The 112,841-nt window shown below is 73.1% G+C and carries 110 protein-coding genes (2 of these 110 only partly in view); 49 read left to right on the plus strand and 61 right to left on the minus strand.

Going from position 1 to position 112,841, the window contains the following annotated elements; genetic code table 11:
• Positions 1-627 carry the 3' portion of a peptidylprolyl isomerase gene (locus IE331_RS07990; protein ID WP_192142349.1) on the plus strand. 63 nt of this gene lie to the left of the window's left edge, so 627 of the gene's 690 nt are visible here — the last part of the coding sequence; the start codon falls outside the window, past its left edge; it ends in the stop codon at positions 625-627.
• Here IE331_RS07990 and IE331_RS07995 read toward each other — a convergent pair.
• Together IE331_RS07995 and IE331_RS08000 are read right to left on the minus strand one after the other, a co-directional pair.
• Positions 611-1,051, minus strand: coding sequence for an SRPBCC family protein (locus IE331_RS07995; protein WP_192142351.1), 441 nt, complete (start codon positions 1,049-1,051; stop codon positions 611-613). The genes IE331_RS07990 and IE331_RS07995 overlap by 17 nt on opposite strands.
• The gene (locus IE331_RS08000; RefSeq protein ID WP_192142354.1) at positions 1,048-1,506 is read right to left on the minus strand and encodes an OsmC family protein; all 459 of its coding nucleotides are present in this window, start codon (positions 1,504-1,506) and stop codon (positions 1,048-1,050) included. The genes IE331_RS07995 and IE331_RS08000 overlap by 4 nt, the downstream gene beginning before the upstream one ends.
• Before the next feature lie 98 nt (positions 1,507-1,604).
• On the opposite strand from IE331_RS08000, the gene IE331_RS08005 reads away from it, so the two are divergent.
• Together IE331_RS08005 and IE331_RS08010 are read left to right on the plus strand one after the other, a co-directional pair.
• Positions 1,605-1,889 carry a Fe-S cluster assembly protein HesB gene (locus IE331_RS08005; RefSeq protein ID WP_192142356.1) on the plus strand — a complete coding sequence of 95 codons (285 nt, stop codon included), beginning with the start codon at positions 1,605-1,607 and terminating at the stop codon, positions 1,887-1,889.
• 78 nt (positions 1,890-1,967) lie between these two features.
• Positions 1,968-2,969 carry an NADP-dependent oxidoreductase gene (locus IE331_RS08010; RefSeq protein WP_192142358.1) on the plus strand — a complete coding sequence of 334 codons (1,002 nt, stop codon included), beginning with the start codon at positions 1,968-1,970 and terminating at the stop codon, positions 2,967-2,969.
• Between the two features lie 29 nt (positions 2,970-2,998).
• Here the strand turns inward: IE331_RS08010 and IE331_RS08015 are convergent, their stop codons facing one another.
• Positions 2,999-3,580 (minus strand): hypothetical protein, encoded by a 582-nt coding sequence (locus IE331_RS08015; protein ID WP_192142360.1) that lies wholly within the window; start codon positions 3,578-3,580, stop codon positions 2,999-3,001.
• A gap of 100 nt (positions 3,581-3,680) precedes the next feature.
• Here IE331_RS08015 and pepN point away from each other — a divergent pair, with 100 nt between their 5' ends.
• The 8 genes from pepN (at position 3,681) to IE331_RS08055 (ending at position 16,050) form a co-directional block, all read left to right on the plus strand.
• Positions 3,681-6,191 carry an aminopeptidase N gene (gene pepN / locus IE331_RS08020; RefSeq protein ID WP_201931422.1) on the plus strand — a complete coding sequence of 837 codons (2,511 nt, stop codon included), beginning with the start codon at positions 3,681-3,683 and terminating at the stop codon, positions 6,189-6,191.
• Positions 6,192-6,333: 142 nt separating this feature from the next.
• Positions 6,334-6,825, plus strand: a complete 492-nt coding sequence (locus IE331_RS08025) for a CHRD domain-containing protein (protein WP_192142362.1) — start codon at positions 6,334-6,336, stop codon at positions 6,823-6,825.
• A gap of 117 nt (positions 6,826-6,942) precedes the next feature.
• A complete protein-coding gene (locus tag IE331_RS16960) occupies positions 6,943-8,151 on the plus strand; it encodes an exonuclease SbcCD subunit D (protein WP_192142364.1) in 1,209 nt (402 codons plus the stop codon).
• Complete coding sequence (locus tag IE331_RS08035) at positions 8,151-11,150, plus strand: AAA family ATPase (RefSeq protein WP_192142366.1); 3,000 nt, start codon at positions 8,151-8,153, stop codon at positions 11,148-11,150. Before IE331_RS16960 ends, IE331_RS08035 begins: the two co-directional genes overlap by 1 nt.
• 18 nt (positions 11,151-11,168) lie before the next feature.
• Positions 11,169-12,689 carry a TldD/PmbA family protein gene (locus tag IE331_RS08040; RefSeq protein ID WP_192142368.1) on the plus strand — a complete coding sequence of 507 codons (1,521 nt, stop codon included), beginning with the start codon at positions 11,169-11,171 and terminating at the stop codon, positions 12,687-12,689.
• Positions 12,689-14,113 (plus strand): metallopeptidase TldD-related protein, encoded by a 1,425-nt coding sequence (locus IE331_RS08045; protein ID WP_192142370.1) that lies wholly within the window; start codon positions 12,689-12,691, stop codon positions 14,111-14,113. Before IE331_RS08040 ends, IE331_RS08045 begins: the two co-directional genes overlap by 1 nt.
• Before the next feature lie 33 nt (positions 14,114-14,146).
• Positions 14,147-15,400, plus strand: coding sequence for an alpha/beta hydrolase fold domain-containing protein (locus tag IE331_RS08050; protein ID WP_192142372.1), 1,254 nt, complete (start codon positions 14,147-14,149; stop codon positions 15,398-15,400).
• Between the two features lie 5 nt (positions 15,401-15,405).
• Positions 15,406-16,050 carry a class I SAM-dependent methyltransferase gene (locus IE331_RS08055; protein ID WP_192143145.1) on the plus strand — a complete coding sequence of 215 codons (645 nt, stop codon included), beginning with the start codon at positions 15,406-15,408 and terminating at the stop codon, positions 16,048-16,050.
• On the opposite strand, the gene IE331_RS08060 is transcribed toward IE331_RS08055, so the two are convergent.
• From IE331_RS08060 to uvrB, 7 genes are all read right to left on the minus strand, one after another.
• A complete protein-coding gene (locus tag IE331_RS08060) occupies positions 16,009-17,133 on the minus strand; it encodes a prenyltransferase (protein ID WP_192142374.1) in 1,125 nt (374 codons plus the stop codon). The two genes, IE331_RS08055 and IE331_RS08060, sit on opposite strands and share 42 nt — an antisense overlap.
• Entirely contained in the window at positions 17,123-17,842 is a 720-nt protein-coding gene (locus IE331_RS08065) for a class I SAM-dependent methyltransferase (RefSeq protein ID WP_192142376.1), read from the minus strand. Before IE331_RS08065 ends, IE331_RS08060 begins: the two co-directional genes overlap by 11 nt.
• The gene (locus tag IE331_RS08070; RefSeq protein ID WP_192142377.1) at positions 17,829-19,070 is read right to left on the minus strand and encodes a glycosyltransferase family 4 protein; all 1,242 of its coding nucleotides are present in this window, start codon (positions 19,068-19,070) and stop codon (positions 17,829-17,831) included. Before IE331_RS08070 ends, IE331_RS08065 begins: the two co-directional genes overlap by 14 nt.
• Before the next feature lie 85 nt (positions 19,071-19,155).
• Positions 19,156-19,350, minus strand: a complete 195-nt coding sequence (locus IE331_RS08075) for a ferredoxin (protein ID WP_192142379.1) — start codon at positions 19,348-19,350, stop codon at positions 19,156-19,158.
• A gap of 45 nt (positions 19,351-19,395) precedes the next feature.
• Positions 19,396-20,370 (minus strand): NAD(P)/FAD-dependent oxidoreductase, encoded by a 975-nt coding sequence (locus IE331_RS08080; RefSeq protein WP_192142381.1) that lies wholly within the window; start codon positions 20,368-20,370, stop codon positions 19,396-19,398.
• Between the two features lie 65 nt (positions 20,371-20,435).
• Positions 20,436-21,719, minus strand: coding sequence for an MFS transporter (locus IE331_RS08085; RefSeq protein WP_201931424.1), 1,284 nt, complete (start codon positions 21,717-21,719; stop codon positions 20,436-20,438).
• 32 nt (positions 21,720-21,751) lie between these two features.
• A complete protein-coding gene (gene uvrB / locus IE331_RS08090; protein ID WP_201931426.1) occupies positions 21,752-23,860 on the minus strand; it encodes an excinuclease ABC subunit UvrB in 2,109 nt (702 codons plus the stop codon).
• Positions 23,861-23,909: 49 nt separating this feature from the next.
• On the opposite strand from uvrB, the gene IE331_RS08095 reads away from it, so the two are divergent.
• Both IE331_RS08095 and IE331_RS08100 read left to right on the plus strand, forming a co-directional pair.
• Positions 23,910-25,169, plus strand: a complete 1,260-nt coding sequence (locus IE331_RS08095; RefSeq protein WP_201931428.1) for a phospholipase D-like domain-containing protein — start codon at positions 23,910-23,912, stop codon at positions 25,167-25,169.
• A gap of 13 nt (positions 25,170-25,182) precedes the next feature.
• A complete protein-coding gene (locus tag IE331_RS08100) occupies positions 25,183-26,457 on the plus strand; it encodes an MFS transporter (RefSeq protein ID WP_192142385.1) in 1,275 nt (424 codons plus the stop codon).
• Here IE331_RS08100 and IE331_RS08105 read toward each other — a convergent pair.
• From IE331_RS08105 to IE331_RS08120, 4 genes are all read right to left on the minus strand, one after another.
• Positions 26,454-27,371, minus strand: coding sequence for a DNA-3-methyladenine glycosylase family protein (locus IE331_RS08105; protein ID WP_192142388.1), 918 nt, complete (start codon positions 27,369-27,371; stop codon positions 26,454-26,456). The genes IE331_RS08100 and IE331_RS08105 overlap by 4 nt on opposite strands.
• A gap of 35 nt (positions 27,372-27,406) precedes the next feature.
• Positions 27,407-28,204: a hypothetical protein gene (locus IE331_RS08110; protein WP_192142390.1), complete on the minus strand. Its 798-nt coding sequence runs from the start codon at positions 28,202-28,204 to the stop codon at positions 27,407-27,409.
• Positions 28,205-28,338: 134 nt separating this feature from the next.
• Positions 28,339-29,013, minus strand: coding sequence for a class F sortase (locus IE331_RS08115; protein ID WP_192142392.1), 675 nt, complete (start codon positions 29,011-29,013; stop codon positions 28,339-28,341).
• Positions 29,010-29,777 (minus strand): DUF4397 domain-containing protein, encoded by a 768-nt coding sequence (locus IE331_RS08120; protein WP_192142394.1) that lies wholly within the window; start codon positions 29,775-29,777, stop codon positions 29,010-29,012. The genes IE331_RS08115 and IE331_RS08120 overlap by 4 nt, the downstream gene beginning before the upstream one ends.
• 122 nt (positions 29,778-29,899) lie before the next feature.
• On the opposite strand from IE331_RS08120, the gene IE331_RS08125 reads away from it, so the two are divergent.
• The 6 genes from IE331_RS08125 (at position 29,900) to IE331_RS08150 (ending at position 33,865) form a co-directional block, all read left to right on the plus strand.
• Positions 29,900-31,429: an ATP-dependent DNA ligase gene (locus IE331_RS08125; RefSeq protein ID WP_192142396.1), complete on the plus strand. Its 1,530-nt coding sequence runs from the start codon at positions 29,900-29,902 to the stop codon at positions 31,427-31,429.
• Positions 31,430-31,555: 126 nt separating this feature from the next.
• Entirely contained in the window at positions 31,556-31,822 is a 267-nt protein-coding gene (locus tag IE331_RS08130) for an ATP dependent DNA ligase (protein ID WP_201931430.1), read from the plus strand.
• Between the two features lie 53 nt (positions 31,823-31,875).
• Complete coding sequence (locus IE331_RS08135) at positions 31,876-32,073, plus strand: hypothetical protein (RefSeq protein WP_192142398.1); 198 nt, start codon at positions 31,876-31,878, stop codon at positions 32,071-32,073.
• Positions 32,057-32,395 carry a type II toxin-antitoxin system PemK/MazF family toxin gene (locus tag IE331_RS08140; protein ID WP_192142400.1) on the plus strand — a complete coding sequence of 113 codons (339 nt, stop codon included), beginning with the start codon at positions 32,057-32,059 and terminating at the stop codon, positions 32,393-32,395. The genes IE331_RS08135 and IE331_RS08140 overlap by 17 nt, the downstream gene beginning before the upstream one ends.
• 439 nt (positions 32,396-32,834) lie before the next feature.
• On the plus strand, positions 32,835-33,059 hold the full coding sequence (locus tag IE331_RS08145) for a PLDc N-terminal domain-containing protein (protein WP_192142402.1): 225 nt from the start codon (positions 32,835-32,837) through the stop codon (positions 33,057-33,059).
• Positions 33,060-33,163: 104 nt separating this feature from the next.
• Positions 33,164-33,865, plus strand: coding sequence for a TetR/AcrR family transcriptional regulator (locus IE331_RS08150; protein ID WP_192142404.1), 702 nt, complete (start codon positions 33,164-33,166; stop codon positions 33,863-33,865).
• Here IE331_RS08150 and IE331_RS08155 read toward each other — a convergent pair whose 3' ends face one another.
• Positions 33,866-35,146 (minus strand): acetyl-CoA C-acetyltransferase, encoded by a 1,281-nt coding sequence (locus tag IE331_RS08155; protein ID WP_192142406.1) that lies wholly within the window; start codon positions 35,144-35,146, stop codon positions 33,866-33,868.
• Positions 35,147-35,310: 164 nt separating this feature from the next.
• Here IE331_RS08155 and IE331_RS08160 point away from each other — a divergent pair, with 164 nt between their 5' ends.
• Together IE331_RS08160 and IE331_RS08165 are read left to right on the plus strand one after the other, a co-directional pair.
• Positions 35,311-36,645: a 3-oxoacyl-ACP reductase gene (locus tag IE331_RS08160; RefSeq protein ID WP_192142408.1), complete on the plus strand. Its 1,335-nt coding sequence runs from the start codon at positions 35,311-35,313 to the stop codon at positions 36,643-36,645.
• 1 nt (position 36,646) lies between these two features.
• A complete protein-coding gene (locus IE331_RS08165) occupies positions 36,647-37,528 on the plus strand; it encodes a MaoC/PaaZ C-terminal domain-containing protein (protein WP_192142410.1) in 882 nt (293 codons plus the stop codon).
• 40 nt (positions 37,529-37,568) lie between these two features.
• On the opposite strand, the gene IE331_RS08170 is transcribed toward IE331_RS08165, so the two are convergent.
• The 15 genes from IE331_RS08170 to IE331_RS08240 form a co-directional block, all read right to left on the minus strand.
• Entirely contained in the window at positions 37,569-38,768 is a 1,200-nt protein-coding gene (locus IE331_RS08170; protein WP_192142412.1) for a M23 family metallopeptidase, read from the minus strand.
• Positions 38,769-38,906: 138 nt separating this feature from the next.
• The gene (locus IE331_RS08175; RefSeq protein WP_192142414.1) at positions 38,907-39,788 is read right to left on the minus strand and encodes an acyl-CoA thioesterase; all 882 of its coding nucleotides are present in this window, start codon (positions 39,786-39,788) and stop codon (positions 38,907-38,909) included.
• A gap of 14 nt (positions 39,789-39,802) precedes the next feature.
• Positions 39,803-40,732, minus strand: coding sequence for a proteasome assembly chaperone family protein (locus IE331_RS08180; RefSeq protein ID WP_201931432.1), 930 nt, complete (start codon positions 40,730-40,732; stop codon positions 39,803-39,805).
• 144 nt (positions 40,733-40,876) lie between these two features.
• Positions 40,877-42,151, minus strand: coding sequence for a hypothetical protein (locus tag IE331_RS08185; protein ID WP_192142416.1), 1,275 nt, complete (start codon positions 42,149-42,151; stop codon positions 40,877-40,879).
• Positions 42,132-44,036: a 1-deoxy-D-xylulose-5-phosphate synthase gene (gene dxs / locus IE331_RS08190; protein WP_192142418.1), complete on the minus strand. Its 1,905-nt coding sequence runs from the start codon at positions 44,034-44,036 to the stop codon at positions 42,132-42,134. The genes IE331_RS08185 and dxs overlap by 20 nt, the downstream gene beginning before the upstream one ends.
• Positions 44,037-44,098: 62 nt before the next feature.
• Positions 44,099-45,022, minus strand: a complete 924-nt coding sequence (locus IE331_RS08195) for an SMP-30/gluconolactonase/LRE family protein (RefSeq protein ID WP_192142420.1) — start codon at positions 45,020-45,022, stop codon at positions 44,099-44,101.
• Positions 45,019-45,444, minus strand: a complete 426-nt coding sequence (locus tag IE331_RS08200) for an NUDIX domain-containing protein (RefSeq protein WP_192142422.1) — start codon at positions 45,442-45,444, stop codon at positions 45,019-45,021. Before IE331_RS08200 ends, IE331_RS08195 begins: the two co-directional genes overlap by 4 nt.
• 45 nt (positions 45,445-45,489) lie before the next feature.
• Positions 45,490-45,861: a hypothetical protein gene (locus IE331_RS08205; RefSeq protein WP_192142424.1), complete on the minus strand. Its 372-nt coding sequence runs from the start codon at positions 45,859-45,861 to the stop codon at positions 45,490-45,492.
• Positions 45,862-45,914: 53 nt separating this feature from the next.
• On the minus strand, positions 45,915-46,508 hold the full coding sequence (locus IE331_RS08210) for a DUF3105 domain-containing protein (protein ID WP_201931434.1): 594 nt from the start codon (positions 46,506-46,508) through the stop codon (positions 45,915-45,917).
• The gene (locus tag IE331_RS08215) at positions 46,505-46,813 is read right to left on the minus strand and encodes a thiamine-binding protein (RefSeq protein ID WP_192142426.1); all 309 of its coding nucleotides are present in this window, start codon (positions 46,811-46,813) and stop codon (positions 46,505-46,507) included. Before IE331_RS08215 ends, IE331_RS08210 begins: the two co-directional genes overlap by 4 nt.
• Before the next feature lie 43 nt (positions 46,814-46,856).
• Complete coding sequence (locus IE331_RS08220; RefSeq protein ID WP_192142428.1) at positions 46,857-47,261, minus strand: secondary thiamine-phosphate synthase enzyme YjbQ; 405 nt, start codon at positions 47,259-47,261, stop codon at positions 46,857-46,859.
• 179 nt (positions 47,262-47,440) lie between these two features.
• The gene (locus IE331_RS08225) at positions 47,441-47,746 is read right to left on the minus strand and encodes a hypothetical protein (RefSeq protein WP_192142431.1); all 306 of its coding nucleotides are present in this window, start codon (positions 47,744-47,746) and stop codon (positions 47,441-47,443) included.
• A 132-nt stretch (positions 47,747-47,878) separates the two neighbouring features.
• Positions 47,879-48,610 (minus strand): sulfite exporter TauE/SafE family protein, encoded by a 732-nt coding sequence (locus IE331_RS08230; protein ID WP_201931438.1) that lies wholly within the window; start codon positions 48,608-48,610, stop codon positions 47,879-47,881.
• Positions 48,607-51,429, minus strand: coding sequence for an aconitate hydratase (locus IE331_RS08235; protein ID WP_192142433.1), 2,823 nt, complete (start codon positions 51,427-51,429; stop codon positions 48,607-48,609). Before IE331_RS08235 ends, IE331_RS08230 begins: the two co-directional genes overlap by 4 nt.
• Positions 51,430-51,649: 220 nt before the next feature.
• A complete protein-coding gene (locus IE331_RS08240) occupies positions 51,650-52,051 on the minus strand; it encodes a DUF3592 domain-containing protein (protein ID WP_192142435.1) in 402 nt (133 codons plus the stop codon).
• Positions 52,052-52,211: 160 nt separating this feature from the next.
• Here IE331_RS08240 and IE331_RS08245 point away from each other — a divergent pair, with 160 nt between their 5' ends.
• Entirely contained in the window at positions 52,212-54,080 is a 1,869-nt protein-coding gene (locus tag IE331_RS08245) for a vWA domain-containing protein (protein WP_192142437.1), read from the plus strand.
• Positions 54,081-54,126: 46 nt separating this feature from the next.
• Here IE331_RS08245 and IE331_RS08250 read toward each other — a convergent pair whose 3' ends face one another.
• A complete protein-coding gene (locus tag IE331_RS08250; protein WP_201931440.1) occupies positions 54,127-54,600 on the minus strand; it encodes a MarR family winged helix-turn-helix transcriptional regulator in 474 nt (157 codons plus the stop codon).
• Between the two features lie 105 nt (positions 54,601-54,705).
• Between IE331_RS08250 and IE331_RS08255 the strand changes: the two genes are divergently transcribed.
• From IE331_RS08255 to IE331_RS08275, 5 genes are all read left to right on the plus strand, one after another.
• Complete coding sequence (locus IE331_RS08255) at positions 54,706-55,539, plus strand: SDR family NAD(P)-dependent oxidoreductase (RefSeq protein WP_201931447.1); 834 nt, start codon at positions 54,706-54,708, stop codon at positions 55,537-55,539.
• A gap of 52 nt (positions 55,540-55,591) precedes the next feature.
• Positions 55,592-56,020, plus strand: coding sequence for a nuclear transport factor 2 family protein (locus IE331_RS08260; protein WP_192142439.1), 429 nt, complete (start codon positions 55,592-55,594; stop codon positions 56,018-56,020).
• Between the two features lie 16 nt (positions 56,021-56,036).
• Entirely contained in the window at positions 56,037-57,569 is a 1,533-nt protein-coding gene (locus IE331_RS08265; RefSeq protein ID WP_192142440.1) for an LLM class flavin-dependent oxidoreductase, read from the plus strand.
• 412 nt (positions 57,570-57,981) lie between these two features.
• Positions 57,982-58,227, plus strand: a complete 246-nt coding sequence (locus IE331_RS08270) for a ribbon-helix-helix domain-containing protein (RefSeq protein ID WP_192142441.1) — start codon at positions 57,982-57,984, stop codon at positions 58,225-58,227.
• Positions 58,224-58,460: a toxin gene (locus IE331_RS08275; RefSeq protein WP_192142442.1), complete on the plus strand. Its 237-nt coding sequence runs from the start codon at positions 58,224-58,226 to the stop codon at positions 58,458-58,460. The genes IE331_RS08270 and IE331_RS08275 overlap by 4 nt, the downstream gene beginning before the upstream one ends.
• Before the next feature lie 273 nt (positions 58,461-58,733).
• Here the strand turns inward: IE331_RS08275 and IE331_RS08280 are convergent, their stop codons facing one another.
• Both IE331_RS08280 and IE331_RS08285 read right to left on the minus strand, forming a co-directional pair.
• Positions 58,734-59,933, minus strand: a complete 1,200-nt coding sequence (locus IE331_RS08280) for a class I SAM-dependent RNA methyltransferase (protein ID WP_192142443.1) — start codon at positions 59,931-59,933, stop codon at positions 58,734-58,736.
• On the minus strand, positions 59,933-61,987 hold the full coding sequence (locus IE331_RS08285; protein WP_192142445.1) for an APC family permease: 2,055 nt from the start codon (positions 61,985-61,987) through the stop codon (positions 59,933-59,935). The genes IE331_RS08280 and IE331_RS08285 overlap by 1 nt, the downstream gene beginning before the upstream one ends.
• A gap of 44 nt (positions 61,988-62,031) precedes the next feature.
• Here IE331_RS08285 and IE331_RS08290 point away from each other — a divergent pair, with 44 nt between their 5' ends.
• Positions 62,032-62,694, plus strand: coding sequence for a potassium channel family protein (locus tag IE331_RS08290; RefSeq protein ID WP_192142447.1), 663 nt, complete (start codon positions 62,032-62,034; stop codon positions 62,692-62,694).
• The gene (locus IE331_RS08295) at positions 62,694-63,365 is read left to right on the plus strand and encodes a potassium channel family protein (RefSeq protein WP_192142449.1); all 672 of its coding nucleotides are present in this window, start codon (positions 62,694-62,696) and stop codon (positions 63,363-63,365) included. Before IE331_RS08290 ends, IE331_RS08295 begins: the two co-directional genes overlap by 1 nt.
• Positions 63,366-63,372: 7 nt before the next feature.
• On the opposite strand, the gene IE331_RS08300 is transcribed toward IE331_RS08295, so the two are convergent.
• The 4 genes from IE331_RS08300 to dut are packed head-to-tail and all read right to left on the minus strand — an operon-like array spanning position 63,373 to position 65,662.
• Entirely contained in the window at positions 63,373-64,116 is a 744-nt protein-coding gene (locus tag IE331_RS08300) for a DUF3159 domain-containing protein (protein WP_201931450.1), read from the minus strand.
• Entirely contained in the window at positions 64,113-64,478 is a 366-nt protein-coding gene (locus tag IE331_RS08305) for an OB-fold nucleic acid binding domain-containing protein (RefSeq protein WP_192142451.1), read from the minus strand. The genes IE331_RS08300 and IE331_RS08305 overlap by 4 nt, the downstream gene beginning before the upstream one ends.
• Positions 64,479-64,487: 9 nt before the next feature.
• Complete coding sequence (locus IE331_RS08310) at positions 64,488-65,186, minus strand: DUF3710 domain-containing protein (protein ID WP_192142453.1); 699 nt, start codon at positions 65,184-65,186, stop codon at positions 64,488-64,490.
• The gene (dut, locus tag IE331_RS08315) at positions 65,183-65,662 is read right to left on the minus strand and encodes a dUTP diphosphatase (protein ID WP_192142455.1); all 480 of its coding nucleotides are present in this window, start codon (positions 65,660-65,662) and stop codon (positions 65,183-65,185) included. The genes IE331_RS08310 and dut overlap by 4 nt, the downstream gene beginning before the upstream one ends.
• A gap of 52 nt (positions 65,663-65,714) precedes the next feature.
• On the opposite strand from dut, the gene IE331_RS08320 reads away from it, so the two are divergent.
• Together IE331_RS08320 and IE331_RS08325 are read left to right on the plus strand one after the other, a co-directional pair.
• Positions 65,715-66,164, plus strand: a complete 450-nt coding sequence (locus IE331_RS08320) for a DUF3093 domain-containing protein (protein WP_201931452.1) — start codon at positions 65,715-65,717, stop codon at positions 66,162-66,164.
• A 35-nt stretch (positions 66,165-66,199) separates the two neighbouring features.
• The gene (locus tag IE331_RS08325; protein ID WP_192142458.1) at positions 66,200-66,517 is read left to right on the plus strand and encodes a DUF4235 domain-containing protein; all 318 of its coding nucleotides are present in this window, start codon (positions 66,200-66,202) and stop codon (positions 66,515-66,517) included.
• 7 nt (positions 66,518-66,524) lie between these two features.
• Here IE331_RS08325 and IE331_RS08330 read toward each other — a convergent pair whose 3' ends face one another.
• The 3 genes from IE331_RS08330 to IE331_RS08340 all read right to left on the minus strand — a co-directional run bounded on the left by IE331_RS08330 (position 66,525) and on the right by IE331_RS08340 (position 68,851).
• A complete protein-coding gene (locus IE331_RS08330) occupies positions 66,525-66,815 on the minus strand; it encodes a DUF4193 domain-containing protein (protein WP_192142459.1) in 291 nt (96 codons plus the stop codon).
• Positions 66,816-66,965: 150 nt separating this feature from the next.
• Positions 66,966-67,766, minus strand: a complete 801-nt coding sequence (locus tag IE331_RS08335; RefSeq protein WP_192142460.1) for an inositol monophosphatase family protein — start codon at positions 67,764-67,766, stop codon at positions 66,966-66,968.
• Positions 67,763-68,851: a ferrochelatase gene (locus tag IE331_RS08340; RefSeq protein WP_192142461.1), complete on the minus strand. Its 1,089-nt coding sequence runs from the start codon at positions 68,849-68,851 to the stop codon at positions 67,763-67,765. Before IE331_RS08340 ends, IE331_RS08335 begins: the two co-directional genes overlap by 4 nt.
• Positions 68,852-68,895: 44 nt before the next feature.
• Here IE331_RS08340 and IE331_RS08345 point away from each other — a divergent pair, with 44 nt between their 5' ends.
• On the plus strand, positions 68,896-70,104 hold the full coding sequence (locus IE331_RS08345) for an MFS transporter (RefSeq protein ID WP_192142463.1): 1,209 nt from the start codon (positions 68,896-68,898) through the stop codon (positions 70,102-70,104).
• Positions 70,101-71,426 carry a D-arabinono-1,4-lactone oxidase gene (locus IE331_RS08350; protein WP_192142466.1) on the plus strand — a complete coding sequence of 442 codons (1,326 nt, stop codon included), beginning with the start codon at positions 70,101-70,103 and terminating at the stop codon, positions 71,424-71,426. Before IE331_RS08345 ends, IE331_RS08350 begins: the two co-directional genes overlap by 4 nt.
• Before the next feature lie 21 nt (positions 71,427-71,447).
• Here IE331_RS08350 and IE331_RS08355 read toward each other — a convergent pair whose 3' ends face one another.
• Positions 71,448-72,086 (minus strand): trimeric intracellular cation channel family protein, encoded by a 639-nt coding sequence (locus IE331_RS08355; RefSeq protein WP_192142468.1) that lies wholly within the window; start codon positions 72,084-72,086, stop codon positions 71,448-71,450.
• A gap of 97 nt (positions 72,087-72,183) precedes the next feature.
• Here IE331_RS08355 and sepH point away from each other — a divergent pair, with 97 nt between their 5' ends.
• Together sepH and IE331_RS08365 are read left to right on the plus strand one after the other, a co-directional pair.
• A complete protein-coding gene (gene sepH / locus IE331_RS08360) occupies positions 72,184-73,218 on the plus strand; it encodes a septation protein SepH (RefSeq protein ID WP_192142470.1) in 1,035 nt (344 codons plus the stop codon).
• An 85-nt stretch (positions 73,219-73,303) separates the two neighbouring features.
• Entirely contained in the window at positions 73,304-75,310 is a 2,007-nt protein-coding gene (locus IE331_RS08365) for an SDR family oxidoreductase (RefSeq protein WP_192142472.1), read from the plus strand.
• Positions 75,311-75,318: 8 nt separating this feature from the next.
• On the opposite strand, the gene IE331_RS08370 is transcribed toward IE331_RS08365, so the two are convergent.
• The 3 genes from IE331_RS08370 to IE331_RS08380 are packed head-to-tail and all read right to left on the minus strand — an operon-like array spanning position 75,319 to position 78,390.
• Positions 75,319-76,473, minus strand: a complete 1,155-nt coding sequence (locus IE331_RS08370; protein WP_201931454.1) for an NAD(P)-binding domain-containing protein — start codon at positions 76,471-76,473, stop codon at positions 75,319-75,321.
• Between the two features lie 28 nt (positions 76,474-76,501).
• Positions 76,502-77,383: a sulfurtransferase gene (locus IE331_RS08375; protein WP_192142474.1), complete on the minus strand. Its 882-nt coding sequence runs from the start codon at positions 77,381-77,383 to the stop codon at positions 76,502-76,504.
• A complete protein-coding gene (locus IE331_RS08380; RefSeq protein WP_192142476.1) occupies positions 77,380-78,390 on the minus strand; it encodes an aldo/keto reductase family protein in 1,011 nt (336 codons plus the stop codon). The genes IE331_RS08375 and IE331_RS08380 overlap by 4 nt, the downstream gene beginning before the upstream one ends.
• Positions 78,391-78,452: 62 nt before the next feature.
• On the opposite strand from IE331_RS08380, the gene IE331_RS08385 reads away from it, so the two are divergent.
• Positions 78,453-79,109, plus strand: a complete 657-nt coding sequence (locus IE331_RS08385) for a thymidine kinase (RefSeq protein WP_192142478.1) — start codon at positions 78,453-78,455, stop codon at positions 79,107-79,109.
• A gap of 2 nt (positions 79,110-79,111) precedes the next feature.
• On the opposite strand, the gene IE331_RS08390 is transcribed toward IE331_RS08385, so the two are convergent.
• The 3 genes from IE331_RS08390 to IE331_RS08400 are packed head-to-tail and all read right to left on the minus strand — an operon-like array spanning position 79,112 to position 83,551.
• Positions 79,112-80,227, minus strand: a complete 1,116-nt coding sequence (locus tag IE331_RS08390) for an alkaline phosphatase family protein (protein WP_192142480.1) — start codon at positions 80,225-80,227, stop codon at positions 79,112-79,114.
• The gene (locus tag IE331_RS08395; protein WP_192142482.1) at positions 80,224-80,823 is read right to left on the minus strand and encodes a DUF5998 family protein; all 600 of its coding nucleotides are present in this window, start codon (positions 80,821-80,823) and stop codon (positions 80,224-80,226) included. Before IE331_RS08395 ends, IE331_RS08390 begins: the two co-directional genes overlap by 4 nt.
• A gap of 22 nt (positions 80,824-80,845) precedes the next feature.
• Positions 80,846-83,551 (minus strand): bifunctional acetate--CoA ligase family protein/GNAT family N-acetyltransferase, encoded by a 2,706-nt coding sequence (locus IE331_RS08400; protein ID WP_201931456.1) that lies wholly within the window; start codon positions 83,549-83,551, stop codon positions 80,846-80,848.
• 90 nt (positions 83,552-83,641) lie between these two features.
• Between IE331_RS08400 and IE331_RS08405 the strand changes: the two genes are divergently transcribed.
• The 4 genes from IE331_RS08405 to IE331_RS08420 all read left to right on the plus strand — a co-directional run bounded on the left by IE331_RS08405 (position 83,642) and on the right by IE331_RS08420 (position 89,325).
• Positions 83,642-86,167 carry a DNA gyrase/topoisomerase IV subunit A gene (locus IE331_RS08405; RefSeq protein ID WP_192142484.1) on the plus strand — a complete coding sequence of 842 codons (2,526 nt, stop codon included), beginning with the start codon at positions 83,642-83,644 and terminating at the stop codon, positions 86,165-86,167.
• A 4-nt stretch (positions 86,168-86,171) separates the two neighbouring features.
• The gene (locus IE331_RS08410) at positions 86,172-86,864 is read left to right on the plus strand and encodes an LppX_LprAFG lipoprotein (RefSeq protein ID WP_192142491.1); all 693 of its coding nucleotides are present in this window, start codon (positions 86,172-86,174) and stop codon (positions 86,862-86,864) included.
• Positions 86,861-88,579 (plus strand): MFS transporter, encoded by a 1,719-nt coding sequence (locus tag IE331_RS08415; RefSeq protein WP_201931458.1) that lies wholly within the window; start codon positions 86,861-86,863, stop codon positions 88,577-88,579. The genes IE331_RS08410 and IE331_RS08415 overlap by 4 nt, the downstream gene beginning before the upstream one ends.
• Before the next feature lie 251 nt (positions 88,580-88,830).
• Entirely contained in the window at positions 88,831-89,325 is a 495-nt protein-coding gene (locus IE331_RS08420) for a beta-class carbonic anhydrase (RefSeq protein ID WP_201931460.1), read from the plus strand.
• Between the two features lie 9 nt (positions 89,326-89,334).
• On the opposite strand, the gene IE331_RS08425 is transcribed toward IE331_RS08420, so the two are convergent.
• Positions 89,335-91,458 (minus strand): DNA gyrase/topoisomerase IV subunit B, encoded by a 2,124-nt coding sequence (locus IE331_RS08425; protein WP_192143163.1) that lies wholly within the window; start codon positions 91,456-91,458, stop codon positions 89,335-89,337.
• Positions 91,459-91,788: 330 nt separating this feature from the next.
• Between IE331_RS08425 and IE331_RS08430 the strand changes: the two genes are divergently transcribed.
• From IE331_RS08430 to IE331_RS08445, 4 genes are all read left to right on the plus strand, one after another.
• Positions 91,789-92,013, plus strand: coding sequence for a DUF7455 domain-containing protein (locus IE331_RS08430; protein WP_192142495.1), 225 nt, complete (start codon positions 91,789-91,791; stop codon positions 92,011-92,013).
• A gap of 84 nt (positions 92,014-92,097) precedes the next feature.
• Complete coding sequence (locus IE331_RS08435; protein ID WP_192142497.1) at positions 92,098-92,574, plus strand: DUF456 domain-containing protein; 477 nt, start codon at positions 92,098-92,100, stop codon at positions 92,572-92,574.
• On the plus strand, positions 92,571-93,413 hold the full coding sequence (locus IE331_RS08440) for an EamA family transporter (RefSeq protein WP_192142499.1): 843 nt from the start codon (positions 92,571-92,573) through the stop codon (positions 93,411-93,413). Before IE331_RS08435 ends, IE331_RS08440 begins: the two co-directional genes overlap by 4 nt.
• A gap of 69 nt (positions 93,414-93,482) precedes the next feature.
• Positions 93,483-94,649 (plus strand): PP2C family protein-serine/threonine phosphatase, encoded by a 1,167-nt coding sequence (locus tag IE331_RS08445; protein WP_192142501.1) that lies wholly within the window; start codon positions 93,483-93,485, stop codon positions 94,647-94,649.
• Between the two features lie 52 nt (positions 94,650-94,701).
• On the opposite strand, the gene egtD is transcribed toward IE331_RS08445, so the two are convergent.
• The 4 genes from egtD to egtA are packed head-to-tail and all read right to left on the minus strand — an operon-like array spanning position 94,702 to position 98,881.
• Positions 94,702-95,673 (minus strand): L-histidine N(alpha)-methyltransferase, encoded by a 972-nt coding sequence (gene egtD / locus IE331_RS08450; RefSeq protein WP_192142503.1) that lies wholly within the window; start codon positions 95,671-95,673, stop codon positions 94,702-94,704.
• Positions 95,673-96,365, minus strand: coding sequence for an ergothioneine biosynthesis protein EgtC (gene egtC, locus IE331_RS08455; RefSeq protein ID WP_192142505.1), 693 nt, complete (start codon positions 96,363-96,365; stop codon positions 95,673-95,675). Before egtC ends, egtD begins: the two co-directional genes overlap by 1 nt.
• Positions 96,358-97,623 carry an ergothioneine biosynthesis protein EgtB gene (egtB, locus tag IE331_RS08460; RefSeq protein ID WP_192142507.1) on the minus strand — a complete coding sequence of 422 codons (1,266 nt, stop codon included), beginning with the start codon at positions 97,621-97,623 and terminating at the stop codon, positions 96,358-96,360. Before egtB ends, egtC begins: the two co-directional genes overlap by 8 nt.
• Complete coding sequence (gene egtA, locus IE331_RS08465; protein ID WP_192142509.1) at positions 97,616-98,881, minus strand: ergothioneine biosynthesis glutamate--cysteine ligase EgtA; 1,266 nt, start codon at positions 98,879-98,881, stop codon at positions 97,616-97,618. The genes egtB and egtA overlap by 8 nt, the downstream gene beginning before the upstream one ends.
• Positions 98,882-99,030: 149 nt before the next feature.
• Between egtA and IE331_RS08470 the strand changes: the two genes are divergently transcribed.
• The gene (locus IE331_RS08470) at positions 99,031-99,441 is read left to right on the plus strand and encodes a lipopolysaccharide assembly protein LapA domain-containing protein (protein ID WP_192142510.1); all 411 of its coding nucleotides are present in this window, start codon (positions 99,031-99,033) and stop codon (positions 99,439-99,441) included.
• Positions 99,442-99,568: 127 nt separating this feature from the next.
• On the opposite strand, the gene IE331_RS08475 is transcribed toward IE331_RS08470, so the two are convergent.
• From IE331_RS08475 to IE331_RS08490, 4 genes are all read right to left on the minus strand, one after another.
• Complete coding sequence (locus IE331_RS08475; RefSeq protein ID WP_318646795.1) at positions 99,569-101,098, minus strand: RNA polymerase sigma factor; 1,530 nt, start codon at positions 101,096-101,098, stop codon at positions 99,569-99,571.
• A 120-nt stretch (positions 101,099-101,218) separates the two neighbouring features.
• Complete coding sequence (locus IE331_RS08480; RefSeq protein ID WP_192142511.1) at positions 101,219-101,794, minus strand: HhH-GPD-type base excision DNA repair protein; 576 nt, start codon at positions 101,792-101,794, stop codon at positions 101,219-101,221.
• A 354-nt stretch (positions 101,795-102,148) separates the two neighbouring features.
• The gene (locus IE331_RS08485) at positions 102,149-102,931 is read right to left on the minus strand and encodes a serine/threonine-protein kinase (protein WP_192142512.1); all 783 of its coding nucleotides are present in this window, start codon (positions 102,929-102,931) and stop codon (positions 102,149-102,151) included.
• 85 nt (positions 102,932-103,016) lie between these two features.
• Positions 103,017-103,646, minus strand: a complete 630-nt coding sequence (locus IE331_RS08490; protein WP_192142513.1) for a sulfotransferase family protein — start codon at positions 103,644-103,646, stop codon at positions 103,017-103,019.
• 150 nt (positions 103,647-103,796) lie between these two features.
• Here IE331_RS08490 and IE331_RS08495 point away from each other — a divergent pair, with 150 nt between their 5' ends.
• Complete coding sequence (locus IE331_RS08495; protein WP_192142514.1) at positions 103,797-104,348, plus strand: GNAT family N-acetyltransferase; 552 nt, start codon at positions 103,797-103,799, stop codon at positions 104,346-104,348.
• Positions 104,349-104,409: 61 nt separating this feature from the next.
• Positions 104,410-104,835, plus strand: a complete 426-nt coding sequence (locus IE331_RS08500) for a hypothetical protein (RefSeq protein WP_192142515.1) — start codon at positions 104,410-104,412, stop codon at positions 104,833-104,835.
• A gap of 10 nt (positions 104,836-104,845) precedes the next feature.
• Here IE331_RS08500 and IE331_RS08505 read toward each other — a convergent pair whose 3' ends face one another.
• Both IE331_RS08505 and IE331_RS08510 read right to left on the minus strand, forming a co-directional pair.
• Positions 104,846-106,315: a glutamate--cysteine ligase family protein gene (locus IE331_RS08505; RefSeq protein ID WP_192142517.1), complete on the minus strand. Its 1,470-nt coding sequence runs from the start codon at positions 106,313-106,315 to the stop codon at positions 104,846-104,848.
• A gap of 32 nt (positions 106,316-106,347) precedes the next feature.
• Positions 106,348-107,337: a DUF4192 domain-containing protein gene (locus IE331_RS08510; RefSeq protein WP_192142519.1), complete on the minus strand. Its 990-nt coding sequence runs from the start codon at positions 107,335-107,337 to the stop codon at positions 106,348-106,350.
• Positions 107,338-107,459: 122 nt separating this feature from the next.
• Here IE331_RS08510 and IE331_RS08515 point away from each other — a divergent pair, with 122 nt between their 5' ends.
• Complete coding sequence (locus tag IE331_RS08515; protein ID WP_192142521.1) at positions 107,460-108,800, plus strand: DNA polymerase IV; 1,341 nt, start codon at positions 107,460-107,462, stop codon at positions 108,798-108,800.
• A 25-nt stretch (positions 108,801-108,825) separates the two neighbouring features.
• Here the strand turns inward: IE331_RS08515 and IE331_RS08520 are convergent, their stop codons facing one another.
• The 3 genes from IE331_RS08520 to IE331_RS08530 form a co-directional block, all read right to left on the minus strand.
• The gene (locus tag IE331_RS08520) at positions 108,826-109,680 is read right to left on the minus strand and encodes a 5-oxoprolinase subunit C family protein (RefSeq protein ID WP_192142523.1); all 855 of its coding nucleotides are present in this window, start codon (positions 109,678-109,680) and stop codon (positions 108,826-108,828) included.
• On the minus strand, positions 109,677-110,270 hold the full coding sequence (locus IE331_RS08525; protein WP_192142524.1) for a 5-oxoprolinase subunit B family protein: 594 nt from the start codon (positions 110,268-110,270) through the stop codon (positions 109,677-109,679). Before IE331_RS08525 ends, IE331_RS08520 begins: the two co-directional genes overlap by 4 nt.
• 370 nt (positions 110,271-110,640) lie before the next feature.
• On the minus strand, positions 110,641-111,375 hold the full coding sequence (locus IE331_RS08530) for a LamB/YcsF family protein (RefSeq protein WP_192142526.1): 735 nt from the start codon (positions 111,373-111,375) through the stop codon (positions 110,641-110,643).
• Positions 111,376-111,405: 30 nt separating this feature from the next.
• Between IE331_RS08530 and IE331_RS08535 the strand changes: the two genes are divergently transcribed.
• Positions 111,406-112,841, plus strand: partial view of a S9 family peptidase gene (locus tag IE331_RS08535; RefSeq protein ID WP_192142527.1) — the 5' portion only. 691 nt of this gene lie beyond the right edge of the window; only the first 1,436 of its 2,127 coding nucleotides appear in the window; its start codon is at positions 111,406-111,408; the stop codon falls past the right edge of the window.

A 112,841-nucleotide genomic window follows, 5' to 3' on the forward strand; every position in this document is an offset into this window, starting at 1 on the left:
GAGGACTCCTCCGACGACGTCACCGCGAGCGACGCCGCGACCTCGGAGGGTGCGGAGTCCGGGGAGGCCGGCGACACCGCCTGCGACTACCCCGAGGACGGCCGCCCCGCCGCCAAGGAGGTCTCCCCTCCCCCCGCCGAGCCGACCGAGACCGGCAGCACCGAGGTCGCCATCGAGACCAGCGTCGGCGACATCGACGCCACCCTCGACGGCGCCGCCACCCCGTGCACGGTGAACTCGTTCCTGTCCCTGGCCGAGCAGGACTACTTCGACGGCACCGACTGCCACCGGCTCACCGAGGGCGGCCTCTCCGTGCTCCAGTGCGGCGACCCGACCGGCACCGGCGGCGGCGGGCCGGGGTACTCCTTCGAGGACGAGCTCACCGGCGAGGAGAGCTACCCGGCCGGCACCCTGGCGATGGCCAACGCCGGCCCGGGCACGAACGGCTCCCAGTTCTTCATCGTGTACGGCGACTCGCAGCTGCCGCCGTCCTACACCGTCTTCGGCAGCGTCGACGACGAGGCGGTGGACCTGGTGACCGAGGTGGCGAAGAAGGGCTCCGACGGCTCCTACCCCGACGGCAGCGGGGTCCCCAACGAGCAGGTGACGATCACGGACGTCGGCTGAGCACCGCGCTGAGCCGACGCAGGTCCTTGGTCGTGGCCCGGCGCATCGCCGCGGCCATGACCGGGGCGGCCACCTTGGAGAAGCCGGCCGGCTCCCCCGTGTTGCGCAGCGTCATCCGGGTGCCGCCCGGGACCGGCTCCCAGGTGTAGGTGGTCTGCATCGGGAACGGACCCTCCGCGGTGCGCATCACCAGCCGCTCGCCGGGCACCAGCTCGACCACCTCGTAGGTGTAGGCGATCCGCCGCCCGAGGAAGTGGGCGACGAAGTCCATCCGAGAGCCGACCCGGACCGGCGGCTCGGTGCGCCAGACCACGCTCCGGATGTTGACGTACCACTCCGGCGCGTTGCCGGGGTCCCCGGCGTAGGCGGCCACCTCGGCGACGGGGCGCGGGATCACGGTCTCCACCAGGACGTCGACGCTCACGACGAGCCCTCGCGTGCCTGGGGGTCAGCGCCGGCGTCGGTGAAGACGACCGGCTCCCCGATCGCCACGGTCCGGCTGACCGTGCACAGCCGGTCCCGGGTCTGGGCCAGTGCCCGGGGCATCGCCGCCCGCGCCCGGTCGCCGTCGTCCCCGTCCGGGAAGGCGACGTCGAAGGAGACCCTGAGGTCGACGAGGTGGTTGCCCCGGGCGTCCCGGACCTTCTCCCCGGAGCAGTGCACCGCGAACGACTCCGGCTCGGACCGCTTCACCGTGATCAGGTCCACGTCGACGGCGCTGCAGCCGGCGATGGCGGCCAGCAGCAGCTCGACCGGGGTGAAGTCCGAGTCGTCGCCGCTGCCCACGGGCAGCTCGCCGCCGCGGGCGTTCGTGGCCAGGTAGCGCCCCTTCGCGGTGCGGACCAGGTCGATGCTGCGGTGCGGCTCGCGTTCGTCCATGGGTCGAGCGTATCCGCGCGCGCCGGGTCCTCGATTTGTGTGTGCGTGGCAGGCGAGACAGGGTGGACGGGTCATGCCAGCCATCGGAAGGAAAGCGCATGCTCACCCTCACCGAGAACGCCAGCACGATCGTCCGCGACATCAACGCCCAGCAGGGGCAGCCTGACGCCGGGCTCCGGATCACCAGCGACGCCGGCGACGAGCCGGCCTTCGCCGTCAGCACGGCCGAGCAGGCCGAGCCCGGCGACGAGGTCGTCGAGCAGGACGGTGCCACCATCTACCTCGACGGGAACGCCTCCGAGCAGCTCGGGGACAAGGTCCTCGACGCCACCCTCGACCCCAGCGGCAACGTGCAGTTCGCCCTGGGTGTCCAGGAGGGCTGAGCACCGCACCCACGAGGGCGGCCGGGGCGACCCGGCCGCCCTTTCGTGTTCCCAGGCGGTCCCTGACAGGATCGGGACATGAGCACCCCCACTCGCCAGATCCATCTCGCCTCCCGTCCCGACGGCTGGCCCACCCCCGAGAACTTCCGGACCGTGGAGACCGAGCTGCCGGACCCCGCGCCCGGCCAGCTGCTGGTCCGCAACAGCGTGATGTCGGTCGACCCGTACATGCGCGGGCGGATGAACGACGTGAGGTCCTACGTCCCGCCGTTCGCGCTCGACGCCCCGCTCGACGGCGGCGCCGTCGGCGAGGTGGTGGCCACGTCCTCCGACCGCTTCGCCGTCGGGGACGTGGTGCTGCACCAGCAGGGCTGGCGCGAGCACGCCCTGCTGGAGGAGAAGGAGGGCCGCAAGGTCGACACCGACCTCGCCCCCGCCTCGGCGTACCTGGGCGTGCTCGGGATGCCGGGCCTCACGGCGTACGTCGGCCTGACCCGGATCGCCCGGATGAAGGAGGGCGACACCGTGTTCGTCTCCGGTGCCGCCGGCGCGGTCGGCAGCATCGCCGGGCAGCTGGCCAAGCACCTCGGCGCGGGCAAGGTGGTCGGCTCCGCCGGCAGCCCGGAGAAGGTGGCCTGGCTGCGCGAGATCGGCTATGACGCCGCGTTCGACTACAAGGCCGCACCGGTCGCCCGCCAGCTCAAGGAGCACGGACCGATCGACGTCTACTTCGACAACGTCGGCGGCGACCACCTCGAGGCCGCGATCCTGCACATGGCCGACTTCGGGCGGATCGCCTGCTGCGGCGCGATCTCGAGCTACAACGAGTCCACCCCTCCCCCGGGCCCGCGGAACCTCATGATGTTGGTCTCCAAGCGCCTGCAGGTGCAGGGCTTCATCGTGATGGACCACGCGGACGCGAGCGAGGAGTTCTACCGCACCGTCGGCCCCCTCGTCGCCGAGGACCGGATCGTCCACCAGGAGACCGTGGTCGACGGCCTGGACCACGCCGTGGAGGCCTTCCTCGACCTGCACCGGGGCGCCAACACCGGCAAGATGCTGGTCCGACTCGACGGCTGAGGCCCGCACGCGGGCGGACGGTCCGACGCTCAGAGCGACGGACCGTCCGCCCGCAGCTCCTCGACCTCGGCGAGTGCCTCGCGCAGCTGTCCCAGCCACTCCTCGGCGTGCTCGCCGACCAGGCGCACCGACCAGGCCAGCGCGTCGGACCGGGAGCGGGCGACGCCGGCGTCGACCAGCGTGTCCAGCACCTGCCGCTCCGGCTGCCGGAGCCGGGTCATCACCGGCGCGGCCACGTGGGTGAACAGCGCCGTGGTCTCCCCCAGTCGCACCCCCCACGAGACCCGGCGCCCGTAGCGCGACTGGGCCTCCTCAGCGATCCCGATCCGCTCCTGCTTGGTCTCCGCCCGGAACCGGCTGATCCGGCCCTCGGCGGCGGCCCCCTCCCCCGGCCCGGCGCCGGTGCTGTCGTCGCGCAGCGTCCCGAGGACCGTGATCTCCTCGCGGTCCACGGTCACGTCGACCTCGCTGAACCAGGCGTCGGGAAGCCGTCCGGCGAACCAGGCGCCGGCGTCGTCGGCGGGTGGCAGCTCGCTGCCCTGCCAACCGCCGCCCCGGGTGCCCCGGCCGCTGCGACGGGGCCCGCGGCCCCGCCCGTGCTGCTCGTTCATGTCTGTCTCCTTCTGGGATTACTTGATTACTTCATTACAGCACCCAGTGCAAGGACGGCCGGGCCGTCGCCCGGGTCCGGGCGGCTCGTAGGGTGATCGCGTGCCCTCCGATGCCTCCGGTCCGCCGCCGTCGCCACCCGTGTCGCGAAGCCTCCAGCTCACCGAGGCCCGGGACCGGGCCGGGCTCCTCCGGGTCTCCTCCTACGACGTGGCGCTGGACCTCGCGGCCGACGAGGCGACCTTCGGGTCCGTGACCACGATCCGGTTCGAGAGCCGCCGCGCGGCCGAGACCTTCGTCGACCTGAAGCCGGCGCGGATCGTCTCGATCCACCTCGACGGGCAGCCCCTCGACCCGGAGACGCTGGACCGCGGCCGACTGCCGCTGCGGCTCTCCGAGGGCGGCCACGAGCTCGTCGTCGACGCGGTGATGGGGTTCCGGCAGGACGGCGAGGGACTGCACGCGCACGTGGACCCCGCCGACGGGCGCCGCTACGTCTACGGGATGTCGTTCATGGACGCCGCCCCGAGCATCTTCGCCTGCTTCGATCAGCCCGACCTCAAGGCGCCGTACACCTTCCACGTGCGTGCGCCCGAGGACTGGACGGTGATCGGCAACGCGCCCGGCTCACGGGTCGAGACCGTCCGGTCCGCGCGCGCGGCGCTGTGGGAGTTCGAGCGCACCCAGCCGCTGTCGACGTACTTCGTCACCCTCGTCGCCGGGCCGTACCACGTGCTGCGCGACGACCACGACGGCATCCCGCTCGGCCTCAGCGCCCGGCGGTCCCTCGCCCGGGACCTCGACGCGGACGCCGACGAGCTGTTCACCCTGACCAAGCAGTGCTTCGACGAGTACCACCGGCTCTTCGGCATCCGCTACCCGTTCGGTGACTACCACCAGGCCTTCGTCCCCGAGTTCAACGCCGGCGCGATGGAGAACCCGGGCTGCGTGACCTTCCGCGACCCCCTGGTCTTCAGCAGCCGGGTGACGCGGGGCGAGCGGATCAAGCGGGCCACGACCGTCGCCCACGAGATGGCGCACCAGTGGTTCGGCAACATCACCACCCCCCGCTGGTGGGACGACCTGTGGCTCAACGAGTCGTTCGCGGAGTACCTCGGCAACCGGGTCACCGCCGACGTCACGCAGTACGGCGACGCCTGGATCCACCACGCCTACGCGCGCCGGCAGTGGGGGCTGGTCGCCGACCAGCGACCGAGCACGCACCCGGTCGCGGGCAACGGCGCGGTCGACGCCGGCGCCGCGCTGCAGGACTTCGACGGGATCTCCTACGTCAAGGGCTCCAGCGTCCTCAAGCAGCTCAACGCCGCCCTGGGCGACGAGGTGTTCTTCGCCGGTGTCGTCGAGCACCTCACCCTGGCCCGGTTCGGCAACGCCGAGATGGCCGACCTCTTCGGCTGCTGGGAGCGGGCCGGCGCGGTCGACCTCTCCCGGTTCACCGAGGGCTGGCTGCGGACACCGGGCGCGGACCACCTCACCGTCGACCGGGACGCGGGCGTCGTCCGCCGCTCGTCCCCGGCCGAGCACCCGGCGGACCGGGAGCACTCGCTCCGGATGGCGGTCGCCGACCCCGCCGGCGCCTGGCGAACCGCCCCGTTGGCGGTCACCGGGCCGGAGACCCCGGTGGCGCTCGGGCCGGACGACGCCATCGTGCTGGACCCCGACGAGGACACCTGGGCGCTGACCACACCCGACCCGATCTCGCTGGCCCGCTTCCCCGACCTGCTCCGGGACACCGAGGACACCTCCCTGCGGGCGGCCGTCTGGAACACCGTGCGCTCCGGCGTGCACAACGCCCTGGTCGACCCCGAGGACGTGGTCGCCCTGGCCGAGGCGGCGCTGCCCACCGAGCGCAACGACGACGCCGTCGGCGCCACCGTCCCGTGGCTGGTCGGCAGGCTGGTCCCGGTGCTGCGGGACCCGGTCGCCGGACTGGGCCGGCTGCACGCGGCCGCGTCCGCCCTCCTCGGGGCGGCGGCCGAGGGCAGCACGCTGCAGCTGGCGGCGTACCAGTCGCTGGTCAGCACCACCGTCGACCCCGCGACGCTGCGTGCCTGGTCGACCGGCACCGACCTGCCGGCCGGGCTCACCCTCGACCTGGACCTGCGCTGGCGGGTGCTGGTGCGCCTCGCCGGCCTCGGGGAGATCGGCTGGGCCGACCTCGACCGGGCGCTCGAGGAGGAGCCCACCGCCCGGGCACACGTGGAGCACGCGCGGGCCGTCGCCTCGCTGCCGGAGCCGGCGGCCAAGGCCTGGGCGTGGGACCGGTTCACCGGCGCCGTCCCGGTGGCGAACTACGAGCTCGCCGCCAGCGGCCACGGACTGTGGCGGCCGCACCAGGAGCAGGTCACCGCACCGTACGTCGAGCGCTACTTCGCGGAGCTGCCGCAGGTGCCGCGGGTGCACGCCGGGTGGGTGCTGGGCACCGTCACGCAGGCCTTCTTCCCGGTCACCTCCCACGAGCCCGGGACCGTGGCCCGCGCCGACGAGCTCATCGCGAGGGACGGACTGGACCCGACCGTCCGGCGGAACCTCGTCGACGCCACGGACGACCTGCGCCGTCAGGTGGCGGTCAAGGAGAGGTACGGCGGCTGAGCCCCCGCCGCTCGACGGCTCAGCGATCGCGGCCCCGATGCTGGGGTACCCCAGTATCGGGGCGCGGCACCCGTCCGGGGTGAACATGGTGGCGAACCCTGACGTATGAGTCAGGTCACATCCACTCACCCCGGAGGTCCCCATGTCCCTGCCGCGCAACCTCGTCTACGCCGTCGCCGGTGCCAGCACCGCCCTGCTGGCGCTGCCGCTGCTGCCCGCCAACGCCGGCCACACCAACAGCGTCCTGGAGGCCGACCTGAACGGCCGCGCGGAGGTCGGACCCGACAAGCGGATCGCCGGTGACCCGAACGGGCGCGGGGAGGCCTACGTCTTCGGGATCGACAACGACCCGAACACGCTCTGCTACGTGCTCACCGTCGACAAGATCGGCACGGCGGTCGCCGCCCACATCCACGAGGGCCCGGCCGGATCGAACGGGCCGGTCGTGGTCAACCTCGCGGCACCCGCGGACGGCAACGCGGCCGACTGCCTCACCGAGGGTGAGGAGGGCAAGTTCGTCGGCGACCAGACGGTGGCCGAGATCCTGGCGAACCCGGCCGACTACTACGTCAACGTGCACAACGCCGAGTACCCCGGTGGCGCGGTGCGCGGGCAGCTGGCCCCGCAGCGCTGACCCGGCCGGCCCTGACCGGCCCTGGCCGACACGGGCCGGCCCTGGCCGGCCCGTGTCGCGCCCGACGTCCCGGCGTGGGTCCGCGGGACTGTCGGTGCCGCCTCCTAGGTTCTAGGGGTGCGCATCCTCCACACCTCCGACTGGCACCTCGGGCGCTCCTTCCACCGGGAGGGGATGCTCGAGCACCAGGCGGCCTACGTCGACCACCTGCTGCGGGTGGTCGAGGAGGAGCGCGTCGACCTGGTGCTGCTGGCCGGTGACGTCTACGACCGTGCGCTGCCGCCCGTAGACGCCGTCCGGCTCGCCAACGAGGCCTTCACGCGGCTCGCCGCCTCCCGCGCGCAGGTGGTGGTCACCAGCGGCAACCACGACTCCGCCCAGCGGCTGGGGTTCGGCTCGGAGCTGATCGACGCCTCGGGCGTGTTCATCCGCACCCGTGCCGCCGCCGTGGGCTCCCCCGTGCTGCTCGGCGACCGGCACGGCCCGGTCGCCGTGCACGGCCTGCCCTACCTCGACCCGGACCTGCTCCGCGAGCCGTGGAGGCTGGGCGCCCGCAGCCACGACGCCGCGCTGCGCGAGGCGATGCGGCGCGTCCGCGCGGACCTCGCCGGTCGGCCCTCGGGCACCCGGTCGGTGGTGCTCGCCCATGCCTTCGTCGCCGGCCGGGCCGACGCCCTCACCCCGAGCGACTCCGAGCGCGACATCAGCGTCGGCGGAGTGAGCATCGTCCCCACCGACGTCTTCGACGGGATCGACTACACCGCCCTCGGCCACCTGCACGGTCGGCACACGCTCAGCGACACCGTCCGCTACTCCGGCTCGCCGCTGGCCTACTCGTTCTCGGAGGCCGACCACACCAAGGGGTCCTGGCTGGTCAACCTCGGTGCCGGCGGGGTCGAGGCCGCCGAGTTCGTCGAGGCCCCGGTGCCGCGCCGGCTCGGCCGCCTCCGCGGACCCCTCGAGCGACTCCTGGCAGATCCGGCGCTGGCCGCCCACGAGGCCTCCTGGGTGCAGGCGACCCTGACCGACACGGAGCGGCCGGCCCAGGCCATGGAGCGGCTCCGGGCCCGGTTCCCCCACGCCCTGGTGCTGGCCTTCGAGCCCGAGGGCGGGCAGCCGGCCGGTGCGCCGTCGGCCCGGGCCACCACGGGTCGCTCCGACCACGACATCGCCCTGGACTTCCTCGCCGAGGTGCGCCGCCGGGCCGCGACCCCGGAGGAGGCGGCTCTGCTGCGAGACGCCTGCGACGGGTGCTCGCCCGACAGTGACCTGGACTCGGGCCTGGAACCGGGCCTCGGCAGCGACCTCCGCCGGGCGGTGGGCTGATGCGCCTGCACCGCCTCGAGGCCACCGCGTTCGGGCCGTTCGCCGAGACGGTCGAGGTCGACTTCGACGCCCTCTCCGACGCCGGGCTCTTCCTGCTGTCGGGAGCCACCGGGGCCGGCAAGACCTCGGTCCTCGACGCCGTCAGCTTCGCCCTGTACGGCGACGTCCCGGGTGACCGCGCGAAGGCCCGACGCTACCGGTCCGACGGGGCGGCCGACGGCCTCGCGCCCCGGGTCGTGCTCGAGCTGTCGCTGTCCGGCCGGCGGTTCCGCTGCACCCGGTCGCCGGCGTGGCAGAGACCCAAGCGCCGAGGGAGCGGGCTGACCACCCAGCAGGCGTCGGTGCTGGTCGAGGAGCGCCGGAACGGCGCCTGGGAGTCCCTGACCACGCGTCTCGACGAGGCCGGGCACCTGGTGACCGACCTGGTCGGGATGAACCTCCCACAGTTCTGCCAGGTGGCGATGCTTCCGCAGGGACGGTTCCAGGCCTTCCTGCGGGCCCGGTCCGAGGAGCGGCACCACCTGCTGCAGCAGCTGTTCTCGACCCAGCGCTACGAGGACATCGAGCGCTGGCTGCGCGAGCACGCCCGTGGGCTGCACCGGGCCTCCGACGAGCACGCCCGGGGCGTGACCCGGCTGCTCAGCCGGCTGGTCGAGGCGGGTGCCCCTCCCCTGCCGGAGGACTGGGAGGGGGAGCTGACCGCGGTCGCCGGCGACGGCACCCTGCTGGAGTGGGCACGGACGGCGGCCGGGACCGCCACCGACGTGGCGGACGGGGCGGCGCGGGTCCTGGCCGAGGCGGACGCGGCCGAGCGTCGGGCCGCCGCCGAGGCCGAGCGGGCCACCGTGCTCGTCGACCAGCAGCACCGGCACGCCCAGGCCCGGCTCCGGCTCGAGCGGCTGCACGCCGATCGGGCCGACCACGACGACCGTCGGCACCGGCTCCACCTGGCCCGCCGGGCCGCTGCCGTCGTTCCCCTCCACCGACTGGCCGTGGAGGCCGACCGCCGCCGGGACGAGGCCACCGGTCCGGCCACCGAGGCGGTGGCCGCGGCAGCCGCGGACCTGGGGGTGGCCGACCCCTCGGACCAGCTCCTGGCCGACGCCGCCGCGGAGGCGCAGGCCACCCGGACGGCGGCCGAGCTGATGCTGCCGCGCGAGCAGGCGGTCGACGCGCTGACCGCCCTCATCGCCGACGACGAGGCCGCCGAGCGGGACGCGCAGCGGCAGGAGGCCGAGCTCGGCCGGGAGCTGGAGGCCCTTCCCGGTCGCCTCCAGCAGGCCACCGCGGCCCGGGCCGCCGCCGGCGACGCCGGGACCCTGGCGACCCGGCTGGTCCGGGAGGTCGAGGAGCTCTCCGGCCGGTTGGCCGCGCACGCCTCCCTCACGTCCGTGCGTGCCGACCTCGCTGCCGCGCAGGAGCGCCGGTCGGCCGCCGTCGCCGTGTGCCAGCAGCTCCGGGAGGCCTGGCTCGACCTGCGCGAGGCGCGCATCAACGGCATGGCCGCGGAGCTGGCGCTCGACCTCGCCGTCGGCTCCCACTGCCCGGTCTGCGGCTCCGCCGACCACCCTCACAAGGCCAGCCCCGCCGCCGGCGCTCCCACTCCCGAGGCCGAGAGGGATGCCCGGAGGCGGCTCGACGACGCCGAGCTCACCCGGACCGCCCTCGACGGCCGGGTGCACGAGCTCGGGACCACGATCGCGGTGCTCGAGCGGGACGCCGCCGGAGGCAGCCCCGAGCAGCTGACCCGGGAGCACGACCGCCTCGCGGCCGCCCTCGAGGCGGCCGAGCAGGAGGCCGAGGGCCGCGGGGCGCTCGAGGCCGAGGTCGCCGCGCTCACGGACGAGCTGGCCGGCACCCGCCAGCGGCTGGCCGAGGTCCGCAGCCACCGGTCCGGACTCGCCGCCCGGCTCGCCGGACGACGCGAGGAGCACGGTCGCACCCGGGCCGAGGTCGACGCGCTGCTCGGCGACCGGCACCGGACGCTGCGCGCGGTCATCGAGGACTCCGCCGCCCGGACCGCGCTGCACCGCGAGGCGCACCGACGCCGGCAGGAGCTCGCCGAGGCCACCCGTGCCGCCGACCAGGCCCGACGGGTCCTGGCCGACTGCGTCGCCGAGCACGGCTTCGAGACTCCCCGGGCGGCGCTGGCCGCCGTGCTCGACGAGTCGTCGCTGGCCGAGCTCGAGCAGGCGGTGCTCGAGCACGAGCGGCAGCTCGACCAGGCCCGCGCGGTCGTCGAGGACCCCGCGCTGGCCGAGGCCGCCACCCGGCCGGCCCCCGATGCCGAGGGCCTGACCGCGGTCCATGCCCGGGCCCGGCACGAGCACGCCGCCGCCCACGCCCGGCACCAGGCGGCCACCACCAGGTCCACCCGGCTCCAAGAGCTCGGCGCCGAGCTCACCGGAGCACTCGCCGCGTGGGAGCCGGTGCGGGCGGCGTACCGCACCGCGGCCGGGCTGGCCGCCGTGGCCGAGGGCACCTCGGCCGACAACGAGTGGCGCATGCGGCTCTCCGGCTACGTCCTGGCCTGGCGGTTGGGACAGGTGGTGGCCGCCGCCAACGAGCGGCTGCTGCGGATGAGCGACCGGCGCTACGCCCTCGAGCACAGCGGCCGGCGCGGTGCCGGCGAGACCCGCGGCGGCCTGAGCCTGCTGGTGCGCGACGAGTGGTCCGGCGAGGCCCGCGACCCGGCCACGCTCAGCGGCGGCGAGACGTTCGTGGTCTCGCTGGCGCTGGCGCTGGGCCTGGCCGACGTCGTCACCCACGAGTCCGGCGGTGCCGAGCTCGACACCCTGTTCGTCGACGAGGGCTTCGGCAGCCTCGACCCCGACACCCTCGACGACGTGATGGACGTGCTCGACACGCTCCGCGACGGTGGCCGGGTGGTCGGGGTGGTCAGCCACGTCACCGAGCTCCGGACCCGGATCCCCGTGCAGTTGGCGGTGCGCAAGCAGCGCACCGGCTCCACGCTCGCGGTCCGGCACGCGATCTCCTGACGCGCTAGGTTCGGACGCATGGGAGCTTCCGGCATCGACCCCACATTCACCTCGCTGCCGTACCGACGGCTCGGCGAGGTGGCCCTGCAGCAGGCTCACGACCTGGGTGTCACCCACGCCGACTTCCGGTTCGAGCGGGTCCGGCATCAGAGCCTCGCGGTCCGCGACGAGGCGCTGCAGGACGCCAGCGACCACGAGGACCTCGGGTTCGCCGTGCGCGTCGTGCACCGTGGGGCGTGGGGGTTCGCGGCCGGTGTGCTGCTCACCCCCGAGGAGGCGGCCCGGGTCGCCGCGGAGGCGGTCGAGGTCGCCGTGGTGGCCTCGGCGATGACCACCCGGGAGGTCACGCTGGCCCCCGAGCCGGTGCACGACGACGTCACGTGGTGCTCGGCCTACGACGTGGACCCGTTCGCGGTGCCGGTCGCCGACAAGGCGGCGGTGCTGGTCGACTGGAGCCGCCGCCTCCGCGCGCACCCCGCCGTGGAGCACGCCACGTCCGGGCTCTACCAGGTGCAGGAGAACAAGTACTACGCCGACCTGGCCGGCACCCGCACCACCCAGCAGCGGATCCGGCTCCAGCCCCACTTCGAGGCCATGGGCAGCAACCGCGACACCGGCATCTTCGACTCGATGGCCAGCACCGCGCCGCCGGTCGGTCGCGGCTGGGAGTTCGTGACCGGCACCCACCACGACTGGGACGCCGAACTCGCCGACACCCCGGAGCTGCTGGCCGAGAAGCTCACGGCGCCCGGGGTCGAGGCCGGCACCTACGACCTGGTCATCCACCCCTCGAACCTCTGGCTGACCATCCACGAGTCGGTCGGGCACGCCACCGAGCTGGACCGCGCCCTGGGCTACGAGGCGAACTACGCGGGCACCTCGTTCGCGACCTACGACCAGCTCGGGACGCTGCGCTACGGCTCCCCCGCGATGCACGTCACCGGTGACCGCACCGTCCCGCACGGCCTGGCCACGATCGGCTACGACGACGAGGGCGTCGCCACCCAGTCGTGGGACCTGGTGCGGGACGGGGTGCTGGTGGGCTACCAGCTGGACCGCCCGATGACCGCCATGAAGCCGGAGCTCAACGGCGGACGCTCCAACGGCTGCGCGTACGCCGACTCCCCCGGGCACATCCCGATCCAGCGGATGGCCAACGTCTCCCTGCAGCCCGCGGTGGACGGCCCCGGCACGGAGGAGCTGATCGGGCGGGTCGAGCGCGGCCTCTACGTGGTCGGTGACCGGTCCTGGTCGATCGACATGCAGCGGTTCAACTTCCAGTTCACCGGCCAGCGGTTCTTCCGGATCGAGGACGGCCGGCTGGCCGGCCAGGTGCGTGACGTCGCCTACCAGGCCACGACGACCCGGTTCTGGGGGTCGCTGGAGGCCGTGGGCGGCCCGCAGACCTGGGAGCTGCACGGTGCCTTCAACTGCGGGAAGGCCCAGCCCGGCCAGGTGGCGGCGGTCAGCCACGGCGCTCCGACCTCCCTGTTCCGGGGCGTGACCATCCTCAACACCAGCGACGAGGCGGCGCACTGATGACCGGACCGACGCCCCGGCCCACCCCGCAGGACCTCGTCGAGCACGCGCTCTCCGGGAGCCGCAGCGACGACGCCGTGGTGGTCGCGACCGTCACCACCGCCGCCAACCTGCGCTGGGCGGACAACACGCTGACCACCAACGGCGTGAGCCGCGGCCTGGACCTGACCGTGGTGGCCTTCCACCACACCGCCGACGGGGTGGCGGTGGCCTCGGTCAGCGGCAGTGCCACGACCCACGAGCAGGTCTCGGCCCTGGTCGCCGCGGCCGACGCCGCCGCGGCCGACGCTCCTCCCGCCGAGGACGCCGCCCCGCTGGTCGGTGACCGCGGCGACGACGGGACCGACGACTGGGCCGACGACTGGACCGATCCCCCGGCCGACACCTCGATCCGGGTGTTCGGCGACTTCGCGCCGGCCCTCGGCGAGGCCTGCCGCCGGGCCGAGGCCGAGCAGCGACGGCTCTACGGCTTCGTCAGTCACGACGTCGCGACCACCTACCTGGGCTCCTCGACCGGGCTCCGTCGGCGGCACGTGCAGCCGACCGGGCACTACGGGTGCACCGGCAAGACCGGCGACCTGTCCGCGAGCGCCTGGGTCGGCGGTGCCACGCGGGACTTCGCCGATGTCGACGCGCTCGCGCTCGACGCCGAGCTGGCCCGGAGGCTGGGCTGGGCCCGACGGCGTACGTCGCTCCCCGCCGGTCGCTACGACACGATCCTGCCTCCGACGGCGGTCGCGGACCTCATGATCGACGCCTACTGGTCGGCAGGTGCCCGAGTGGCGCACGAGGGTCAGTCGGCCTACGCCGCGCGTGAGGGCGGGACCCGGATCGGCCGGCGGGTCGCCCGGCCGGGGGTGCGCCTGCACAGCGACCCGGCGTACTCCGGGCTGGAGTGCGCGCCGTTCGTGCTGGCCCGCTCCTCCGGCAACACCGAGAGCGTCTTCGACAACGGCCTGCCGCTCGGGCCGACCGACTGGATCCGCGACGGACGGCTCACCGCCCTCCTCCAGACCCGGCACTCGGCCGGCCTGACCGGCCAGCCGGTGACGCCCGGCATCGACAACCTGGTGCTCGACGTCGACGGCGCCGAGGGCAGCCTGGAGGACCTGGTCGCCGGCACCGATCGCGGCCTGCTGGTGACCTGCCTGTGGTACATCCGCGAGGTGGACCCCCAGAACCTGCTCCTCACCGGGCTGACCCGGGACGGGGTGTACCTCGTCGAGGGCGGCGAGGTGACCGGGGTGGTGAACAACTTCCGCTTCAACGAGAGCCCGCTGGACCTCCTGGAGCGCTTCACCCACGCCTCCGGGACCGGGCCGGCGTTCAGCCGGGAGTGGGGCGACGACTACTTCTCACGCACCGCGATGCCGGCCCTGCGGGTGCCCGACTTCAACATGTCGAGCGTCTCCGAGGCTCTCTGAGGCTCCACCGGGGCGCCGACTAGCATCGGCGGCGTGTCCTTCCTGCGTCGACGACTGCTCACCGCCGCGCTCACGGCGAACGCCCTCCGGCCGGCGCCGGGCGCCCGGGCCAGCGTGCCCGCCTTCTTCGCCGGCTGGCTGACCAGCGAGCTCGCCCCCCAGCTGCTCACCGCGACCCTGGCGGACACGGCCGCGCACGCCGCCCGCGCTCCGCGGAGCCGGGTCGGGCTGGCCCTCGCCGGGGTCACGGCGCTGGGCCTGGCCCACCTGGTCCGCCAGGCCGGTGGCGTCCGGCAGGGGGTGGAGGAGGCGCTGACCGAGGGCATCGGTGCCGACTACGCCGACCGCCTGGACCCGGTGCCCACCCCGGCCGAGCTCAAGACCCGGTGGCGGAGCCTGGTCAACCCGTTCCGGCTGCTCACACCGGAGGTGGAGGTGATCCGCGACATCGCCTACTCCGACGCCGGGCGGCACGGCCGCCTGGACGTCTACCGGTCCCGCACCGCCGACCTCCGGCGGGCACCGGTGCTGGTCCAGGTGCACGGCGGCGCCTGGGTCATCGGCGACAAGAAGGAGCAGGGACTCCCGCTCATGGCGCACCTGGCGGCCAAGGGCTGGGTCTGCGTGGCGATCAACTACCGGCTGGCGCCGCGCCACCCGTTCCCCGCCCACGTCATCGACGTCAAGCGGGCCCTGGCGTGGGTCCGCGAGCACATCGCCGACTACGGCGGCGACCCGGACTACGTCGCGATCACCGGCGGGTCGGCGGGCGGGCACCTGGCAGCGCTGGCCGCACTCACGCCGGGCGACCCGGCCTACCAACCGGGCTTCGAGGACGCCGACACCAGCGTGCAGGTCGCCGTGCCGCACTACGGCGTCTACGACCTGGCCGGGGCGACCGGCCTGCGCTCGGCGATCGGGCTGCGGGACGGGTTCCTGGCCCCCCGGGTGATGCGCACGACGTGGGCCGAGGACCCCGAGCTGTTCGAGTCCGCCTCGCCGCTGCTGCGGGCCGGTGCGGACGCCCCGGACTTCTTCGTCCTGCACGGCACCCACGACACGATGGTCCCCGTGGACCAGGCGCGGATGTTCGTGACCCGGCTGCGGGAGGTCTCCCGACGCTCGGTGACCTACGCCGAGCTGCCCGGTGCGCAGCACGCCTTCGACATCTTCCACTCGGTGCGCTCCGGCCACGTCGTCCGGGCGGTCGACAGGTATCTCCACTGGCACTGGCACGGCTACCGCTCCGGGATGACCGGACCGGTGCCGCAGGATGCGCTGCCGTGAGCGGGATGCCCGAGGACCTGCTCCCGCACGCACGCGCCGCGACCGGCTTCATGCCCGAGGAGGAGGGCCTGTTCCTGCACGGCCTGGCCCGGGAGCGGCTCCCCCACGGCCCGGTCCTGGAGGTCGGCAGCTACTGCGGGAAGTCCGCGATCTACCTCGGCGCCGCCGCACGCGAGGTCGGCGGGGTGGTCGTCACCGTCGACCACCACCGTGGCTCCGAGGAGAACCAGGCCGGCTGGGAGCACCACGACCCGACCCTGGTCGACCCCGAGTCGGGCCGGATGGACACCTTGCCCGCCTTCCGCCGCGCCCTCACCCGGGCCGGCCTGGAGGAGCAGGTCGTGGCGGTCGTGGGGTCCTCGACCACGGTCTCCGCCCTGTGGCGGACGCCGTTGGCGCTGCTGTTCGTCGACGGGGGCCACGCCGAGGTGCACGCCCACCACGACTACACCGGCTGGGCCCCCTGGCTCCTGACCGGCGGACTGCTGGTGATCCACGACGTGTTCCCCGACCCCGTGGACGGGGGCCGGCCGCCGTACGAGGTGTACCTCCGGGCGCTGACCTCCGGCGACTTCACCGAGGTCGGCTCCTGCGGGTCGATGCGGGCGCTACGCCGCGTGCGTGGGGTCCCCGGAGACGCCGTCCGCTGAGGTTTCCTCCGACGGGCACCCGCACTCCAGCGCCAGCTCGGCGAAGTGGCCGGCCAGGGTGGCGCCGCGCATGATGTCGGACCCGGGCGTGCCGTGCCCCAGCGCGTCCGCCGCCAGCACGACCGCCGCCGCGGTGTAGGTCGTGTGCTCGGCCGGCCAGATGGCCTCGTCGGCGAACACGTAGCCGGTCCAGTAGCCGCCGTCCGGCGCTCGCAGGTGCTGCATGTCGGCGAGCAGGCGCAGCGCCCGCTCCCGGTCGCCGAGCGCGTCGAGCGCCAGCACCAGCTCGCAGGTCTCGGCACCGGTGACCCAGGGATTCGGCAAGACGCAGCGGATGCCCAACCCGGGCTCGACGAAGTCGTCCCAGCGGGAGTCGATCAGCGCCCGGCCGGCCTCGTCCCGGACCGCCCCGCCGAGGACCGGGTAGTACCAGTCCATGGAGAACTCCGACTTGTCGAGGAACTGCTCGCGGTGCTCGCGCAGGGCGTGTCCGAGCCGGCCGCCCGCGATCTCCCACTCGGGCTGCGGGGCGTCCATGAGCTCGGCGAGGGCGACACCGGCCCGCAGCGACTGGTAGATGCTCGAGGACCCGGCCACCAGGGCCTCCTCGTGCAGCCGGCCGGGACGGTCCCCGTCCCACTCCTGGGCCCACGCGATCCCGCCGAACCCGAGCTGCCTGGCCACCACCCAGTCCAGGCCGTCCCGCACGACCGGCCACAGGCGGCGCACGAAGCCGACGTCTCGGCGCACCAGCCAGTGGTGCCACACCCCGACCGCCAGGTAGGCGGTCATGTTCGACTCGCCGCTGGCGTCCTCGACCCGGCCGGCGACGGTCTTCATGGGCCAGGAGCCGTCGGGCCGCTGGGTCGCCGCGCACCAGTCGTAGGCGCGCTCGGCGGCCGCCACCTGGCCGCCGACCAGCAGCGCCATCGCCGCCTCGACGTGGTTCCAGACGTCCGTGTGCTGGCCGGCGGTCCACGGGATCGCCCCGTCCGGCTCCTGCATCGCGGCGATCGAGGCGGCGGTCTCGGCCACCTGCCCGGCGGTCAGGACGCCGGCGACCGCGGGGACGTCAGGCCGCATCGGGCTTCCGGAAGTACAGGACCATGCTCTTGCCCACGACCGGGTCGAGCACCGCCTCCGCCGCGCGGGTCAGCAGCGGACGTCGCATGATGTCCCAGACCAGCAGCCGGTGGTAGGCGCGGACCAGCGGGTGCCGGTCGTTCGTGACGCCGACCGCGCACTTCAGCCACCAGTACGGCGCGTGCAGGCCGTGCGCGTGGTGCTTCCCCTCGAAGCCCATCCCGGCGCCCACGACCTTGCCGACCAGCTCCTTGTCGGAGTAGATGCGGATGTGCCCGCCCGGGGTGTCGTGGTAGTCGTCGGAGAGCTTCCAGCAGACCAGCTCGGGGAACCAGCGGGGCACGCTGACCGCCAACGTGCCGCCGGGCCGCAGCACCCGGACCAGCTCCCGGATGGCCTGGATGTCGGCCGGGATGTGCTCGAGAACCTCCGCGGCGACCACCCGGTCGAACTCGCCGTCGGCGAACGGCAGCTGCAGCGCGTCACCCTGCTTGACGTCGGCCTCGGCGCCGTCGGGCACCTCGCCCTCCTGCTCCATCGCGACGAACAGGTCCCGCACCCCGTCGAGCTCGTCGGCGTCCTGGTCGAAGGCGATCACGTCGGCACCTCGGCGGTACATCTCGAACGCGTGCCGCCCGGCACCGCAGCCCATGTCCAGCACCCGCTCGCCCGGCCGGAGGCCGAGCCGCTCGAAGTCAACGGTCAGCATGTGTGCTCCTCTCGACGGCTTTTTCGTACGCCGCGGCGGTGGCCCGGGCGACCGCCCGCCAGCTGAATCTCTCACGCACCCGCTCCCGACCGGCGCGTCCCATCCTCGCCCTCCGGGCCGGGTCGTCGAGCAGCGCGGCGACCGCCCGTCGGAGCTCGTCGACGTTGCCGGGCTCGACCAGGTCCGCGCACTGGCCGTCGGGTCCGACGACCTCCGGGATCGCCCCGGCCCTGCTCACCACCAGGGGCGTCTCGCACGCCATCAGCTCGGCCGTGGGCAGTGAGAAGCCCTCGTAGAGGGACGGGACGCAGGCCAGCTCCGCGGAGCCCATCAGCCCGACCAGCTCGGCGTCGGTCACGTCGTGCACGAACCGCACGGCGTCCCCGATCGAGAGCCGCTCGATGAGGCGCTCCGTGGGGCCGCCGGGTTGCGGGCGGGTCACCAGCAGCAGCTCGCAGTCGCGCTCGGTGCGCAGCTTCGCGAAGGCCTCGAGCAACGTCGCCACCCCCTTGATCGGGGCGTCGGCGCTGGCCATGGCGAGGATCCGACCGGGGACCCGGGGCCCGGTCGGCGGCACGAACAGGTCGTCCACACCCAGCGGCACCACCTGGATCCGGTCCGGATCGACGCCGAAGTCGGCCGCGATGTCGCGGGCCGAGGAGTGCGAGGGGGTGAGGATCCGGCGGGCCCGGCGGGCGACCTTGCCCTGCATGCGCAGGAAGCCGTACCAGCGGCGCAGCGTCAGCCGCCTCCGCAGCGTCGTGGCGGCGGCGAGGTCCACCCGGCGGTCGAAGGTGATCGGGTGGTGCAGCGTGGTGACGAGCGGCAGCCCCGCCCGTTCGATGTCGAGCATGCCGTAGCCAAGCGTCTGGTTGTCGTGAACGACGTCGAAGTCGTCGAGCCGCTGCCGCAGCAGTCGCGCGACCCGGGTGCTGAACGTCTTCGGCTCGGGGAAGCCGGCCGCGCACATCGTGAGGAACTCCTCGACGTCGACCAGGTCCCGGAACTCCCCCGGCCGCGGCACCCGGAACGGGTCCGGCTCCCGGTACAGGTCCAGGCTCGGCACCCGCGTGAGCCGGACCCCGGGATCCAGGACGGGGTACGGCTGGCCGGAGAACACCTCCACGTCGTGGCCCAGGGCGACCAGCTCCCGGCTGAGGTGCCGCACGTAGACGCCCTGGCCGCCGCAGTGCGGCTTGCTGCGGTAGGACAGCAGGGCGACGCGCATGCGGTGACTCCTCGGACGGCTGGTCGGCGCCCCCGGGGCGGGGCACGGGCCGTCAGCCTAGACGGCGGCCGAGGTGGGGCCGCGCTCAGTCCTCCACGATCGAGATCGCCGAGGTCGGGCAGGACGCCACCGCCCGCTCGATCGCCTCCCGATTCTGCTCGGTGACCTCGTCGTCGAGGATCTGGAGGTAGTCGTCGTCGTCGAGCTCGAACGTCGCGGGCGCGATCGCCTCGCACAGCCCGTTCGACTGACAGCGGTCGAAGTCGACCTTGACCTTCATCGGGGTTCCCGCCCTTCTCTCGGGCCGACCGGCCGGCCGGCCACCTCAGCTCCCCTCGCTCGAGTGTCCGGGGAAGACGTGGGCGGCGGGGTCGATGGCCACCGCCGCGTTGTTCACCGCCGTCGCCGCCTCGCCGAACCCGACGGCGATCAGCCGGACCTTGCCGGGGTACTCCGTGATGTCGCCGGCGGCGAAGACCCGCGGGAGGTTGGTGTGCATGGCGGAGTCCACGACCACGTGCCGCTTGTCGAGCTCCAGGCCCCATTCCTTCATCGGCCCGAGGTCGGCGACGAAGCCGAGGGCGGCGACGACGGCCTGGGCGGGGCGCTTCTCCACGGCCCCGTCGACAGTGATCTCGACCGCCTCGAGCGTGTCCCCGCCGATCAGCGCGGTGACCTCGGCCTTGGTGATGATCTCCACCGCCGAGGCCCGCACCGCCTCGACCGTGCGGGCGTGCGCCCGGAACGCGTCCCTCCGGTGGACCAGCGTGACCGACCGGGCGAGCGGCTCGAGGTGCAGCGCCCAGTCGAACGCGCTGTCGCCGCCGCCCACGATCACGACGTCGCGGTCGCGGTAGGGCGCGAAGTCGGGGACGAAGAACGCCAGGCCGCGACCCAGCCAGCCCTCGGCGGCCGGGAGCGGCCGGGGGCTGAACTTCCCGATGCCGGCGGTGATCAGCACCGCCCCGGCGGTCACGACCGTGCCGTCGTCGAGGTGCAGGGTGACCTGGTCCTGGTCCGCCTCCAGGCCGGTCGCGGTGCGGTCCAGCAGGTAGGTCGGCTCCGCGGTCTCCGCCTGCGCGACCAGGCCGGCGACCAGGTCGCGGCCCTTCACGGACGGGAAGCCGGCCACGTCGAGGATCGCCTTCTCCGGGTACATCGCGGTGATCTGGCCGCCGAGCTCGGGCAGCGAGTCGACGATGGCCACGCTCAGGCCGCGGAACCCGGCGTAGTAGGCACTGAACAGCCCCGTGGGCCCCGCGCCGATCACGATCAGGTCGGTCTCCAGTGAGGTAGCCACAGACCGATCATGCCCTGTCCGCACCGGATCGGCCTACGATCACGCCCGGTCCGCCGCCCGGGCCCTCATCGGCCGGTGGCGGCCATCAGCTCGTCGCGGTCGATCACGGCGCGGGTCCGGCCGCGCCACCGCCAGATCTGGACGATGCCCACGGCCCAGAGTGCGTACTGCGTGCTCATCGCCCACCGGAACGCCTCCGGCGTGTACGCCGTGGAATCGCCCGCGGTGCGCCAGTCCAGCACCAGGCCGATCGCCACGACCAGGATCAGCGACGCCGAGAAACCGCCTTGGTTGATGATCCCCGACACCGAGGCCATCCGCTCGGGCGGATTCGACGTGCGGCCCACGTCGAGCCCGATCAGCGAGGCCGGCCCGCCGACCCCGATCACCAGCGCCAGGACCACGAGCAGGCCGAGCGGCGCCTCGCCCGGCCAGAGCAGGACCACCGTCCAGATCGCGACGATCGCCGCGACGATCGCCAGGACCATCGTCGAGCGCTCCCAGGGGTGGTTGCCCACCAGCCATCCGAGCACCGGGCCGGCCACCATGATCGCCACCACGATCAGCGTGAGCAGCAGCCCGGCCACCGCGGGGCTGCGGCCCTCGCCCCGGACCAGGAAGGGGTAGCCCCACAGCAGGCTCATCACCGTGGTGCTGAACTGCGTGGTGAAGTGGATCCAGAAGCCGAGCCGGGTGCCCGGGTGCGCCCAGGACGCCGCCAGGCTGCGGCGTACGGCGGCCAGCGAGAGCCGCGGCCCGCGCAGGTTCCGGGCCTGCGGGGAGTCGTGCAGCAGGAGGAGGGCGGCGACCGCCAGGCCGACCCCGAGCGACGCCGCCACCAGGTAGGCGCGGGTCCAGCCGAGGCCGGCCAGCGCCCAGGTCATGGGTACCGCGGCGCCGACCGCCCCGAGCTGGCCGAGGGTGCCGGTCAGCTGGGTGACCAGTGGGATCCGTCGCACCGGGAACCAGGTGCTGACCAGACGCAGCACGCAGATGAACGTCATCGCGTCGCCGACACCGACGAAGGCCCGGGCCACCAGCGCCACCGGGTAGTGCTGGGCGAAGGCGAACCCGACCTGGGCGGCGGTGATCAGCACGATCCCGAGCAGCAGCACGGTGCGAGACCCGAACCGGTCGACCAGCAGCCCGACCGGGATCTGCATCCCGGCGTAGACCAGCAGCTGCAGCATCGTGAACGTCGCCAGCTGCGCGGCGGAGATGTCGAACCGCTCGGTGGCGGCGAGGCCGGCCACGCCCAGCGAGGAGCGGTGGAACACGGCGAGCATGTAGACCAGCAGGCCGACCAGCCACACGGTCCAGGCGCCACGGGGTCGGGCAGCGATCCTCACCGCCGCAGCCTAGGCCAGCCTCGGCGGAACCCTCACTTCGTCGCCTCGAGCATCTGCCGCAGCTCCTTCTTGAGCTCCGAGATCTCGTCGCGAAGCCGGGCCGCGACCTCGAACTGCAGCTCGGTCGCGGCGTTGTGCATCTGGTCGGTCAGCTCCTGGATCAGCTGGGCCAGGTCGGCGCTCGGCATGCCGGCCAGGTCGGCGGCGTGACCGGAGCCGTCGAGGCGGGAGAGCCCGGGGACCGGCGCCTTCTTCGACTTCGGGTCGTTGCTCTGCCAGGTCTGCAGCAGCTCGGCGGTCGACTCATCCTCGCGGGCCAGCATCTCGGTGATGTCCGCGATCTTCTTGCGCAGCGGCTGCGGGTCGAGCCCGCGCTCGGTGTTGTAGGCGACCTGCTTCTCACGCCGCCGGTTGGTCTCGTCGATCGCGGACTCCATCGACGGCGTGATCTTGTCGGCGTACATGATCACCTGGCCGGAGACGTTGCGCGCGGCCCGGCCGATGGTCTGGATGAGGGACTTGTCCGAGCGCAGGAAGCCCTCCTTGTCGGCGTCCAGGATCGCGACCAGCGACACCTCCGGCAGGTCGAGCCCCTCCCGGAGCAGGTTGATGCCGACCAGGACGTCGTACTCGCCGAGGCGCAGGTCGCGCAACAGCTCGATCCGCTTGAGCGTGTCGACCTCGCTGTGCAGGTAGCGGGTGCGCACCCCGGCGTCGAGCAGGTAGTCGGTGAGGTCCTCGGACATCTTCTTGGTCAGCGTGGTGACCAGCACCCGCTCGTTCTTCTCGGTGCGCTCGCGGATCTGGTGGATCAGGTCGTCGATCTGGCCCGTCGTCGGCTTCACCACCACCTCGGGGTCGATCAGTCCGGTCGGCCGGATGATCTGCTCGACCACGTCGCCTCCGACCTTGTCCAGCTCGTAGTTGCCCGGGGTGGCGGAGAGGTAGATCGTCTGCCCGATCCGGTCGAGGAACTCCTCCCAGCGCAGCGGCCGGTTGTCCATAGCGCTGGGCAGCCGGAACCCGTGGTCGACCAGGTTCCGCTTGCGCGACATGTCGCCCTCGTACATGCCGCCGATCTGGGGCACGGCGACGTGGGACTCGTCGACGACCAGCACGAAGTCCTCGGGGAAGTAGTCGAGCAGGCAGTTGGGTGCGCTCCCCCGGCTGCGGCCGTCGATGTGCATGGAGTAGTTCTCGATGCCCGAGCAGGAGCCGACCTGTCGCATCATCTCGACGTCGTAGGTGGTGCGCATGCGGAGCCGCTGGGCCTCGAGCAGCTTGCCCTGGCGCTCGAAGGTCTCGAGCTGCTCGGCCAGCTCGGCCTCGATGCCGGCGATGGCGCGCTCCATGCGCTCGGGGCCGGCGACGTAGTGGGTGGCCGGGAAGACGTAGAGCTCCTGGTCCTCGGTCACCACCTCGCCGGTCACCGGGTGCAGCGTCATCAGCCGCTCCACCTCGTCGCCGAAGAACTCGATCCGGACCGCGAGCTCCTCGTAGACCGGGAAGATCTCGAGGGTGTCCCCGCGCACCCGGAACGTGCCGCGGGTGAACGCCATGTCGTTGCGGGCGTACTGGATCTCGACCAGCCGGCGCAGGATGGAGTCCCGGTCGTGCTCCTCCCCCACCCTCAGCCGGATCATCCGGTCGACGTACTCCTGGGGGGTGCCGAGGCCGTAGATGCAGGACACCGTCGAGACCACGATCACGTCGCGCCGGGTCAGCAGCGAGTTGGTCGCCGAGTGCCGCAGCCGCTCCACCTCCTCGTTGATCGAGGAGTCCTTCTCGATGTAGGTGTCGGTCTGGGGGACGTAGGCCTCGGGCTGGTAGTAGTCGTAGTAGCTGACGAAGTACTCGACCGCGTTGTCGGGGAAGAGCTGGCGCAGCTCGTTGGCGAACTGCGCGGCGAGCGTCTTGTTGGGCTGCATCACCAGCAGCGGGCGCTGCACCTGCTCGGCCACCCACGCGACCGTGGCGGTCTTGCCGGTGCCGGTCGCGCCGAGCAGCACGACGTCGTGGACCCCGCCGTCGATGCGCTGGGCGATCTCCTTGATCGCGGCGGGCTGGTCGCCCGCGGGCTGGTAGTCGGACTGCACCGCGAAGGGGGCCACCCGGCGCTCCAGGTCCGTGGTCGGTCGCATGCCGCCGAGCCTACGTGCCGGCACCGACAGTCCCGCTAGATTGGCTCCCGTGCCCCGTTCCCGACCCCTGAGCGACGACCTGTTCTCCCTCGTCCGGAGGATCCTGCTCGCCACGCTCGGACTCCAGGTCGTGCTCGCGGCGAGCCTGACCCTCGTGGACTCCTACCGCCGGCGCAACAAGAAGCCGAAGCCGTTCCCGGCCACCAGCCCGACGACGGTCACGGTCGGCGACGGCGAGGTCACGACGTACACCTACGGCCAGGACCTGTACGACGACATGCTGGCCGCCATCGCGGGGGCGCGACGGCAGATCCTGCTCGAGACCTACATCTGGAAGGGCGACGAGGTCGGGGAGCGCTTCAAGCGGGCCATCACCGAGGCCGCCGAGCGCGGCGTCGACGTGTACGTGATCTACGACGCGTTCGCCAACCTCGTCGTCGACCCGCGGTTCAAGCGGTTCGCGGACTCGGTGAAGGTGCTGCCCTACCCGGTCTACAACGCGGGCTGGCGCTTCTTCGACCTGCGCCGTTACGGCCGGGACCACCGCAAGATCCTGGTCGTGGACGACGAGGTGGGCTTCGTCGGCGGCTACAACATCGGCGCCGCCTACGCCACCGAGTGGCGCGACACCCACTGCCGGGTCACCGGACCCGGCGTCTGGGACCTCAAGCGGGCGTTCGCGGACTTCTGGAACCTGCACCGGCGCAAGCGGTTCCGCGCCAGCGAGCGGCCGCTGCTGCTCGAGACGTCGTCGATGTGGGAGTCCCGGATCCGCGTGCACCGGAACGTGCCGCGGCTGTGGATGTTCCCGATCCGGTCGATGTACCTCGAGGCGATCAACCGCGCCACCGACAACATCTGGCTCACCCACGCCTACTTCATCCCCGACCAGGACTTCGTCGACTCGCTGTGCGGTGCCGCGCAGCGCGGCGTCGACGTGCGCCTGCTGCTGCCGCGCAAGTCCAACCACATCGTGGCCGACTGGATCTCGCGCGGCTACTTCAGCGAGATGCTCGAGGCGGGGGTCCGGATCTTCCGGTTCCGGGACGCGATGGTGCACGCCAAGACGGCCACGATCGACGGCAGCTGGTCCACGATCGGCACCGCCAACGTCGACCGCCTGAGCATGCAGGGCAACTACGAGATCAACCTGGAGATGATCGACACCGGCATGGCCGAGGCGATGGAGCGGATCTACGCCACCGACCTGTCGAACTGCGCCGAGCTGACCCGCGACGAGTGGGAGTCGCGGGACGTCTACCGTCGCTTCACCGAGGCCGTGCTCCGCCCGCTCCGCCCGCTGCTGTGACGGTCGCCCCCTCATGACCTCCGCCCCCGGTCAGGACCTCGACCTGGAGGCCCTCTACCGGCGCAGCCTCGCGGTGGTCGTGGTCTCCCAGGTGTTCGGTGGGGCCGGGCTCGCGGCCGGCGTGACCGTCGGCGCCCTGCTGGCACAGGACATGCTCGGCGGGGCCGCGGTCGCCGGCCTGCCGGTGGCGCTGTTCACGGTCGGCTCCGCGGTGGCGGCCCTCGGCGTGGGCCGCCTGTCGCACCGGTCCGGCCGACGGGCGGGGCTGGGGGCCGGCTTCCTCGCCGGGGCCCTCGGCGCCGCGGCGATCGTGCTGGCGGCGATCCGCGACGACCCGGTGCTGCTCTTCGTCGGCCTGTTCGTCTACGGCGCCGGCACGTCGACGAACCTGCAGGCCCGCTACGCCGGCACCGACCTGGCCGGCCCCGACCGCCGTGGCCGCGCGGTCAGCATCGCCATGGTCGCCACCACCTTCGGGGCCGTGGCCGGACCCAACTCGGTCGGCCTCACCGGCGAGATCGCCACCGGCCTGGGGATCCCGGCGCTGGCCGGGCCCTTCCTGCTGGCCTGCGTCGCCTACCTGCTCGCGGGCGTGGTGCTCCTGACCTTCCTCCGCCCGGACCCCTACCTGGTGGCGCGGGCGCTGGTCCCCGACGACCCCCCGGCGCCGGCAGAGGAGCGACCCGCCCCGGTCGGCCTCCTGGCCGGGGTCAACCCGGGGCTGGCGGTCGGTGCGACGGTCATGGTGCTCACCCAGGTGGCGATGGTCGCGATCATGACGATGACCCCGGTCCACATGCGGGCGCACCAGCACGACCTCGGCGAGGTGGGCTTCGTCATCGGCCTGCACGTGGGCGCGATGTTCCTGCCGTCGCTGGTGACCGGCCGGCTCGTCGACCGGGTCGGCCGGGTGCCCATGGCACTGGCCGCCGCGGGCACCCTGCTGGCCGCCGGCCTGACCTCGGCGGTGGCGCCGCCCGAGTCCACCCCGGCCATCGCGCTGGCGCTGGTTCTGCTCGGGCTGGGCTGGAACTTCGGGCTGATCTCGGGGACGGCGCTGGTCGTCGACTCCACCCCGGTGCGGACCCGGGCCCGCACCCAGGGGGCCGTCGACGTCCTCATCGCGCTGTCGGGCGCCACCGGCGGCGCGCTGTCCGGCGTCGTGGTGGCCGCCTCGAGCTTCGCCGTGCTCTCCCTGGCCGGGGGGCTGCTCAGCCTGCTGCTGGCCCCGGCCGTGCTGTGGCTGCACCGGACGCCACAGGCCCGGCACGAGGCGTCCCGGGGCTAACGAGCCGGCAGGTGGGTGCGCGGCGCCATCCTCGGGCCGCGCCGCGGACGGTGGAGCCCGGCCATCCCGACCAGCGCCTGCACCCGGTGCCGGTGCGGTCGCCACGGCTCGAGCAGGGTGGCCAGACCGTCGTCGTCCACCGGCGTCCCGGTCAGCGCCCAGCCGACGTCCTTGGCCACGTGGTAGTCACCGAAGCTGACGGCGTCCGGGTCGCCGTGGGCGCGGACCCGGACCTCGGCGCTGGTCCAGACCCCGATGCCGGGGACGGTCCTGAGTCGACGGTCCGCCTCCGGGTGGTCGACGGTGCTGGTCCGCTCGAGCGCCGTGGCCAGCCCCGCCGCCCGGACCAGGGTCCTGGACCGGGCCGGGTCGATGTGCAGGTGCAGCCACTCCCACGACGGGATGGCCCGCAGCCGCTCCGCCCCCGGCTGCACCCGGAGCCCCAGCCGGGCCGCCTCCGGTCCCGGGGCCGGCTCGCCGTGCCGCTGCACCAGGTGCCGGAAGCCCTTGAACGCCTCCTGGCCGGTGACCTTCTGCTCGATGACCGCCGGCACCAGCGCCTCCAGCACCAGCCGCGACCGGCCGATGCGCCAGTGCGGGTGCCGACGCCAGGCGTCCTCGAGGACCGGGTGCCGCGGCTCGAAGCCGGTCACGTCGTCGTCCGCGCCGAGCAGTGCCGGGAGCCCGTCCAGCACCCAGTCGGCACCCGGGCCCCAGGCCCGGGCCACGACGACACCGTCCGCGGCCCGGGTCGTCACGTGCAGCGTGGCCGGGCCCTCGGGGCTCCCGATACCGCGCCAGTGCCCGCCGGCCTGGTCGATGCGGTACGTCGGGTCGCCCCCGCCGCGCCGGTGGGCGGCGAGGATCCGGCCGGCCGGGCAGGGCCACGCCGGTCGCCAGTCTCGGGTCCGCACCCGGCCAGTATGCCTGCGGCTCCAGTGAGCCGTGGTCAGGAGAGCTCGAGCTGGGCGACCACCTGGTCGCGCGTGGCCTCGTCGCCGAGCACCACCTGCCAACCGTCCGGGCCCTCCTCGCCACACGGTCGCAGCCGCGCCGTCGGGGTCGGTCGCTTGCAGGCCAGGTTCAGCACCTCGGCGCCCACCACCGTGCGGGTCGAGGTGCCGAGCCCCTCCGCGACCCCGAGGACCAGGCTGGTGGCCCGGGCCAGCCCGCGACCGGGCACCGTGCCGGTCTCCTCGACCGCGCCCACGAGTCGATAGCTCACGTACACCTCCTCCTCGCCCACGAACGCGTAGAACGTCGTCTCGCGGATCCGGGTCGGTCCTGGCACCTCGGTGCCCCCGGCGACGACGCGCACGTTCCTGGCGACGACCGTCGCGGAGCCCGGCGGGTAGGGCACCGGAGGGGACAGCTCGATGCCGAACAGCAGCCCCCTGCCCCTGATCCAGTGCCGGACGGTCACCGCTCCCGAGGCCTCGACGACGCTCTCCACCCGGTCGGAGTCCGGTGTCAGTGGTGCCGGAGGCTCCGGCACGGTTGCCGGCGCCGAGGACGCAGGCGGCGCGGGATCCGGAGGCTCCCGGAGCACCAACCAGCCCCCGGCGACGATCACGGCGGCCAGCAGCCCGGTGGCCAGCAGCAGGACCGAGGCGGGTGGGCGCCCGAGCTCCTCCTCACCGGTCCGCCCGTCGACGGGGGCGGGGGCCGGCGCGGGAGCCGGTGCGGGAGCCGGCGTCGGTGTCGACGCCGGACTGCGGGCGACCGGGACGCCGCGCGGCCGGGGCACCTGCGGGCGGCCCGGTGCCGGTCCCACCTGAGGTCGCGGCTGAGGGTGCGGCCGGTGGTCGGGACGGGGGTCGGGCGGGTGTCTGCCGCCCGGCCGACGCTGCTCCGGCAACGGGCGCGGCGGCCTCTTGCCGCTCATGGCCGACCCGTGTGGACCGGGGGGCCCACGGGACGGGCCGTGACCACCGCGAGGTGCTGGTACCCGCCCCGTGCCCTGTCGTAGGGCGGGGCGCAGGTCACCAGGACCAGCCGCCGCGGGCCGCGTGGGGAGTGCAGCCCAGCTCGGTCGGCCAGCGACCCCTGGGGGATCAGCCGCAACGACTCCACGCGATGCTCCTGCCGCAGGCTCCGCGAGCCGAGCACGACCCGGTCGCCCGCGCGCACCGTGAGCAGGCCCGCGAACGGGCCCAGGCCGCGGGTCGTGGAGTCGATGTGCGCGGCCACCAGCGTCGCCCCGAAGGGGTCCCCCAGACGGGAGCCGCCTCGCCACCACCCGGCTTGCGCCACGCTCCGCGGCACGGCGAGCCGACCGTCCGGTCGGGTGCCGACGGCGCGGACCGGCACCACCGCACCTCCCGGCAGCGTGACCCTGCGGGGCGCCTCCGGTGCCCTGACGGAGTCAGCGGGGCGGGCCCGCCTGACCTCGGGCGGGGCGCTCTCCGAGCCGGTTGGAGCCTCCGGTGGCCGCGCCCGCGCCTGCGACCCGGTCACGTCGGGCGCCGACGGATCCGGCTCGGTCAGGGCCGCCGACGCGCCCGCGACCGCGGCCACGAGGAGCAGGGCCGGCAGGATCCACCGGAGCAGTCTCATCCGGGCCCGAAGGGAACGACCACCCGTTCGGCCGCCAGCCCCGCCGAGCCGGTGCGGATGGTGTCGGGGGCCACGGTGCCGTCGGCGCTCAGCGACGCCGTGTGGGCGACCACGTCCATCGAGCCGTCCCGCGGGTTGCCCACCGCGTAGACCATCGTCACCGTCCCGGCCTCGACCGCGAGGTCGAGCGGACCGAGGATCGGGTCGCTGGTCCGTCCGGTCGGCAGGAGCGCCACCCGGTGGCTGCCGCCCGGGAGGTCGGCCGTGGCGAACTCGCCGTTCGCGATGTTCGTGAAGACCGTCTCGCCGTTCACGCGCACGTCCGCCGGTGGCACCGTGGCCGTGTGGGCGAGCAGCACCCTGGCCTTGCCGGGGCCGATCGGCTTCGTGGGCATCGGGAAGGAGCTGACGACCGGGTCCCCGTCCACGGTGGCGGGTCGGTGGATCACCAGGTCGAGCGTCGCGCCGGACCGGACCCGGAACGCCGAGGTCACTCCCTCATCCGGCGCGGCACCGTCGGCACCGAACCAGACCTCGTGCGAGCCGGGTGCCAGCTCGACGGGATCGGTCACGGCGCCGGTGGCCGCGACCGCCTCCCCGTCGATGCGCACCTCGAGCGAACTGTCCGGAACGGCCGTGACGACCGTGACCGTGCCCGGCGTCGCCGGCGCTGCCGACTCGACCGCGCCGGTGGCCCCGGAGGCGACCGCTCCGGCAGCGAGAGTGAAGGCGCCCCCCACGAGCGCCGGGATCCAGAACCTCATGACTCCCCCGTCTGAGTCGAACCGGTTTCCGCTCTTCGAAGGGAACACGCCCGTCGCGGGCGGTCAACCCCAGTGCCGCCCCAGCGTTGCGGACCGGGGTCCGGCCCGGCAGATTGGCCGACATGCTCCTGAACACGCTGGTGGAGGCGTCGGCGGCGGTCGCCGCGACCCGGTCCCGCAAGACGAAGGTCTCGCTGCTGGCCGCCGTGCTGCGCGAGGTGGACGTCGCGGAGGCGGCGCTGGCCTGCTCCTACCTCGCCGGCAGCCTCCCCCAGCGGCGTACCGGTGTGGGCTGGCGAGGCCTCCGCGAGCTTCCGGACCCGGCCGAGGTCCCGGGTCTCACCGTGGCCGAGACGGACACGGCGTTCTCCCGGCTCGCGGCGACAGCCGGGGCGGGGTCCCAGGACGCCCGCGCCGCCCTGGTGCGCAGCCTGTTCGGCCGGGCGACGGCCGCCGAGCAGGGTTGGCTGCGTGGGCTGGTCACCGGAGAGCTGCGCCAGGGCGCCCTCGACGCGGTGGTCCAGGAGGCACTCGCCCAGGCGGCCGGGGTGCCCGTCGCCGCCGTCCGCAGGGCCGCCATGCTCACCGGCTCCACGTCGGGCATCGCCGAGCTGGCGCTCACCGAGGGCGAGCAGGGGCTGGCCGCGCTCCGGATCGAGGCCGGCCGTCCGGTGCTGCCGATGCTCGCCGCAAGCGCACCCGACGTGACCGCGGCGGTGGAGAAGCTGGGCGAGGTGCCGGTGGCGGTGGACTGGAAGCTGGACGGCATTCGGATCCAGGCCCACCGGGTCGACGGCGAGGTCCGGCTGGTGACGCGCAGCCTGGACGACATCACGCACCGGCTGCCGGAGGTGGTCCGGGTCGTCTCCGACTTGCCGGGCGACCGGCTGGTGCTGGACGGGGAGGCGATCGCGATCGGCCCCGACGGACGGCCGCTGCCCTTCCAGGACACCGCGTCCCGCACCGCCTCGACCGACGGCGTCGCGATCACGCCGTACTTCTTCGACCTGCTGCTCGAGGGCGACCACGACCTCCTGGACACCCCGGCCCGGGAGCGCTCGGACCGGCTCGCCCGCCTGGTGCCGGAGCAGCACCTGGTGCCCCGTCGGGTGGCGGGCAGCGCCGAGGAGGCGCGAGCCTGGTACGACGCGGCGGTCGGGGCCGGCCACGAGGGCGTGGTGCTCAAGTCACTGGACGCGCCCTACGCCGCGGGTCGGCGCGGGGCCGGCTGGGTCAAGGTCAAGCCGGTGCACACCGTCGACCTGGTGGTGCTCGCCGTCGAGCCCGGCTCCGGCCGGCGGACCGGCACGCTGTCCAACATCCACCTCGGGGCCCGGGACGCGACCACCGGCGAGCTGGTCATGGTCGGCAAGACGTTCAAGGGGATGACCGACGAGATGCTGGCCTGGCAGACCGAGCGGTTCACCGAGCTGATGACGCACCGCGAGGCTCACGTGGTGCACGTCCGGCCCGAGCAGGTCGTGGAGATCGCCTACGACGGAGTCCAGCGCTCCACCCGCTACCCCGGCGGCGTCGCGCTCCGGTTCGCGCGGGTCGTGCGCTACCGCGACGACAAGACAGCATCCGAGGCCGACACGATCGAGAGCGTGCGGGGTCTGCTCCAACCAGGGTCGCCCCGCTCAAGCCGATGAGCGGTGGGCATGGGGTCGTGTGCCTGAGAACGCGCTATAGCCCGGTCTCAGGCACACGACCCGACCTCCGAGCGAGCACCCGCGGCCATCCGCGTACAACCGCGCTCCGAGACCGCGCGCAAGGGGATGACCGACGAGATGCTGGCCTGGCAGACCGAGCGGTTCACCGGGCTGACGACGCGCCGCGAGGCTCACGTGGTGCACGTCCGGCCCGAGCAGGTCGTGGAGATCGCCTACGACGGAGTCCAGCGCTCCACCCGCTACCCCGGCGGCGTCGCGCTCCGGTTCGCGCGGGTCGTGCGCTACCGCGACGACAAGACAGCGTCCGAGGCCGACACGATCGAGAGCGTGCGGGGTCTGCTCCAGCCAGGATCGCCCCGCTCAAGCCGATGAGGGGTCGACGGGCGATGTAGACGGATCTGTCTACACCGCACTACCATGATGTCATGGCCGAGACGACGACGATCCGCATCAGTCGGGACACGCATGCGCGAGTGACTCGATTGGCAGCCGAACGCCACGAGACGATCGACGAGACGGTGAGCAAGGCGCTCCGAGCGCTGCGCCAGGACGCTATGGCGCGAGACCTTGCGGCGGAGCTCGCCGACGACGAGACGGCGTGGCTGGATGCTGACGCCGGGTGACGTCGTCGACCTGGAACTCGGAACGCCAGCTGGGAGCGAGGCCGGACTACGTCGACCGGCCATCGTCGTGACTGCGCAACGAATCCTGAAGGGTGGCCCGAACGTCGTCCAGGTGGTCCCGCTGACCCGTGCGATCCGCCAGAGCAGCACCGAGGTGATCATCGGCCCGGATGAGGGCAACGGTCTGGAGGCCCCTTCCTCCGCGCAGTGCCAGCATGTGCGCTCCGTGGCCACGACGCGCATCCGCGAGCGCACAGGAAATGTCGGCCCGGTCGTCCTCGGCGAGGTGCGCGAGACGCTCGGGCTGCTGCTCGACCTTTGATGCACGCGCACCGCTGCCGCACTGCGGGCAGAGCCCGCTCAAGCCGATGAGGGGACGAGCCTTCATGGAGGCGCGGAAGTGGGCACACTGTCGGCATGCCGACGAGGAACAGTGGGACACCGAGGCGACGCAGTATCGACCAACTGCTGAGTGAGGCGCGGTCACGGCTGGCGCGGCTCACTCCACGTGAAGCACACGGGGCTCAGCAGGACGGCGCTGTCCTTGTCGATATCCGGCCGGAGGCAAGCCGCGAGGCTGAAGGTTGCCTGCCCGGCGCGGTGGTGATCGAGCGGACCGTGCTGGAATGGCGGCTCGACCCGGCCAGCGTGGCGCGGATTCCTCTCGCCTCCTACGACCTGCACGTGGTCATCGTGTGCCTGAGAACGCGCTATAGCCCGGTCTCAGGCACACGACCCGACTGCCGCGTACGCTCAGGCCCATGCCAGCCAGCATCAAGCAGTGGAGCGACCTCTCCCCCGGGCAGCAGAAGGTGGTCGCCGTCATCGGCGTCGCCGAGGCCCTCGCGACGACCGCGGCCCTGTGGGACCTGGCCCGACGCCCGCGCAGCGAGGTCCGCGGTCCGAAGTGGCTGTGGGCGCTCGGGGTGACCGTCCAGCCGGTCGGGCCGCTCGCCTACTTCGCCGGGGGGCGACGCACCTCCTGACCGGCCCGCCCCGCCCGGGCAGTACCGCCCCGACCGGACGCTCGTCGGCACAGCAGTCAGCAACGTGTGCGACACGCAGTTACACACTTGTCTAGGATCGCCGCATGAGCGAGAGCGCCGGACCCGACCCCCAGGCGAGCGCGCCCCGACGGGGCAACGCCGCCGCCACCCGGCGCCGACTCCGCGAGCAGGAGATCCTGGCCGCCACCAGGGCGCTCTTCGACGAGCGCGGCGTGCGGGACGCCCAGATCGAGGACATCGCGAAGGCGGTCGGCACCAACCGGGCGATCATCTACCGGCACTTCTCCGGCAAGGAGGAGCTCTTCGCGTTGACCGTCGTCGGCTACCTCGAGGAGCTCCGCGAGCGGCTGGTGGCAGCCGCCGACGGGCACACCCGCCCCCGCGACCGGCTGGCGGCCGTGGTCGAGGCGTTCGTCGACTTCGGCATCGAGTACCCCGCGTTCGTCGACTGTGCCCAGGCGCTGATGCGGCGCTCCGGCTCGGAGCTGTTCGCCGAGATCAACGAGGCGGCCATGTTCCGCCTCGGCCGGGGCATCGCGGCCTGCCTGGGCACCCTCAGCGACGCCCTCGACGAGGGCGTCGCCTCCGGTGAGTTCCGGGTCGAGGACACGAACCTGCTGGCGAACCACATGTACGCCAGCGGGCTCGGTGCCCTGCAGCTGGCCCGGGTGGGGCTGCTCATCAAGGAGCTGGCCCCCGGCGTGCCGACGGTGGCGCCGGTGTCGGTCGACCAGATCAAGAGGTACCTGGTCGCGACCGGCCTGGCGCTCGCCGCCGGCGGCTGATCAGCGCTCGAGGATCGCGGTCACGCCCTGGCCGCCCGCGGCACAGATCGAGATGACCGCCTTGCCCTCGCCCTTCTCGGCCAGCAGCTTGGCGGCGTTGTGCAGGATCCGGCCCCCGGTCGCGGCGAAGGGGTGGCCGGCGGCGAGCGAGGAGCCGTTGACGTTCAGCTTGGTCCGGTCGATCGAGCCCAGCGGAGCGTCCAGGCCGAGCCGCTCCTTGCAGAAGATCGGGTCCTCCCACGCCTTCAGGGTGCTGAGCACCTGCGAGGCGAACGCCTCGTGGATCTCGTAGAAGTCGAAGTCCTGCAGGCTCATCCCGGCCCGGGCGAGCATCCGTGGCATCGCGTAGGCGGGCGCCATGAGCAGGCCCTCGTGACCGGTGACGTAGTCGACGGCGGCGGTCTCGTACCAGGTCAGGTGCGCCAGCACCGGCAGGTCGTGCTCCTGAGCCCACTCGTCGGAGGAGAGCAGCACCGTGGAGGCGCCGTCGGTCAGAGGGGTGGAGTTGCCGGCGGTCATCGTCGCGGCCTCGCCCTTGCCGAAGACCGGCTTGAGGGTCGAGAGCTTCTCCACGGTCGAGCCCGGGCGCAGGTTCTCGTCCCGCTCGTGGCCGAGGAAGCCGGTCATCATGTCGTCGAGGAAGCCCTCGTCGTAGGCGCGGGCCAGGTTGTGGTGCGACCGGGCGGCCAGCTCGTCCTGGTCCTCCCGGGTGATGCTCCACTCCAGGGCGGTCAGCGCGGCGTGCTCGCCCATCGACAGCCCCGTGCGGGGCTCGCCGTTCTGCGGGATCGCCGGCACCAGGTCGCCGGGGCGGATCTTCGCGAGTGCACCGAGCCGGCCCTTGAGGTCTCGGGCCCGGCTGGCCTCGAGCAGCGCCTTGCGCAGCCCCTCGCCCACGGCGATCGGCGCGTCGGAGGTGGTGTCGGCCCCTCCGGCCACACCCGAGTCGATCTGGCCGAGGGCGATCTTGTTGGCCACCTGCATGGCCGCCTGCAGGCCGGTGCCGCACGCCTGCTGGACGTCGTACGCCGGGGTCTCGGGCGACAGCTTCGACCCGAGCACGGTCTCCCGGGCCAGGTTGAAGTCCCGGCTGTGCTTGAGCACCGCGCCCGCGGCCAGCTCGCCGAGCCGCTCCCCGCGCAGGCCGTACCGGTCGACCAGCCCGTCGAGGGCGGCGGTGAGCATGTCCTGGTTCGAGGCGCGGGCGTAGGCGCTGTTCTGGCGCGCGAACGGGATGCGGTTGCCGCCGAGGACGGCCACGGGACGGGTGTTGCCCTGCATAGTCAGCTCCTGAGTCGAATCGGTGCTCCTATCCTTGCCTGCGGAGGCCATCAGGCCAAAGCAGTGAGTCGGAGATCACGAAATGTGGACTCCGAGTTACACCTGCTGTTGCATAGCATCGGAACGCCCCCCGTGCACCCGTCCGAAAGGGACAGACCACCCCCATGAGCGACCGCTACCAGTCCTTCACCCAGTCCTCGATCGGCCGGCTCCTGGTCAAGAACCTGGGCCTGCCCGACCCGATGCCCCTCGAGCGCTGGTCGGAGGGCTCCTCCCTGGTGGCGGGCACCGTGGTCGTGGGCGGCGCCGGTCGGCTGGCCGATCAGGTCGTCGCCTCGCTCGACGGCCTCGGGGTGGCCAACACCCGGGTCGCCGCGGACGCCGAGCGCTACAAGGGCCTGGTCCTCGACGCCACCGGGATCACCACCAGCACGGAGCTGTCCGCCCTGCGGGAGTTCTTCACCCCGCTGATGCGCAGCCTGCACCCGTGCGCCCGGGTGGTCGTGCTCGGCACTCCCCCGGAGCTGGTCGAGGGCGGGGAGCGGATCGCGCAGCGCGCCCTCGAGGGCTTCACCCGCTCGCTCGGCAAGGAGATCGGCCGCGGCTCGACCGTCCAGCTGGTCTACGTGGCGCCGGGTGCGGAGAAGGCCGTCGACTCCACGTTGGCGTTCCTGCTCTCGCCGAAGTCGGCGTACGTGTCCGGCCAGGTCGTCCGGATCGGCGTCACCGGCAAGAAGAAGGCCACCGCCCTCGCCGACTGGGAGCGACCGCTCGCGGGCAAGGTCGCGATCGTCACCGGCGCCAGCCGCGGCATCGGCGAGCAGATCGCCCGGGTCCTGCACCGCGACGGCGCCACGATCCTCGGCATCGACGTCCCGCAGGCCGCCAGCGAGCTGCAGGCGCTGATGAGGGAGCTGAACGGCGACCACCTGACGCTGGACATCACCCACTCCGACGCGCCCCAGCGGATCGCGCACCACGTGACCACGCAGCACGGGGGTGTCGACGTGGTCGTCCACAACGCCGGCATCACCCGCGACAAGAAGCTGGCCAACATGGACGCGGACCGCTGGGGCTCGGTGCTCTCGGTGAACCTGGTCGCACCCGAGCTGATCACCCGGGCGCTGCTCGAGGCCGGGGCGATCAACGCCAACGGCCGGATCGTCGGGGTGGCCTCGATCGCCGGCATCGCCGGCAACCTGGGGCAGACCAACTACGCCACGTCGAAGGCGGGCGTCATCGGCCTGGTCGACTCCCTGGCCGGCGAGCTCAAGGACGGGATCACCGTCAACGCCGTCGCCCCGGGCTTCATCGAGACCAAGATGACCGCCGCCGTGCCGTTCGCCACCCGCGAGGTCGGCCGCCGGCTGAACGCGATGTCGCAGGGCGGTCTCCCGGTCGACGTGGCCGAGACCATCGCCTGGTACGCCAGCCCCGCGTCCACCGCCGTCAACGGCAACGTGGTCCGGGTCTGCGGCCAGATGATGCTGGGCGCCTGACATGACCACCGTGCGCACCCTCGACCCCCAGGCCGGCGCCGGCCTGGGCACGATGCTCCGCGCCGCCCTGCCGACGGTCCCGGTCGTGAACCGGCTGCCCGGGGTCCGGAAGTCCACGAAGGACCTCCCGGACCTGACGGTCCGCCGCGAACGGGTGGCGGTGGAGCGGTCCCAGGTCGACGACTACGCGGCCGTGTGCGGCTTCCCGACCCGGGACGTGGTGCCGCTGACCTACCTGCACATGCTGGCCTTCCCGCTGCACATGGCGATCATGACCGACACCTCGTTCCCGTTCCCGGCGATCGGCACGGTCCACCTCGAGAACGCGATCACCCGGCACCGGCCGGTCCGCGTCGGCGAGCGGGTCTCGCTCTCGGCCCGCGCGGAGCACCTGCGCACCCACGCCAAGGGCCGGGCGTTCGACCTGGCGGTCACCGCGGACGTCGACGGCGAGACCGTGTGGGAGAGCACGTCGACCTACCTGCGCCTGGGCGGGGGCGACCGCGAGCACGGCGAGCGCGGCACCGTCTTCGCCGAGGTCGCCTCGGGGGGACCCACGTGGCGGCTCCCGGGTGACTTGGGGCGGCGGTACGCCGCGGTGTCGGGCGACCACAACCCGATCCACCTCTACCCGCTCACCGCCAAGGCGTTCGGGTTCCCCCGGCACATCGCGCACGGGATGTGGACCAAGGCACGGGCGGTGGCCGCCCTGGAGAACCGGCTGCCGGACGCGGTCGTGGTCGAGGTCGGCTTCAAGAAGCCGGTCTTCCTGCCGGGCACGGTCGGCTTCGGGGCGACCCGCACCGCCGACGGCTACGACTTCGCCGTCAACCACCCGACCTCGGGCGCCCCGCACCTGCTGGGCCGCACCACCGCCCGCTGAGCCCTCCCCGGCCCGCAGCGCGCGACGGTGCGGACCCGGGTCAGCGCGGGCGGCCGAAGCGGATCGTGGTCTGGCTGCGCATGGCCGAGGTCGGCGAGGCGGCCCGGCGCTGCTTGTACTGCGCCGTCCCCGGCGTCCAGGCGCCGAGGTCCGTGCGGCCGTTGCCGTCCCAGTCGCCGGTGACCGGCAGGTCCCCGACGCTGCCGAACGGCACGTTGGCGTGCCAGACGATGCCCTCCTTGTCGACCTTGCGCAGCGTGTAGGTGGCGGTGGCCTGGTCGAACACGCCGACCTCCCACCGGCCGTCGCCGTCCCAGTCGCCGGTGACCGGCAGGTCGTCGCGGTCACCGAGCTTGACCCTGGTCACCGCTCCCCCGGCCGAGCGCAGAGCGAACTCACCGCGGGCGGCGTCCCAGGTCCCGACCTCGAAGACGCCGTCGCCGTCCCAGTCGCCCGCGACCGGCTTGTCGGTGGCGTTCCCGAACCGGAACACCACCCGGCCTCCGGGCACCTTGAGCCGGAAGCGCTGGCTGGTCGGGCGGAAGATGCCGGCGTTCGCCCTGCCGTTGCCGTCCCAGTCGCCCAGGACCGGCTCGTCGGTGGCGCGTCCGGCCTTCTTCACCTTCACGCTGCCGTCGGGGCGCCGGATCCGGAAGACCGACGGGGTGGAGCGGCGGAAGATCACCATCTCGGCCTCGGGACCCTTCACCCAGTTGGTCGCCAGGGGCACGTCGACGCAGTTCCGCGAGGTCAGGGTGGAGCCGAAGACGTACCTGATCCCGGAGAAGTAGGGCCAGACCACCTGGCCGGAGGCGCGCTGCTCGAAGTGCAGGTGCGGCCCCGAGGAGTTCCCGGTGCTGCCCAGCGTCCCGATCTGCTGGCCCTGGTCGACCCGCTGGCCGACCCGGACCATGACCGTGTTCATGTGGGCGTAGAGCGACTTCTCGTCGTTGCCGTGGTCGATCACGACCCACCGGCCGTAGCCGCTGTCGGCCACCGTGTCGGCGGTGGTCACCACGCCCGGCGCGGTGGCCACGATCGGGTCGTTCAGGTCGTCGGGCCGGTTGAAGTCGATGGCCCGCTTGCTCGGGCTGTGCGCGTCCCGGGTGCTGCCGGTCCAGGACTGACCGCAGGGGAAGGGCATCTCGTGGGGCGTGACCGGCTCGGCGTTGGCCGGGGCGGCGGTCAGCACGATCCCGACCGCCACACCTGCGGCGACGAGCGAACGGCGTACCTGCATGGGACATGCCTTTCCTGGGGAAGGAGACCCATCCGTCACATGAGGAACATGAGCGGTCCTGAGCCACAAGAGCGCTCAAAAGTAACCGCTGTACGGCGTGTCTGTCACCGATTCCCGCGAAATTCCGTGCTAGGCGCCTCAGGAGGAGGTGGTCGCCTCGGGGTCGCGGTGCCGGATCAGGCCCTCCTGGGCGACGGTCGCGACCAGCTCACCGCTCTCGGAGTAGACGCTCGCCAGGCTGAGCCCGCGGCCTCCCGTGGCGCGCGGCGCGTGCTGGTCGAAGAGCCACCACTCGTCGGCCCGGAACGGCCGGTGGAACCAGATCGTGTGGTCCAGGGAGGCCGCCTGCATGCCCGGGGCGGAGATCACCACGCCGTGCGGCACGAGGGCGGCGCCCAGCAGCGTCATGTCGCTGGCGTAGGTGAACGTCGCGAGGTGCTCGAGCGGGTCGTCGGAGAGCCGGTCGGCCACCCGGATCCACAGCTGCGACCGAGCCGGCCGCGCCGGATCCTCCGAGACCCCGCCGGTGGCGGAGTTCCCCAGGTAGCGGACGTCGAGCGCCGCCCACTCCCGCGCCCAGTGCTCGGCCCGCCCGTCCTGCCGAGCCCCGAACATCTCGGCCAGGCCGATGCCCTCCTCGGGAGGGGCGACGTCGGGCATGACGTCCTGGTGCTCGAACCCGCCCTCCGGGATCTGGAAGTTGGCCGACATCAGGTAGATCGGTCGGCCGTGCTGCCTGGCCACCACCCTCCGGGTGGCGAACGACCGGCCCTGCCGCAGGTCCTCGACGTCGTAGACGATCGGGACGGCGGTGTCACCGGGCCGCAGGAAGTAGGAGTGCAGCGAGTGGACGTGGTAGTCCGCCGGGACCGTCCGCGCCGCCGCGATCAGGGCCTGGGCGGCCACCTGTCCGCCGAACACGCGCTGCAGCTCGGTGTCCGGCTGGCGCCCGCGGAACAGGTTGCCGTCGATGTCCTCGATGTCCAGGAGCTCGACGAGCTCCGCGACCGACTTGGGCACAGGGGTCCTCCCGCTCAGTTCCGGCCGTCGGGCTCGTCCAGCCCGGCCAGGAACTGCTGGAACTGCTCACCGATCTCGTCGCCGGTGGGGATCTCCTCGTCCTCGGCGAGCAGGCTGCTGCCCTCCTCCTCGGCCCGGGCGAAGGCGTCGTACTGCTGCTCGAGCCCGGCCACCACCTCGGCCACCTCGGGGTTCTCCTCGAGGTAGGAGGCGACCTCGCCGTCGCGCAGCTGCGCGGCGACCTTGAGCGGGTCGAGGTCGAAGGACAGGCCCGTCGAGTCCTCGACCCCCTGCAGCAGGGCGAGCGCGGCGGCCGGGTGGTCGAACTGGGCGAGGTAGTGCGGCACGTGGGCGACGTACCCGGTCATCGGGTGCCCGGACTCCCCCAGGCGCAGCTCCAGCAGCGCGGTCACCGAGGCGGGGATCCGGAGCTCGCCGCGCCAGCTGTTGGTCCGCAGCATGAGCTCGGGGTCGTTCGCGTGCTGGGTGACCGTGATGGGGCGCGAGTGCGGAACCGCCATCGGGACCGACGCCAGCGAGACCAGTGGCCGGGCGCCGAAGTGGTCGACGACCCCGCGCAGGGCCCGGACGAAGCCCTCCCAGCGGGTGTCGGGCTCCGGGCCGGTGAGGAGCAGGTACGGACGGTCCAGGGTGTCGCGCTGCAGCCGGACCACCAGGCGCGGGGCGTCGTAGCTCTCGTAGTGGTCGCGGACGAACGAGACCGCCGGGCGCCGGGCGCGGTAGTCGTGGAAGACGTCCACGTCGAAGGTCGCCACGACCGGCCCGGAGGCGCGATCGTCCGGCAGGCCGCCCTCGAGCAGGTGCTGGACGGCGACTCCGGCCCCGTTGCCGGCGTCGAGGAACCCGTGCAGGGCCACCAGCATCGGAAGGGGCTCGCCCTCGCCGATGCCCTCGACGTCGTCGACGATGTGCACGAACTTCACGGGGGACCTTTCCCGGCCGGTGCCCCGGGTGGGCCGACCGCTCCTCTCGAGCCTAGTGCGCCAACCCCGGCCCGCGGCGGGGTGTTCCCCGATCCCGGGGTGGCGCACGCCACAGCCCGGCCGGGTCCGGGTGCCGCGTCACCCTCAGCCGAAGGTGGCCAGGATCTTCGCGCCCGCGGCACCGGCGAGGTCCGTGCCACGCACCCCGATCACCTCGCGCAGCACGGCGCCCTGGTCGGACTCGCGGGTGCCCGAGCCGGCCCGCATCGCGTCGAGCAGCCGCCACAGCGCCGGCTCGCCGTAGGCGTCGGCCACGTGCTCGCAGGCGTACCACGCGATGCCGTAGTTGGCCCCGGACTTCGGGCCGTTGAAGGAGGACCCGGCAGGCAGCCGGACCACGCCGGCCCGGGCGGCGGCCACCGCGTCGCGGGAGATCCGCCGTTCGAACTCCGGGACCGGCCGGACCGAGACGTACTCGGCCAGCCCCTCGGAGAGCCAGGTGGGCACCCGGTCGTCGCGGCTGCCCAGCGCCACGTGCGTCAGCTCGTGCCTGATCAGGCGGTCCCGCACGTCGTCGTTGCGATCGACCATGCGCGGGTGCAGCATGAAGCGGGTGCCGGCGAGCCGGTCGCCGTCCGGGCCGCCGCGCACCGGGAACGTGACGCCGTCCAGTCGGTCCGGGTCGCCGCCGGGCAGGTTGTCCAGCTCGGCCAGGACCCGGATGTCGCTGAGGGCGTAGAGGACGACCTTCCGGTCCCACTCCAGCGGGACCGCGCTGCCGACCGCCGCGATGCCGTCCTCGACGGCGTCGATGATCTGCTCCGAGGCGCCCACGCTGCCGGTGTCGAAGACGCCGAGGACGCCGTCGCCCCGCTGGACCTCGATCCGGGTGATGTCCCACGGCGCCGGCTCGATGTCGCGCTGCCGGTTGAAGCCGGCGTCCCGGTCCGAGGTCAGGACCAGCCCGCCGTCGCCGTCCGGGGCGAAGGTGAACAGGGCCGGCGTCGTCACCGGGTGCCGGTCGAAGCCGGCGAGCTGCATCCGGGTCGAGACCACCACCTCGACCCGGCCGTCCGGCCCGAGTCGCGGCGCGCCCCCGAGCCGGTGCCGGAACCGTCCCAGCGGCAGCTCGCGGAGGTTGTGGAAGTAGCGGCGCTGGCGCCTCTCGAACCTCGCCCGGTCGGTGGAGACGTCGCGCAGGAACGTCGACAGGTCGCCGTCGCGGACCGCGCCGGAGCGGCGCCGGAGGAGCTCACGGACCTGCTCGGAGGCGACCACGGCGGGGTCCGCCTCCGGGGTGACCTCCTGGAGCACCTCCGACGGGGTGCACGAGGTCAGCGCGCCGAGGACCAGGACGGCCGACAGCGCGGCGGCGATCGGTCCCCGGCGACGGGGCGGCTCAGTGCGCCCGGTCGACATCGACCAGCGCCTGCCCGTCACCCACCGCCGTGATGTCCTCGACGATGCCGCGGGCCAGGGACTGGGGGGCCAGCCCGATCCGCTCGAGGATCGCGGCCCGCTTCGCGTGCCCGAGGAACTCCTGCGGGATGCCGTGCAGCCGGACCGGCGTGGACACCCCGGCGTCGTTGAGGGTCTGCAGCAGCACCGCGCCGCAGCCACCCACCACACCGTTGTCCTCGATGCTGACCACCAGCCGGTGGTCGCGGGCCAGGTCGACCAGGGCCGGGTCCACGGGCTTGACCCAGCGCGGGTCGACGACGGTGACGCCGATGCCCTGCGCCTCCAGCCGCCCGGCCACGTCCACGGCGGTGGTGGCCATCGCCCCGACGGCGACGACCAGCACGTCCTTCGGGCCGCTCCGGGCCAGCACGTCCATGCCGCCCGCGCGGGAGTGCGGCTCGATGTCCGCGGGCGGCGGGCCCTTGGGGAACCGGACCACCGTGGGGGCGTCGTCGACCGCTACCGCCTCACCGAGCAGCTCGCGCAGCCGGGTCGCGTCGCGCGGAGCGGCGATCCGCAGCCCGGGGACGACCTGGAGCACCGACATGTCCCACATGCCGTTGTGGCTGGCGCCGTCGTCGCCGGTGACCCCGGAGCGGTCCAGGACGAACGTGACGCCGCACCGGTGCAGGGCCACGTCCATCAGGACCTGGTCGAAGGCGCGGTTGAGGAACGTCGCGTAGACCGCGACCACCGGGTGCAGCCCGCCGAGCGCCAGCCCGGCAGCGCTGGTCGCGGCGTGCTGCTCGGCGATGCCCACGTCGAAGGTGCGCTCCGGGAACCGCTCGGCGAACTGGTCCAGGCCCACCGGGTGCATCATGGCGGCGGTGATCGCGACCAGGTCCTTGCGCTGCTCGCCGAGGTGCACGATCTCGTCGGCGAAGACGTCGGTCCAGATCCGGCCCTTCGGGCTCTCCTCGCCGGTCTCGACGTCGAAGGGTCCGGGCGCGTGGAACTGGTCGGCCTCGTGCCGCTCGGCCGCGTCGTACCCGAACCCCTTGCGGGTCATCGCGTGCACGATCACCGGCCCGCCGAAGCGCTTCGCCCGGCCGAGCGCCTGCTCCATGGCCGCGAGGTCGTGGCCGTCGACCGGGCCGACGTACTTCAGGCCGAGGTCCTCGAAGAGCCCCTGCGGGGCGAGGGCGTCCTTCATGCCCTTCTTGACCGCGTGCAGGGCGTCGTACGCCGCCGGCCCGACCGCGGGGACCGCGTTCAGCCGGCGCTTGACCTGCTCGAGCACGGCCTCGTAGCGCGGGTTCGTGCGCAGCGACGTCAGGGCGGTCGCCAGCCCGCCGATCGTCGGCGTGTAGGAGCGACCGTTGTCGTTGACGACGATGACCAGCCGGCTGGCCTTCGCGATCGCGATGTTGTTGAGCGCCTCCCAGGCCATGCCCCCGGTGAGCGCCCCGTCGCCGATGACGGCCACGACGTGCCGGTCCTCGCGCCGGATGGCGTAGGCCTTGGCGAGGCCGTCGGCGTACGAGAGGGCGGTCGAGGCGTGCGAGTTCTCGACGATGTCGTGCTCGGACTCGGCCTGGCTCGGGTAGCCGGAGAGACCACCCTCCGTGCGCAGGCCCCCGAACTCGCCGGCGCGGCCGGTGAGCATCTTGTGGACGTAGGCCTGGTGGCCGGTGTCGAACACCACCCGGTCCCGCGGTGAGTCGAAGACCCGGTGGATGGCCATCGTGAGCTCGACCACGCCCAGGTTCGGGCCGAGGTGGCCGCCGGTGCGCGAGCAGACCCCGACGAGGACGTCGCGGATCTCGGCGGCCAGCTGCTCGAGCTCGTCGGCCGAGAGGCCACGGAGGTCACGCGGGGTCGAGATCGACTCCAGGTGTCCCATGCGTGGTGCCCTCGTTCTCTCGACGGATCGTGCTCGTGCCGCTCCGAGTCTAGGTGATCGGCTCAGAGATCGAGAACGGCCACGGCGGGCTCGTGGAGGCTTCCCATCCAGACCCGACCCCGGTGCTCACGGACGCCGGTGACCATGTGGAAGTCGGGGGTGGACACGTCGAGGTCGTGGACCAGCGTGCCGGCGTCGTCGTAGGCGTGCACCCGCACCGTGCGCTTCGGCTTCGGCTGCAGTCGCTCGGGGATCCGGGTCACCAGCCGCCGCAGGGGCAGCGGGCCGCGCTGGATGCGCTCGACGACCGGGTCGGTCGGGCTGGCCAGGGAGACCCAGATCAGGCCGTCGCTGCCCCGGGCGATGTTGTCGGGATAGCCGGGCAGGTCCTTGGCCAGGTGGTCGCGCTCTCCGGCCCGGGCACCGGTCAGCCAGAGCCGGACCACGGTCCGGGCGGCGGTCTCGGCGACGGCGACGTAGTCCTCGCCGGGGCCGAGCGCGACCCCGTTGGCGAAGGCCAGACCCTCGAGCAGGACGCTCACCTGGCCGGTGGCGTCGCGCCTGAGCAGCCGGCCGGTGCGGGTGTCCTCGACGAAGTCCCTCTTCCACTCGTCGATGCCGTACGTCGCCGAGGAGTCCGAGAAGTAGATGGTGCCGTCGCCGACCACCGCCGCGTTGTTGCAGAACCGCATCGGGCGGCCGTCCACCTCGGTGACCAGCGGCTCGAGGTCGCCGGTGTCGGGATGCACCGCGAGCAGGCCGCGCCGGGCGTCGCACACCAGCATCCGACCGTCCGGGAGCCACTCCAGACCGAGCGGACGCCCGCCGGTGTGGCCGATCCGCTGGATCTGTCGGCCGTCCGGGCTCACCCGGAGGAGCGATCCGTCGTCGGTGCCGGTGTAGGCGAAGCCGGCGTACTCGCCCAGCTCGGCGACCAGCACGTCCTCGGCGCCGTCGCCGGGGACGGGGAACACGGTGAGGCTCATCGGCACATCTCCTGGTAGAGGTCGGAGTCGAGGAAGCGGGGCAGCGCGAGCGCGGCGGACGTGGTCAGGTCGAGGGTCCGGGCCCGACCGGCGTCGACGAAGACGATCCGCCGACCCTCGCCCACGACGATGTCGTCGTCGGCCAGGTCGCACCGGACCGCGTAGAGGCAGACCTCGTCCGTGGTGCCGGTCGCCTCGTGGAAGACCCGGAACGACTCGACCAGCCGCAGCCCGGCCTCGAGCACGATGCCGGTCTCCTCGGCGAGCTCGCGGTAGGCGGCCTGCTCGTGGGTCTCGCCCGACTCGACGCCGCCACCCGGGAAGCCCCACCGCTCGGGGTCGAGGACGGGGTGCTCGTCGCGCTCCTGGAGGAGCACGGCGCCACCTCCGTCCACGACGGCGACACTGGAGAACCGGGGCACGCTCGCACCCTAGCGCCCGCCCGGAGCGCCGGGCCCGGCCCGGAGCTACAGGCGGGCGACGAACCTGCGGCCGCGCAGTGCCTCCTCCACCAGGCCGACCGCCCGGCGCTGGGCCAGCAGCCGGGCCGACTCCTGGTGCCAGGTCTGCACGGCGACCTCGACGACGTCCGGCTCGGCGACCTCGCGCAGCTCCGCCCGGGCCTCGCTCAGGCCGCGCCGGCAGGCCAGCTGGGCTGCCTCGACGTGCAGGACCGCGAACCTCGCGAGCACCACCACGTGCCGGCGCAGGGTCGGGTAGGACCGGTACTCCGGCGGCGTGATGTCGAGCAGCCAGTCGGCCGCGCTGCGCTCCCAGTCGGGAGCGTCCGGGGGCCGGACCTGCGCGGGCCAGCCGGGTGGGGAGACGAGGGAGGCCATGCGGCCATCCTACGCTGAATTCGAATGCGTGTTCGAATTGTGGTGGATCCGGCTCAGATCGCGGTCCCGGCGTCGTACACCACGTCCCCGCCGGGGCAGCCGACGCCGGTCTCGGGGGCGGTGCCGCCGTCGCCGAACTCGTTCACGAAGAGCCCGAGCCGCGGGTCATCGGCGCCGTCCAGCTCCAGCTGCCGCTCCCAGACGGTCACCACCACGGGCGCGGGCAGGCCCTCGTACGGCGAGAGGATGCCGAACTCCGGGAGCGCGGCCTCGAGGACGGCCACGTCGTCGGCCCCGAGATCGGGGTCGTAGGTGATCCACACGGTGCCGTGCTCGAGCGAGTGGACGGCGTTCTCCTCGCGGACCGGGCGGTCGTAGCTGCCGCAGTCCAGCCAGGTCTCGTCGTGCTCGCCGCCGGCCGGCGGCGAGGTCTCGTAGTCGACCTCGTCCTCGACGTGGGTGGTCGGCAGGTCCTCAAAGACCCGGACGTCGGCCAGCCCGCCGCCCGATGATCCGCCCGACGAGCCGCCCGACGAGCCCAGCGTGCCGCTGCGCGCGTCGCCGGCATCCAGCGCGCCCGGGAGCAGCGCGGCGGCACCGAGGACCAGCAGTGCGGCGACCGAGGCGAGCACCAGCCGACGCCTCACGCGCCGCCCTCCAGCGCCCGCTCGACGCGCTCCACCTTCGCGGTGAGCTGGCCGCAGTCGTGGCCGGCCCGCAGGTCCGCCTTGAGCACCAGGCCGACCCGTGGCGACGTGGCGGCGACGACGTCGACGGCGCGCTTGACCACCGCCATGACCTCGTCCCACTCCCCCTCGATGTTGGTGAACATCGCGTTGGTCTCGTGCGGCAGCCCGGACTCGCGCACGACCCGGACCGCCGCGGCGACCGCCTCGCTGACACCGCCGCTCTCGTCACCGGACATCGGACTGATGCTGAACGCCACGATCATGGACCCAGCCTGCCAGCACCGGCCTGACCGGGATCCCGCGGCCTCAGCCCGGCAGGAAGGAGAGCCGCACCTCGCGGTCGGGGTTGTCGACGTTGAGGTCGACCAGGCAGATGCTCTGCCAGGTGCCGAGCGCGAGTCGTCCGTCCAGCACCGGGACGCTCGCGTACGGCGGCACCAGGGCCGGCAGCACGTGCGACCGGCCGTGCCCCGGGCTGCCGTGCCGGTGCCGCCACCGGTCGTCCGCGGGGAGCAGGTCGGCCAGCGCCGCCAACAGGTCGTCGTCGCTGCCGGCGCCGGTCTCGAGGATCGCCACCCCGGCCGTGGCGTGCGGCACGAACACGTGCACGAGCCCGTCGCCGCGCCCGCTCACGAACGCGCGCACGTCGTCGGTCAGGTCGAGCACGCACTCGGCGCCCCCGGTGCGGTAGCTGTGGGTCTGGGAGTCCATGCCCAGCATGGTCCCAGTCGCCGACAAGGTGCCAGTCCCCCGGCCGGCGCCCGAGCCGCGAGGCTCTACGTTCTGCAGGTTCTGAGCCCGGGAAACCTGCAGAACGTAGAGCCTGACGTGAGGCGTTGGCGGGTTTCGACACGCTCGCTGCGCTCCCGGCTCAACCGGCGGGCCGGCGCCTACTCCTCCGGACCACCCTCCTGGAGCGGGAACCGGTGCCCGTTGCAGAAGAAGCCGGGGCTGGGCGGGCCCGACTTCGTCTGGCTCGGCACGATGCCCCCGGCGCGGACGATCTGGCCGTAGGACTGCACCCGGCCCCCCTCCTCGGGGTCGTCGGGGTGGTCGTTGAGACCGGAGAACGAGCAGATCGAGTTGGCGTGCTCGGGGCCCTTCTCGACCTGGCCCTGGGCGTGTGCCGGCCCCATGCCGGCGACGGCGAGTGCGGTCACGCAGAACGGGACCGCCAGCCATGACTTCGTTCGCATTTCCTTCCTCCTGAGTTCGGCGGCGAGGCGAAGCCCCGCCGGGTCTTCTCGGAGGCTATTCCTGCCCGCAGGGCGCGGCATGACCCTGCGGGGCCTGACGACCCCAGTGCCGCGGCACTCGGGTCGGACGCCTCAGGCGACCGACTTCACCAGCAGCACCACCGCGGCGAAGGCGCACACGACCAGGACCAGCTGCCGGAACCGCGCGCGAGGTACGTCGTCGCGCACCTGGATGCCCACCCGGATCCCGACCGCCATCAGCGGGGCGAGGAGCAGGGCGATCAGCAGGGACTCCACCGGGATCTCGCCGGACAGGCCCAGAGCGGAGAGGCTCAGGACCACGCCCAGGAAGAAGAAGACCGCCAGCGTCGAGCGGGCCTCGGAGGGCCGCCGGTGCTGGAAGAGCAGGGCGATCGGGGGCCCGCCGATGGAGGTGGCGGTGCCGGTGACGCCCGAGGTGAAGCCGGCCCCGACCAGCGTCGCCCGGGTGATCGGGACCGAGACCGAGCGCACCGAGAGCAGCACCGCGAGCAGGACGGTGAGGCCCAGCGCCACCCCGAGCTGCTCGGGGGTGAACACGACCACCAGCCACACCCCGAGCGCCGTGCCCGGGACCCGGGCCGGCAACGACCAGCCGATGGCCGGCCAGTCGACGTGCTCCCGCTCCCCGAAGAACGAGACGCCGGCGACGAAGAGCCCGAACCACAGCGGCAGCGACGGGACCAGCTCGGGCGCGAGGACCGCGATCACGGGCGCCGTGATCAGACCCACGCCGAGGCCGACGACGGCCTGGACGAACGCCCCCACCAGCACGGCGAGGGCGATCGCCAGGACGACGCCGGGGCTCAGTCCGAGGAGGCTCAACCCCGCCGCAGGTTGCGCAGCACGAACTGCATGATCCCGCCGTTGCGGTAGTAGTTCGCCTCACCGGGCGTGTCGATGCGGACGACCGCGTCGAACTCGACGTCGCCCGCGGTGACCTTGACCGTGCGCGGCGTGCTGCCCTCGTTGAGGGCGGTGACGCCGGAGACCGCGAAGGTCTCCTCACCGGTCAGGCCCAGCGACTCCGCGGACTCGCCCTCGGGGAACTGCAGCGGGAGCACGCCCATGCCGATGAGGTTCGACCGGTGGATCCGCTCGTAGGACTCCGCGATCACCGCTCGGACCCCCAGGAGCGCCGTGCCCTTGGCCGCCCAGTCGCGCGACGAGCCGGAGCCGTACTCCTTGCCGGCGAGCACGACCAGCGGGGTGCCCTCGGCGAGGTACCGCTCCGAGGCCTCGAACACCGTGGTCACCTCGCCGCCGCCGTCGGCGGAGAAGTCGCGGGTGACGCCGCCCTCGGTGCCCGGTGCCAGCTGGTTGCGCAGCCGGATGTTGGCGAAGGTCCCGCGGATCATGACCTCGTGGTTGCCGCGCCGCGAGCCGTAGGAGTTGAAGTCCCGCTGGCCGACACCGTGCTCGGCGAGGTACTTCCCGGCCGGCGAGTCCTTCTTGATCGCACCGGCCGGCGAGATGTGGTCGGTGGTGACCGAGTCGCCGAGCTTGAGCAGCACCCGGGCGCCCTCGATGTCGGTGACCGGCTCCGGCTCCTCGGGCATCCCGTCGAAGTACGGCGGCCGCCGGACGTAGGTGGACTCCTCGTCCCACTCGAAGGTCTTGCCCTCGGGGGTCGGCAGCGAGCGCCACTGCTCGTCCCCGGCGAAGACGTCGGCGTAGTCGTCGGTGAACATTTCCGAGGTGATCGCGCCCGCGATGACCTCCTCGATCTCCGCCGCGGTCGGCCAGATGTCGCGCATGAAGACGTCGTTGCCCTCGGTGTCCTGGCCCAGCGGGTCGTTGAACAGGTCGAGGTCCATCGAGCCGGCCAGCGCGTAGGCGACCACCAGCGGCGGGGAGGCCAGGTAGTTCATCTTCACGTCCGGGTTGATCCGGCCCTCGAAGTTCCGGTTGCCCGACAGCACCGAGACGACCGCGAGGTCGTTGTCGTTGACCGCGGCCGAGACCTCGGGGATCAGGGGGCCGGAGTTGCCGATGCAGGTGGTGCAGCCGTAGCCGACCAGGTGGAACCCCAGCTTGTCGAGGTACGGCGTGAGGCCGGCCTTCTCGTAGTAGTCCGAGACCACCTTGGAGCCGGGGGCGAGCGTGGTCTTGACCCACGGCTTGCGCTGCAGGCCCTTCTCCACGGCCTTCTTGGCCACCAGGGCGGCACCGATCATCACCGACGGGTTCGAGGTGTTCGTGCACGAGGTGATCGCCGCGATCGCGACCGCGCCGTGGTCGAGGGTGAACTCGGTGCCGTCCTCGAGCGTGACCTGGGCGGGGTTGCTGGCCCGGCCGCCGTCCTTCGGGGCGGCCGAGAGGTGGTTGTCGGGAGCCGCCTCCCCGTGACCGTTGGCGGGCGAGTCGGAGGCCGGGAAGGACTCCTCGACGGCCTCGTCGTACCCGTTGGTGTCCTGGTGCTCACCGTCGACGTAGTCGACCAGCGCGCCCCGGAAGGAGGCCTTGGCGTCGGAGAGCGAGACCCGGTCCTGCGGCCGCTTCGGGCCGGCGAGCGAGGGCACCACCGTGGCGAGGTCGAGCTCCAGCTTCTCGCTGTAGCGCGGCTCCGCGGACGGGTCGTGCCAGAGGCCCTGCTCCTTGGCGTAGGTCTCGACGAGCGCGATCTGCTCCTCGGAGCGCCCGGTGAGCCGCAGGTAGGTGACGGTCTCCTCGTCGATCGGGAAGACCGCGATCGTGGAGCCGAACTCCGGGCTCATGTTGCCGATCGTGGCCCGGTTGGCCAGCGGCAGCACGGAGACCCCGGGGCCGTAGAACTCCACGAACTTCCCGACCACGCCGTGCTCGCGCAGCATCTCGGTGATCGTGAGCACCAGGTCGGTCGCGGTCGCGCCCTCGGGCAGGTCGCCGTTCAGCTTGAAGCCGACCACGCGCGGGATCAGCATCGAGACCGGCTGGCCGAGCATCGCGGCCTCGGCCTCGATGCCGCCGACGCCCCAGCCGACGACGCCGATGCCGTTGACCATGGTGGTGTGCGAGTCGGTGCCGACGCAGGTGTCGGGGTAGGCGGTGACGGTGCCGTCCTCGGCCTCCCGGGTGAACACGGTGCGGGCCAGGTGCTCGATGTTGACCTGGTGCACGATGCCGGTGCCGGGCGGGACGACCTTGAAGTCGTCGAAGGCGCCCTGCCCCCAGCGCAGGAACTGGTAGCGCTCGCGGTTGCGCTCGTACTCGATCTCGACGTTCTTCTCGAACGCCTCCGGCGTGCCGAACACGTCGGCGATCACCGAGTGGTCGATGACCATCTCGGCCGGCGCGAGCGGGTTGATCTTGGTCGGGTCGCCGCCGAGCTCGGCCATCGCCTCGCGCATGGTGGCCAGGTCGACGACGCACGGGACGCCGGTGAAGTCCTGCATGATCACGCGGGCCGGCGTGAACTGGATCTCCTTGTCGGGGTCGGCGTCGGCGTCCCAGCCGGCGAGCGCGAGGATGTCGTCGGCGGTGATGTCCTCGCCGTCCTCGGTGCGGAGCAGGTTCTCGAGGAGCACCTTGAGGCTGTACGGCAGCGTGGCGACCGCGTCGTCGGCGACCCCGTCCCCCGTCACCGCATCGAGGCGGAAGATCTCGTACGCCGTGCCGTCGACGTCCAGGGTGCCCTTGGCACCGAAGCTGTCCTTACTCGCCATGGATGGCATCTCCTCAGGGGCTTGGCTGCGGATGCGGTGGTGCCCATTCTTCCCACGCGGCGGCGCCGCACGGAAGGGTGACCCACCAGAGTCTCTTGATATCAAGATATATCACGCAGAGCCGAACAGCACCAGCGGGAGGTTCTCCCGGCCCAGCCCCGTTCAGGGGTGGCTTGCGTCGGGACGACGGCACGGGCCGGGCCCTCGGCGCCCGGACCACTCACAGGACGACGAACAGCACCCAGAGCACGAAGACGAGCACACCCACGGCGAAGACTGCGGCCCAGAACGGCGACCTCTGCCCGGGAGCGTCCACGTAGCAGCGCCTGGGCTCGCGCGGGTCGTAGGCGACCGTGACCCGCGTGCCCGCCGTACGGGTCGTCTCGTAGCCGACCGGATTGATCGCCCAGGCCTCGACCGCGCGACCGTCGCCGTCGTGGAAGGACACCTGCACCCGGAAGGACGACGCGTCCATGTCGTTGCGGTTGTGGTCGGTCTGGAGCACCGTGCCGTCGGCGTGCGGCCAGCGTCGCTGCCGGAGGCTGCCCAGCCCCATCCTCGCGAGGACGAACACGAAGATGCCGGCGACGACGAGGGGGAACACGGTCCGGAGGAGGTCCACGGGGCTCCCTGGTGCGGTGCGAGGACGGGCGGGCGGACACAGCGTGGCACAGGATCCGGGCTCCCGCTGACCACGTCGAACTAAGCCCGCGGAGCCGCCGGCCCGATCACCTAGGGTGAGGCCGTCGCGCCCCGCACACAGCGAAAGGTGGCCCTCTCGGATGTCCATCCCCCACCGGCGACTCCTCGCACCGCTGCTCCTCTGTCTCGTGGCCCTCGCCTTCGCCCCGCCCGGTGCGGCGTCCCGGGCGGCGGAGGACTCCGACCCGGGCACGCTGGTGATGGTGCTCGACTCCTCGGGCTCGATGAAGGAGCGGATCGGGGGCGGCCAGAGCCGGATCGAGGCCGCGAAGGGCGCGCTGCGTCGCGTGATCCGCTCGCTGCCCGACGAGCAGCGGGTCGGCCTGCGGGTCTACGGCTCCGAGGTCTTCTCGCGCGGCGAACCCGGCGCGTGCACCGACTCCGAGCTCGTGGTCCCGGTCGACACCGGGAACCGCGCCGATCTCGCCTCCGCCCTCGGCGACTACCGGCCCTACGGGGAGACGCCGATCGGCCACGCGCTGCGCGAGGCCGGCAAGGACGTCGGCACCGAGGGCCGGCGCAACATCGTCCTGGTCTCGGACGGCGAGCCGACCTGCCCGCCCGACCCCTGCAAGGTGGCCCGCGACCTGTCCCGCCAGGGCGTCGACCTCCGGATCGACGTCGTGGGGCTCGACGTCGACGGCGCGGCGCGCAACCAGCTCGCCTGCATCGCCCGCGCGGGCAACGGCTCCTACTACGACGTGCGCTCCTCCGAGGAGCTCGCCACCAGCCTCGAGAAGCTCTCCACGCGTGCGGCCCGCCCCTACACCGTCATCGGCGAGCCCGTCACGGGCACCGCGGACGCAGCAGACGCCCCGTCGGTCACCGCCGGCGACTGGGCCGACGAGGTCGCCCCGGCCGGCAAGGAGGGCGACACCCGCACCTACGCCGTCGAGCGGGAGATCGAAGGCTCGACCCTCCACGTGAGCGCCGCCCTGCGCAGCGACCCGAGCGTCGACGACGACGGACTGCGACTCGAGCTGTCCTCCGCCGAGGACGGCAGCAGCTGCGGTGGGAGCGGCCTCACCGCCCAGCGGACCGGCGGTGAGCTGATCGCGGTCGCTGCCTCCGCCGGCGCGCTGCGCCCCGGCGGCACGCTGGACCCCGACACGGCCTGCGCGAGCGGCGACCTGCTCGCGCAGGTCACCCGCCAGAACGGGACCACGACGACGCCGCTGGAGCTGCGCGTGATCGAGGAGCCGCCCGTGGAGAGCCTCGACGGGCTGCCGCAGCCGGAGGGGGGCTCCGGGTGGACGCGCCTGCGGGGAGGGAAGGCCGCCAAGGTCACCGGAGGCACCTCGTTCGACGACGCACCCGTCCTCGAGCCCGGCACCTACCGCGACTCGATCGTGCCCGGCGAGGTGCTGACCTACCAGGTCGACGTCGAGTGGGGTCAGCGACTGACCGCCGCGTTCGTCTTCCCGCGCCTTTCGGGAAGGCTCGGCGAGGCGGTGTCCGCCGACTCCCCGATCGTCGCGACCACCGTCTTCAGCCCGGCGCGGGCACGCTCGTCGGTGCTCGCGCGCAGCGACGGCCCGAGCACCCAGGTCGCCCTGACCGACGACGGTGAGACCATCGGCGACACCATTCCGCCGGTGGCCTACCTCAACGGCGGGCAGTCCGCCCCCGTCGACGGCGCCAGGCTGGCCGGCCGCTACACGGTCACCGTGTTCATGGACCAGTCCGAGGGCGGTCCGAGCTACCTGACGCCGTTCACGCTGCGGCTCGGCCTGGTCGGCGAGCCCGGCGACGCGCCGCCGTACGTCGAGGAGCCCGAGGACCCCGAGCAGAGCACCCCCTCCCCCGACCCCGACCCCGAGCCGGACGCCGCGCCCGAGCCCGATCAGGACGAGGACTCCTCGCTGCTGCTGTGGCTGGGCCCGCTGGCGCTGCTCGTCATCCTGGTCGCCGGGGTGGTCCTGGTCAGGGCCCGGCGCACCCGGGACTGAGGGGCGTCCCGACGACCCTGGGCCGCTCCGAGAGAGCCGACTGACCTCACTCGGATGGACGCTCCGGGTCGGCAATCCGCTCGAACGCGTCGGCGACGGAGTCGAGGTCCACCTCGCCGAGGTGGTCGAAGACGTGGGCGCGTGCGCTCGCGAGGTGGGCGACCCAAGCGTCTTGCAGCTCTTGGAGTCCCGCACCGGTGAGAACGGCGTCCCAGCCCCGGCCATCGTCCGGGGAGCGTTCCCGCTCGACCAGACCGATCTTCTGCAACCGGTCGACGACCCGAGAGATCCCGCTCATCGACATCGCTGCGCCGCCGGCGAGATCGGTCATCCGCATCCGCCGGTCGGGTGCCTCGGACACGTGGACGAGCACGAAGTAGTCGGTCGCCGAGAGCCGGGTCTCGCGGACGAGGTCGGCGTCGAGCTTGCGCGGCAGGACTGCCAGCAGCCGGGTCAGTGACCGCATGAACCGCTCCTCACTGGGGGACAGCGGCTCGACGGTGGGAGGTCGTGTGCGCATGCTCACATGTTAGTTGCTTGAGCAAGCACCAACTGGCTGTAGTGTTTGTTTCACGAAGCAAGTAAATCTGGCAGGAGATGCATCATGAGTGCTGACATCGAGCGGGTGGCCGTGGTGACCGGGGCGGGGAGCGGTCTCGGCCGTGAGATCTCCCTGGGACTGGCAGCACGCGGATACCGGGTCTTCGGGACCGCCTTCGCGACGGCAGAGGTTGCCGAGCTCGACGCCGCGTCGGGCGGCGCCGTACGGCTCGAGGTCGTCGACATCGTCGACTCCGCCGCGGTCGGCGCGTGGGCCGAGAGCGTGCAGGACGAGGTCGCAGGCGTTGACCTGCTGATGAGCAACGCCGGCATCCTCACCCCGGGCCCGATCGAGCTGCTGTCGATCGACGACGTCCGCCGCGAGTTCGAGGTGAACACCTTCGGGCCGCTGCGGGTGGTCAACGCGTTCCTGCCCTCGCTGCGAGCCGCACGCGGGCGCATCGTCCAGATCAGCACCATCACCGCAACCGTGCCGCTGCCGTTCAACGCGGCCTCGGGAGCGTCGAAGGCGGCGGCGGAGGTCTTCGCCGACGTCTATCGCGCCGAGCTGAAGCAGTTCGGCATCGACGTCACCATCGTCTCGCCCGGCAGCATGCTCACCGGCGGCCCGGCAAAATCGGCAGCTGCGTTCGAGCGGCTCCTCTCTGCCATGACCCCACAGGGACGTGAGCTCTATGGGGCGCCCTTCGCGCGGTTCGCGGAGCAGTTCAACGCCAACCAGGGCAAGGGGATCACCGCGACTGACGCGGCCACCCAGGTCATCGAGGTGGCTGAGGAACAGCCAGCACCGAGCCGACGGACCGTGGGGCCCGACGCCGCCGCGCTGCTGCAAGCCTCCAAGACCATGACCGACGACGAGCTCGACGCGCTGCGACTGCAGCTCGGCGGTCTCGCCTGAGCCCCCACCAGCCTTTCCAACCACCGCTACACCAACAACGGGAGACAACATCATGATCGAGATCGTGGACACCACCGACACCCGGGCCGTGCGCAACAAGGACAACCTGATCGCCTTCTACCGCCGCGCCATCAACGACAAGCAGCCGCGCGAGGCCGCCGCGGCGCTCGTCGCGGACGACTACGTCCAGCACAACCCGCTGCTTCCCGACGGCGGGGCGATGCTGGGCGAGACGTTCGCTGCCGTCGTCGAGGCGCACCCGCTCGCCCGGGTCGAGATCCACCGGATCATCGCTGTGGGCGACTGGGTGTGGGCGCACGTGAACTTCCTCAACCTCTACAGTGACGACCCCGACGACCTCGGGATCGCCGGGGTCGACATCTGGAAGATGGACTCCGACGGCGTGGCCCTCGAGCACTGGGACGTCCTGCAGCCCGTGGTCGCCGAGGCCGAGACCGTCAGCGGCCACAGCGTCTTCTGAGCCGGAGGATCCTCACGTGACCGACTATCTGCACGACCTCCAGTTCGGCTCGTTCCTGACTCCGGACAACCGGCGCCCCGACGACACCGTCGCGCTCGCCTTGCTGAGCGAGCAGATCGGCCTGGACCTGGTGACCTTTCAGGACCACCCCTACCAACCGAGCTTCCTCGACACCTGGACGTTGCTGTCCTATGTCGCCGCCCGCACGTCGACGGTGCGGCTCTCGCCCAACGTCCTCAACGTGCCGTTGCGACCACCGGCCGTCCTGGCCCGCAGCGCGGCCTCTCTCGACCTGCTCTCGGGTGGTCGGGTCGACCTCGCCCTCGGGGCAGGCGCGTTCTGGGACGCGATCGCGGCGATGGGGGTGCCGCGGCTCAGCCCGGGCGAGAGCGTGGTCGCGCTGGCGGAGGCGATCGAGGTGATCCGCCAGATCTGGGACGCCGACGCGCGTGGAGGGGTGCGGGTGGACGGCATTCACCACCAGGTGCAGGGAGCCAAGCGTGGTCCGGCGCCGAGCCACGACATCGGTCTGTGGGTCGGCGCCCTGAAGCCTCGGATGTTGCGACTGATCGGTCGCAGCGCTGACGGCTGGCTGCCGTCGTTGTTCTATCTCCAGCCCGGCGACCTCGCCCGCGGCAACGCCGTCATCGACGAGGCCGCGACCGAGGCGGGCCGCGACCCCGGCCAGGTGCGGCGCCTGCTCAACGTGGCAGGGACGTTCTCCGGCACCGCACGCGCGCAGTTGGACGGCCCTCCCGAGCACTGGGCCGCCGAGCTGACCCAGCTGACCCTCACCGAGGGGGTCAGCACGTTCATCCTCGCCAGCGACGACTCCCGACAGCTGCGGGTCTTCGCCGAGGAGGTGGCGCCGGCGGTCCGCGAGCTCGTCGGCGCGGCCCGGGCTGGGGCGGTGAGCACTCCGCGCCCGGCGACCGCGGTGCCGCTGACGAGGACCGCCCTCGCCGTGCGTGCGACGCCGGCGCCGGCCCCTCGGGGCAGTGAGACGGTCCTGGACGAGGCGGCACGTCCCGACGCCCCGACGCCCGACCCCGATCGGCGCTACACCCCGCACGAGCAGGCCACCGGCCAGCACCTCGTCGACATCCACGACCACCTGCGCGCCGAGCTCGAACAGCTCAACGACCTCATCGAGCAGGTGGCCACCGGGATGATCGGGGCAGCGGCGGCGCGCTCGCACATCAGCGCGATGACGCTGCGCCAGAACAAGTGGGTTCTCGGCGGCTACTGCGAGAGCTACTGCCGCGTGGTGACGACCCACCACATGCTCGAGGACCAGGGCATCTTCCCGCACCTGCGCCGTCATGACCCTCGGTTGGGGCCTGTCGTCGACCAGCTCCAAGTCGAGCACGAGCTGATCCACGAGGTCCTCGAGGAGGTCGACCGTGCGCTGGTGACCTTCGTCTCCGTCGAGGACGGGATGGCGGATCTGCGCCGCGCGGTCGACCTCCTCTCCGACACCCTGCTCTCGCACCTGTCCTACGAGGAGCAGGCGCTCATCGAGCCGATCGCGCGGTTCGGGCTGGGCTGATCGCTCGCCCCGCCGGCTGCTCGGTGTGGCTGTCAGTCATCGGCGCGGCGAGGTCCTCGGGGGCCAGGAGGGCAGGCGGGGGTGGCGGCCCCCAGCTGAAGCACCTCGGCCCCCTCGAGCACGTCGGAGCTCATCCAAGGGGATGACATCCATGTCGTTCGTCTTGCTGGCCGACCCGGACGACAATCTGTTCTGCGCCATGGCCCGACTCGTCGGCTGCAGGTCCGGGCGGCTTGTCTGCGCATGTCAAGACGTCCTACAACCGGAACCTCCAGCGGGACGGCCGCTGGCCAGCCCCCGGCGGGTCGGATTGCCAAAGCGAGCCCAGGTGAGCCTGGTGGCCCGTTCTCGGTGCTCGAGCTCGCGGCGACCATGGCCTTGCAGCGAAGACCATTCGTATTACACTTGCATCATGAAGGTCAACGGCGCCGAGGTCTCTGAGGACCAGATCGACGAGTGGGTGGCGGAGGCTGAGGCCGGCTACGACGTTGAGATGCTGCGCAAGGGCGGCCGCAAGCCGGTCGGCGACGGGCCTGGCCGGGTCGTCCCTGTCCGTCTCGACGCAACGCTGCTGGCCCAACTCGACGGCCGGGCCGAACACGATCACCAGTCGCGTTCGGAGATCATCCGCGCCGCGATCCGTGCCTACGTGGCGTGAAGGTCCGCGACTCAGCCCTGAGGCACGGCATCGATCCCGCGGACTCCATTCAGGCCGCCGAGCATCCGGTCTTCCTGCGTGACCTCGGTGACGACCCGCATCGCCAACTCCGCCTCGGGTTCGACACGCACGGTCGCATCCTGGAGGTGATCGTGCTGACCGGAGACGGCGGGGATCAGATGCTCATCCACGACATGAAGGAACGCCAGCAGTACCTCGCCCTGCTCGACTGACGTCGCAGTCAGTCGTCCGTTTCAAGGAGTGTGAAGGTTGCCCCGACCATCGCCGGAACCCACGTCCGACGAATCGAGGTCGGTCGCGTCACTGCCCTGCCCATAGAGATCTGACACGGGCAAGACCGTACGCCCACGGCCGCGCTGCCACGCGGCAGCTACGGCGCGACCGGAGGTTCATCGCGACTGCGCGCCACCAAAGCGAGCCATACGGGGTTCAAAGTGAGCCTTAAGGCCGATTTTTGGCATTCGACCTGCTCCGAGGAAATAACATCACCGCAGGTCAACGCCGGTTTTCGTCAGCAACGCGACGCATTCGACGTGGTGCGTCATCGGGAACAGGTCGAACGCCCGCAGCGCGGAGAGCCGGTAGCCGAGGTCCGCGAACGTCGCGACGTCCCGGGCCAGCGCGGCCGGGTCGCAGGCGACGTACGCCACCGCGCGGGGCGCCCGGTCGACGACCTGCTCCACGACCTTGCGGCGGGCCCCTTCGCGGGGTGGGTCCAGCACGACCAGGTCGAACGGCTCGTCGTAGGACTCCCGAAGCACCCGGTCGACCGAGCCCTGGGCCACCCTGGCCTGCGGAAGGCCGACCAGGTTGCCGCGGGCATGGCCGCACGCGGCCAGGTCGCCCTCGACGGCGACCACCCGGCCCCGCTCCCCCACCCGGTCGGCGAGGAACGCCGCGAACACCCCGACCCCGGCGTACAGGTCGAGCACCGCCTCGCCCGGGCGTGGCCCGAGCAGCTCCAGCACGGTGCCGACCAGGACGCCCGGCGCCCCGGGGTGCACCTGCCAGAAGCCGTCCGCGTCGACGGCGAACTCCCGCTCCGTGCCCTGCGCGGCGACCTGCTCCACCACCGGCGCGGTGGGTCCGTCGTCCCGGACACCCTCGACCACCTCGAGCGCGCGCGGATGGGCGATCCGGCAGTCGTCGATCTCGACCACCTCGCTGGACCGGTGCACGTGCAGTCCCTGGGCGCCTCCGGGCAGCCCGACGTACCGCATCCGGGTCCGCCACCGCAGACCCTCCTGGTCGCCGTCGACGGCCTCGACCACCAGTCCGGCCACCAACGGGTCGTCCTCGGCCAGGCCACCGAGGCGGACCAGCTGCTCACGCACCACGGCGGCCTTCAGGTCGCGCTGGGCGGGCAGGGCGACGTGCTGGAAGTCGCAGCCGCCGCACAGCTCGGGGCCGGCGTAGGGGCACGGCGCCGGCACCCGGTCCGGCGAGGGCGTCCGCACCTCGACCGCGTCACCGCGCCAGAAGCCGTCGCCCTCGGTGCCCTCGGTGACCTCCACGACCACCTGCTCGCCGGGCAGGGCGTGGCGGACGAAGACCACCCGGTTGCCGGCCTCGGCCACCCGGGCCACGCAGTGGCCACCGTGCGCGACCGGACCGACGGTCACCTCGAAGCGGGCGCCGACGACCGAGGCGCCCCGCGCCTTCCGCTCCCGGGGACGACGGGCCATCAGTCGAACCGCCGCGGGTCGTCGGGCCCGCGTGCTCCGGGCAGGGTCCCGCGACGGACGTCGCCGGGTCTGGCCCGGGTCTCCACCCGCGCCTCGCGCTCGATGGCGTAGGCCGAGGAGCGCAGCTGGTAGGGCACCGAGATGACCATCACGCCGGGCGTGAACAGCAGCCGTCCCTTGAGGCGCAGGGCGGTCTGGTTGTGCAGCAGCTGCTCCCACCACCGGCCGACGACGTACTCCGGGATGTAGACCGCCACCACGCCGCGCGGGTTGGCGCGCCGGATCTCGGCGGCGTACTCGACGATCGGCCGGACCAGCTCACGGTACGGCGAGTGCAGCACCTTGAGCGGCACGTCGATCCGTCGCTCGTCCCACTCGTCGAGGAGCCGGTCGGTCGCCTCCTGGTCGGCCGCCACGTAGACCGCCTCCAGGGCGTTGGGGCGGGTCGCCTTGGCGAAGGCGAGGGCGCGCAGGGTCGGCTTGTGCAACTTCGAGACCAGCACGATCGCGTGCACCCGGGTCGGCAGCACCTTGTCCTGGTCGTCCCCGGCGAGCTCGGCCTCGACGAGGTCGTAGTGCTTGCGGATCGCCTGCATCACCAGGAAGAACACGATCATCGCCAGCACCGTGATCCACGCGCCGGCCAGGAACTTCGTCACCAGCACCACCACGAGGACCACCGCCGTGAAGGCGAGGCCGATCGTGTTGATGAGCCGCGAGCGCTGCATCCGCGCCCGCTCGAGCGTGTCGGTGGTCCCGGACAGCTCCCGCGTCCAGTGCCGGATCATGCCCAGCTGGGAGAGGTTGAAGGAGACGAAGACGCCGACGATGTAGAGCTGGATCAGGCGGGTCGGCTGGGCGTCGAAGATCCAGATCAGCGCGATCGCCATCGCGGCCAGGAACACGATGCCGTTGCTGTAGGCCAGCCGGTCCCCCCGGGAGCCGAAGGCGCGCGGGGCCAGCCCGTCCTTGGCCAGGATCGAGCCCAGCACCGGGAAGCCGTTGAAGGCGGTGTTCGCGGCGAGGACCAGGATGATGCCGGTCATCGAGACCACGAAGTAGAAGCCGGGCGGGAAGTCCTGGAAGACCGCCTCCGCGATCTGCGAGATCACCGTGTGCTGGTCGTAGTCCGCGGGCAGCGCACTGCCGTCGGCGCGCCGCAGCCGCTCCAGCTCGTGCGGGTCGACCATCCGCAGGCCCATCTCCCGGGCCAGGACGATCACGCTGAGCATCATCGTGATCGCGATCATCGCCAGCATCAGCAGCGTGGTCGCGGCGTTGCGCGACTTCGGCTTGCGGAACGCGGGCACGCCGTTGGAGACCGCCTCGACCCCGGTGAGCGCCGCGCAGCCGGAGGAGAACGCACGTGCCAGCAGGAAGATCAGGGCCACGGTCGTCAGCTCGTCGTCATAGCCGGGGGCCTTCTCGATCACGAACTCGGCGCTCTCGACGACCGGCAGGTTCCCGGTCAGCAGCTGGAACAGCCCGACCAGGCACATCCCGAGGATGCCGAACATGAAGAAATAGGTGGGGAAGGCGAACAGCGTCCCGGACTCGCGGATCCCGCGCAGGTTCATCGCCGCCAGCGCCACCACCAGCCCGGCCGCGAACGTCGCCTCGTGGCCGGAGAGGAACGGCAGGGCCGCGGCGGCGTACTGGGCGCCGGCGGAGATCGAGACCGCCACCGTGAGCACGTAGTCCATGAGCAGGGCGCTGGCGACGGTGACGCCGGCGGTGCGACCCAGGTTCACCTTGGCGACCTCGTAGTCGCCGCCGCCGGACGGGTAGGCGTACACGGTCTGCCGGTAGGACGCGATCACCGCGAACATCACGACCGCGACCGCGATCCCGACCTTCCAGGAGAACGCGTACGCCGACGCGCCGGCCAGCGAGAGCATGATGAACACCTCGTCGGGCGCGTAGGCCACCGAGGAGAGGGCGTCGCTGGCGAACACCGGCAGGGCGACCCGCTTCGGCAGCAGGGTCTCCCCCAGCTGCGAGCTGCGGAGCTTGCGGCCCAGCAGGATCCGCTTCGAAACGTCGCCGACACCCACGAGCGAACAGGCTAGACCACGGGCGGGGGTATAGCGTCGTCCCCGTGCATGTCGTGATCATGGGCTGCGGCCGGGTGGGTTCGACCCTGGCCAGGAGCCTCGAGGACCGCAACCACACCGTGTCGGTGATCGACAACGACGCCGACGCCTTCCGACGCCTCGGCCCGGGGTTCAACGGGGACAAGGTGACCGGGTACGGATTCGACCAGGCCGTCCTCACGAAGGCCGGGATCGAGCGGGCCGACGCGTTCGCCGCGGTCTCCAGCGGCGACAACTCCAACATCATCGCGGCGCGGGTCGCCCGGGAGTCCTTCGGGATCCAGCAGGTCGTCGCCCGGATCTACGACCCCGGCCGGGCCGAGGTCTACCAGCGGCTCGGCATCACCACCGTGGCCACCGTGAAGTGGACGGCCGACCAGGTGCTGCGGCGGATCCTCCCGGCCGGTGCCGAGCCGGACTTCCGGGACCCCTCCGGCACGATCCGGCTCGACCAGGTGCCGGTGAGCGTCGCCTGGATCGGCCACCGCACGATCGACTTCCAGGAGCAGGGGCGGTGCCGGATCGCCTGGATCGACCGCCTGGGCGAGGGCATGCTGCCCACCCGCGACACGGTTCTCCAGGAGGGCGACCTGCTGCACGTCGTCATGCGCGAGGAGAACGCGGCCCGGACCTACTCGGTCCTGGACCAGGGACCGGAGGAGAGCTGATGCGCGTCGCCATCGCCGGGGCCGGGGCCGTCGGCCGCTCCATCGCCCGCGAGCTGATCGACAACGGCCACGAGGTCCTGCTCATCGACCGGGCGGCGGACGCGATCAAGCCGGAGCGGGTCCCCCACGCCGAGTGGCTGCTCGCCGACTCGTGCGAGCTCAGCTCGCTCGAGGAGGCGCGGCTGCAGCACTGCGACGTCGTGATCGCCGCGACCGGGGACGACAAGGTCAACCTCGTCACCTCGCTGCTGGCCAAGACCGAGTTCGGGGTGCCGCGCACCGTGGGCCGGGTCAACCACCCCAACAACGAGTGGCTGTTCACCGAGGCGTGGGGCGTCGACGTCAACGTCTCCACCCCGCGGATCATGTCCGCCCTGGTGGAGGAGGCGGTCACGGTCGGCGACCTGGTCCGGCTGTTCACCTTCCGCAAGGGCAACGCGAACCTGGTCGAGATGACGCTGCCCGACGACTCGCCGTTCGTCGGCAAGCCGACCGGCCTGGTGCCGTGGCCGGAGAACTGCGCCCTGGTGACGATCCTGCGCGACGGACAGGTCTACACCCCCGACGCGGAGCAGCCGATCGAGGCCGGCGACGAGCTCCTGTTCGTCGTCGCGGCGGAGGTCGAGGAGGAGCTCGAGCGGATGCTGGCGCCGACCGCGCACGGCGGCTGACGATCGCTCAGCGGCGCGCCGACACCTCGTCGGCGTCCTCGGGCGACCCGCCCGGCTCCTCGTCCTGGGAGACCGGTGTGGCGTTGCGGGCCAGCAGCCACACCATCAGTGCCAGGGCGGCCAGCTGCAGCGGCCAGCCCATCGCCAGCTTGGAGATGCCGAGCACCGCCACCGCGGCCTCGGGGTCCATCGAGCCCGACGTGCCGGCCAGGTAGACCGGCGTCTGCACCACGACCCGGATCACGCACGGCGCGACCAGCACCCAGGTCAGCCGGCTGGTGAGCTTCACGATCTGCGGGTCCCGGTGCCACGCGGTCGCATCGCCGGTGACGCTGCCGACCATGAACCCCACCAGGGGCCACCGGACCAGGTTCGAGAACGACAGGACCACGGCGTACCCGGCGTTGTAGAGCAGTCCGGGCAGGAAGTAGGCCAGCGCCTGGTCGTTGGCGTCGCCACCGGCCCGCGCGGCCCGGTAGGCGAACAGGGCGCCGATGCCGATCCCGACCAGGGCGTTGAAGCAGAACTGGATCGAGGACCGTTGGACCAGGCGGACCACCAGGGCCAGCACGGCGGCCGAGACGCTGACGATGAGTGCGAGCGGGAGGTCCTTGGTGGTCAGGAAGGTGACCGTGAACATGATCGTCGGCACCGCGGCCTCGACCATGCCCCGCTTGCCCCCGAGCGCGGCGGAGAGCTGCTTGCGGACGACCGCCTCGACGGTGTCGACGGAGGGGCTGGTGTCGCTCACGGCTGCAGCTCGTAGCGGGGGTTGTACATCACCCGGACATTGTCCTGGACGCCGATCCGGCCCTCCACCGTGATCCCACGGCCCGGACCGATCCCGGTGATCCGGCGACGGCCCAGCCAGATGACCGTGATCACGCCGGAGCCGTCGTAGAGCTCGGCCTCGAGCGCCGGTACGCCGCCGCGCGGGCGCAGCGTGACCGTGCGCAGGGTGCCGGTGAGGCGCACCCGCTCCCGGTCCGTCGCCTCGCCGATCGAGAGCCGGCCGGAGTCCTCGGTGGCCCGGCGCAGGTCGCGGGCGTGCTGGTCGGTGCTGCTCGCCCAGCGGCTGATGTTGCGACGGAGCCGCTCCGTGCCGGTGCCCATGCCTCCAGCCTAGGTCGAGATCCGACGGGCCTGGGGCGGAAGCGTGATCGGAAGCGGGTCGCCGGGCGCCATCGCCTCCTGGCCGCGGCGCACCACGACCGAGGCGACCGCGTCCTCCCAGAGGCCGGCCGCCTCCGGCTCGACCGCCGGCTTGCCGAGATAGGTGGCCCGCAGGAACCAGCGGGGCCCGTTGACGCCGGCCACCCGCGTGGGCTGGGTGGCGCTGCCGCCCTCGGGCGTCTTGACCGTCATCAGGCAGGCCAGCTCCGGACCGTGCCGGCCCTCGCGCTCGGTGGCGGTGCCGCCCTGTCGTGAGGTCTCGGCCGCCATCTGCCGTCGGACGTCGGACCACAGGTCGCCGTTGCGGGGCGCGGCGAACGCGCGCAGCTCGACCGCGCCCTCGGCCGAGGCGATCAGCACGCTCTGCACCGTGCCCGAGGACTCGTCGACCTGCAGCCGCAGCTCCAGGCCCTCGGACGGCGAGATCAGCAGGCCGCCGAGGTCGACCCGCTCGACGGGGTCGTTCTCCAGGTCCACCTCCGCGACGTCGTAGGGGCCGGCCGCCGCGGCGGCAGGCGCCGCGTCGGCGGCCCCGCCCGTTCCGCCGGCGTCGGTCGGCTCACCGGCGTCGGCCGGCTCACCGGTGTCGGCCGGGCCGGTCGACTCGGGCTCGGCCGGGGCCTGCTGGGACTTGCGTCCGAACTTCACTGCGCACTCCTCTGGGGTTCGGCGGCCGAGAAGCCGCCGGTCGAACCGTAGCCACCGGTGCCGCGCGCGGAGTCCACCAGCCGGTCGGTGACCTGGAACTCCGCCCGCTCGACGCGCTGGACCACCAGCTGGGCGATCCGGTCCCCCCGGTGCAGGGTGACCGGCTCGTCCCGGTCGAGGTTGATCAGCAGCACGGTGACCTCGCCGCGGTAGCCGGCGTCGACGGTGCCGGGGGCGTTGACGATGGACAGGCCGTGCCGCGCCGCCAGGCCGGAACGGGGGTGGACCAGCCCGACGTAGCCCTCGGGCAGGGCCAGGGCGATCCCGGTGGGGACCATCCGTCGCTCCCCGGGCAGCAGCGTCACCTCGACGGAGGTCCGCAGGTCCGCACCCGCGTCACCGGGGTGGGCGTAGGAGGGCAGCGGCAGGTCCGGGTCCAGCCGGACCAGGGGCACCGGAACCGTCGAGTCGGGCATGTCGACGACCCTACCTGCGGCGGTCTCCGAGCCTGGTGTCAGGCTTGGCACCGTGGACTACGTCGAACGCCTGACCGTGCCGCTGCGCTGGTGGGTGCAGGGCACGATGATGGTGGCCAGCCTGTGGCTGGCGGTCGCGGTCGCCCTGCCGGCCGCCGCGGCGACCGTCGTCACCGCCGTCGCCGCCGCCGTGGTCGGCGCCGGGTTCGTCGCCTACGGCCGGGCCCGGATCGTGGTGGCCGACGGGGAGCTCCGGGCGGGACCGGCGCGGATCCCGGTCGGACTGCTCGGTCCGGCCGTGGCCCTCGACGCCGAGCAGACCCGCCGGGCCGCCGGTGTCGAGGCCGACGCCCGGGCCTACCTGCTGCTGCGGCCCTACCTCAAGCGGTCGGTGCGGGTCCCCGTCGAGGACCCCGCCGACCCCGCGCCGTACTGGCTCCTGGCCACCCGTCACCCCGAGCGGCTCGCGGCGGCGCTCACCTCGGTGGTGACCGGGGGCTAGGGTGGTGCGGTACCCAACCCCGTAGGAGGCTCTCGATGGCATCCGGCTCCAAGGTCTGGTCCGTCTTCTCGCTCGGCGCCGCCCTCGGCAGCGCCGCCATCGCCAAGAAGGCGCTGAACACCTCGTGGCGGGCGGCGACCGGCAAGAACCCGCCGGCCAACCCCGCGGACCCCGACGTGGAGATCTGGGAGGCCGTCGCGTGGGCCGCCGCGAGCGGCACCCTCATCGCGATCGCGCGGATGCTGGCCACCCGGCGCGCCGCGAACTACTACGCGAAGTCGACGGGGCACCTGCCCCCGGACCTCCAGCGGGACGGCCAGAGCGCCGCCCTCGCGGACGCGCCCACCAGCTGACCCAGGCTCAGATGCAGTCCTTGCAGATGAGCTTCTTCTCGTCGGCGAGCTGGCTGCGGTGGTGCACCAGGAAGCAGCTCATGCACGTGAACTCGTCCTCCTGACGCGGCTTCACCTCGACCGCGAGCTCCTCGTGCGACAGGTCGGCCCCGGGCAGCTCGAACGACTCGGCGGCCTCGGTCTCGTCCTCGTCGACCTTCCCGGAGTTCTTGTCGTGGCGGCGCGCCTTGAGCTCCTCGATGCTCTCCTCGCTCTGGTCCTCTTCGGTCTTGCGAGGTGCGTCGTAATCGGTCGCCATCAGGTTCTCCAGTCCCTCTCCTCCGCGAAATCGCGGCCAGTCGTGTGCTCACCCGCGTGCCCGTCCCGGCGCCAGATTGTGCACCAAAGGCAGCGCGTGTGCACGCGCATTAGACACGACGTGTCGCCAGCAACGACGAGCGGGGGTGGACTATTCCCCGGCGGGTCGGGCGAGGAACCCGCATTCGGTCACGAGCGTCCGGAACTCGGTGAATCCGTGCCCGGGAGCGCACAGCAGAGCCGTCTTCCCGCCGCGCCCCACGGACAGCTCGGTCCGGGCCCCGGCCTCGCGCGCGACCAGGCCCCCGGCGGCGTGGTCCCACGGTGAGACGCCCTCCTCGACGTAGGCGTCGGCACTGCCCTCGGCCACGTGGCACAGGTCCAGCGCGCACGATCCCAGGCGGCGGATGTCGCGCACCTGCGGGAGGAGCCGGGCCACCGCGGCCGCCTGGACCTCCCGGACGTGAGCCTCGTAGTTGAACCCGGTCAGCACCAGACGCTCCGAGGTGGGTGCCGGGGCGCGGACCCCGAGCCGGGTGCCGTCCCGCCAGGCACCGCCGCACCGGGTGGCGTGGTACTCGACACCGGAGGCGACGTCGACCACCACCCCGGCCACCGCCGCGCCGTCCCGCTCGGCGGCGATGCTCACGGCGTACTGCGGGATCCCGTAGAGGAAGTTGACCGTGCCGTCGATCGGGTCGACGACCCACGTGACGCCGGAGGTGCCGACCAGCTCCTCGCCCTCCTCCCCCAGGAAGCCGTCGCCCGGTCGGGCGGCGAGCACCCGCTCGCGGATCAGCTCCTCGCAGGCCCGGTCCGCCTCGGTGACCACGTCGACCGGGCTGGACTTGGTCGCGGCCACGGTGACGCCGGCGGCCCGCCGCGCCCGCACCAGGGCGGCCGCCTCCCCCGCCACGGTCCGAGCCAGGTCCAGGAGCTCGGCGTCGCTCACGCGTCCGACCCCGCGAGGGCCGGACGATCGCCGCGCGGGTTCGGGCAGCAGCCGGCCGGGCACACGTCCCAGCTCGCGGGCAGGCTCCCCTCGACCGCGCGCGCCACGTCCTCGCCGCGCTCGACCGCGGCGCGCTCCAGCAGCAGGTCGCGCACCACCCGCACGAAGCGGGGGTCGACGCCGGCCGTGGCGGCCCGGACGAAGCGCATGCCGAGCCGCTCCGCGGTGGCCGCGGCCTCGGTGTCGAGGTCGTAGACCACCTCCATGTGGTCGGAGACGAAGCCGATCGGCACCACCACCACCGGCGGGCGACCGGCCTCCGCGCGCGCCTCGAGGTGGTCGTTGACGTCCGGCTCCAGCCAGGGCACCTGCGGTGGCCCCGACCGCGAGCAGAACACCAGCTCGTGCCGGTGCCGGTGGCCGGTCTCGAGACGGACCCGCTCGACGATCTCCTCGGCCAGGCTGCGGTGCTGCGCGACGTACGCGCCGCCCTCGGGGCCGCTGGCGTCGTTCATGGCGGTCGGGATCGAGTGCGTCACGAAGACCAGGTCCGCGGTCTCCCGGCCCCCCTCGCCCAGGTCGGCCAGCGCCGCCAGGGTGGCGTCGACCATCGCGTCCACGAAGCCCGGGTGGTTGAAGTAGTGCCGCAGCTTGTCCAGCCGCGGGGCACCGTCCAGGCCGCCGACCGCGTCGGCGAGGTTCTCTCGGTACTGCCGGCAGCCGCTGTACGACGAGTACGCCGAGGTGACGAAGCAGGCGGCCCGCTCGATGCCGTCCGCGGTCATCTGCTTCAGGACGTCGGCGAGGTAGGGATCCCAGTTCCGGTTGCCCCAGTAGACAGGCAGGTCGACCCCGTTGCTGGCCAGGTCCTCGCGCAGGGCGGCCAGGAAGGCGCGGTTCTGGTCGTTGATCGGCGAGCGGCCACCGAAGTCGAAGTAGTGCCGGCCGACCTCCTCGAGGCGCTCCTTGGGGATCCCCCGCCCGCGGGTGACGTTCTCCAGGAACGGGACCACGTCGTCCGGCTTCTCGGGGCCCCCGAAGGAGACCAGGAGCACGGCGTCGTAGGGGCGCGGGTCCGGATGCATGTCCCCATCCTAGGAACGCCGGCCGGAGGGGGTAGAACTGGTGCGTGTTCTCGACCTACCGCCGTGTGCTCACGGTCCCCGGCGCCTGGCCGTTCAGCCTGGCCGGCTTCGTCGGTCGGCTGCCCATCTCCATGGTCGGCCTGGGCATCGTGCTGCTGGTCTCGGAGCGGTCCGGGTCCTACGCGCTCGCCGGGACCGTCGCCTCGGCGTACCTGCTGGCGAACGCGGCGTTCGCGATCCTGCACGGCCGCCTGGTCGATCGGTACGGCCAGTGGCCGGTGCTCCCGGCCGCCCAGACCGTGTTCACGGTCGCGCTGGCCCTGATGATCTGGGCCGTCGAGGTGGGCGCACCGTCCCTGGCCGTCCACGCCCTGGCCGCCGTGGCCGGCGGCTCCTTCCCACAGGTCGGGTCGTGCGTGCGGGCCCGGTGGTCGCACGTCCTGGACGACGCCACCTCGGTGCAGACCGCCTACGCCTTCGAGGGCGTGGTCGACGAGGCGCTCTTCGTGCTCGGCCCGACGCTGGTCACGTTCCTGGCCACGAGCTGGCACCCCGTGGCCGGCCTGGTGACCGCGCTCGCCTGCGGGTTCCTCGGCACGATGGCACTCTCCCTCCAGCGGGGCACCGAGCCGCCCGCGCACCGGCGGCGGCGCGGGGACGGGCCGCGGGCCCCGTTGCCGTGGCGGACCGTGGCGCCGCTCGCGGTGGTCTGCCTCTCCCTGGGCATCGTGTTCGGCGCGACCGAGGTGGTGACGGTGGCGTTCACCGAGGAGCGCGGCGCCAAGCAGCTGGCCGGCCCGCTGCTCGGCCTGTGGGCCGTGGGCAGCCTGGTCGCCGGCCTGGTCACCGGCGCCGTCGCCTGGCGACGCGGCCCGGAGGTCCGGGTCCGGTGGGGCATCCTCGCGCTGGCGCTGACCATGCTGCCCCTCTACCTCGTCGACTCGCTGGCGGTCATGGCGCTCCTGCTGCTGCTCGGCGGGGTCGCCATCTCGCCGACCCTCATCGCCACCCTCTCCACCATGGAGCGAGTGGTGCCGCCGGCCCGGCTCACCGAGGGCATGGCGATCCTGCACACCGGGATGGCGATCGGTGTCGCCCCCGGCGCGGCGCTGGCCGGCATCGTCATCGATGCCCGGGGCGCCTCGCCCGCCTACCTCGTGGCGGCCGCCGCCGGGCTGCTCGGCGCCGCCGCGGTGTGGGCGGCCCGGATCCCCGCGACCGAGCCGCGCCACGTCGTGGCGACCCGAGCATGAGCCCGCACCCGCCCGGCACCGGGCCCGCCTGGCGCAACTGGTCCGGCACCGCCGCCTCCGCGCCGCGCGCGGTGCGGACCCCGACCGGGACCGCCGACGTGGTGGCCGCGGTGCGCGCCGCGGCGGAGCGGGGCGGGACAGTGAAGATGGTCGGCACCGGTCACAGCTTCACCGCGATCTCGGCGCCGGAGGACCTCATGCTCCGGCCCGACCGGCTCTCCGGCGTGGTCGACGTCGACCGGTCGGCGATGACCGTGACCGCCCTGGCCGGCACCCCGCTGCACCGGTTCAACGCCGACCTGGAGCGGCTCGGGCTCAGCCTGCACAACATGGGCGACATCGCCGAGCAGACCCTGGCCGGGGCCACCAGCACCGGCACCCACGGCACCGGGGGCGTCGCGGCGTCGCTGTCCGCCCAGGTGTCCGGGCTGGAGCTGGTGACCGGGGACGGCACCGTGCTCTGGGCGGACCGGGACACCGAGCCGGAGGTGTTCGCCGCGGCCCGCCTCGGCCTGGGTGCGCTCGGCATCCTCACCCGGCTCCGGTTCGACGTCGAGCCGCTCGGGGTCCTCGAGGCCCACGAGCGCCCGATGCGCTGGGCCGACGCGCTGGCGGCGTACGACGACCTCACCGCCGGCCACCACCACACCGACCTGTACTGGTTCCCGCATACCGACGCCGTGCTCGTGAAGACCGACGACCGGCTCGACCTCGAGCCGGGCGAGGCCGAGCCACTCGGCCGGCTGCGGCGCTGGGTCGACGACGAGCTGGTGGCCAACACCGCGTTCGGCGCCCTCAACGCCGTCGGCAACCGGGCGCCGGGGCTGGTCCCGCGCTTCAACCGGTTGGCGGGTCGCCTGCTCTCGGAGCGGCGCTACAGCGACGTGCCGCACCGGGTCTTCACGTCCCCGCGGCGGGTCCGGTTCAAGGAGATGGAGTACGCCGTGCCCCGGGCGGACGGCCTGGCCGTCCTGGCCGAGGTCCGGCGTCTCGTCGAGCGCAACGACTGGCGGATCGGGTTCCCGGTGGAGGTCCGGCACACCCCCGCCGACGACCTCGTGCTGGGGACGTCGTCGGGCCGGGAGTCGATGTACCTCGCCTTCCACGTCAACGCCGCCGCCGATCACCGGGACTACTTCGGCCAGGTCGAGAGGGTCCTGGTCGCCGCCGGTGGCCGGCCGCACTGGGGCAAGCTGCACAGCCGCACCGCGAGCGACCTGGCCGCGGCGTACCCGCGCTGGGCGGAGTTCGCCTCGGTGCGCGACCGGCTGGACCCGCAGCGGGTCTTCGACAACGACCACCTGCGCCGGGTCCTCGGCTGAGCGTCTGGCGACCTGAGCGAACTAGACCGAGGCCGGTCCCCGCGGCATCGGCGCCTGCCAGTTCCGCACGATCGCGAGCAGCCGCCAGCCCAGGCACAGGAGCCCGCCGCACAGCGCGGTCAGCCAGAGGGGCTGGTCGAGGGTGTGCAGCACGGCGGCGACCGTCGCCCCGGCCAGCGCCGGGGTGGCGTACAGGGTGCCGCGGAAGATCACCGGGACCCGGCCGGCCAGCAGGTCCCGGAGCACGCCGCCGCCGATCCCGGTCGCCATCCCCATCAGCGCCGCCGGCGCCGGCCCGAGCCCGTACTCCACCGCCTTCACCGCGCCGGTGACGCAGAACAGCGCCAGCCCGAAGGCGTCGAACACGTTGACCGCCGGCTCGAGGCGCCCGACCCGGGGGTGCTGGGCGAACGTCAGCAGCCCGGCCGCCGTCGGCACCAGCAGGTAGCGCCAGTCGGTGAGGGCGGCCGGCGGCGTGGCGTCGATCAGCACGTCGCGGAGGAACCCGCCGCCCAGTCCGGTCGTGCCGGCCAGCACGAGCACGCCGAAGAGGTCCAGGCCCTTGCGCACCGCCACCAGCGCGCCCGAGATCGCGAACACGAAGATCCCCAGCAGGTCCAGGACCACCAGGATCGACACGGAGGACCCGGACGACAGCATGGCGGGGAGGCTACCGGCTCCGAAGGCGCGCCGTTCGCGGTGCACCCCGGCCCGCCGAGGCTGACGTAGGCTCGACCACACACCGGAGAGGCACGAGATGACGGGACCGACAGGGATGCTGCACCTCACGCTCGCAGGGCTGAGCGATGACGGCAAGCGGCTCCTGCTGGTCAACGACGCGGGTGAGAGCTTCACCCTCGACATCGACGCCCGGCTCCGTGCCGCGCTGCGCGGCGAGCATGCACGCCTCGGCCAGTTGGAGATTCAGATGGAAAGCACGCTGCGCCCCCGCGACATCCAGGCCCGGATCCGCTCCGGGGAGTGTCCCGAGGCGGTCGCGGAGGCGGCCCAGACGACGGTCGACCGGATCCTCCCCTACGCCAACCCGGTGCTGGCCGAGCGGGCCCACGTGGCGCAGCGCGCCCAGCGCTCCTCGGTCCGCCGCCGGTCCACCGGCGACTCCGGCGTCCGCACCCTCGGCGATGCGGTGGCCGCGCAGCTGGGCGGCCACAACATCTCCGCCGACGTCGTGTCCTGGGATGCCTGGCGGCGCGAGGACGGCCGGTGGACGCTGCGCGCCGGGTACGCCACCGGGCCCAGGACCGGGACCGCGACGTTCACCTACGACGCCCCCGGCAACTACGTCACCACCGACGACGACGACGCCCGCTGGCTGGTCGGGGACGCGGTGGAGGAGGCGCCGCCCCGGGAGCAGCGGGACGAGCTCAGGCGGGTCCGGCAGCGGCGGCTCAGCGCGGTGCCGGAGGACGAGCTGCCGCTCGGCGACGACGCGATCGAGCTCGCCAACGACGCCCCACCGGACCCGGATGCCGCCACCGTCGACCTCAGCGAGGCGGCCGCGCGGGTGCGCGAGGACGCGGGTCACGCGCCCGACGACGCCGAGGACGCCGGGCTCTCTCCGACCCCCGAGCCGTTGGCCGACGAGCCGGCGCACCGGCACGAGCCGACCACACCCACCGCTCCCGCCGCCTCCGCCGATGACGCCGCCGACGCCGACCCGGAGCCCGAGCAGGAGGCCGAGCCGGCGCCGACGAAGCGGGCCCGGAAGAAGGGTCGCGCCTCGGTGCCGAGCTGGGACGAGATCATGTTCGGCGGCGGCCGCTCCGACTGAACGGACTGACAGGACACCGGGCCCGGGCGGACCCGCCGGTCGGGACCTGTGTCGCAACCCGACCCGGTCGCACTAGTCTCCGGGCATGTCCTACTTCGTCACCGGTGCCACCGGCTTCATCGGCCGCTTTCTGGTCAGCGAGCTGCTCGACCACCGCGAGGGTGAGATCTACGTCCTGGTCCGCCAGGGCTCGCTCGCCCGCATGGAGCGGCTGGTCCAGCGCTGGGGCAGCGATCGGGTGATCCCGGTCGTCGGCGACCTGGGCGCGCAGAGCCTGGGCGTCGACCCGGAGTGGCTCGCGGGCCACCGAGGGTCGATCGACCACTTCTTCCACCTGGCCGCGATCTACGACATGACCGCGGACGACGCCACCAACGACGCCATGAACGTCGACGGCACCCGGCACGCGATCGGGCTGGCCGAGGCCCTGGAGGCCGGGTGCTTCCACCAGGTCTCCTCGGTCGCGGCCGCCGGCGAGTACGACGGCGTCTTCGACGAGACCATGTTCGACCAGGGCCAGCACCTGCCCTCGCCGTACCACCGCACGAAGTTCGAGTCCGAGCGGATCGTCCGGGAGGAGTGCGGGGTGCCGTGGCGGGTGTACCGACCCGCGATCGTGGTCGGTGACTCCGAGACCGGCACGATGGACAAGGTCGACGGGCCCTACTACTTCTTCCCGGTGCTCAAGCGGCTGCGCGACTCCCTGCCGTCGTGGCTGCCGCTCGTCGGGCTCGACCTCGGCGACACCAACGTGGTGCCGGTCGACTACGTCGCGAAGGCGATGGACCACCTCGCCCACGCGCCGGGCCGGGACGGCGAGGCCTTCCACCTCGTCAACCCCGAGCCGCAGTCCGTGGTCGAGATGATCAACGCGTTCTGCGCCGCGGCCGGTGCCCCGCAGTTCGCGACCCCCATCGACCGGCGGGTGACCTCCGCGCCGTTCGGCCTGGTCCCGCGCGGGTTGCGGCCGGGCGGGCTGGTCGCGAAGGCGATCGCCTCGGCGCCCGCCCAGCTCGCCCTCGGCCAGACCGTGGGCCGGGCCGGCATCCCGCCGGAGGTGCTCGCGCACACGGGCTTCGTGCCGCGCTTCGACTCCCAGCGCACCGAGCAGGCCCTGGCCGGCTCCGGCATCGCGGTCCCGGTCCTCGAGTCCTACGCCCGGATCCTCTGGAACTACTGGGAGGAGAACCTCGACCAGGCGACCGCGCGCGACGCCGCCGCCCGCAAGGCCCTCGAGGGCCGGTACGTCGTGATCACCGGCGCCTCGTCGGGCATCGGTCAGGTGACCGCCCTCAAGGTCTCCCAGGCCGGGGGGATCCCGGTGCTGGTGGCCCGGGGCAAGGACAAGCTGGAGGACCTGAGGCTCACGATCGAGATGCGTGGCGGTCAGGCGCACGTCTTCCCGTGCGATCTCTCGGACCTCGCCGCGATCGACACCCTGTGCGAGCGGCTCACCGCCGAGCTGCCCTCGATCGACTACCTCGTGAACAACGCGGGCCGCTCGATCCGGCGCTCGCTGAAGCTCAGCCAGGACCGGTTCCACGACTTCGAGCGGACCATGCAGCTGAACTACTTCGGCGCGATCCGCCTGATGCTCGGTCTGATGCCGCGGATGCGCGAGCAGAGGCGCACGCACATCGTGAACATCAGCTCGATCGGGGTGCAGACGAGCCCGCCGCGGTTCTCGGCGTACGTCGCCTCGAAGGCCGCGCTGGACGCGTGGAGCAACGTGGTCTCCTCAGAGGTCGTCGGCGACGGCGTCACCTTCACCACCGTGCACATGCCCCTGGTCGCGACGCCGATGATCGCCCCGACCAAGCTCTACGACAAGTTCCCCACGATCTCGCCGGCGCAGGCGGCCGACGTGGTGCTCAAGGCGATGATCGAGCGGCCGCACGAGCTGAACACCCTGCTGGGCAACGCCGGCGCGGTGGCGCACACGGTCGCCCCCAAGGCGGCGTTCCGGGTGCTGAACATGGCCTACCACGTCTTCCCGGACTCCGCCGCCGCCCGCGGCCCCGAGACCGGCACTGGCAAGCGCGAGAGCGAGCAGGTGCTGCTGGCCAAGCTGTTCAAGGGCATCCACTGGTGAGCTGAGGCTCACGCCGAGAGCGTCGTCCCCGTACCGTCGGCCCCGTCTGCCTGGTCGGTCCCGTGCGCCTCGTCGAGCCCGGCCAGGAACCGACGGACCGCGATCGCGGCCTGCCGGCCGGCCCGGTTGGCGCCGATCGTCGACGCGGAGGGTCCGTAGCCCACCAGTTGGAGCCGGGGGTCGGCCCGCACCGTGGTGCCGTCCATCGCGATCCCGCCGCCGGCACCGCGCAGGCGGAGCGGCGCGAGGTGGCCGACCTCGGGCCGGAAGCCGGTCGCCCAGACGATGACGTCGACCCGCTCGCGCCGGCCGTCGGCCCACACCACCCCGTCGGGCACGATCCGGTCGAACAGCGGCAGGCGCTCGAACGCGCCCGCACGGGCCGCGTCCTGCTCCTGCTCCCGCAGCGAGAGTCCGGTGACGCTGACGACGCTGCCCGGCGGCCGGCCGGCCCGCACCCGGTCGGCGACCAGCGCCACCGCCGCCCGTCCGTCCGCGGCACCGAAGCCGCCCGCCCGCCACAGCGGTGGGCGGCGGGTGACCCACAGCGTGTCGGCGGTGGTGCCGATCTCCCCGAGGATCTGCACCGCGGAGGTGCCCCCGCCGACGACGAGGACCCGGCGACCGGCGAACCGCTCCGGCCCGTCGTAGCCGGAGCTGTGCATCTGCTCGCCGAGGAAGTCCCCGGCCCCCGGGACCGCGGGGACGAACGGACGGCTCCAGGTGCCGGCGGCGCTGACCAGGGTCCGGGTGAGCAGTGCGCGGCCGTCCCCGGTGACCACCCGCAGCAGGCCGCCCTCGGACTCCTCGACCCTGCTGACCCGGACCGGTCGCAGGACCGGGAGCGCGAACCGCTCCTCGTAGTCGGCGAAGTACGCCGGGATCGCCTCCCGGGCGGGGGTGGCCGGGTCGAGGGCCGGCAGGGCCAGGTCGGGGAGCTGGGCGACGCCGTGCACGTCGGCCATCCGCATGCTGCGCGGGCGGTGCTGCCAGGCGCCGCCCGGGGAGCTCTCCGCGTCGAGGACGACGTGCCGGACCGCCCGCCTGGCCAGGTGCCGGGAGGTCGACAGGCCGGCCTGCCCGGCGCCCACGACCACGGTCGGCCACGGCTCGTCGGTCGAGCTGATCGAGCTGGTCGGGCCATTCGGGGTGACGGGGTGCACGACCCGCACAACACCCGGACCGTCGCGACTATGCCCCGCCCGGGGAGTCGCCGCGCGCCACCGGCCGGGTGGGGTCGCTGATCCAACCGCTCCACGAGCCCGGGTAGAGGGCGGCCCGGATGCCGGCCACCTCGAGTGCCAGCACCAGGTGCGCGGCCGTGACGCCGGAGCCGCAGTACGCCGCGACCTCCTTCCCGGAGGTGCCCGCCTGCTCGGCCAGCCGCCGGATCTCCTGGGCGGGGCGCAGCGTGCCGTCCTCGGCGAGCGTCGCGGTGGCCGGCAGGTTGACCGCACCCGGGATGTGCCCGGGCACCGGGTCGACCGGCTCGGTCTCGCCGCGGAACCGCTCGGGAGCCCGGGCGTCGAGCAACCTCCCGCCCTCGGCGACGGCCGGCACGCCCTCCGCGTCGACCACCGGCATCCGGCCGGGGCGCGCGGTGAAACCCCCTGCCGGGGCTGCGTCGGGGTCGGCTCCCGTCTCGACCGCGCCGCCGGCCCGCTGCCAGGCCGGCCAGCCGCCGTCGAGGAGTCGGACGTCGTCGTGGCCGTGGTGCCGGAGCAGCCACCACGCCCTCGCGGCCGCCAGGCCCGACCAGTCGTCGTACACGACGACCGGCCGGTGGTCCTCGACCCCGGCCGCCCGCATCGCGGCCTGGAAGGTCTCCGGATCCGGCAGCGGGTGCCGGCCGCCGGCCCCAGCCCCGCCACCGGCCCCGTGACCGGAGCCGGCCAGCGCCGACTCGAGGTCGACGTACCGGGCTCCCGGCACGTGGCCGCGGGCGAACTCCTCCGGGCCGGCCGGTCCGCCCAGCCGCCACCGCACGTCGAGGACGGTGGGGGCCGAGGAGTCGGTGCCGTCACCGAGCTCGGCGACCAGGTCGGCGGCCCCGACGAGCGGGCCGCTGCTCACGACGGGCGGGTTGTGGGGGCGTTCTCGGCGGTCTTGCCGGTGTCCCTGACCGGGAGGTCGCCGAGGACCTCGTCGATCCTGGTCATCGCCTCCTCGGGGATCCGCACGCCCGCCGCCGCGACGTTCTCAGCCACCTGCTCGGGCCGGGAGGCACCGACGAGGGCGGCGGCGACGTTGTCGTTCTGCAGCACCCAGGCCACGGCCAGCTGCGCCATGGTCAGGTCGAGCGACTCGGCGACCGGCTTCAGGTCCTGGACCCGGGTCAGCACGTCGTCGTCCATGAACCGCTTGATCATGTCCGCGCCGCCCTTCTCGTCGGTGGCGCGGGACCCGGCCGGTGGGGCCTGGCCGGGCAGGTACTTGCCCGAGAGCACGCCCTGGGCGATCGGCGACCAGACGATCTGCGAGAGGCCGAGCTCGGCACAGGTCGGGACCACCTCGTCCTCGATCACGCGCCAGAGCATGGAGTACTGCGGCTGGCTGGAGATCAGTGGGAACCCGAGCTCGCGGGCCATCGCGGCACCGGCCCGGATCTGGTCCGCGGTCCACTCGCTGACCCCGATGTAGTGCGCCTTCCCGGAGCGGACCACGTCGGCGAAGGCCTGCATGGTCTCCTCCAGCGGCGTCTCGGTGTCGTAGCGGTGCGCCTGGTAGAGGTCGACGTAGTCGGTGCCGAGCCGGGTCAGGGACCCGTTGATCGACTCCATGATGTGCTTGCGCGACAGCCCGCTGTCGTTGTGGCCCCGGGGTCCGGTGGGCCAGTAGACCTTCGTGAAGATCTCGAGGGACTCCCGCCGCTCGCCGCGCAGCGCCTCCCCGAGGACGGTCTCGGCCTGGGTGTTGGCGTAGGCGTCGGCGGTGTCGTAGGTGGTGATCCCGGCGTCCAGGGCGGCACGGACGCACTGCGTCGCGACGTCGTTCTCGACCTGCGACCCGTGGGTCAGCCAGTTGCCGTAGGTGATCTCCGAGATCTTGAGCCCGCTGTGCCCGAGGTACCTGAATTCCATGGGCCCGACGCTACCGGGGTGCTCCACGGGACCCTGCCCGCCCCATGACAGGATCCCGTCCCGTGGCTGAACTTCACTTCTTCACCGGCACGATGGACTCGGGCAAGAGCACGCTGGCGCTGCAGACCAACCACAACCACGCGGCCCGCGGCCGGGTCGGCCGGATCTTCACCACCCACGACCGGGCCGGCACCGCCACCCTCTCCTCCCGGCTGGGCCTGACCCACGAGGCCATCGAGGTGCCGGACGGGTTCGACTTCTGGAAGTACGTCGTGGACTCGCTGACCCAGGGCGGGCGGATCGACTACCTGATCTGCGACGAGGCCCAGTTCTACTCCGCCGCGCAGATCGACCAGCTCGCCAAGGTCGTCGACGAGCTGCAGATCGACGTCTTCGCCTTCGGCATCCTCACCGACTTCCGCTCCTCGCTCTTCCCGGGCAGTGCCCGGCTGGTGGAGCTGGCGGACCGGATGAACGTGCTGCAGGTGGAGGCCCTGTGCTGGTGCGGGAAGCGGGCCACCCACAACGCCCGGACCGAGAACGGCGTGATGGTCACCGACGGCGACGTGGTCGTGGTCGGCGACGTCGCCGAGGAGGCCGACCCGGAGCCGGCCAGGGTCGCCTACGAGGTGCTGTGCCGTCAGCACCACCGGCGGCGGCTGACCGCCGAGCGCGCCAAGGCCGTGTCGCTGGCGCCGGAGCCGCTGCCCTTCGGCTGAGCTCAGTCGAGCAGGATCGGGATCCGCATCTCGTCGGCCGTCAGGGACCCGTGCAGCCCGATCAGCCGCCCCTCGTAGGGGAAGTCCCGTGTGGAGAGCACGGCGTGGTCGTCGTGGCAGGCCACCACGACGTCGCCGATCCGGGGGCGCACCGCGGGGGCCAGGGAGCCGAACCAGCCACGCTCGGCGGCCTGGTCGCGGGTGAGCACGGTCGCACGGTCGCCCAGCACCTGCCGCCAGGTCGCGGCCACGTCGTCGATGGCACCCAGCCGGCAGTACAGGTGCCGGAACCGGGCCTCCCCGCCGAGGAGCGAGACCCCGTGCCGCAGGTCCGGCTCGTCGTCCACGTCGATCCGCGACTCCGGAGGGCTGTCGACCATGCCGTGGTCGGCCACCACCAGCATCCGCACCGCGGCCGGCAGCGACTCGCGCATCTGCTCGGCCTCGGCGTCGATCATCGCCAGCTGCTGCAGCCAGGCGGCCGAGGCCACGCCGTACCGGTGCCCGGTCCAGTCGAGGTCGCCGTCGTAGACGTAGGTCAGGGACGGTCGCTGCGCCACCGCCCGCTCGACGGCCGCGATCCGCTCCCCCACCTTGTCCGCGCCGACGAACGCGGCGCCGCGGTGCCCGGCCCGGGTGAGCCCGGAGTCGGCGAACTCGCGCTTGTTGACGGCCGTCACGTGGACGCCGGCCGCCGCGAGGGCGTCGAACGCCGTCGGGTGCGGCTGCCACTCCCGGGGGTCGACGTCCTTGTCCCACCACAGGTGGTTGAGCAGCTGGTCGGTGCCGGGGATCCGGGCGGTGAAGCCGACCAGGCCGTGCTGCCCCGGGTCGAGGCCGGTGCCGAGCGAGGTGAGGGAGGTCGCGGTCGTGGACGGCACACCCGAGGTGCCCGCGGAGCCGGCCAGCGAGGAGAGGTACGGCGCGGCGTGGGCGTAGCGGGCCAGCAGCTCGTGGCCGAGACCGTCGACCAGGAACACGACGTACGCCGGGGCCTCGGGCAGCACCAGGCCCGAGCCGGAGGTCGGGTGGTCGGATCCCAGGGCGCGCGCCACCGCCGGCACCACGTCGCCGAGCGAGCGGTCACCGTAGGCCGGCTCGACGAAGCTGGCCGTCATCTCGGGGCGGCGCCCTGGGTGGCGGCCGACAGCTCCTCGGCGAACCCGAGCAGCGAGCCCACCGCGTCGTCACCCTCCGCCGCGGCCGAGACCCGGATCGAGAAGTCGTCGGAGGCGATCATGCCGGTGTAGCCGTGGTCGGCCTCGCAGTCGGCGTCGGCGCAGCCGGCCGGCTCGAGGTCGATCCGGCCGACGCCGCCCCAGCCGACCGTGAGCACCGCCTCGGCCGGGGGCTGGGGACCGGAGGTCGGGTTGGCCACCATCCGGGTCACCACGACCGAGCGGACCGCGGACAGGGCGATCGCCTCGCTGGAGGTGGAGGTGTAGGGGTGCGGCAGCAGGTCGTCCCCGGCGTGCTCGTCGGTGTGGGTGAGGATCAGCCGACTCGGCGTCAGCACCACCACCGTGATGTGTCGGCGCACCTCGTCGAGCTCGATGGTCGGCTCGTGGTGGACGTACCACGACACCACGTGCTCCCCCGCCACCGCCGTGGACACCCCGTCGGTCACCACCTCGGGGTAGTAGCCGGTCCGCTCGATGGCCGCCCGGAGGGCACCGGCCACGTCGGAGGATCCGGTCAGTCCACGGTTGCGCATGCGGTCAGTCTCGCACGCGGGATCAGGGGTCCGGCATCGTGTCGCCGGGGTGCTTGTTGAGCCGGCGCACGAACCAGTCCGAGCGGGGGTCGTCGACGGGCTCCACGCATCCCGAGGCGGTCAGCACGGTGGCCGAGCTCTTGCCCGCCAGCACCAGGGAGAGGTCGACCTCCCGCAGCTGGGGGAAGTCGTTCTTGAGCCGCGAGACCAGCAGGATCAGCTCCTCGACCCGGTCCACGTCGACGACCTCGCTGCCGCGGTAGCCGAACAGCATGGGCGAGCTCTTGATCTCGCGGGTCATCGCGCGGGCGTCGTGCTCGGTGAGTGGCGGGATCCGGTAGGCGCGATCCCCGAGCAGGTCGGTGAGCGGACCGCCGATGCCGAAGGAGACCACCGGTCCGAAGAGCGGGTCCTCGAGCGCGCCGACCGCGACCGGCACGCCCGGAGGCGCGTTGCGCTGCACCACGAAGCCGGCGGTGGCGGGGTCGTCGATGAGCGCCGAGAGGGTCTCCCAGGCGTCCCTCATCTCGGCCTCGTTGTCGATGTTGCGCCACACGTGCGCCTGGTCCGGGCGGTGCCGCAGGTGCTCGGCGGTCGCCTTGAGGACGACGTTCCAGCCCAGGTCCGAGCCGACCGCGACGGCGGTCTCGACGTCGTCCACCGAGCGCTCGGCCCACAGGTCGATGCCGTAGGCCGTGAGCAGCGCGTGCAGCTCCTCGAAGGCCAGGTCCCGGCCTCCCGGGGCGTCCATCAGCACGCCGTTGATGATCCTCTTGGCGGCCAGCGTGTCCACCTCCACCGGCTCGGCGGTCCCGGCGTCCGGGGTCCGCAGCCACACGGCGTACTCCACGACCCGGGCGAGGGCCCGGACGGCGGCCTCCACGGCCGGGTAGGAGGGGACCGAGCCCCGGCCGGCGGTGGAGCCGGCCACGTCGGGGACCCGCAGCAGCTCCGGCACCCCCTCGGCCCCCAGGAACGTCGAGACGAGCGGCTTGTCGGACTGCTCCCCCACGGCCGCCAGCACGTTGGCGACCTCCTCGCCGGTCACGTTCAGCGGCGGGATGTAGACCGCCACCACCGAGTCCACCTCGGGGTCGTCGATCGCCCGGTCGAGGGCGTCCTCGAAGTCCTCGGCCGTCGCCTCGGCACCCAGCGGCACCGAGGTCGAGACCACCAGCCCCACCGCGGCCGCGGCGTCGGCCGCGAGCAGCCCCAGCGCGTCGGAGTTGCCCACGACCGCCACCCGCCGGCCGCGTGGCAGGGGCTGGTGGGCGAGCAGCTGCGCGACGTCGAACATCTCCTCGAGGGTGTCCACCTGGATCACCCCGGCCTGACGGAACATCGCGTCGACGGCGTGCTGGGGCGCGGAGAGGGTCCGGACCGCGTGCCCCATGGGGACGCCCTGGGTGGTGCGCCCGGACCGGACCGCGACGATCGGCTTGCGCCGGGAGACCCGGCGGGCGATGCGGGAGAACTTCCGCGGGTTGCCGATCGACTCCAGGTAGAGCAGGACCACCTCGGTCGAGGCGTCCTCCTCCCAGTACTGCAGCAGGTCGTTGCCGGACACGTCGGCCCGGTTGCCGGCGCTGACGAACGTCGAGAGGCCCAGGCCCCGGTTGTTGACCTTCTCCAGGATGGCCGAGCCGAGCGCGCCGGACTGGCAGAAGAAGCCGGCCCGGCCCCGCGCCGGCATCAACGGGGACAGCGAGGCGTTGAGGGAGACGTCGGGGTCGGTGTTGATCACGCCGAGGCAGTTCGGGCCGATCAGCCGCAGGCCGTACGAGCGGGCCAGTCCCACCAGCCGTCGCTGACGGCGGCGCCCCTCCTCGCCGGTCTCGGCGAAGCCGGAGGAGATGACGACCAGCCCGTGGACGCCCTTGGCGGCGCAGTCCAGCACGACGTCCTGGACCGAGCTGGCCGGCACCGCCACGATCGCGACGTCGACCTGGTCGGGGATGTCGTTGACCGACTCGTAGGCCGGCAGCCCTGAGACCGCCTCCGAGGAGGGGTTCACGGCGTAGACGCGGCCCGTGTAGTCGCCCATGACCAGGTTCCGGACCAGCGCCTGGCCGATCGTGTCCTGGCGCCGGCTGGCGCCGATCACCGCCACCGACCGGGCGTTGAAGAAGTTCGAGATCGAGACCGACTCGGCCCGGTGCTCGCGGTGCTCCATGACCCCCATCGCGGTCACGTTGGGGTCGATCGGGAACTCCAGGCTCATCACGCCGTCCTCGAAGCCCCCGGCCACGTGGTAGCCGGCGTCCTTGAACGTGGTGATCATCCGGCGGTTGTCGGGCAGCACGTCCGCGACGAACTTCTCGATGCCCTGCTCGCGACCGGCCTGGGCCAGGTGCTCGAGCAGGATCTGGGCCACGCCCCGGCCGTGGTGCCGGTCCTCGACCAGGAAGGCGATCTCGGCCTCCCCCGCGCCCACCACGTCGTAGCGGCCGACCCCGATCATCTGGTCGGCGACCAGCATCACGAACGCCACCCGGTTGGCGTGGTCGACCTGGGTGAACCGGGCCACGTCGCGCTCCGAGAGGTTCGGCATCGGCGAGAAGAAGCGGTAGTACTTCGACTGGTCGGACACCCGGCCGTAGAACGTCACCAGCCGCTCCGCGTCGTCGGGCCGGATCGGCCGCACGTGGGCGGCGCGGCCGTCGAGCAGCAGCACGTCGGCCTCCCAGTGCCTGGGGGGCGTGCGGATCTCGCTGCCGGAGGTGCTCACCCCCGAAATCTAGCGGTCCGGCGGTGGAGCGTGTGCCGCCACCGGCGTGCCCGTCGTCGAAGCCCGGCCGGCATTGGGGAGAATGCGCCCATGGCCCGTCGTACCTCCCAGCCTCCCCTGCCCGAAGACTTCGAGGAGCACATCCTCGACATCGACGTCGGCGACGAGATGCGCGCCTCCTTCCTGGAGTACGCCTACTCGGTGATCTACTCCCGGGCGCTGCCCGACGCCCGGGACGGCCTCAAGCCCGTCCAGCGCCGGATCCTGCACACGATGAACGACATGGGGCTGCGCCCGGACCGGGGCCACGTGAAGAGCGCCCGGGTGGTCGGCGAGGTCATGGGCCGGCTGCACCCGCACGGCGACAGCGCGATCTACGACGCCCTGGTGCGGATGGCGCAGCCCTGGTCGATGCGGCTCCCGTTCGTCGACGGGCACGGGAACTTCGGCTCCCCGGACGACTCCCCGGCCGCGATGCGCTACACCGAGTGTCGGATGGCGCCGCCCGCGGTGGCGATGACCGCCTCCATCGACGAGGACACAGTCGACTTCAAGCCGAACTACGACAGCCGCGAGGTCGAGCCGTCGGTGCTGCCGGCCGCGATCCCGAACCTCATCGTCAACGGCACCACCGGCATCGCGGTCGGCATGGCCACCAACATCGCGCCGCACAACCTGGTCGAGGTGGTCCAGGCACTGCGGCACCTGATCAAGCACCCCCGGGCGGGCGTCGACGACCTGATGCGGTTCATCCCCGGCCCGGACCTGCCCACCGGCGGCAAGATCGTCGGCCTGGACGGCATCCGCGACGCCTACGAGACCGGTCGGGGCAGCTTCCGGATGCGGGCCACGGCCCGGGTCGAGAACGTCACCCCCCGCCGCAAGGGCATCGTCGTCACCGAGCTGCCGTACGGCGTGGGCACCGAGAAGGTGGTCGAGCGGATCAAGACCCTCGTCCAGGCCAAGAAGCTGCAGGGGATCTCCGACGTCAAGGACCTCACCGACCGGGAGAAGGGCCTGCGCCTGGTGATCGAGGTCAAGAACGGGATCCACCCCGAGGCCCTGCTCGAGCAGCTGTACAAGCAGACCCCGCTCGAGGACTCGTTCGGCATCAACACCGTCGCCCTGGTCGACGGCCAGCCGCGGACGCTGGGCCTGAAGGAGCTGCTCGAGGTGTTCCTGGGGCACCGGCTCGACGTCGTCCGGCGTCGCTCGGTGTTCCGCCGCGGCAAGGCCGCGGACCGGCTGCACCTCGTCGACGGGCTGCTGGTCGCGATCCTCGACATCGACGAGGTGATCCAGGTGATCCGCTCCTCCGACAACGCGGGCGCCGCCAAGGAGCGGCTGATGGGGATCTTCGACCTGACCGAGGTGCAGACCGACTACATCCTCGACATGCCGCTGCGTCGGCTGACGAGGTTCAGCCGCATCGAGCTGGAGAAGGAGGCCGAGGAGCTGCGCCGCACCATCGAGGAGCTGGACGCGATCCTCGCCGACGAGGCGATGCTGCGGAAGGTGGTCTCCGACGAGCTCGCCGAGGTGGCCCGGACCTACGGCACCCCGCGCCGTACGGTGCTGCTGGAGTCCGCGGGCACCCAGGTGACCGCGGCGGCGCCGCTCGAGGTCGCCGACGACCCGTGCTTCGTGTACCTCTCCTCCAGCGGGCTGCTCGCCCGCAGCAGCGACGCCGAGCCGCCCGGCGCGGGCGAGGCCCGGGCCAAGCACGACGTCGTGGTCTCGGCGGTGCGCAGCACGGCGCGGGGCGACATCGGGGTGCTGACCAGCCGTGGCCGGGTGCTGCGGCTGGGTGTCATCGACCTGCCGGCGCTTCCGGCCACGGCCAACGACCCGCACCTGGCCGGCGCCCTGCCGCTGAGCGAGTTCCTGGCCCTGGGCCCCGGCGAGCGGGCCCTGGCGCTCACGTCGCTGGGCACCGACGGCCCCGGCCTGGCGCTCGGCACCCGGCAGGGCGTGGTGAAGCGGGTCAACCCCGACGTGCCCAGCCGGGACGAGTGGGAGGTGGTCACGCTCAAGGACGGCGACGAGGTCGTGGGCGCCGTCGAGCTGGCCAGCGGCACCGAGCAGCTGTGCTTCATCACCACCGAGGGCCAGCTGCTGCACTTCGGCGCCGACCAGGTCCGTCCCCAGGGGCGGTCCGGTGGCGGCATCGCCGGGGTCCGGCTCGGCGCCGGCGCCGGCGTGGTCTGGTTCGGAGCCTTCGAACCCGACGCACCCGACGGGGCCGTGGTGGTCACCGTGTCGGGCAGCTCCACCGCGCTGCCCGGCACCGAGTCCGGTGCGGTGAAGGTCACGCCGTTCACCGAGTACCCCACCAAGGGTCGCGGCACCGGCGGCGTGCGCTGCCACCGCTTCCTGCGCGGCGAGGACACGCTGGTCCTCGGGTGGGCCGGGCCCGCGCCCGCCCGGGCCGCCGCGGCCAGCGGCGCCCCCGTGGAGCTGCCGCCGGCCACCGGCCGCCGGGACGGCTCGGGGACCCCGGCCCCGCAGCCGATCGTCGCCTGCGCCGGTCCCGTGGCGCACCAGGTGGCCGGCGTCGCCGGGCCTGGGGGGTCGGCCGAAGGGCCGCTCGACCCGACCAGCCGTGTGGGAGGCTGACCGCATGCGGATCCGACTCCTTCCCGCCGCCCTGCTGGCGCTCGCCCTGACCACCGCCGGGTGCACCGGCAGCGACGGCGCCACCAGCGAGCAGGAGGACCCGCAGGAGGCGATGGAGCTCGCCAAGACCACCCTCGACGAGACCTCCGGCGTCCAGCTCCGCCTGTCCACCGCCGACCTCCCGAACAGCGTCCAGGGAGTCAGCAGCGCCGAGGGGGTGGGCATCCACCCGCCTGCCTTCGAGGGCACGATCACCGCGTCCATCTCCGGGGTGACCGCGGACGTCGACGTCGTGGCCACCGACGGCAAGGTCTGGATCAAGTTCCTCAGCCCGACCTTCCAGGAGGCCGACCCGGCCGACTACGGAGCCCCCGACCCGGCCGTGCTGATGGCCACCGAGGGCGGCTTCTCCGACCTGCTGGTCTCCACCGAGGACCTGGCCAAGGGCGAGGAGGTCCGCGGCGGCACGAACAACGAGGAGATCCTCACCGAGTACACCGGCACCCTGCCCGCCGAGCTGGTCTCGGTGGTGATCCCCTCGGCCACCGGCGACTTCGACGCGACGTACACGATCACCTCCGAGGGCGAGCTGCGGCAGGCCGTGCTGACCGGGGAGTTCTACCCCGGTGCCGGGGACGTCACCTACACCCTCGACGTCGACGACTACGGCACGGAGCAGGAAATCTCCGCACCGTGACCTCGACCCCGGGGGTGCGCGGCGCGACGCGGGCGCTGCTGACGCTGGCAGCCGTGGCGGTCGCGTTCGCCGCCGCCGACACCTACGTCGTGGTGCTGGCGCTGCCCGAGCTGATGGGCTCGGTCGGGATCCCGGTCACCGAGCTGCAGCGCGCCGCCCCGATCGTGTCCGGGTTCCTGCTCGGCTACGTCGCGATGCTGCCCCTGATCGGGCGGATCGCGGACCTGCGCGGCCGGGTGCCGGTGCTGGTCGCCTCGCTGCTGGTGTTCGCCATCGGCTCCCTGATCACCGCACTCGCCTACGACCTGCCGTCGATGGTCACCGGCCGCTTCCTGCAGGGCGTCGGCGGCGGCGGCCTGGTGCCGGCGACTCTGGCGCTGGTGGCCGACCTCTACCCGGTCGAGCGGCGCGGGGTCCCGCTCGGCATCGTCTCGGCCGTCCAGGAGCTGGGAAGCGTGATCGGGCCGCTGTTCGGCGCGGCGGTGCTGGCGCTGGCCGACTGGCGCGCGATCTTCGCGATCAACCTGGCCGTCGGGCTGGTGCTGGCCGCGGCGATCCACCAGCTGGCCCCCGCGCCGGACGAGCCCCCGCCGGGGCGCTCCCGGGGCCGCCCGGACTGGCTCGGCCTCGCCGCCGCGCTCGTGCTGCTGGTCGCCGCGACGACGACGATGGTGCGCCCCGGCGTACTGCAGCGGGACCTGACGTGGGGCCAGCTCTTCGTGCCGTACGTCGGCGACGGTCGCTGGCTGACCCCGATCGGGGTGACCGCGATCGGTGCCGGGCTGGTGCTGCTGCTGCGCAGCCTGTTCGCCCGGAGACCGCTGGTGGACCTGCGCAGCTGGCTCGCCCACCTGCGCGAGGCGGACCTCGTCGGCGCGCTGCTGCTGGCGGCCGCTCTCGGCGGGATCATCCTGGCCTTCGCGACCGCCGACGCCGAGGTGCAGGTGTTCTCCCCGCAGGGGCCGTGGTACCTGCTCGGCTCGGCGATCGCCGCGGCCGGCTTCGCCTGGCACCTGCGGCACTCCCCCGCCCCGCTCGTGCCGCGCGGCTCGGTCTCCGCCGTGCCGGCCTGGGGGTCGCTGGTCGTCAGCTTCTTCGTGGGCTCCGCCCTGATCGCGGCCCTGATCGACATCCCGATCTACGCCCGCACCACGACGTACCGGGAGTCGCAGCTGCTCGCGGCGCTGGTGCTGGTCCGGTTCCTGGTCGCGCTGCCGGTCGGCGCCGTCGTCGGCGGCTACCTCACCCGCACCGTGCCCGCCGGGGTGATCACGGCGGCCGGCATGCTCGGCTCCGCGGTCGGCTTCACGTTCATGGCCCAGTGGGACGCGACCGCGCTGGAGAGCTGGACCGCGAACGGCCCGCTGCTCCTGTGCGGCTTCGGCTTCGGCCTGGCCCTCGCCCCCGTCAACGCGGCGCTGCTGGCCAGCACCGCCGACGCCGTGCACGGGGTCGCCGCCGCCCTGGTCGTCGTCGCCCGGATGATCGGGATGCTGGTCGGGATCTCCGCCCTCACCACGATCGGGCTGCGCCGCTTCTACGCCGCCCAGGCCGAGGGGCTCACCGGCACCGAGGCGGCCATCGTCCAGGAGCACGCCGTCTTCCTCGGCGCCGCGGTCTGCGCGGTGATCGCCGCGGTGCTCGCGCTGGTCCTCTTCCGGACCGCGCACACCCGCGGGCTCGCCCCCGCCGACCTGCTCCGCGCCGCCGGCTGACCGGAGCTCCCCGCACGCGGGCGCCGAACGGCCGCAATTGCGCCCGTATGACATGTTTTCGCGCCGATTCCATGTCACACGCCCGCAATTGCGGCCGTCTGACACATCCGCCGAGCCCGACCCATGCCGAACCGCCGCAATTGCGGCCGATTGACACATTTCTCGGCCGATTCCATGTCAGACGGCCGCAATTGCGGCCGTTCGGCGGACGGGCTGGGCGCCGCCGACCCGAGCGCGCTAGATTTCTGCCCGTGGCTGACTTCGACGACCTGCTCGCCGCCAACCGGCGCTTCGCGGACGACTTCGACCTGGGTGGCTTCGACGGCGTCGCGCACGCCGGGGTGGCGATCGTGACCTGCATGGACTCGCGCATCGACCCGCTCCGGATGCTCGGGCTCGAGCACGGCGACGCCAAGATCTTCCGCAACCCCGGCGGCCGGGTCACCGAGGCGGCGCTCGAGGCGCTGGTGCTCGGGGTGCACCTGCTCGGCGTGAAGCGGATCCTGGTCGTCCCGCACACCCGCTGCGCGATGGCCGCCAGCACCGAGGTGGAGCTGCGCGAGAAGGTCGGCGCCTCGGCCGGTCAGGACGCGTCCTGGCAGCGCTTCCACGTGGTCGAGGACCAGCGGGCCTCGCTGGAGGACGACGTGCGCAAGGTGCAGGCGCACCCACTCATCCCGGACAGCATCGGCATCGGCGGCTTTCTGTACGACGTCGACACCGGGCTCATCGACCGCCTGGTCTGAGCCGACTCCTCAGGCGTCGAGCGCCTCGACGTCGACCTCGTAGGCCCCCTGGACGATGAACTCCTTGCGCGGCGCCACCTCCGAGCCCATCAGCAGCTCGAACACCTTCGAGGCGACGTCGGCGTCGTCCACGGTGATCCGGCGCAGCGTCCGCTGGCGCGGGTCCATCGTGGTCTCCGCGAGCTGGTCGGCGTCCATCTCGCCCAGACCCTTGTAGCGCTGCACCGGGTCCTTCCAGCGCACCCCCCGCTTCTTCAGGTCCGCGAGCGTGCGCTGCAGCTCGTCGTCGGAGTAGGTGTAGAGGTACTTGTCCATGCCCTTCTTCGGGTTCGAGACCTCGATCCGGTGCAGCGGCGGCACCGCCGAGAAGACCCGGCCCTCGGTGATCAGCTCGGGCATGTACTTGAAGAACAGCGTCGCCAGCAGGCAGCGGATGTGGGCGCCGTCGGAGTCGGCGTCGGCCATGAAGATGATCCGCCCGTAGCGTGCCGCCTCCAGCTCGAACGTCCGCCCCGAGCCGGCGCCGACGACCTGGATGATCGAGGCGCACTCGGCGTTCTTCAGCATGTCGCCGACCGATGCCTTCTGCACGTTGAGGATCTTGCCGCGGATCGGCAGCAGCGCCTGGAACTCCGAGTTGCGGGCCAGCTTGGCGGTGCCGAGGGCCGAGTCCCCCTCCACGATGAACAGCTCGGAGCGCTCGACGTCGTTGGAGCGGCAGTCGGCGAGCTTGGCCGGCAGCGCCGAGGACTCGAGCGCGTTCTTCCGCCGCTGGGTCTCCTTGTGCTGGCGAGCGGCGATCCGGGTCTTGGAGGCCCCGACGACCTTCTCCATGACCAGCTTGGCCTGCGCCTTCTCCGCGCGCTTGGTGGAGGTGAGGAATTTCTTGAGCTCCGCGGTCACCACCTTGCGTACGACGGTGCGCGCGGCCGGGGTGCCGAGGATCTCCTTGGTCTGGCCCTCGAACTGGGGCTCGGCCAGCCGCACCGTGACCACCGAGGTCATGCCCTCGAGCACGTCGTCCTTGATGACGTCGGCGTCGTTGACCTTGAGCGCCTTGGTCTGGCGCATCACGTCGTTGAAGGTCTTGGTGACCGCCTGCTCGAAGCCGCTGACGTGCGTGCCGCCCTTGGGGGTGGCGATCACGTTGACGTAGGAGCGCATCTCGGTCTCGTAGCCGGTCCCCCACCGCAGCGCCACGTCGACGGTCAGCTCGCGCTCGACCTCCTGCGGCGTCATGTGACCGGCGTCGTCGAGGAGCGGCACGGTCTCGGTGAAGGTGTCCATGCCCTGGAGCCGGACGATGTCGGTGACCGGCTCGTCGCGCGCCAGGAAGTCGGCGTACTCGGCGATGCCACCGTCGTGGCGGAACTTCTCCTCGACCGGCTCCGGCCCGCGCAGGTCGCGGACGACCAGCTCGAGGCCGGGGACGATGAACGAGGTCTGCCGGGCGCGGGTGATCAGCTCGTCGTAGACGAAGGTCGCGTCGCGGGTGAAGATCTGCCGGTCCGGCCAGAACCGGACCCGGGTGCCGCTCCGGCCCTTCGTCACCCGCTTGCCCTTGCGGGTCAGGCCGGACCTCGCCGTGAAGCCGGACCCGGGGCCCTCCTCGGCGAACACCCCGGGCACACCCCGCTGGAACGACATCCCCTGCTGGGCCGGCGAGCGGTCCACGTCGACGTCCAACCGGGACGACAGCGCGTTGACGACCGAGGCGCCGACGCCGTGCAGACCACCGGTGGCCACGTAGGACCCGCCGCCGAACTTGCCGCCGGCGTGCAGCTTCGTGAAGATCACCTCGACGCCGGGGAGCCCGGTCTTGGGCTCCTTGTCGACCGGGATCCCGCGCCCGTCGTCGACCACCTCGACCGAGTCGTCGGGGTGCAGCGTGACCTCGATCCGCTGGGCGGCACCGGCCAGCGCCTCGTCGACGCCGTTGTCGATGATCTCCCACACGCAGTGCATGAGACCGCGGGTGTCGGTCGACCCGATGTACATGCCGGGCCGCTTGCGGACCGCCTCGAGCCCCTCGAGGACGAGGAGGTGAGCGGCGTTGTAGGTGTTGTCGATCGTGCTGTCCTTCGTCGGGTGCGGGTACGGATGACGGGAGGGTGCGGATCCACCGCACGGGATGAATCTACCCGCGACACGCCGTGAGTCCCGGACGGCACGCCCTCCCCGGCAACCTTGGGCCGCCGATCTATGTTGGCCGCGTGGGACGCATCACGATGGGGACACGATCCGGACGGGTTCTGCGGATCGGCAACCCGGGGGGCGGTTTGGGCGTCAGACTGACGTGGCCCGGACGTCTCACGACCGATGGACGCGTCCGGAGTGTGGAGTGCACTCCGGTGCGGTGTGGACCGACGTGCTTGGATGAATGTGTCCGGCGCCACGAGGGGTGGGGGAATCAACCTCCCGCATCGCTCGTTGACCAGACACCGAGAGGAAAGAGAGGCCGACATGACGACTGCCGTTGCCCCCAGCTCCGCCGCCCTCACCGCAGCCGACCGCTGTGACCGCTGTGGTGCCCAGGCCTACCTCCGCGTGGAGCTCGCCTCCGGCCTGGAGCTGCTGTTCTGCGCGCACCACCACCGTGAGCACGAGGACAAGCTCCGTGAGGTCGCCGTAGCCGTGATCGACGAGACGCACAAGCTGGACCAGCCCACCACGGTGGCCGCTGACTGACCAGCTGATCCGAGGAGGCCCCGACCGTCCTGGTCGGGGCCTCCTCGTGTCTCTGGCCCGGCCGCCGTGTGCGACGCTCCCCCGGTGACCCTTCTCGACCTGCTGACCGGCCTGGCGATCGTCGTCGGCCTCGTGGGCATCCTGCTACCCGTGCTCCCGGGCACGGCGCTGATCCTCGCCGCCGTCCTGACCTGGGCCGTCCTCGTCGGTGAGCCCGCCGGCTGGGTGGTGCTCGCGGTGGCGACGACCTTCCTGGCCGTCGGCACAGTGGTGAAGTACGCCGTGCCCGGGCGCCGGATGCAGGCCGCCGGGGTGCCCGGCTCCACGCTGCTCACCGGCGGGCTGCTCGGCATCGTCGGCTTCTTCGTGATCCCCGTGCTGGGTCTCGTCCTCGGCTTCGTCGGCGGGGTCTACCTCGCCGAGGTGCGCCGCGTCGGCGACGCCGCGGCCCGGGGCACCACCCTCACCGCCCTCAAGGCGGTCGGCCTGTCGATGCTGATCGAGCTGGCCGCCGGCCTCCTGGCGGCGGTCACGTGGGGCGTCGGCGCGGTGGTCGTGTGACCGTGCTGCTCGCCCTGTCCGGGGCGGTCTTCTACGGTCTCTCGGACTTCGTCGGCGGGATCACCTCACGGCGTACGTCGGCCTGGTCGGTCGCCTTCGTGGCCTCGGTGACCGGGGCCGGCTTCGTGCTGATCGGGGCCTGGGTGCTCGGCGGGGACCCGACCGGCGCCGACCTCGGGTGGGGACTGGCCGCCGGGATCGGCAACGGCTTCGGCACCGCCTTCCTCTACCGCGGACTGTCCTCGGGCCGGATGGGAGTGGTGGCCCCGATCTCCGGCGTCGGTGCCGCGCTGGTGCCGGTCGTGGTCGGGCTGCTGGGCGGCGAGCGACCGGGCACCCTGGTCTGGCTCGGCGTGCTGGCCGCCCTGCCGGGCATCTGGCTGGTTTCCCGCGAGCCCGCCTCGCACGCCCCCGCCGACGGTCCCGCCGTCGGGCGCGGGGTCCTCGACGGTGTCCTGGCCGGGCTCGGCTTCGGCTCCCTGTTCGCCGCCCTCGGCCAGATCCCGGAGGACGCCGGGCTGCTCCCGCTCGCGCTCAACCAGGTGGTCGCCTCGGTGGCGATCATCCTCATCGCGACCGGCCTGGGGGTGTCCTGGCGGCCGCGCGAGCCGCGGGCGCTCGTCGGCGCCGTCTGCGGGCTGCTCGGGGCGGCCGCCACGATCGCGTTCCTGCTCGCGGTGCAGCGGGGCGCCCTCACCACCGCGGCGATCCTGGCCTCGCTGTACCCCGCGGTGACGATCCTGCTCGCAGCCGGCGTGCTCAAGGAGCGGATCCACCGTGGGCAGGCCGTGGGGCTGCTCCTGTGCGGCGTCGCGGTCGCCCTGGTCGCCGCCGGCTGAGCCCGAGCACGTAGATTGCCTCCCAGCCGGACACGCGGCACTCGGGGGAATCGGCGGGAGGTCACCGCGGTGGACGAAACGGCGCGCCTGGACGCGGTCCGGGCCCTCGGGCTGCTGGACGCGCCGCGGAGCGAGCGCTACGAGCGGATCGCCCGGATGGCGCGGAGACTCTTCGGCGTGCCGATCGCCGCGGTCAACCTCGTGGACGACGAGCGCCAGTTCACGCTCGCGGGGTACGGACTGCCCAGTCGGAACACGCCGGCCCCCGACGCCTTCTGCGCGCATACGATCCGTCGCGAGGAGACGATGGTCGTGACCGACACCAGCAGCGACGACCGGTTCCGGAACAACCCGCTGGTGCTGGGTGAGCCGCACATCCGGTTCTACGCCGGCGTGCCGGTGCACGACGGCGGCGGCCACCCGGTCGGCGCCCTCTGCATCATCGACGACCAGCCGCGCGAGCTGTCCGAGCAGGAGCGGCTGATGCTGCGCGAGCTCGCGGCCTGGGTGGACCGGGAGCTGGCCACCGAGAAGTCCATGCTGGACGCGCGGGACGTCCAGCAGGGGCTGTTCCCGGGGCCGCTGGCGGTCCCTGCGGGCTACCGGCTGGCGGGGCGGTGCGAGCCGGCCGCGGACGTCGGCGGCGACTTCTTCGACTGGGCGCTCGGCGATGCCGGCGACCTCCACCTGGCTGTCGGGGACGTGATGGGCAAGGGGCTGGGGGCGGCCCTGCTCGCCGCCGAGGTGCGGTCCGTGGTGAGCGCCGCCGCGGGCGTCCACGACCTCGAGGCGGCGTTCTCCCAGGCGGCGCACGCCGTCCAGGCGGACCTCGAGGCCACCTCGAGCTTCGTGACGATGCTGATGGTCCGCGTGACCCCGGCGACCGGCGAGGTGCGCTTCCTCGACGCCGGCCACGGTCTGGGCGTGGTCTTCGGGGCCAGCGGTCCCGGGCGGCCCCTGCGCACCGAGGACCCGCCCGTGGGCCTGTGGCCCGAGCGGTCCCGCGACGCCGGCAGCGAGGCCATCGGCCCGGGCGAGTCGCTGCTGATCGTCTCGGACGGGGTCCTGGAGGGCTTCCCCGCCGAGGACGAGGACGACCCCCTCGGTCCGCTGGTGCGGGCCTGTCGCGAGCACCGGGACCCGGCCGACGCGGTCGAGGCGCTGGTCGAGAGCGCCGCCGCGGCCGGACACCGGCGCGACGACGCGACCGTCGTCCTGCTCAGCCGGGAGGCCTGACCGGGCCCTGACAGGGCCCTGACAGGGCCTAGCCGGGAGGCCAGGCCAGACCTCAGGCGGGGCGCGAGAGCGAGAGCGCGAAGTCCCCCGCGGGGTCGGTCCACCACTCGGTCAGCCGCAGCCCGGCGGCCTCCAGCTCGGCGCTGATGCCCTCGCGCCGGAACTTCGCCGACACCTCGGTCCGCACCTCCTCGCCCTCGGCGAGCACGACGTCGAGGTCGAGGGCCGCCACCCGGACCTGCTGGTCCCGCAGCGAGCGCAGCCGCATCTCCATCCACTCGCGGTCGGGGTCCCAGCGCGCCACGTGCTCGAACGCCGTGGGGTCGAGGTCGGCGCCGAGGTCGCGGTTGAGCACGGAGAGCACGTTCTTGTTGAACGCCGCCGTGACGCCCTGTGCGTCGTCGTACGCCGCGACCAGGCGCTCGGGCGCCTTCACCAGGTCGGTGCCGAGCAGGAAGGCGTCGTCGGGGCCCAGTGCGCTCCGCACCCCCCGCAGGAAGATGCTCCGGTGGTCAGGCTCCAGGTTGCCCAGGGTCGACCCCAGGAACGCCATCAGCCGGGGCGGCTCACCCGGCAGCAGGGACAGGTGCCTCTCGAAGTCGCCGACCACCGGGGCAACCTCGATCCCCGGGAACTCGTCGGCCACCTGCGCGCTGGCCTCGGCCAGCACCGCCGGGTCCACGTCGAAGGGCACGAAGGCGGCCAGCGTCCCCGCGTCCTGCAGAGCGTGCAGCAGCAGCCTGGTCTTCTCCGAGGTGCCGCTGCCCAGCTCGATGAGGCTGTGCGCCCCGGTCGCGGCTGCGATCTCCCCGACCCGGGCCTCCAGGATCGACCACTCGGTCCGGGTCGGGTAGTACTCCGGCAGCCGGGTGATCTCGTCGAACAGCTCGCTGCCGCGGGCGTCGTAGAAGTACTTCGGCGGCAGCGTCTTCGGGCTGGCGGTCAGGCCGGCCCGCACGTCGACGGCCATCTGGGCGGCGAGGCTCCCGGGGTCGAGGTGGACGGCGACGTCGGCGACGGGCATCAGCTCTCCAGTTCGGTCACGGTGACCCCGGCCGGGGTCACCTCCAGCAGGGATCGGTCGGGGACGTCGACCCAGCGCGGGTCGTCGTCCCAGGGCTCGCTCGCGACGGCGACGCCCTCGTCGGTGACGAGGTGGCTCAGCGGGTCGCCCCAGGTCGTGGCGAGGATCCGCTCGCCGTCGGTCAGCAGCAGCCCGAGGTACGCCGCGGGGTCGCGGCCGGCGACCGCGCGCACGGTCTCCCCGAGCAGGTCGGGGCCGCGGTCGAAGACGTGGGCGGCCAGCAGCGCCGAGTCGCACGCCGACTCGGCCCGCCGGTCGGCCGGCAGCACGGAGCGGTCGACCTTGCCGTTGTGGGAGAGCAGCCACCGGCCGTCGGTGAAGGGCGCTGCGGCCGTCTCGTCCATCGGCATGCCCACCGTCGCCGAGCGGACCGCCGCCAGCACCGCGCCGGAGCGCAGGACCGGGGCGACCGACGCGAACGAGGTCTCGCCCCACAGCGGCTTCGCGGAGCGCCAGCGCACCGGCGCCTCTTGCTCGGGCACGAAGAACCCCACCCCCCAGCCGTCGGCGTTCATCAGGCCGCGCGCCTGGCGGCGCGGCTGGTAGGACTGGCGGAGCAGGCCGTGCTCGGGCTCGAGCACCAGCTCGCCGAGCGATCGGGGCGCTCCGAGCCAGGCCAGGTGCCTACACACCGTCCCACGCCAGACGCAGGCCGCTGAAGATCTGTCGCCGGATCGGGAGGTCCCAGTTCCGGAACGACGGCCGGACCGCGCCCTCGCCGACCGCCCAGGAGCCGCCCCGCAGCACCCGGTGCTCCGCGCCGAAGAACGGCGCGCTGTAGTCGGCGTACAGCATCGGCTCGAAGCCGGGCCACGGCTCGAAGGTCGAGGAGGTCCACTCCCACACGTCGCCGATCGTCTGCTCGACGCCGTACGCCGAGGCGCCCGCGGGGTAGCCGCCGATGGGCGCCGGCCGCAGCGCGTCGCCGCCGAGGTTGGCCAGCGCCGGCGTCCACTCGGAGTCACCCCACGGCCAGCGCCGGCGGCGGCCCGCCTCCGGGTCCCAGGCGCAGGCCTTCTCCCACTCCTGCTCGGTGGGCAGCCGGGCCCCGGCCCAGGCGGCGTACGCCTCCGCCTCGTGGAAGCACACGTGCTGGACCGGCTCGTCGGGCGGGACCTCCTCCACGATGCCGAAGCGCCGCCGGGACCCGTCCGCGGACCAGAACAGGGGTCGCTCGAGCCCGGCGTCGGTCCGGTGCTCCCAGCCCTCCGCCGACCACCAGCGCGGCTCGTCGTAGCCCCCGGCGTCGATGAAGCCCTGCCAGTCGGCGTTGCTCACCGGCACCCGCCCGATCCGGAACCCGGGCAGGTCCACCACGTGCGCGGGCCGCTCGTTGTCGAGGGACCCGGGGGCGTCGGCGCCGTCCACGCCGAGCACGAACGGCCCGGCCGGCACGGTGACCGCGTCGGCGGGCACCGGGCGGCCGGGCGGAAGCGGCGTGCCGGCGCCGAGCACCGGGGCGCCGTCCCGGAGCTGGTGGGTCGCCAGCATCGTCTCGACGTGCTGCTGCTCGTGCTGCTCGACCATCGTGAACGGGAAGAGCTCCTGCTCGTCGGTCCGCTCGAGCACGTCGAGGACGCGGCCGCGGACGTCGGCGAGGTAGGACCGGGCCTCCCGGGGGGTCAGGAGCGGCAGGTCGACACGGGTGGCCCGCGGGTGCTCGAAGGCGTCGTAGAGCCGCTCCACGTTGGCCGAGATCAGGCCCTGCGCCGAACGGTCCCCGCCCCGGAGCAGCCAGAGGTCCTCCTGCTGGCCGATGTGGGCCAGGTCCCAGACCAGCGGGCTCATCAGCGCGCTGTGCTGGGTGGTGAGCTCGACGTCGTCGAGCTCGGTCAGCCGGGTGGTGCGGGCCCGGGATGCCTCCAGGCCGCGGGCGGCGGTCTCATGCATGGGCTTCCTCCTCGAGGACCCGGGTCGGGCCCACGGCGTCGATCCGGGCCCGCAGCTCGCTGCTGGGGGTCCGGCCGGATCCGATCAGCTCGGCGAGCTCCTCGAGCCCCGGGCGCACCGCGGCGTGGGCGTGCCGGGCGGCGAGCTCGACGCACCCGGTCACGGCGCGGCGCACCTCCGGGTGGTCGATGCCGTGCCGGGCCGCGGCCTCCCAGAGCCCGGCGGCGGGGGCGGCGACGTCGCGGGCCGCGTCGGCGGCCGTCGGGTCGTCGACGAGGGTGACCACCAGGCCGGCCAGGGCCGGCCACCAGCGGTCCGGGAGGGAGTCCAGGCAGCGGATCTCCAGGTAGCCCCGCGGCCGGACCGGCGGGAACAGCGTGCTCAGGTGGTAGTCGAGGTCGGCGACCGCGGCCGGCCGCCCCACCCGCTCCGGTGCCGCGAGCCACTCGGCGAACGAGACCCGGGTGGTCAGCGCGGTGTGCCGGTCCCCGTCGCGGACCAGCATGACCGGCGCCGCCAGCGCGTACGCCGCCCACGCCGCGGTCGGCTCCCCCACCGGCACCGGGTCGCTGCGACCGGCGTCGATCCCGGCCCAGGTCTCCTGGCGCATCGAGTGCCACCCGGAGGCCCGCCCGGCGAGGTACGGCGACGACGACGAGGCGGCCACCAGCACCGGGACCAGGGACCGCAGCAGCTCCAGCCGGGACTGCCACTCCCCCGCCGGGCCGGCGTCGAGGTTCACCTGCAGCGCCGCCGTCGAGGCCATCATCGAGCGCCCCGCCCCGGGGCAGCCGACGGCCTCGAAGTGGTCCTCCATCGCGACGTACCGCGACGCCGGGTTGCTCCGCCGGACCGGCCGGGCCGGGTCCGCGCCCAGTGCGGCCACGCCGAAGCCGGTGCCGGACAGGCCGGACCGCAGCCCCCGGGCGTCGGCGGCGAGCGCCTCGACCGCGGCCGGGAGGTCGTCGCGCGGCGGCGTGGACAGCTCCACCTGGCCGCCGGGCTCCACCGTGACGCTGCTGCCGCCGGGGAGCGCGGGCAGGCCGGCCACGAGCGACTGCACCTGCGGCCACTCGGGGCGACGCGCGGGGTCGGCCAGGTCGACGAGATGGAACTCGAGCTCGAGGCCGACCCGCCGTCGCTCGTCCGCGCGGAACGCCTGCCCGGCGACGTACTCGTGGGCGGCCGCCACCGGGTCGGTCGCACCCGTGAGGGGGTCGAGGTCCCCGTCGGGCAGCGTGTGGGTCTGTGCGGTCATCGTCCGCCCCCTCCAGGTCCGGACCGGTCGCCGGGGCGACCGCGGGTCGGTGCGGGGCGGCCGTCGGGCCGTCCTCGTCGTGCTCCCCCCATACAACCCGACGGTGCGGCTCCAGACAACGTGCGGGGCGGATGGGTACCGTGAGCAGCATGGACGACGACTCCTCGAAGCCCGCCGAGGGCACCAAGGCCACCTCTCACGCCGGCCCTGGCGCCGGCCCGGACACCACCAAGGGCGGCGCGTCCGGCGCCAAGGCCGGCACCAAGGGAGGCGACGCCAGGCGCGCCCCGGCCGGGGAGGCCAAGGACCCGCTCCGCGGGTCCCGCACCAGCGGGCTGTGGGTGATGGTGATCGGGCTCGGCCTTGTGCTCGTCCTGCTGATCATCTTCATCGCCCAGAACACCCAGGAGGTCAGCGTCAGCTTCCTCGGGTGGGACGGTCGTACGCCGCTCGCGGTCGCCCTGCTGGCCGCGACCACCGCCGGGCTCGCCATCGCGGGCGTCGCTGGGTCGTTGCGGATCTGGCAGCTGCGCCGGCGGGTCCGGGCCGAGAAGAAGTAGGCCTCACGCGCGGCGCCGACCCGCGAGTCTCTACGTTCGGCAGGTTCTGGGGCCCTGAGACCTGCAGAACGTAGAGCTGGTCCGGCGGCCGCGATCCTGGTCCGTCGACGGCGGGCGCGCGGGCGGCTCAGTCGAGGTAGTCGCGCAGGACCTGCGAGCGGCTCGGGTGCCGCAGCTTCGACATGGTCTTCGACTCGATCTGGCGGATCCGCTCCCGGGTCACGCCGTAGACCTTGCCGATCTCGTCGAGGGTCTTGGGCTGGCCGTCGGTGAGGCCGAAGCGCATCGAGACCACGCCGGCCTCGCGCTCGGAGAGCGTGTCCAGGACGGCGTGCAGCTGCTCCTGGAGCAGCGTGAAGCTGACGGCGTCGGCCGGCACGATCGCCTCGGAGTCCTCGATGAGGTCACCGAACTCGGAGTCGCCGTCCTCGCCGAGGGGGGTGTGCAGGGAGATCGGCTCGCGTCCGTACTTCTGGACCTCGATGACCTTCTCCGGGGTCATGTCGAGCTCCTTGGCCAGCTCCTCCGGGGTGGGCTCGCGGCCCAGGTCCTGGAGCATCTGCCGCTGCACCCGGGCCAGCTTGTTGATGACCTCGACCATGTGCACGGGGATCCGGATGGTCCGAGCCTGGTCGGCCATCGCCCGGGTGATCGCCTGGCGGATCCACCACGTGGCGTAGGTGGAGAACTTGTAGCCCTTGGTGTAGTCGAACTTCTCGACCGCCCGGATCAGTCCGAGGTTGCCCTCCTGGATCAGGTCCAGGAACAGCATGCCGCGGCCGGTGTAGCGCTTGGCGAGCGAGACCACGAGCCGCAGGTTGGCCTCGAGCAGGTGGTTCTTCGCCCGGCGGCCGTCGTCGCAGATCCACTCGAGCTCCTCGAGGACCTTCGGCGTGAGCTTGCCGCCGGCGGCGACCTTCTCCTCGGAGAACAGGCCGGCCTCGATCCGCTTGGCGAGCTCGACCTCCATCTCCGCGTTGAGCAGCGGGACCTTGCCGATCTGCTTGAGGTAGTCCTTGACCGGGTCGGCGGTGGCGCCGGCCACCATGACCTGCTGCTCCGGCTCGTCGGTCTCGTCGGCCGAGGAGACGACGAAGGAGGCCTCCTTCTCGTCCTGCTTGATGGTCGGGTCGACCGCGACGTCCTTCTCGAACTGCTCGTCGGGGATGTCCGGCAGGATCTTCTTGCCGTCCGGGCCGACCACGGGGGCCGCGTCCGTCCCGGCGGCGGGCGCCTCGGCCGGGTCGGCCGTCTTCTTGGCGGCCGTCTTCTTGGCAGGGGCCTTCTTGGCCGCGGCCTTCTTGGCGGGGGCCTTCGCCGGCTCTGCCACGGGCGCCTCGGCCTTGGTCGCCGCGGTCTTCTTCGCAGGCGCCTTCTTGGTGGCGGTCTTCGCGGTGGTGGTCTTGCGGGCGGTGCCGGCCGCGACGGCCCGCACGTGGTCGTCGACGTTGACGGCCACCGAGATGCCCTGGCCGCTGAGGTGCACCAGCAGCGCCTTGAGGTGCCGCGGCTCGATGGCCGCGGCCTCACTCGCCTCCCGGACCTGGTCCGGGGTCAGGGTCCCCGTGGGGGCGGCCAACTCCAGCAACCCCGCGATCTCGGGATGGGACAGGACCTCAGCCGGAAGCACCTTGCGCGAGCTCGAAGACACGAACACCTCTCGGGAAAAGCAATTGGGGCGCGGCAAAGCCCGGTTACGTCAAGAGCCGCGTTGGTATTCTGCCACGGCGACGAAGCGCACGGCGCCGCACCCCCGGGCCCGGTCGGCCGGGCGGGCTCAGGCCTCCGCCGCGGCCGCCTTGGCCGCCGCCTTCTTGTTCTTCTTGTAGTCGCGGACCCGGTGCAGCGAGGCCTCGTCGACCACGTCCGCGACCGAGCGGAAGCCCTCCTCGGCGTACCCGCCCGCCGCCTGCTCCCACCCGGCCGGGCGTACGCCGCACTGCTTGGCCAGCAGCGCCACGAAGATCTGGGCCTTCTGCTTCCCGAAACCCGGCAGCCGCTGGATCCGCTTCAGGAGGTCGGTGCCGTCGGACGCCTCGGTCCAGAGGCGGGTGACGTCGCCGTCGTACTCCTCGACGACGATCGTGGCCAGCGCCTGGAGCCGGCCGGCCATCGACCCGGGGAACCGGTGCACCGCGGGGGTGGTCGCACAGAGCTCGGCGAACTCCTCGGGGTCGGCGGCCGCGATCCGGGCCGGGTCGAGGGTCCCCAGCCGCTCGAGCACCTTGGCCGGGCCGCGGAACGCGTGCTCCATCGGGTACTGCTGGTCCAGCAGCATCCCCGCGAGCAGCGCGAACGGATCCTCGCTCAGGACCTGGTCGGCGACCTCGTCGCCGGTGATGTGGATGCCCATCCGCCGAGTATCCCGCACACCCGGAGCGGTTCGCACCCGTGCCCGCCGGGGACGCCGGTCCGAGGGTGACCAGGATCATCCCGCCGCCGTTTGGGAGAAACCCGCCCGCGCGCGAGACGATATCCGGGTGAGGGAGCAGCCCTCGCGAGTCACAGCAACCGACCACACCTGAGGGGGTGCGCATGACCACGGTCATGAACCTGTTCCGACGTAGCGACTCCGTTCTCGACGCCTTCGTGCCCTGGCACCAGCGCACGTGGGAGCGTCCCGTTCGCTGAGGCACCACGCACGATCCACGGGATCCCGATCCGGCACCGCCGGGTCGGGATCCCGTCATTTCCCGGCCGCGAGGTCTCAGGGGGTCGGCGAGGTCTGCGGCGTCGGCACCTCGGTCGGTTCGGGGTCCACCGACTCGCTCGGGGCCGGATCGGCCGGCTCGTCGGTCGGCTCGGCGCTCGGCTCGGCGTCGTCCGGGTCCTCCTGTGGCGGGAGCCCGCTCTCCTCGTCGGAGGGGGCTCCGGGCTGGTCCCCAGGCTGGTCCGAGGTGCTCCCACCTCCCCCGCCCAGGCCGGGGATGGAGGTGCGGCGGTCCGGGTCGCTGCCACCGGTGTAGGAGGAGACGGCCCGACCGGTGACGAGCTCGAACGCCAGGATCACCAGCATCGCGGCGACGAAGATCGCCGTGGCGACCGCCGCGATCCGCTTCCACGGCAGCCCGCGCAGGACGCGGCGCCAGTCCGACCGCTCGTCCGCCTCCCGCAGTCCGCCCGCGAGGGCGGACCGGGCGCGGCCGAGGTCCACCTCGGCCTCCGCGAGGTCCTCCGCGGCGTCGTCGGCCGAGCGCGGCCGGCCCTCCGCCATCTCCTCGGAGGCCTCTCGCACCCGGGCCTGCGCCAGCCCGATCCGAGCCGCCGCGACGGTCTGTGCGGTCGCGACCCGCTGCCGGGTGGCCTTGATCGAGTAGGTGTAGACCGCGCCGCCGACCGTGATCACGAGCGAGCCGACCGCCGCGCCGATCAGCGTGCCCGCGACACCGAACGTCGAGAGCAGGACCGCGGAGGAGACGGCCGCCAGGGCGCCGCCCGCGGACTGGACCCAGTTGATCTCCAGACGGGGCCGCTCGTCACTGTCACTCATCACGACCAGTATCCCGGGTGCCGCAAGACATCCCGGCGCACGGGCAACCCCAGCTCGGACCGGCGGCGCGCCCGCGGATGGGCGGTCACCGCCCCTCACGGGCACGGATCTCGCGGCGGGCCAGGTAGTCCGCGGTGCTGTTCTCGTGAGGAAAGGGCAGCTTCGGCACGGCTACACCGAGTGCGCGGCAGATCGGGTCCCAGCCGTCGCCGGGCTGCCAGTCGACAAGCCGATCCGGCGCGATCCCCGCGCGGACCTGCTCGAGCCGCCGCTCGTAGCCCGTCATCATGGCCTCGGGGTCGTCGATGTCGGTGGCGAGATCGACGAAGAGCACCCGGAAGAGAGGCGTCAGCGGGTCGTCGTCCCTCGACAGGATCTCTCGTGTGCGGGGCAGGACAGTCGCTTCCATGCTGCGGTGCCAGACCTCCGCCGTGCCGCGGTGGGACAACAACACCGGGGCGTCCGGGTACGCCGCCGCGAGATCGCGCCAGCAGTTCGACAACGGCGCATCGACTCCAGCGGAGTATCCCGCCAGGAAGTCGTCCCACACCGGCGGATCACCCTCGAGCGCGGCTTCCCAGGTGGTGGCGTGCTCGGGGTGAGCGAAGACCTCGCTCATGTGGTAGACCGGCGCGCCCAGCAGGTGCCGAAGCGCCTCGCGGAGGGACGAGGTCCCGGTCCGGGGCAAGCCGGCGCCGATCAGTCGTAGGACCATCTCCGCAGGGTAGGCGACCCATGTCGATACTCCAGGGCCCGGCTCCACCCCCGAACCGCCCCTGGCGGGGGTCGCCCCGGCAGGCGATGATGGCGACGTGGAGCACGTCGTGAGGCCGGGCGACCTCTCGCCCGAGGGCGGGTCCGGGTCGTGACCGGCACGCCGACGCTCCGCGGACGACAGGTGGTGCTGGTGCCGGTCGGGGCCGAGCACGTGCCGGCGCTGCGCCGCATCCTTGCCACGCCCGAGGTGCGGGCACGGTGGCGCGACGAGGACGCCTCGCCGCAGTGGCCCTTCGACGACTCCTCGGCGACCCGCTTCGCCGTCCTGCTCGGTGACACGGTCCGCGGGATGGTGCAGTACGGCGAGGAGGACGAGCCCGACTACCGGCACGCCTCCATCGACATCTTCGTCGACCCGGCGGTCCACGGTCGCGGCATCGGCCGCGACGCCGTCGCCGTGCTGGCCCGGCACCTGGTGCGTGACCGGGCCCATCACCGGCTGGTGATCGACCCCGCCGCGGACAACGAGCCGGCGATCCGCTGCTACACCGCGGTCGGCTTCCGGCGGGTCGGTGTCATGCGCCGCTACGAGCGGGACGCCGACGGCCTCGGCTGGCACGACGGCCTGCTCATGGACGTGCTCGCCGAGGAGCTTGACCAGGAGCTCGACCAGGAGCTCGACCGGCCTCCCCCGCCCTAGCGGCGCCTGCCGCTGTGGAGGGCGGGAGGCGGCGAGCCCGCGCAGGCGGCAGGCTGGGGGCATGGAGCAGCGGCTCGGGCGTGAGGTGGTCGCCCAGCTCAGGCTGGCCGTGCACCGGCTCCGGACCGGCGAACGGCGCCGGGTCTTCCCGGCGGTGCTGCACCTCGGCGAGCTCGGCGTTGAGTCGGCGGCATGGGCCGAGGACCGCAACCACCCTCTCGACGTCGGGCTGCGCAGCGAGGTCGCGGCCGCCCTGCTCAGCCGGGCGCTGCTCGGCTCGGACCGTCCGGCGGTGTGGCTGACCCGGTCCGGGGTTCCCCTCCCCCACGACCAGGACCTGGCCTGGCTGGGGCCGGTGACCCGCTGCCTGGCGGAGGCTCAGGTCCGGCCCCGGTGCCTGGTCGTGGTGACCACGACCGGGTGGTACGCGCCGCTCACCGGTGAGACGCGCACCTGGAAGCGGCTGCGGATCCGGCCCGGTCGCTGAGCTCCTCGGCTCAGTCGCGCCACTCGTGGACGGGCTCGTTGCTGTGCATGTGCTCGATGTACTGCAGGAGCGTGTGCCGCAGCGCGTCGCCGCGGCTCTCCCGCTGGTAATGCACGTGGAACCTGGTGCCGAACCACGCGGCTCCACTCGTGCCCTGCAGGCACCGCTGCTCGATGATCCCGAGGAAACGGTCCGCCTCCTCGCGGCCCACGCCCCACGCCGCCAGGCCGTCGTACGCCATCGGCAGCAGGCGGCGCAGCACCAGCTCGGTGGCCTGGACCTGGCCCACGCCCGGCCAGTAGACCGAGGCGTCGACACCGTGCCGGGCCGCGGCGTGGAAGTTCTCCTCCGCGGCGCTGAAGGACATCTGCGACCACAGCGGCCGCTCGCTCTCGGCCAGCGCCCGCACCAGCCCGAAGTAGAACGCGGCGTTGGCCATCGTGTCGGCCACGGTGGGCCCGGCGGCCAGCACCCGGTTCTCCACCCGCAGGTGCGGGGCACCGGAGGCGATGTCGTAGACCGGACGGTTCCAGCGGTAGATCGTGCCGTTGTGCAGGCGCAGCTCGGCCAGCTCCGGGACGCCGCCCTCCTCGAGCACGGTCCGCGGGTCCTCCTCCTCGGTGACCGGGAGCAGCGCCGGGAAGTAGCGCACGTTCTCCTCGAACAGGTCGAACACGGAGGTGATCCAGCGCTCGCCGAACCACACCCGGGGTCGCACACCCTGGGCCTTCAGCTCCTCGCTGCGGGTGTCGGTGGCCTGCTCGAAGAGCGGGATCCGGGTCTCGCGCCACAGCTCACGGCCGAGCAGGAACGGCGAGTTCGACCCCACCGCCAGCTGGATGCCGGCGATCGCCTGGGAGGCGTTCCAGTAGTCGGCGAACTGCTCCGGCGAGGTCTGCACGTGCAGCTGGGTGCTCGTGCACGCCGCTTCCGGGACGATCGAGTCGGCGGTGGTGCGCAGCCGCTCCACGCCGTCGATGTCGATGAGGATGTCCTCGCCCCGGGCGGCGAGGATCTGGTCGCTGAGCAGCTGGTAGCGCGGGTTGCCGCTGAGCGAGTCCGGGCTCATGTGCCCCTCGGCCAGCGTCGGCAGGATACCGATCATCACCATGTGCGCGCCGATGTCGTTGGCCTTGGACTCCGCGTCGTTGAGGCTGACCCGCAGGTTCTCCTCGTACGCCGTGAGCCCGTCGCCGCGGAGCAGCCGCGGCGGGACGTTGATCTCGACGTTGAACTGGCCGAGCTCGGTCTGGAAGTCCGGGTCGGCGATCCGCTCCAGGGCCTCGGCGTTCTTGAACGCCGGGTCGCCCGCGTCGTCGACCAGGTTGAGCTCGATCTCCAGACCGGTCATCGGGTCGTCGGTGTCGAACTGCGCGTCGCGCAGCATCCGGGCGAACACGTCGAGGCACTGCCGCACCTTCTCGCGGTGCCGCGTGCGGTCGGCCCGGGAGAACTCTTGTGTCTCGACCTCTTCACCCATTCCCGCAGCCTAGTCACCCCGGCCCCGCACGGTCACTCCTCGCCGTCCGGCGCCGCCCCGGAGCCGCCGACCCGGGGCCTCTCCCAGGCCGACGGCGGCACCGCGTTCTCCAGCAGCATCCCGACGTCGGCGGCCAGGGCGTGGTCGGGCTCGACGGCGAGCGCGCGGTCGAGCGCACACCAGGCCAGGGCCCCGGAGCCGGCCAGCCAGGCCGCGAACCCGAGCAGCGCGGCCGGCTCGGCGACCAGGTCCTCGGGGCTGCACCGCACCAGCTCCGACCACAGGTCGACGTGCCCGGTGCAGGTGGCCGGGGTGATCGTCGACCAGGCGAGGTTGCGGGTGTCGCGGTCCTGCAGGGCCACGAGCAGCCGGCCCGCGTCGGCCGGGGCCAGGGTCGTCCCGTCGGCGACCGCCTCGCACAACGTGTCCCGGACCCAGCGCGCCTCGGCGGCGCGGCGCCGGCTCGGGTCCGACCCGCCGGGCCGGCGGCGCCGTGCGGCGGTCGCGACGTCGGCCCGGCGACCGGCATCGGTGCCGCGCAGCGAGGCGGCCAGGTCGGCCCGGGAGGCGTGGGTCACCCGTCCGCGGACGACGGACTCCACCGCGAACCGGTGACTGGTCACGTCGTGCCGCACCCCGGCGTACGCCGGCTCCGGGTGGCCCTCGGTCAGCGGGAACCACAGCTCGCCCTCGCAGCGGAGCATCTCGAGCACCCGGACGCCGGCCTCCTCGAGGCCCCCGGCGAGAGCGTCGCAGACCGTCCGCGCCAGCTCGGCGTCGCCGGTGTAGGCGATCAGCACCACCCGCCGGACCCCGTTGCGACAGGCGGCCGCGCGCAGCGGCTCGACCACGAGCGCGACCTGCTCGGGTCCGTCCGGCAGGTCGACCCGGGCATGGAACCCGGCGCCCGGGCCGAAGGTCAGCATGACCATCGAGTCCTCCGGGCGGAAGCCGAGCACGCACGGCACGGCGGCGAGCAGGTCCTCGGGGGTGCGGGCGGTGAGCGTGTGCGGTGTGGCCATGGACCCACGGTCGCCGACCCGACACCCCGCCCGCCCCGGTCGGTCGGGTGCCTGTGGAGAGCCGCCCCGGCCACGGGTGGTGTGCACGTCTCGCGGCCCGGTGCCGGGTAGGTTCGGCGGTCATGAGGTCGCATGCGTCGGTGCTGCACATCGACCTCGATGCGTTCTTCGCCGCCGTCGAGCAGCGGGACAAGCCCTCCCTGCGGGGCAAGCCGGTCGTGGTGGGCGGGGTGGGCGGACGCGGGGTGGTCGCCACGGCGTCGTACGAGGCCCGCGTCTTCGGCGTGCACTCGGCGATGTCGACCCGGGAGGCCCGAGCCCGGTGCCCGCACGCGGCGTACCTCTCGGGGCGGTTCCACGCCTACCGGGAGACCAGCGCGGCGGTGATGTCCCTGCTGCGCGAGGTCTCGCCGCTGGTCGAGCCGCTCTCGCTGGACGAGGCGTTCGTGGACCTCGCCGCCGCCGACCTGCCCGGCCACGAGGTGGCGGACGTGACCGCGTTCGGCCACGACCTGCGGCGCCGGGTCCGCGAGGTCACCGGCGGGCTGACCGCGAGCGTCGGCATCGGCACCTCGAAGTTCGTCGCGAAGGTCGCCAGCGACCTCGACAAGCCGGACGGGCTGGTGGTGGTGCCGCCGGGCACGGAGCAGGAGCTGCTCCGCCCGATGCGGGCCACGGTGATCCCCGGGGTCGGCCCAGCCACCGCCGAGCGGCTGCGCCGGGCCGGCGTGCACACCATCGCCGACCTCGAGGCGGTCAGCGAGGACGAGCTGGTGCGGCTGGTGGGGCGCTCCCTCGGGCACGGACTGCACGCGCTGTGCCGGGCCCGCGACGACCGGCCCGTCCAGGCCGAGCGGGAGACCAAGTCGGTGAGCGCCGAGGGCACCTACGAGGAGGACCTCACCGACCGGCGGCTGATGGAGGGGCTGCTCTCGCGCCAGGCCCGGGACGTGGCCGAGCGGCTCCGCAAGCACGGCCTCTCCGGCCGGACGGTCTCGATCAAGGTCCGGCTGCACGACTTCACCACGCTCAGCCGCTCGACGACGCTCGGCTCCCCCACCGACGAGGCGGCCGTCGTCGCCCGGCTGGCCCGCGGGCTGCTCGCCGACCTCGACACCACCGGCGGGGTGCGCCTGCTCGGCGTCGGCGTGTCCGGCCTGGCCGACTGGGTGCAGGACGAGCTCTTCGGCCCGGACGACTCCGAGCGCGAGGCGGACCCGGAGCCGGAGCCGGCGCTCGACGTACCCTCCACCCGGCACCGGGCGTGGGCCCCCGGCTCGGACGTCGTCCACACCGAGCTCGGGCCGGGCTGGGTGTGGGGCTCGGGGCGGGGCGTGGTGACCGTGCGCTTCGAGACCGCCGAGACGGGGCCCGGCCCGGTCCGCTCCTTCGCCCTCGACGACCCCGCCCTCTCCCTCTTCCGCCCTCCCTCTCCCGAGGCCCCCGCTGCCGATGCCCCCTGACGGATGGTCCCGGCGTCAGGCGGCCTCAGGCGGGCAGTCCGGCGCGGCGGAAGCGGAGCAGGTCGCCGGGGCGGAGCTGGGCGCAGCGGTGCAGGTCGTCGGCGGGGACCACCGCGACGACCGGGTAGCCGCCGGTGACCGGGTGGTCGGCGAGGAACAGCACCGGTTGGCCGTCCGGGGGCACCTGCACCGAGCCGAGGACCATCCCCTCGCTGGCCAGCTCGCCCCCGCGGGCGCGCACCAGCGGCTCGCCCCGCAGCCGGAGGCCGACCCGGTCCGAGTCCGCCGCCACCGACCAGTCCGCGTCGCAGAGCCGGTCGAGCGCGTCCGGCCCGAACCAGTCCGCCCGGGGTCCGGGGTGCACCCTCAGCGGACCCGGCGTGGCCGGGCGCGGGGTGTCGTGCGCCTGCGGCGGGCCGAGCGGCGTCCCGACCGGGAGCCGGTCGCCGGCCGCGAGTCGCGGCGGGCCGACCCCGGCGAGGGTGTCGGTCGAGCGGGACCCGAGCACCGGGGGCACCGCGATCCCGCCGGCCACGGCCACGTAGGACCGGACCCCGGTCTCGGCGGCACCGACCTCGACCGCGCTGCCGGCCGGCGCCCAGGTCGGCTGCCCGTGCCCGGCCGGCACCCCGTCGACCCGCACCGGGCAGGGGGCACCGGTGACCACGAACCAGTGCCCCCGCTCGGCGGTGAGCCTGAGCCCGGTCATCGTGGTCTCGATCACGGCCGCCTCGGTCGGGTTGCCGACGAGGCGGTTCGCGAGGGCCGCGGCGGGCCGGTCGAGGGCACCGGCCCGGGGCACGCCGAGGTGCGCCCAGCCGAGCCGGCCGAGGTCCTGGACGGTGCTCAGCGCGCCGGGGTCGACGACCAGGAGGCTCATGCCGCCACGAACCGGACCCGGGTGCCGGGCGGCAGCAGCGCGGCCGGCTCTCGGGTCGGGTCCCACAGGGTCGCCTCGGTCCGGCCGACGATCTGCCATCCGCCCGGGGACGCGGAGGGGTAGATCCCGGTGAACGGGCCGGCGAGGGCCACGGAGCCCGGTGCCACCCGGGCCCGGGGCGTGTCCCGCCGCGGCACCTCCGGGAGGGCGGGGTGCCCGGTGAGGTAGGAGAAGCCGGGCGCGAACCCGCAGAACGCCACCAGGTGCTCCTGCTCGGTGTGCCGGCCGGCGACCTGGTCGGGCCCGTCCAGGCCCCACGTCTCGGCGACGGTGGCCAGGTCCGGGCCGTCGTAGAGCACCGGCACCTCCACCACCTCGCCCTCGGGCGTCGGCGCCTCCCCCGGCCAGTCGGCCAGCTGCCCGGCGAGTGCGACCGGATCGGCCAGGCCGTCGAAGAGCACCGTGCGGGCGGCGGGCACGATCTCGGTGGCCGGCACCCGGCCACGCGCCCACAGGGCCAGGCCCAGGGCAGCGTCGGCCTCGCCGACCTCGACGAGGGCGGCCTCGGGGCCCACGGGGATCACCTGCACGGGACCAGCCTCGCAGGCGCACGCGCCGAAATGGGTGACCGAAATAGGTGAAGGGCCCTGCGGAAGTATGAGTTCCACAGAGCCCTTCGGGTGACCGGTAGATGACATCCCGATCGATCCGCCGGATTCTCTGGTCCCGGCCGCCACGTCATCGGCGTCCGCAGCGGATCTCTCCGCCGTGTGGACCTTCTCTTCCGGTGATCCCGCGGCCCCTTGCGGGGCTGCGTGAGCACAGTTCTATGCGGCCCGGGGCACCCCGCGCAAGGGGCTGGAGCGATGTTTCTGGACGAGTTCCGCGCGCTCGGCGTGTCCTCCACAGAAGGGCCGGTCCCCTCCACAGGAAACCGGCTCCCCTCCACAGTTCGACCCCTCAGCCTGTGGAGGAGAAGGGGGCCAGCAGCCACCCGGCGGCCTCGAGCGCACGGCGTACGGCGCGGGCGTGGGCGACCGCGTCCGGGGAGTCGCCGTGGACGCACACGGAGTCCACCTCGCGGGCCAGCCGGACCGCCCGCCGGGCCACCTCGGCCTCCTCCCTGACCAGGGCACCGGGACGGTCGCGCGGCACCAGCCGTCCCTCGGCGGTGTAGCCGCGGTCCGGGAAGCCCTCCCGCCAGGTGGCCCTGCCCGCGGCCGCGGCCTGCTCGAGCAGCACCCCGCCGGACAGGCCCAGGACCGGCAGGTCCCCGGACCCGGCCAGCACCGCGGCGGCCTGGTCCGGGTCGTCGACGACCCGGTTGTAGAGCGCGCCGTGCGGCTTGAGGTACCCGACCTCGACCCCGGCCGCCGCGGCGATCTCGGCGAGCACCCCGACCTGGTCGGCGACCTGCTCGGCGAGGACGGCCGGTGCCACGTCGAGCCGCCGGCGGCCGAAGTGGGCCCGGTCGGCATAGCTGACCTGGGCGCCGATCGCGACGCCGCGTCGGGCCGCACCCTCGCAGACGGCGCGCATGATCTCCGGGCTGCCGGCGTGGTAGCCGCAGGCCAGGTTGGCGCTGGTCACCACCTCGAGGAGCCCGGCGTCGTCGGTGACCTCCTCGCCCAGGTCGGCGTTGAGGTCGAGCGTCGGCGCGGCGTGCTCGGCACCGGGGCCACCGGAAGCAGTCACGCCACCGATCCTCCCCTATTGTCGGCCAGCATGGACGCCCCCACCCCGCCCGTCGCCGCCCGCCGACCGACCGAGCGCACCGTGCACGGCCACACCCTCGTGGACGACTACGAGTGGCTCCGCGACAAGGACGACCCGGAGGTCACGGCGCACCTGGAGGCCGAGAACGCCTGGACCGAGCACCGCACCGCCCACCTGGCCGACCTGCGCGCGACGATCTTCGCCGAGATCAAGGCCCGCACCCGCGAGACCGACCTGTCGGTGCCGACCCGGATCCGCGGCCACTGGTACTACTCGCGCTCGTTCGAGGGCAAGGAGTACGGCGCCAGCTGCCGGGTCCCGGTCGCGGACCCCGAGAGCTGGATCCCCCCGCAGCCGGCCGAGGACGCCTCCGCCGACCTGCCCGCGCTGCCCGACGAGGAGGTCCTGCTGGACCTCAACCAGCTGGCGGAGGGGCACGAGTTCTTCTCGCTCGGGGGGTCCTCGGTGAGCCCGGACGAGCGCCTGCTGGCCTACTCCACGGACGTGGTCGGGGACGAGCGGTACACGATCCGGGTGCGCGACCTCGGGACCGGGGAGCTGCTGCCGGACGAGATCGGCGGCGTCCTCGGCGGCGCCACCTGGTCGCGGGACGGCACCGCGTTCTACTACGCCACCGTCGACGACAGCTGGCGGCCCGACAAGGTGTGGCGGCACCGGCTGGGCACCAGCACCGACCAGGACGAGGTCGTCCACCACGAGACCGACGGCCGGTTCTGGACCGGCATCGGCCGCAGCCGCGACGACCGGTTCCTGATGATCGCCTCGGCGTCGAAGACGACCACCGAGTACCGCGTCCTCGACGCGGACCGGCCCGAGCGCGGGTTCGAGGTGTTCTGCCCCCGCGCCGACGGCGTGGAGTACCACCTCGAGCCGGCCGTCGTCGCCGGCGCGGCCACCTTCCTGGTGCTGCACAACGGCAACGGTCCGGACTTCGAGCTGGCGACGACACCCGCCGAGCCCACCTCGCGCTCGGACTGGAGGGTGCTGATCCCGCACACCCCCGGCGTCCGGCTGGAGGACGTGGACGCGTTCGCCGGCCACCTCGTGGTCCACCAGCGCAGCGAGGGCCTGACCCAGCTGCGGATCTTCGAGCTCGACGACGACGGCGTCGGCCCGGACCACCTCGTCGAGTTCGAGGACGAGGTCTACACGATCGGCTCGGGAGGCAACCCGGAGTTCTCCCAGCCGGTGGTCCGGCTCGGCTACACCACGATGGCCACCCCCGGCAGCCTCTACTCCTACGAGGTCGGGTCCCGGGAGCTCACCCTGCTCAAGCGGACCCCGGTCCTCGGCGGCTACGACCCGGCGGCGTACACCGAGCGGCGACTCTGGGCGACCGCACCCGACGGCACCCGGGTGCCGATCTCGCTGGTGCTGCCGGCCGACGCCCCGCAGGACGGGTCGGTGCCGGTGCTCCTCTACGG

This window comes from Nocardioides donggukensis, assembly GCF_014842875.1.
GTDB lineage: Bacteria > Actinomycetota > Actinomycetes > Propionibacteriales > Nocardioidaceae > Nocardioides > Nocardioides donggukensis.

Bases quoted from the DNA above. Each gene is read 5' to 3' on its own strand.
- uvrB (WP_201931426.1), bottom strand. From the start codon at position 23,860: ATGCGACCGACCACGGACCTGGAGCGCCGGGTGGCCCCCTTCGCGGTG.
- IE331_RS08500 (WP_192142515.1), top strand. From the start codon at position 104,410: ATGGAGCAGCGGCTCGGGCGTGAGGTGGTCGCCCAGCTCAGGCTGGCC.
- IE331_RS08380 (WP_192142476.1), bottom strand. From the start codon at position 78,390: ATGGAATTCAGGTACCTCGGGCACAGCGGGCTCAAGATCTCGGAGATC.
- IE331_RS08120 (WP_192142394.1), bottom strand. From the start codon at position 29,777: ATGAGGTTCTGGATCCCGGCGCTCGTGGGGGGCGCCTTCACTCTCGCT.
- IE331_RS08015 (WP_192142360.1), bottom strand. From the start codon at position 3,580: ATGAACGAGCAGCACGGGCGGGGCCGCGGGCCCCGTCGCAGCGGCCGG.
- IE331_RS08060 (WP_192142374.1), bottom strand. From the start codon at position 17,133: ATGCGGCCTGACGTCCCCGCGGTCGCCGGCGTCCTGACCGCCGGGCAG.
- IE331_RS08365 (WP_192142472.1), top strand. From the start codon at position 73,304: ATGTCCTACTTCGTCACCGGTGCCACCGGCTTCATCGGCCGCTTTCTG.
- IE331_RS08170 (WP_192142412.1), bottom strand. From the start codon at position 38,768: ATGCAGGTACGCCGTTCGCTCGTCGCCGCAGGTGTGGCGGTCGGGATC.
- IE331_RS08165 (WP_192142410.1), top strand. From the start codon at position 36,647: ATGACCACCGTGCGCACCCTCGACCCCCAGGCCGGCGCCGGCCTGGGC.
- IE331_RS08130 (WP_201931430.1), top strand. From the start codon at position 31,556: ATGACCGACGAGATGCTGGCCTGGCAGACCGAGCGGTTCACCGGGCTG.
- egtA (WP_192142509.1), bottom strand. From the start codon at position 98,881: ATGACCGCACAGACCCACACGCTGCCCGACGGGGACCTCGACCCCCTC.
- IE331_RS08155 (WP_192142406.1), bottom strand. From the start codon at position 35,146: ATGCAGGGCAACACCCGTCCCGTGGCCGTCCTCGGCGGCAACCGCATC.
- IE331_RS08245 (WP_192142437.1), top strand. From the start codon at position 52,212: ATGTCCATCCCCCACCGGCGACTCCTCGCACCGCTGCTCCTCTGTCTC.
- egtB (WP_192142507.1), bottom strand. From the start codon at position 97,623: ATGCATGAGACCGCCGCCCGCGGCCTGGAGGCATCCCGGGCCCGCACC.
- IE331_RS08505 (WP_192142517.1), bottom strand. From the start codon at position 106,315: ATGGGTGAAGAGGTCGAGACACAAGAGTTCTCCCGGGCCGACCGCACG.
- IE331_RS08040 (WP_192142368.1), top strand. From the start codon at position 11,169: ATGGGAGCTTCCGGCATCGACCCCACATTCACCTCGCTGCCGTACCGA.
- IE331_RS08260 (WP_192142439.1), top strand. From the start codon at position 55,592: ATGATCGAGATCGTGGACACCACCGACACCCGGGCCGTGCGCAACAAG.
- IE331_RS08295 (WP_192142449.1), top strand. From the start codon at position 62,694: ATGCGCGTCGCCATCGCCGGGGCCGGGGCCGTCGGCCGCTCCATCGCC.
- IE331_RS08405 (WP_192142484.1), top strand. From the start codon at position 83,642: ATGGCCCGTCGTACCTCCCAGCCTCCCCTGCCCGAAGACTTCGAGGAG.
- dut (WP_192142455.1), bottom strand. From the start codon at position 65,662: ATGCCCGACTCGACGGTTCCGGTGCCCCTGGTCCGGCTGGACCCGGAC.
- IE331_RS08220 (WP_192142428.1), bottom strand. From the start codon at position 47,261: ATGGACTCCCAGACCCACAGCTACCGCACCGGGGGCGCCGAGTGCGTG.
- IE331_RS08410 (WP_192142491.1), top strand. From the start codon at position 86,172: ATGCGGATCCGACTCCTTCCCGCCGCCCTGCTGGCGCTCGCCCTGACC.
- IE331_RS08135 (WP_192142398.1), top strand. From the start codon at position 31,876: ATGGCCGAGACGACGACGATCCGCATCAGTCGGGACACGCATGCGCGA.
- IE331_RS08025 (WP_192142362.1), top strand. From the start codon at position 6,334: ATGTCCCTGCCGCGCAACCTCGTCTACGCCGTCGCCGGTGCCAGCACC.
- IE331_RS08510 (WP_192142519.1), bottom strand. From the start codon at position 107,337: ATGGCCACACCGCACACGCTCACCGCCCGCACCCCCGAGGACCTGCTC.
- IE331_RS08140 (WP_192142400.1), top strand. From the start codon at position 32,057: ATGCTGACGCCGGGTGACGTCGTCGACCTGGAACTCGGAACGCCAGCT.
- IE331_RS08490 (WP_192142513.1), bottom strand. From the start codon at position 103,646: ATGGTCCTACGACTGATCGGCGCCGGCTTGCCCCGGACCGGGACCTCG.
- IE331_RS08270 (WP_192142441.1), top strand. From the start codon at position 57,982: ATGAAGGTCAACGGCGCCGAGGTCTCTGAGGACCAGATCGACGAGTGG.
- IE331_RS08075 (WP_192142379.1), bottom strand. From the start codon at position 19,350: ATGAAGGTCAAGGTCGACTTCGACCGCTGTCAGTCGAACGGGCTGTGC.
- IE331_RS08340 (WP_192142461.1), bottom strand. From the start codon at position 68,851: ATGCATCCGGACCCGCGCCCCTACGACGCCGTGCTCCTGGTCTCCTTC.
- IE331_RS08100 (WP_192142385.1), top strand. From the start codon at position 25,183: ATGACCTCCGCCCCCGGTCAGGACCTCGACCTGGAGGCCCTCTACCGG.
- IE331_RS08330 (WP_192142459.1), bottom strand. From the start codon at position 66,815: ATGGCGACCGATTACGACGCACCTCGCAAGACCGAAGAGGACCAGAGC.
- IE331_RS08150 (WP_192142404.1), top strand. From the start codon at position 33,164: ATGAGCGAGAGCGCCGGACCCGACCCCCAGGCGAGCGCGCCCCGACGG.
- IE331_RS08390 (WP_192142480.1), bottom strand. From the start codon at position 80,227: ATGACGGCCAGCTTCGTCGAGCCGGCCTACGGTGACCGCTCGCTCGGC.
- IE331_RS08035 (WP_192142366.1), top strand. From the start codon at position 8,151: ATGCGCCTGCACCGCCTCGAGGCCACCGCGTTCGGGCCGTTCGCCGAG.
- IE331_RS08470 (WP_192142510.1), top strand. From the start codon at position 99,031: ATGGACGACGACTCCTCGAAGCCCGCCGAGGGCACCAAGGCCACCTCT.
- IE331_RS08070 (WP_192142377.1), bottom strand. From the start codon at position 19,070: ATGCGCGTCGCCCTGCTGTCCTACCGCAGCAAGCCGCACTGCGGCGGC.
- IE331_RS08235 (WP_192142433.1), bottom strand. From the start codon at position 51,429: ATGGCGAGTAAGGACAGCTTCGGTGCCAAGGGCACCCTGGACGTCGAC.
- IE331_RS08430 (WP_192142495.1), top strand. From the start codon at position 91,789: ATGACGACTGCCGTTGCCCCCAGCTCCGCCGCCCTCACCGCAGCCGAC.
- sepH (WP_192142470.1), top strand. From the start codon at position 72,184: ATGACGGGACCGACAGGGATGCTGCACCTCACGCTCGCAGGGCTGAGC.
- IE331_RS08185 (WP_192142416.1), bottom strand. From the start codon at position 42,151: ATGTCGACCGGGCGCACTGAGCCGCCCCGTCGCCGGGGACCGATCGCC.
- egtD (WP_192142503.1), bottom strand. From the start codon at position 95,673: ATGCCCGTCGCCGACGTCGCCGTCCACCTCGACCCCGGGAGCCTCGCC.
- IE331_RS08115 (WP_192142392.1), bottom strand. From the start codon at position 29,013: ATGAGACTGCTCCGGTGGATCCTGCCGGCCCTGCTCCTCGTGGCCGCG.
- dxs (WP_192142418.1), bottom strand. From the start codon at position 44,036: ATGGGACACCTGGAGTCGATCTCGACCCCGCGTGACCTCCGTGGCCTC.
- IE331_RS08225 (WP_192142431.1), bottom strand. From the start codon at position 47,746: ATGCGAACGAAGTCATGGCTGGCGGTCCCGTTCTGCGTGACCGCACTC.
- IE331_RS08520 (WP_192142523.1), bottom strand. From the start codon at position 109,680: ATGAGCCTCCTGGTCGTCGACCCCGGCGCGCTGAGCACCGTCCAGGAC.
- IE331_RS08010 (WP_192142358.1), top strand. From the start codon at position 1,968: ATGAGCACCCCCACTCGCCAGATCCATCTCGCCTCCCGTCCCGACGGC.
- IE331_RS08350 (WP_192142466.1), top strand. From the start codon at position 70,101: ATGAGCCCGCACCCGCCCGGCACCGGGCCCGCCTGGCGCAACTGGTCC.
- IE331_RS08125 (WP_192142396.1), top strand. From the start codon at position 29,900: ATGCTCCTGAACACGCTGGTGGAGGCGTCGGCGGCGGTCGCCGCGACC.
- IE331_RS08160 (WP_192142408.1), top strand. From the start codon at position 35,311: ATGAGCGACCGCTACCAGTCCTTCACCCAGTCCTCGATCGGCCGGCTC.
- IE331_RS08395 (WP_192142482.1), bottom strand. From the start codon at position 80,823: ATGCGCAACCGTGGACTGACCGGATCCTCCGACGTGGCCGGTGCCCTC.
- IE331_RS08000 (WP_192142354.1), bottom strand. From the start codon at position 1,506: ATGGACGAACGCGAGCCGCACCGCAGCATCGACCTGGTCCGCACCGCG.
- IE331_RS08215 (WP_192142426.1), bottom strand. From the start codon at position 46,813: ATGATCGTGGCGTTCAGCATCAGTCCGATGTCCGGTGACGAGAGCGGC.
- IE331_RS08145 (WP_192142402.1), top strand. From the start codon at position 32,835: ATGCCAGCCAGCATCAAGCAGTGGAGCGACCTCTCCCCCGGGCAGCAG.
- IE331_RS08045 (WP_192142370.1), top strand. From the start codon at position 12,689: ATGACCGGACCGACGCCCCGGCCCACCCCGCAGGACCTCGTCGAGCAC.
- IE331_RS08485 (WP_192142512.1), bottom strand. From the start codon at position 102,931: ATGAGTGACAGTGACGAGCGGCCCCGTCTGGAGATCAACTGGGTCCAG.
- IE331_RS08480 (WP_192142511.1), bottom strand. From the start codon at position 101,794: ATGGGCATCCACATCACCGGCGACGAGGTCGCCGACCAGGTCCTGAGC.
- IE331_RS08055 (WP_192143145.1), top strand. From the start codon at position 15,406: ATGCCCGAGGACCTGCTCCCGCACGCACGCGCCGCGACCGGCTTCATG.
- IE331_RS08515 (WP_192142521.1), top strand. From the start codon at position 107,460: ATGAGGTCGCATGCGTCGGTGCTGCACATCGACCTCGATGCGTTCTTC.
- IE331_RS08065 (WP_192142376.1), bottom strand. From the start codon at position 17,842: ATGCTGACCGTTGACTTCGAGCGGCTCGGCCTCCGGCCGGGCGAGCGG.
- IE331_RS08250 (WP_201931440.1), bottom strand. From the start codon at position 54,600: ATGCGCACACGACCTCCCACCGTCGAGCCGCTGTCCCCCAGTGAGGAG.
- IE331_RS08005 (WP_192142356.1), top strand. From the start codon at position 1,605: ATGCTCACCCTCACCGAGAACGCCAGCACGATCGTCCGCGACATCAAC.
- IE331_RS08355 (WP_192142468.1), bottom strand. From the start codon at position 72,086: ATGCTGTCGTCCGGGTCCTCCGTGTCGATCCTGGTGGTCCTGGACCTG.
- IE331_RS08205 (WP_192142424.1), bottom strand. From the start codon at position 45,861: ATGGCCTCCCTCGTCTCCCCACCCGGCTGGCCCGCGCAGGTCCGGCCC.
- IE331_RS08280 (WP_192142443.1), bottom strand. From the start codon at position 59,933: ATGGCCCGTCGTCCCCGGGAGCGGAAGGCGCGGGGCGCCTCGGTCGTC.
- IE331_RS08195 (WP_192142420.1), bottom strand. From the start codon at position 45,022: ATGAGCCTCACCGTGTTCCCCGTCCCCGGCGACGGCGCCGAGGACGTG.
- IE331_RS08325 (WP_192142458.1), top strand. From the start codon at position 66,200: ATGGCATCCGGCTCCAAGGTCTGGTCCGTCTTCTCGCTCGGCGCCGCC.
- IE331_RS08305 (WP_192142451.1), bottom strand. From the start codon at position 64,478: ATGGGCACCGGCACGGAGCGGCTCCGTCGCAACATCAGCCGCTGGGCG.